We start from the raw sequence: 112840 nt of genomic DNA on the forward strand, positions 1-112840 counted from the left end.
AGAACTCGTAGAACAGAGCCGACTGATCGACCCGCCGCTCACCCATCATCGCTGCACCTCCGGCTTCAACGACCAGAGTGAATCAGTGACGAGCCCTCATGCCAATTGCCAACGCGGGCCTTTTTCAACGAAATCGGCGCTTTTCAGCCTTCGTCGGCACCCAAATGATCTAGGCGGTTCCGGCAGATCGTTTCGACCGTATCCTCGAGCACCCGAAGTCGCTCTAGCATCCAAGCGAGTTCCTCGGGAGTCACTCGATAATGCTCTGAGTACCGCGCCTTTACGTATGCCGCACGGAGCAGTTCGAAGCATCGCTTCTGAAACTTTGTCTCAGTCGGCCAGGCATCTGCTAACCGCGCATCAATCGGTTCGGCCGCGTTTCGCAGGCGAACAAGATTGTGGGACTTCGGCGTATAGAGCGTCGCGGCCAACAAAACGGCGTTGTAAAAATTCTCGGCGGCTTGGTGGAGATGAAACGCAGCTAGGCTGTTCCATTGATTTTCGATGTCCAGTCGCGCGTGCGTGATAAAGCGGCTCGCTGCCATCATATGCTCGCCGTAATACTTCTCCGCCTCCTTGACTGCTGTTTCGCTCGGCAACGGCTGAGGGTCAACGAACGGATTATTCGGCTCTTCAAACAGCACCACGCCCTCGCGCACGATGTCGGCGAAGAAATACCGCCCCTGAGCCAGTGCATTGTTCACGTCATCCAGCGAATGGATGATCAGGTCAGCCGGAGTGCGAAGATTGGCTCCAGAAGCGAGGTCTGCGCGCAGTCGCTTCTCGGCGCCTTCCCAGAACTCCAGCCCATCCGTAAGGTTCTCGTCGCTGACCACGATCAGCAGATCGAAGTCGGAGAAGTAGCGACCGACCGGGTCCTCGACCCAATCACCACGCGCGTATGATCCGTATAGGATGACCTTGAGAATCTGGCCGTCTTTACGCCTTTTGCGCGGCGATTGGCGATGGCTTTGCGAAACTCGTCCTTGATCACGCCGAGCACGTGGTTCAACTCGCGGCGCTTTCCGAGCGGCAGATGTTCGAGACTCGTTTTCATCTCACGAGTCTTCCCCTTACCGCCGCGCTTCGCAAGGCGAAGCTCCTCGCGGCCGGCCCGGTGGTATTCGCGGCGGATCACCATGGGGCCAGAGCTTCGTCGTTGGCGGACTCCTTGTCACCCCCAAAGCCGCGTCGGCCTTTTCGTTTCAGGACCCCCAGAGCTGTGTCTCGCCGGTCGGATTGCAGCAGTTCGGAGACGAGCAGGAGGCCGCCGAACAGGACGGTGCGGTCATCGCCAGTCAGTTCGACCAGCTTGGCCTTCTGAACGAGCCCGCCCAGTTCAATCAGCCTGCGCGTGCGGGCGCGGCGGTCGGCCTTTCGCTCGTGCCGATGTGCGCGCGCCAGAACCATCTCAGCCCGCCGCCTGAGCGCCGGGAGTCTGGCCAGCTGTCTGGCGAGCGCGGTCAGGTTTGCCCGGAGCCTTGCGTTCGCCGCGAAAGAACCGCTCGCCGTCTCGCTTCCAGACGGCGCGGACCGCGCCGTCCCGTTCAGCGGCCATGGCCAACAGAGCGCCAGCCAAGGTGTCCATGTCGAGGGCGTCGGCGCCGGCGGCGCCGACCAGCTCGCCAAGCTGAGTGACGCGCCTGGCTTTCAGCGCCGAGGCGCGTTCGGCCAGCGCGGCCAGCTCTGCATCAATGTCCCTTGGCTTGCGCATCCTGCTCCCTCCGGTGCGATGGACTGGCGGAGAATAGCGGGTGCGGACTCCGTGTGCGCATCCGTAAGCCTACGGTGGCCGCGCGCGGGCGCAGATGCGCCCGCGCGTACGCTCACGCCTTGGGCTTTCGCGGTTTCCTGGCGGGCTTTCGCCCGCCTTGGCCGAGGCCCATGGACTTGGCCAGTTCGGAGCGGGCCTTGGCGTAGTTGGGCGCCACCATCGGATAATCCGACGGGAGGCCCCACTTCGCCCGGTATTCCTCCGGCGTCATGTCGTACTTGGTGGACAGGTGGCGCTTGAGCGACTTGTACTTGGACCCGTCCTCAAGGCTGATGATGTAGTCCGGCGTGACGCTCCTGCGGATCGGCACCGCCGGGGCCTGCGGCTCCACTTCCGGCTCTAATCCCGACGGCATTCCCGCCAGCACCGCGTGCACGCTGGTGATCAGGTTCGCCAGGGCGTCCGGCGCCACGGCATTGTTCGACACATAGGCAGAGACGATGTCGGTGGTCATGCCGACCAGATCGGCCTCAGGGCGGGTCTCATCCATGGAATGCGGTCTCCAGAGCGCAGGTAAGCTGAGCGTCGCAAGTTGCACGGACGCCGTGTGCTTGCAAACCGGTCAGCTTCATTAAGAGGGTGGAGGCTCTTCCGTAGCCCTACGGGTCGCGAAGCGCCCCTCACGACGGACAGGATGTCCGGAGTGCGCGCTTATACGTCGTTCCGACGTGCGCTTTGCTTCGGAGCAGAGCCCCGGTGGCGATCTACCACTTCTCCGCCAAGGTCATCGCCCGCTCGGCGGGCCGCAGCGCCGTGGCGGCGGCGGCCTATCGCTCGGCGTCCCGTCTCTACGACGAGCGCACCGAGCGGCCTTGCGACTACACACGCAAGTCGGGCGTGCTGCATTCCGAGATCATGGCGCCGGCGCACGCGCCCGAGCGCTGGCAGGACCGGCAGGCGCTTTGGAACGAGGTGGAGTGGGGCGAGAAGCGCAAGGACGCCCAACTGGCCCGCGAGATCGAGTTCGCCCTGCCGCGAGAGATGCAGCCGGACGACGCCATCGAACTGGCCCGGTCCTTCGTCCAGCGCGAGTTCGTGGACCGGGGGATGGTCGCTGACCTGAACGTCCACTGCGACATCGGCGAGGACGGCCTGCCCAGACCCCATGCCCACGTGATGCTGGCCATGCGCGGGGTCACCAGGGACGGCTTCGGCGCCAAGGTGCGGGACTGGAACAGCACCGCCCTCCTGGAGCACTGGCGCGAGGCCTGGGCCGAGCATGTGAACGAGCGATTGGCCCAGCTGGACCTGGACATCCGCATCGATCACCGCAGCCTGCATGACCAGGGCATTGACCTTGAGCCCCAGCCGAAGATCGGCCCGGCCGCCACGCGGTTGGAGGCGCGCGGCCGGGCCTCGGAACGGATTGAAGATCACCGGGCCGTCGCCCGCAGGAACGGCGACCTTATCATCCGCGATCCGGCTCACGCCCTGGAGGCGCTGACCTACAATCAGGCGAGCTTCAGCCGCCATGACCTGGCCCGGTTCGTGTTCGCGCGCACGGATGGCAAGGACCAGTTTGACCAAGCCATGGGAGCCATCCTGTCGTCACGCGCTCTGGTGCGTCTGGGTGAGGACGAGCGCGGCCGCGAGCGCTTCACCAGCGCCGACATTGTGCGGGCGGAGCAGACGCTGATCCGCGCCGCCGATGGATTGGCGGGCGGCAACCATCACCCCGTGAGCGAAAGGGCCGTCAGCGCAGCGGCGCGCGTTGTCCAACACGGCGACCGGCCGCTCACCAAGGATCAGGTTCTGGCCTTGAGCCACGTGCTTCAAAGCGACGGCCTGTCGGCCGTGGTCGGCTACGCCGGGACCGGCAAGAGCGCCATGCTAGGGGCGGCGCGTCTGGCGTGGGAGGCGCAGGGGTATCGGGTGCGGGGCGCGGCGCTGTCTGGCATCGCCGCAGAGAGCCTTGAGAAGGGCTCGGGGATCGCCTCGCGCACGCTGGCCAGCCTGGAGTACGCATGGGCGCGGGACCGGGACCGTCTGACGGCCAACGACGTGCTGGTGATCGACGAGGCGGGCATGGCGGGGACGCGGCAGATGGCGCGCATCCTGAACGAAGCGATGCTCTCCGGCGCCAAGGTGGTGCTGGCCGGGGATCCGGAACAGTTGCAGGCCATTGAGGCGGGCGCGCCGTTCCGCAGGGTGGTGGAGCGCCACGGCGCCGCCGAGATCACCGAGGTACTCAGGCAGAGAACGGACTGGCAGCGGCAGGCGACGCGCGAGCTGGCCACGGGCGGCACGGCGGAGGCGCTGGCCCGCTATGAACAGGCCGGTGCGGTCACGGGCCATGACACCCGCACCGATGCGCGCGCGGCGCTGGTGGCGGAGTGGGCGGATGACCGGCGGCGCAATCCAGCCGCCTCACGCATGATGATGGCCTACACCCGCGCGGACGTGGCCGAGCTCAACCGGCTGGCGCGGGCGGCGCTGAGGGCCGACGGCGCCTTGGGCGACGATCAGGTGATGGAGACCCCGCGAGGGCCGGTCGCGTTCGCCGCCGGGGACCGGGTGATGTTCATCAGGAACGAGCGGTCGCTGGGGGTGAAGAACGGGACGCTGGGGACACTGGTCCGCATCAGCGGATCAGAGCTAGAGGTGAGGCTCGACGACGCCAGAACCTTGCGGTTCGACCGCAAGGACTATGCGGACCTAGCGCACGGCTACGCCGCCACCATCCACAAGGTCCAAGGCGCAACCTTCGACGAGGCCTATGTGCTGGCCAGTTCGCACATGGACCGGCATGCGGCGTATGTGGCCATGAGCCGTCACAGGGATGCGGTGAGTTTGCGGTTTGGGCGCGAGGAGTTTGCGGAAACCATAGTTCTCGCTCTGGGGTTGGGGCGCAGTCCGGCGAAGAGCGGCCAAGCTGTTGAGCGGCACCAGGAAAGAGACTCCGGCAGGTAGCACCTGCCCATTTTACACGCTTAACGCGCGACAATTCGCTTGACGGATGAGCGTTGCCAATCCAGCGTTCGGTTAGTCCCAGCGCGGAGATTGAGCATGCTGAGAATCCTGACGCTCAGCGCTGTTCTGGGCATGTCTGCTTCGGTGGCAGCAGCCCAAGAGACGACCACCTACACCTATGACGTTCATGGCCGGCTCATTGGAGCGAGCCGGAGCACGGGTCCCAACACCGCCTATGCCTACGACGGCGGCGACAGCCGCACCTCCAGGGTGACCACGGGTGCGTCATCGCTCATGGCGGAGCCGAACCCGGAAACGGCGAACGCTGACCCGAACGAGCCGGATGCCGCGGACGGCGCTGATGCACTCGTTACGCCTACGCAGGACGAAGCCGAACACGACGACTGAAGAAATTCACGGCCGGGAGGGGCTCATGGGCTGGACCAACACTTCGCGCACGCTGTTGATGACGGGCGCGGCGGCCATTGGGCTGATCTGCGCCAATCCGGCGCTGGCCCAGCAGCAGGTGGTGCCGCCGGAGCACTATTCCCTGGATGGACGCGGTGTGGATCTGGTTCGTGGCCAGTTCATTCATGTGGCTGAAGAGGTGGTGATCGGTCAGCCGGGGAACGGCGGCATCGTCCATGGCCGCGTCTACACCGGAGATGGCTGGCGCGATCTTCTGTCTGGCACGATCATCACGGCCGGCTCCCGCTACACCGTCAGCCTGGGTGGAATCTCGGAGATATTCTTCCGCTCGGGGTCGACCTTCACGCCGCAGTCCAATCGGGGCGCGACGCTAGTCCAGTCCGGTAACCAGTACATCTTCACCACCTCGGACGGCATGGTGGCAGTTTACAATACGCTGCTGGCCAATACGACCAACCCTTGGCCTGACAGCCACGCGCTAATCGAGTCCATCACCCAGCCTGCAGGCGAGAGGGTGAATTTCAACTACGCCACCATGCCCTACTGCGCTGACAATCCGCCCGGTCCGGACTGTCAGGACTGGCGTGAGGCGCTTCGGCTTCAGTCCGTGACCAACAATCGCGGGTATCAGGTCAACTTCTCGTATCAGACCCCGGGTCTGAACGATCCGGCTGATGTCTACTTCCAGCGGATCGGGGCGGGCGGGATCAACCTGGCGGTCGAGTATTGCAATCCAAACGGGCCGATCTGTTCCGGCGTGACCCACACCTGGCCCAGTGTGACCTACGCAGCGGGGACTGCGCCGTTCGAGGAGCTGGTCACCGACCAGTCCGGCCGCACGACGACCTACCGCTTCAGTTCGATCAACGCCTTCCGCATGACCGGGCTGCGCCTGCCCGGCTCGACTGCGGACGACGTCACCATGACCTACACCGGATCGGGACTGGGGCTGGCGACCATAACCGTCGCCGGCTCCACCTGGGCTTATGCAAGGACCACCAGTGGGGGAACGCAAACTACGACCACCACCAATCCGGACGCCAGTACGACCGTGGCCATAGCGGACGCCAGCCTGCGCCAGTTGACGTCTTTCCGTAACGAACTGAACCAGACCACGACCTTCCAATACGACACGCAGGGACGGCTGGAGCGAACCACCCTGCCTGAAGGCAACTACGCCCAGTACGGTTACGACAACCGGGGCAACGTCACCTCGGTGACCCAGGTCGCCAAATCGGGTTCAAGTCTCGCCAACATTGTGACCACGGCGGCCTATCCGGCCACCTGCTCGAACCCGGTCATTTGCAACCGACCCACCAGCGTCACGGACGCCCGGGGAAACACCACCAACTTTACTTACGACGCCAGCCACGGCGGGGTGCTGACCATCACTGCTCCCGCCCCCACGACCGGGGCAGCCCGGCCGCAGACCCGGTTCGAGTACTGGACGACACGCGCCTGGTACTACACCGCGCCGGGAACGATCTCGTCCGCCCCGACCCAGGTGACCCTGCCCCGCGAAACCCGCGCCTGCGTCACCGGCGCCTCCTGCACCAACGCAGCCAACGAGGTGGTGACCACCCTCTTCTATGGCTCGGGAGGGACCACTTCGCCCACGAACCGGCTGCCCACCAGCGTCAACCAGCGCTCGGGAACCAGCAGCGTCACGGCCACCACGGCCTTCACCTATACCCCGAACGGCGACCTGGCCTCGGTCAACGGTCCGCTATCGGGAACCACGGACACCGCCTATTACCGCTACGACGTGGCGCGCCAGTTGATCGGCCTGATCGGGCCGGACCCGGATGGGACCGGACCACTGCTGCGCCGAGCCCAGCGTTACACCTACAATCCGCGCGGCCAGGTGACCCTGACCGAGCAGGGCACGGTGACCGGCCTGACCGATCCCAACTGGGCGGCCTTCGTCACGCTTCAGCGCCAGGCCAACCAGTACGATACGTATGGCCGTCCGACCCATACCCGTGTCCAGAGCTCAAACGGAACGACCCGCGCGCTCAGCCAGGTCAGCTATGACGCGCGTGGCCGGGTGGACTGCGTGGTCACGCGCATGAATCCGGCCACCTTCGCCAGCCCCCCGGCCGCCTGCAGTCTGGGGACGACCGGCTCGTTCGGACAGGACCGGATTGTCCGCTACGGTTATAACGTGGCCAGCCGGGTCACCAGCCTGACCAGCGGTCACAACTCCAGCGCGCCCATCACCCAGAACCTCACCTGGACCCACAACGGCCAGCTGGCCACCGCCCAGGATGGCGACGGCAATCTCTCGACCTGGATTTATGACGGCTTCGACCGGGTCTATCGGCTGCGGTTCCCCAATCCGTCGTCCAGCGGCAGTTCGACCTCGGACTATGGGCAGTACACCTACGATGCCAACTCCAACGTCACCACCTACCGCTCACGCGGGAACCAGACCTTCACCTCGACCTACGACAATCTGAACCGCCGGACCCTCCTCACCACGCCGGGGACTATGGCCAACGTCACCTATGCCTACGACAATCTGAGCCGCCCGACCTCGGTCAGCCAACCGGGCCACGCCGTCACCTACGCCTGGGACGTCCTGAACCGGCTGACCAGCCAGACCGATCCGCTGGGAACCTTCGCGTTCCAGTACGACGCGGCCGGCCGTCGGACACGCATCACCTGGCCGGATGCCTTCTACGCTCAGTATGACTGGAACCTGTACGGCCAGGTTACGGCGGTCAGGGAAAACGGCGCCTCTTCCGGCGCCGGGGTGCTGGCGCAATACGCCTATGACAACCTCGGCCGCCGCACCGGCATCACCCGCGGCAACGGGGTGCCCACCAGCTATGGCTATGACGACATCGGCCGTCTGACCTCCATCGTGCACAACCTGGCCGGAACGGCCCAGGATGTGACCTTCACCATGGGCTACAACCCGGCGAGTCAGGTCACCAGCCGAACCATCAACAACAATCTCTACGCCCATGTGCCGGCGAACGAGAGCACCACCTACACAGTCAACGGCCGCAATGAGATCACTGCGGCGGGCGGCACGACCTTCACCTATGACGCCAACCGCAACCTGACCTACGACGGCGTGCGGACCTATGCCTATGACGCGGCAAATCGGATGACGTCGGCCGGAGGTGTAAACTTCACCTACGATCCGCTCGGCCAGCCCTATGGCTACGGGGCGATGTCCTTGCAGACCGTAGGGGGAGAGCGCTTGGGGATGGTCACTACCTCCACAGGCGCGCTCTATCGCCGGTTCGTCCCGGGCGCAGCAATGGACGAGCTGGCCAGTTACAACAACGGACCGGGCACCGGCGCGCGCAGTTGGCTGTTGACCGATCACCAGAACTCCGTGGTAGGGCTCAGCAACGCTTCGGGTGTGGGCACCGGCATCAACACCTACGACGAGTACGGCCGCCCTGGTGCCGGGAACGTTGAGTTCGTTCAGTACACCGGGCAGCTCACCGCGTCTGCGGCCTGGGGCCTCTACAACCACCGCAACCGCTTCTACAGCGCCGCGATCGGGCGGTTCATGCAAACCGATCCAATCGGGTATGGTGACGGGCTGAACCTGTATGGATACGTCGCAAATGATCCGTTGAACCGTATTGATCCGTGGGGATTGGACAGCATACTTATAAGAGTTTGCCGGTCGGAGTCGCGGTGGGGACCACCTACCAGTGAGGGTCCCCGTGAGGTTCAATTCGTCCTAATATGCGAAGATCAGTGGGTTAACTTCCCCGGGAGGCCAAGCCCCCCGGGCGGCACAGCTGAACAGCCCATCGTGCAACCCGATGGGGTAAGCATTGATGACCTGATCTGCCGGGCCGGGCAATTGTACACTCCAAGATTGCCTCATGGGTCTATCGGACTAACACCCGAGCAGATGCTATTTGAAGGTGGTTCCCGCTGGTTTAATTTAGTTAAGCCAGGAGGTGATTGGGACTTCAAGACAAGGAGTTCAGTATACGAGGGCTATGGCAATTTCGCATATGGCGCGACCGGCACAGCGTTGGGGCTCCCTGAGTCGGTGCTGCTGCGTGGAGCAGGTTGGGGACAGACACACTACAACGCTCCTGGCCGCGGTTATGATCCGCAGTGGGGAAACTGGCGGGGTTCCGCTCCTTACGGAGATGATCCGGCGGATCAAACGAGCATACAACGGGGAATCGAATATGCACAAGCAAACCCATGTCCAACTTAGATCCCTAGCAGCGACGATGACAATAGTACTGCTCACAGCAGGTTGCTCTCAGAAGCAAAATGATCAAAATCAGGTCGATTATATAGCCATCGATGAAAGCACGGAACTGTCTATAACACGGAGTCTTCAAGGTGGTGCGGCGGGTTCTTCATGGACTTATGCAGCACTTAAGAGGCAAGATGATTTGGCGTCTATTCCAATAGCGGAATTCGACACGCTGCATCGCATCGAATTACGCTCGTTGCAGGGTGCGACTGTCCATCTGTGCTACGACGGAACTCCGCTTTATCTGAGCAAGGGAGTAGATTTTATGCGCGCCGGCGCAGCCTATCAGTTCCTGTGGGAAGCCTGTTAGGGGTTTATCTCGGCATTTGGTGGTCATTTTGCTACGCGCCGAACCCGCGACCTTCGCTGAGCTTAGCCTGCTAGGGTCCGCGCCTGGTCATTTCTGTCGCTGGGCGACAACTCCTCCGGGCTGCCGCTCCATGTGTCCTGACTTCGACATTCAATCCAGCTAGCCAAATCACGCCCCGGCCAATCTGTAACGAACCCTTGGCCAGTGTTCTGCTAGGCAAGGAATTTCCGTGCCGCCAGTTTCGGGTTGTAGTTCCTCATCGAACGGGACCTCTACTTCTACCTTCGGCACCTGGATTTTAGACGCAACTGCCCGTCTGCGATGCTAGCTTGGTATCCAACTGCATTCGCGTCTGCGCCGACAGGGCTGAGCTGCACAGCAGCTACACAGCCATTCGGTGCTCGAAATGAATTCGATAATTTAGTAGCTTGGTCATTCCCCCTCTCCCTCAAGGGGAGAAGGAAGGTCAGGCCCGGAACAGCAGGCTGCCGTCGCCGTAGGAATAGAAGCGGTAGCCGGTGTCCACCGCGTGGGCGTAGGCGGCCTTCATGGTTTCGGTTCCGGCGAAGGCGCTGACCAGCATGAACAGGGTCGAGCGGGGCAGGTGGAAATTGGTCATCAGCACGTCGGCGGCGCGGAAGCGGTAGCCGGGGGTGATGAAGATGGCGGTGGCGTCGCTGTAGGGGCGGATGACGCCGTCCTCGTCGGCGGCGCTTTCCAGCAGCCGCAGGGAGGTGGTGCCGACGCAGACGATGCGGCCGCCCGCGGCGCGCACGGCGTTGAGAGCGGCGGCGCTTTCCGGCGAGACCTCGCCGGTTTCGGCGTGCATGCGGTGGTCGGCGACGTTGTCCGCCTTGACCGGCAGGAAGGTGCCCGCGCCCACGTGCAGGGTGACGGCGTGGGTGGAGACGCCGCGCGCCGCCAGCGCCGCCATCAGCTCCGGCGTGAAATGCAGGCCCGCCGTGGGGGCGGCGACCGATCCGTCGTGGCGGGCGAAGAGGGTCTGGTAGTCGATGCGGTCCTGGTCGTCCTCGGGCCGCTTGGCGGCGATATAGGGAGGCAGGGGCATGACGCCCGCCTCGCGGATGGCGTCGTCCAGCGCCGGGCCGGCCAGGTCGAAGGCGAGGGTGATCAGGCCGTCCTCGCCCTTGTCCACCACGCGGGCGTCCAGCCGTCCGACCAGGCAGGCGCCGTCGGCGGTCTTGCCGAACATCACCCGATCGTCGGGCTTGAGCCGCTTGCCGGGCTTCATGAAGGCGGTCCAGCGGTCGGGCGCGGTGCGCTGGTGCAGGGTGGCTTCCACCGGCACGGTCAGGCCGTCGCGGTCGCGCACGCCGTCGAGGCGGGCCGGGATGACCCGGGTGTCGTTGAAGACGAGGGCGTCGCCGGGCTGCAGCAGGTCGGCCAGATCGCGCACGATGCGGTCCTCGATGCGACCGTCGCGCACCACCATCAGGCGGGCGGAATCGCGCGGGCTGACGGGCCGCAGGGCGATGAGGTCCTCGGGGAGGTGAAAATCGAAATCGGCGGTCAGCATGGGCGGCGCAATGGCCACGGGCGCGGCGGCGGGTCAAGGTGGTGTGACGGCGGGAACCTTGGCCGTATTCGCGCGCTGGAGCCGCATGACCGAACTTGGAAGCCTCCAGGCGCTGGAGAAGATCGAGAATGCGCCGGTGCTGCGCCTGGCGGGCACATCCATCACGGCGGGGGGGCTGATTTCCGCAGCCATCATCCTGACGGTGGCGTTGGTGCTGGCGTGGCTGGCCACGCGGGGCATCAAGCGGTTGCGCGCACGGTCCAGCCGCAGCGGCGGTGCGCTGTACCTGCTGGAGAAGCTGGTGGGCTACGGCCTGATCGTGGCGGGGGGCATGCTGGCCCTGTCGGCCACGGGCCTGAACCTGTCCTCGCTGGCGGTGTTCGCCGGGGCGCTGGGCATTGGCGTGGGACTGGGCCTGCAGGGGGTGGTGAAGGAGTTCGTCTCCGGCATTTTCCTGATCTTCGACCGGATGGTCAGCGTGGGTGACTATGTGGAGATCGAGGGCGGGGCGCGCGGCGCCATCATGGAGATCGGGCCACGGGCCACGCGCATCCGCACCAATGACAACATCAACATCCTGGTGCCGAACTCACAGCTGATCGAGCACCCCCTGACCAACTGGACGCTGAAGGGCGACACCCGGCGCATCCACATTCCGTTCTCGGTGGCTTATGGCGCGGACCGGGGGGAGGTGCGGGACGTGGTGCTGGCGGCGGCGCGCGCCTCGCCGTTCACCTCGCCCGAAACGGACGCGCGCAAGTGTCAGGTGTGGCTGGTGAATTTCGGCGAGAGCGGGCTGGATTTCGAGCTGCTGGTGTGGCCGACGCAGGATGCGGTGAAGCGGCCGGCGGCCATGCACGCGGCCTATACCTGGGCCATCGCCGAGGCGCTGGAGCAGGCCGGCATCGAGATTCCGTTCCCGCAGACCGACCTGCGCATCCGCAGCCTGTTCGGCCGCGAGGGCGACGAGGCCATGGAGGTGATGACCACCGGCAAGGCGCCGCGTCCCAAACCGGCGGCCCGCAAGCCGAAGAAGAAAGCCACCACCTCCAGCGAGAACGACGCCGCCGAGGACCTGCTGCTGCCGTCCGCGGCGGAGGCGCCGGAGCCGGACAACAGCTGACGGCTTTCCGCCCCTCCCGCCTTTCGCCGGGACGGGCGGCGTGTATGGATGGACCCCGAGTGGGTGGGGGACAACGATGACCGATGTGACGCCGAAGAACCGCTGGAAGCTGCTGGGGCCCGGCATCGTGGTTGCGGCTACGGGCGTGGGGGCCGGGGATCTGGTGGCGACCCTGATCGCAGGGTCGCGGTTCGGATACGCCCTGCTGTGGGCGGCGATCCTGGGCACGGTGCTGAAGATCGCCCTGGCCGAGGGGGTGGGGCGCTGGAGCCTGGCGACGGGCCGCACCATCTTCGACGGCTGGTCCAGCCTGGGGCCCAAAGGCTTTCCATGGGCGAGCATCTATTTCGGCGTCTATGTGGTGATATGGGGCTTCGTTTACGGGGCCACGGGCATGACGGCGGCGGCCCTGCCGCTGGCGGCCCTGTTCCCGGTGTTCGACCTGATCACCTGGGCCATGATCGCGGGCGTGGCCGGGCTGGTGCTGGTCTGGTTCAATTCCTATCCGGTGTTCGAGAAGATCATGACGGCCCTGGTGGCGGTGATGTTCGTCACGGTGGTGGGGCTGGCGGTGCTGGTCACCCCCGACATCCCCTCCATGCTGCGGGGCCTGATCCCCATGCTGCCGGAGGGCGCGGCCTATTACACCCTGGGTCTGATCGGCGGGGTGGGCGGCACCATCACCATGGCGGCGTACGGCTACTGGATCATGGCCAAGGGCTGGCGCGGGCCGGAGTGGATCCGGGTCATGCGGCTGGACAACCGGGTCGGCTACATCGTCACGGGCATCTTCGTGATCGCCATGCTGATCGTGGGGGCCGAGATTCTCTATGCGGCCGGCATCGCGCTGGGCGGCGGGGACCGGGGTCTGCTGGATCTGGACGAGGTGCTGCGCGAGCGGTTCGGCGATGTGGTGGGGACGCTATTCCTGGTCGGGTTCTTCGCCACCACCTTCTCGTCCCTGATCGGGGTCTGGCACGGAGTCAGCCTGATGTTCGCGGACTTCTTCGCCCATGTGACCAAACGGCAGGGCGACGAGGCGGTGCGCGGCGAGAAGAGCCCGGCGTTCCGGGGCTATCTGCTGTGGCTGACCTTCCCGCCCATGATGCTGCTGTTCCTGGGACGGCCGTTCGGCCTGATCGTGGCCTACGGGGTGCTGGGGGCGCTGTTCATGCCGTTCCTGGCCCTGACGCTGATGTGGCTGCTGAACAGCGAGCGCACGCCGAAGGAGTGGCGCAGCGGCTGGCTGTCCAACGGCATGCTGGCGGCGGCGGCGGCGCTGTTCTGCGTGCTGGCGGGCCGGGAGCTGTGGTCGCTGGTGATGTGATCCCTCTCCCGATGGGAGAGGGCTGCGCGCATGGATGCGTCAGCATCCGTCCTTTGCGCGCAGGGTGAGGGTCGGGTGGATGATTGCTGAGCCGATGCGACCCTCATTCCCCCGCGCAAGGACGAAGCCGCTGCGCGTCTTCGTGTGCGGGTTCCCCCTTCTCCCATCGGGAGAAGGGTCAGGCGCTCTGGAACGGATAGAAGTCGCCGCCGAGGTCGAGGATCTCGGTGAGTTCGTCCAGGGCGCCGCGGGACTCGTCCAGCAGGGCCGGGTCGGCCAGGTCGGCGGGGGTCAGGGCATCCCGGTACCAGGTGGCGGCCCAGATGGAGAGTCGGGCGTAGAGCTCGTCGGTCAGGCGCTGGGCCGGGTTGGCGGCGTCCAGCTCCTCCTCGGTCAGGACCACGCGCAAACGCAGGCAGGCGGGGCCGCCGCCGTTCCGCATGGACTGGCGCACGTCCACATACTCCACCGCGCCGATGGGGCCGTTGCCGGAGACCAGCGTCTCGGCCACGGCGCGCGAGCGGTCGTTGTCGCGGGTCTCGGTGGGGCAGATCAGGGTCAGGCGGTCGCGGCCCGGCAGGGTCACCAGCATGGAGTTGAACAGATAGCTGGAGATGGCGTCGGCCAGCGGCAGCTCCCTGTCGCTGATCTCGATGAACACCGGCTCGAACAGGCCGTCGGCCATGCGGCGGATGGCGTCCTTCGTGCCCGCCGTGTCCTCGAAGGCCAGCTGGTGGAACAGCAGGGCCTCGCGCGTGCCGACGCAGACCACGTCATTGTGGAACGTGCCGCCGGCGATGGCGGCGCGGCTCTGGCGGGCCAGGACGGGGCGGCCGGCGGTGTGACGGCGGACGATGGCTTCGGACGCCTCGCGGGTCTGGCGGGCGGGGAAGGCGCCGTCCCAGGCCTCCCAGGCCTCGCGGCCCCAGACCAGCAGATTGACGCCCGGCTCGCCGTGGTCCGCACACAGGCGCACGTGGTTGGCCGCGCCCTCGTCGGACAGGTGCGGGGCGGCGGGCAGGGGGTCGTGGACCTTGAAGATGTCGCGGTCGGGAAACAGGGCGCGCAGGGCGCGGGTGGTCTGCTCGGCCTCAAGACCCCGGTGCAGGTTGGTGATCAGATTGGCCGGGGTGAAGTGGACGCGGCGGTCCTCGGTGTCGGCGCTGGGCGTTACCGTGGCGGCGTTGGCGGCCCACATGGAGCTGGCCGAGCAGGCGGCGGCGGCGAAGCCGGGCGCGGCGCGCCAGGCTTGCTCCAGCACCGCCTTGTCCGAGCCCGAGAAGCCGAGGCCGCGCAGGAACGGGATGTTGGGGCGCTCGTGGGGCGGCAGGACGAACTGGGGCACGCCCAGATCAGCCAGCAGCTTCATCTTCTGCAGGCCCTGCAGCACGGCGGCGCGGGGGTTGGACGCCTCGCCCTTGTTGAGCGCGCTGGCCAGGTTGCCGGGGGACAGGCCCGCATAGGAGTGGGTGGGGCCGATCAGGCCGTCGGCATTGGCTTCGAAGGCTGAGGTCATGATTCAATCGGGATGATGTAGGGTCCGAGGACGCCGCTGGCTATGAGGAGCGGGGCGGCGAACCGCCAGACCAACCCGCCGATGATCGCGACAACGATCAGCGTCAGAGCGCCCTCGAGCCATTGCCGGTTGGTCAGGAGCGCAATCGCCAAAAGTCCGCCACACCCCCAGAACGTAAAGCACCAGATTTCGATGCGATACGATAAGGGGGGATCGGCGGAAACTATGCTGATCACGACGGTGAAAGTCGCGATGACGGCCGCCATGGTCGCGCAGAAGAATGTGGTTCTCAGGCTTCGAGCTAGGCTCATAGCCGTCGGCTCCGGGCCTATCTTCCGGCTCGGCACCCCGTACAAGCTCACGGCTTCAATCCCTTGATTTCAGACGTGATGTCCGAGACCGCGTCCGCCTCGAAACTGGCCATGGGGTAGGCGCAGTAGTCGGCGGCGTAGTAGGCGCTGGGGCGGTGGTTGCCGCTGGCGCCCAGGCCGCCGAAGGGCATGTCGCCCGCCGCGCCCGTGGTGGGCCGGTTGAAGTTGACCACGCCCGCGCGGATGCGGCGCTGGAAGCGGTCCCAGTTGGCCGGATCGTCGCTGACCAGACCGGCGGACAGGCCGTATCGGGTGTCGTTGGCGCGGGCCATGGCGGCGTCGAAATCGGCGGCGCGATAGACCTGCAGGACGGGGGCGAAGATCTCCTCGTCGGGGATGTCGCGGGCCTCGGCCATGTCGAGGATGCCCGGCGCGACGAAGGCGTCGGACAGGCCCGGAATGCGGCCGAAGGGGCGGATGACGCGGGCGCCGCCGGTGATCAGGGCGTCCACGGCTTTCAGCGCCCCGTCGGCGGCGCGGGCCGAGATCAGGGGGCCGCCGTAGACCTCGCCGTCGCTGGTCCAGGGGGCGAAGGTCAGGCGGTCGGCCAGGGCCCTGACCGCCTCGATGACGGCGTCGCCCGCCGCGCCCTCGGGCACGATCAGGCGGCGGGCGCAGGAGCAGCGCTGGCCGGTGGTGATGAAGGCGGACTGGATGACGATGCCCGCCACGGCCTGCGCGTCGGCGGCGTCCCACACCACCAGCGGATTGTTGCCGCCCAGCTCCAGCGCCAGGATCACGTGGGGATCGTCGGCGAATTTCTTGCGGAAGTGGGCGCCCGCGGCGCCCGAGCCAGTGAACAGCAGGGCGTCGATGTTCTGGTCCAGCAGGGCGGCGCCGGTGGTGCGGCCGCCCTGGATCAGGTTGAACACGCCCGTGGGCAGGTCGGCGGCCTCCAGCGCCTCGGCCATCAGCTGGCCGGTGTGGGGGGTCTCCTCGGACGGCTTGAAGACCACCGTGTCGCCCGCCAGCAGGGCCGGGACGATATGGCCGTTGGGCAGGTGGCCGGGGAAGTTGTAGGGGCCCAGCACCGCCGCCACGCCGTGGGCGCGGTGGCGCAGCACGGCGCGGCCGAAGGCGGTCTCGGCCTCGCGCTCGCCGGTGCGCTCCTCATAGGCGCGCATGGAGATGTCCACCTTGCCGGCCATGGAGCCCAGCTCGGCCTTCGTCTCCCACAGGGCCTTGCCCGTCTCGCGGCTGATGGCTTCGGCCATGTCGCCGGCGCGGTCCTTGAGCAGGGCCTGATAGCGCTTCACGGCCTCGATGCGGTCCTCGCGCGGGCGGTCGGCCCAGTCGGGGAAGGCGGCGCGGGCGGCGTCCACGGCGGCGGCGGCCTGGGCGGGGGAGGCCTCGGCGCCGGTCCAGACGGTCTCGCCGGTGGCGGGATCGGTGGAGGTGAAGGCGGCGCCCTGGCCGGAGGTCCATTGGTTGGCGATGAAGTGGGTGTTCGTCATTTTATGTCCGCTCATCCCCGCGAACGCGGGAATCCAGTGATTTGGATGACCTGAAGGGTCAGGTCTGCTCCGCTCGCCAATCCTGAAGCATCAGCGTCAAGCTGGACAGGACTGTGTCCCCGCGTTCGCGGGGATGAGCGGGTTTCTAAGTCAGCTCTTAACCCGAACGACGCCGCCGGGTTTGAGTTTCAGGGCGTCGGCGGCTTCCTTGCTCATATGGGCGGTGTCCCCGTCGATGGCCACCTTGGTGCGCACGGCGCGGAAGGCGGTGACGCTGTCGGTGGAGGCGAGGGAGACCAGTTCCACGTCCACCTCGTCGGCGACGGCCAGGGTCAGGGTGCGGGCGTCGCGGACGGTGCGGATGTTGTCGCGCTCGCAGGCCACGGTGGGGCCGCCGTCGAAGATGTCCACCAGGCCGTTGGGGCGGAAGCCCTCGGATTCCAGCAGGGCCATGGCGGGCACGCCCTGGGGGTGCACCTTGCCGATCACGGCGCGGGCGGGCTCGGGCAGCAGGCCGATGTAGATGGGGTGGCGCGGGGCCAGGTCGACGATGAACTGCTTGTCGGTGGAGCCGGTCATGCGGTCCGCGTCGTCGAACTCCATGGGGAAGAATTTGTGCGCCACATGGTCCCAGAACGGACAGGCGCCGTCGGGGGTGAAGACGCCGCGCAGCTCGGCCAGCACATTGTCGGCGAACAGGTCGGGATCGGCGCCGATCAGCATGTAGCGGGACTGGGACAGAAGGCGGCCCGCGCCGCCCTTGCGCCGGTCGGCCTTGAGGAACAGCGAGCCCACCTCGGTCCAGCCGGTGCACTCGTTGACCAGCACCAGGGTCTGGTGATCCAGCCGCACGTTCATGGAGGGCGAGGACTGGGTGTGATTGACGATGCGGAACGAGAAGAACGGCCGCTTCAGCCCCACCGCCGCCTTGACGCTGCCGACGCCGTCCACGTCGCCGGTGGCGGTGTCCTCGAGCATCAGGGTGTACCAGCGCTCCTGGGGCGGCAGCGTGCCGGTGAAGCTGTCGCGGCTGATGTCCAGCCGTTCGGACAGGACGTCGGCGTCCTCGGGCAGGCTGGTGAAGCCGGGGCCGGAGAGGATGGCCAGTTCGAGCAGGGAGTCGAGATCGGAGGGCCCGGCGGGGCGGACGACGAGCATGCGGTTACAGGGTCTCCAGTCGAAGGGATTTCAGGCGGTGGGCGTCGATCTCGCCCGAGGCGGTCTTGCACAGGATCAGGACGGAGAGCTGCGCCCGTTCGACGAAGCTGTCGGGCCAGGCGAACTCGTCCTCGGAGTGAATGTCGCCGCCCAGCACCCCCAGGGTGTCGATATTGGGCAGGCCCGCGGCGTGCAGATTGTTGCCCTCACACACACCGCCCGATGACTTCCAGGCGATGGTCTGGCCCAGCAGGGCGCCGGTCTGGCGCACGGCCTCGAACAGCTCGGTCTGGGCCGCGTCCATGGGCTTGGGCGGGCGGGTGAAGCCGCCGTGAAGGTGCAGGCTCAGGCCCTCGAACGGCGGGGTCGAGGCGATCTCGGTGACGGCGTGTTCGATCCAGGCGGCGGACTGGGCGTCGGGGACGCGGACGTTGAAGCGGACCACGGCGTTGTCGGCCACCACGTTCAGGGCGCCGCCGCCGGAGATCTTCGCCACATTGACGCTGACGCCCTCGCGCTGGCCGTTCAGGCCATGCAGGGCGGCGGCGAGGATGGCCGCGCCGGCCACGGCGTTGCGGCCCTCCTCGAAGGCGCGGCCCGCGTGGGCCGCCTTGCCGGTGACGATCAGGTGCCAGTTGCCGCTGCCCTTGCGGGCGCCGGCGAGGGTGCCGTCCGCCAAGGCCGGTTCATAGGTCAGGCCCAGATGCCCGCGCGCGCCCAGCTCGGCCAGCAGGGGGGCGGAGGCGGGGGAGCCGATCTCCTCGTCCGGGGACAGCAGGACGGTCCAGCCGACGCGGTCCTTGTCCGGGTGGGCCTCGAAGGCGTCCAGCGCGCCCAGCAGGACGGAGATGCCGCCCTTCATGTCGGCCAGACCGGGGCCGTTGAGGGCGCCGTCGGCCCGCGTCGTCACGGTCTGGAACGGGCTGTCGGCGGGAAACACCGTGTCATAGTGGCCGGTCAGGACCACCTGGATCGGGGCGTCAGGGCGGGCGGTGATCTTCAGGCAGTCGGCGTGGGCCTGTTGGATCACCCGGCCGTCGTCGCCGACGATGGATGAGGGGGAGGTGGGGATGCGCGCGATTTCGGCGGGCAGGGTCCGCGCCTCGGCCTCCAGCACGTCCAGCATGCGGGCGAGACCGGCGTCGTTGCGGCTGCCGGAGTTGATCCCGCTCCAGGCGACGGCGCGCGACAGGATGTGCGCGCCAGCCTCGGCGACGCGGTCGAGAACCGTCTGGTCGTGGGGGTGAATCTTCATGCGGGCGGACCCTACGCGCCCGGCGGGACAAAAGCCAAGTCAGGCAATATTCGTGCGCCGGAGCCCTATTCGGTCCGGTTGGGGCGACGATCGCGGCGGCCCGTGCCCGGCTGCCGGGTCTGGTTGCGCCAGCGGATGGCCAGGCGCGCGTCGCCGTCGCCGCCGACGCGCGAGGTCACGGCGATGTTGCGTCGGACCTGCCACTCCACCTGAACGGCGCCGCCTGCCTCGCCGCCGCCGATGACCTCGAAATAGACGTTGTCAGTCAGGTAGCGGCCGCCCGCGACGGTCAGGGCCGAGGCGTCGCCGCCGAAGGACAGGCGGTCCAGACCGGCGAACTCGCGCAGATTGCCCAGCACGTCGAAGCCGCCGCCGCCCGCCAGGGACGCCACGCCCGAGGCCAGCTGGGCCGCCTCGAAGGCCGACAGCTGGGACGCCGAACGGCCGAACAGGACCTGGGACAGGATCTCGTCCTGGGGCAGCTGGGGCGTGGAGGTCAGTTCGATCTCGGGAGAGGCGGCGGTGCCGGTCACCCGCACCTCGGCGGTCAGGGCCGGATCCTCGCGCACGGCGCGCAGGTCGAGGCGGATGCGGTCGGTGTTGGTGGACAGGGTGACCGTGCCGCGCTCGTCGAACACGAAACGCTTGCCCGCGAAATCATAGTCGCCGCGCACCACCTGCGCCGTGCCGGTCAGCTGCGGGCTGGCGAGGGAGCCGCGCACGCGGGCGTTGACGTTCATCTCCACATTCAGACCGCGCCCGCGCACCCAGACCTGGCCGTTGGGGGAGCGCAGCACGATGTCGAGCCCGATGGTGGGGCCGCGTCGTTCGGCTTCGGGGTCGTCCTGGCCGTTGACGACCGGATCGCCCCCGGGCCGGTTCACCTCGATCACGTCCATGCGCACGATGCCGTTGCCGCCGAGAGGATTGGCCGCGACCTCGGCCTCGTCGATGTTCAGGCGGCCCATCAGCTGGATGTTGCCGTCGGCGCCGCGCGTCACGGTGACCGGGCCGGAGGCGTCGGCGGTGGCGATCTCGTTGTCGATCAGGCGGAAACTGGAGAGATTCAGGGTGAAGCTGGAGGCCGATCCCTGGCGCAGGTTCATGCGGCCGGAGCCGGATACCGTGCCGCCGGAGCCGTCGTTGGCGGAGAAGGTCTGGACCTGGGCGGACTCGCCGTCGAAACGGGCGGCCAGGGTCAGGCCTTCCAGGCGGACGCCGGTGATGGTGTCGCGGAACATGCCCTCGCGCACATCAAGGGTGCCGGTGATGCGCGGGTCGTTGATGGAGCCGGCGATGTCGGCCTGGCCGTCGACCTGACCCGCCAGACGCTGTTCGCCGCCGAGGAAGATGTCCCAGATGGGCTGGACCTGGCCGCTGAGCGACACCTCGCCGGACATGGGGCGGGTGCGGTTGACCGCCAGGCGCAGGGGGGCGGCGGAGGTCTCGACCGGCAGGGTCAGCTCGGCGCTGGCCTGAACGCCGCCTTCGTCCACGGCCCGGGCCCGGAGGTGCAGGGTGTCGCCGGCCAGACGGGCGTCCAGGGTTCCGTTGACCTCCAGACCTTCGGCGGCGTCGACGCTGCGCAGTTCGGTCATGGTCAGATTGGCGGAGCCGGACAGGTCGTCGCCGGCGCCGCGCAGGGACACCCGGCCGGTGACGCGTCCGCGCAGGTCGGGCGACAGGGAGCCGAGGTTCACGCTGGTCAGATTGGCCTCGATCAGGGAGGCGTTGCTGTCCTGACGCAGTTCGCCCACCAGGGCGCCGCCGCCGACGCCCAGATCGACCCGAACGACCCGACCGTCGCCCGCCAGGGCGATCACAGCGGGGCTGCGGGTGTTGAAGGCGATCTCGCGCACCCGTCCGTCGCCGGACAGGGTGACGGTCTGGGAGCCATTGGCGCGGGCGTAGACGCCGGAGCCGTCAAACTCCACGGGGGTGTCGCCCACAACGTCCGCAGTCAGGGTGAAGGGCAGGCGGCTCAGCGTGCCCCGGCCCTCCAGGTCCAGGGTGCGGATCAGATAGCTGGAGCCGGCGAAGCGGACATTGCGGCCGGTGACGTCGAGGATGGCGGTGTCCGAGCCGGCGCCTTCGGTCAGGCGCACGCGCCCGTCCGCCTGGCCGGAGGCGAGGAAGGCGCCCTGGCGGGCGGTGAAGGTCAGGTCGGCGCTGGCGGGGGCGCCGCCGACCAGGGCGATGTCGCCCTGGGCCTCGACGCTGCCGGCGTTCACGTCCACGCCGCTGAGCCGGACCCCGCCGTCGGCCAGGAAGAAGTCGCCCGAGGCGCGGGCGGGGCCATAGTTGCTGTCGGCGGTCAGGGCCACGCGGCCGTCGGAGGCGTTGGCGCCGCGCCGGAAGCTGAGCACCAGATCGGCGTCCGTCAGGGTGAGCGGCCCGGCCGCGACCTCGGCGAACTGGGCCGTCAGGTCGGCGCGGGGCCGGGACAGGGTCCCGGTGAGGGCGCCTTCGCCGGTCATGGCGCCGTCGATGGCCACGGGACCCACGCCGAACGGACCCTCGGCGTCCCAGTCCAGGGCGAGGCGCAGGGCGCCGTCGCCGCCGATCAGCCCCCGGGCCGTGGCGCGACCGGCCGTGCCGGTCAGCCGGGCGCTGTCGATGGCGATGCGCCCCTCGTCATAGGCGGCGGTGACGGCCAGACGCGGTGTCGCGCCCAGCAACCGGTCCAGTTCGGCCATGCCGGTGGCGAAGCGGCGGCCCCGTCCGTCGAAGGTGATGCGCCACGGCGCGCCGGGCTCGGCCCGGCTTGCGCGGATGGGTCCGCCGAAAGCGCCGCGCGCGGCGGGGCGGACCAGTCTCGCGTCCGTGACCTCGGCCCGGCCCGAGAAGCGCAGCGAGCCGTTCATGCCACGGGCGCCGGAACCGTCCACGATCAGGCCCTGACCGCGCAGGTCGATGTCCTCGAGCAGGAAAGCGCCGTCAGGGGTGCGCGCGCTCTCGAAGGCCACGCGCGGCTGGGCGCCGAGGAGGCCGCCGATGACGCCCGAGCGGGAGCCGCCCTGGACCGCCAGGTCGCCGTCCAGCGCCATGCGGCCGTCGCGGACCTGCACGTTCAGGGGGCCGCTCAGACGGGCGGCGCTGTAGCTGGCGGCCGTCAGATTGCGGACGCTGACGGCGCCGTCCAGCGACCAGGCCGCGGCGTCGCCCTGGAACAGGCCCGCCCAGGCGGCGGGTCCGGCCAGACGGGCTCCGGTCAGCCGGGTGAGGGAGGGGGTGGCCACGTTCAGGCGGATGCCGTCGGGCACGGCGCGGTCCGCCGAGCGGACGAAGCCCCGGGCGCGGGAGGTGAAATTCTCGGCGCGCAGATCCCAGGCCATGGCCTCGAAGCCCGGCCGTTCGGGATCGGCGACCGTGGCGAGGCCGAAGCGGGCGGTGCGGCCGATGCGGCGCACGAAGGGCTCCAGCAGGTCCGAGCCCGAGAAGTCGGCATGGCCCGAAATGCGGGTGCCGCCGCCCTGCCGGAAGCGGCCGTCGATGGTCAGGGGCGTGAATTCGCCGGTGCGGACGAGGGCGCTGACGCCCTCGCCGTCGATCCGGGCGCGGGCGCGGAACGGCTCGTCCGGCGAATAGCCCAGGGCGCCGGCCAGGGGGCCGCCGCCCGCCTCCTGCGCCAGGGCGTTCACGCGCAGGTCGTCGATGCCGTCGCCCCACTGCACGTCGGCGCGGAGGAAGTCGCCCCGCCGCGTGAGGCTGAAGGCCCGGACCTCGGCGGTCTTCAGGCCCACGCGGCGGATGTTGGTCTGACCGGTCAGGGTCCAGCGGCCATATTCCTGGCTGAAGCCCTCCTCCAGGTCGATGTTGGCCGAGAACCGGTCGATGTCGATGGTAAGCGGGAGGCCGCCGCCGGGCGGGTCGTCGGAAGGCTCGACGATGGGGCGGCGGATCAGACGGATGCGGTCGGCCGTGATCTCGCTGGCGTGAAAGCGCCGGGTGACCAGCGCCAGATAGGACCAGTCCACCCGCACGTCGGTGGCTTCCAGCCAGACGCCTTCCTCATCGGTGACCGTGACCCGGTCGATGGTGAAGTCGTCCCAGAGGTCGCCGGACAGGCCCTCCACAGTGATGGCGCCGTAGTCGCCCAGCTGCTTGCCCGAAACGAAGCCCATCACCAGGTCGCGCCCGGCGGGGGACAGGACGACCAGGCGTCCGCCGATCAGCACCAGAACGGTGAGGGCGATCAGGCCGCCGGCGACCATGCCCGCGATCAGGGCGGCCCACTGCCGGCGCGTGCGCCGGGCCTTCGCCTCTTTCGGGGTTTCGGGCGGGGTTTTAGGTTCGGTGGGCGTGTCGGTCAAAACGCCTGTCCGATGCTGATGTAGAGCTGGAAGTCGGCGTCGCCTTCGCGCTTGTCCAGCGGGAAGGCCACGTCGGCGCGGATGGGGCCGAAGGGCAGGCGGTAGCGGACGCCGAAGCCGGCGCCGTAGCGCATGTTGCTGAGGTTCGGGGTCTCCTCGAAGCCGACCGCGCCGCCGTCCACGAAGACCACGGCGCCGAAATTCTCGCCGATGTCGCGGCGCACCTCGACGGAGGCCTCGAACAGGGACAGGCCGCCGCGGGGGGTGTTGTCGGTCAGGCGGGGACCGACGCCCTGATAAGCATAGCCGCGCACCGAGCCGCCGCCGCCGGAATAGAACAGCCGGTCGGACGGGACCACGAACTCCTCGGCGCCGACGATCGAGCCGACGCGCAGGCGTCCGGCCAGGACGGTGCGGCCTTCATCCTGAAGGGGGAGGTAGCCCGTGCCCGTCACATCGGCGCGCAGGAAATAGACGTCGTCGTCGCCGGTCACAGCCGTCGGCTGGGCGGAGCCGGACAGGCGCCAGCCGCGGCGCGGGTCGAGCGGGTCGTTGGAGCGGTCCAGGTTGAACCCGCCGCGACCGGTCAGGATCACCAGGTCGCGCTCGACATCCACGGGGCCGCGCGTGATCGGGTCGAAGCGGGTCTCGTTGTAGAGGCCGCCTTCCAGGCCGACGCCATAGCTGTACCAGGAGGTGCGGTCGAAGCGCTGGCGCAGGTCGGCGCTGAGGTTGATGGCGGTGCGTTCGTAGGCGTCGGTGTCTTCATAGACGGCCGCGCTGGCCAGACTCAGGGTCTGACCGGGGCGGCGCCAGTGGGGCAGGGACAGCTCGGCGCCGATGCGGCTGTCGATGCGCGCGGCGCGGGCGAGGAAGCGCAGGGTGTCGGCGCGCCCGAACCGGTTGTGCCAGGTCCAGATGCCGTCGACGCCGGCGCCTTCGGTGGTGGAATAGCTGACCCCCGCCTCAAGGATGCGGCGCGGTCGGTCGGTCAGGGTGACGATGATGGGGCGCAGGCCCTGGTCGTCGGTCTGGTCGGCGGGGGCGAGGGCGACGCCGACCCCGTCATAGACCCCGGTCTCCAGCAGGCGGCGCTCGAGTTCGGCCACGTCATCGGGATCGTAGACGTCGCCCTCGGTCCAGGGTGCGAGGCCTCCGACCCAGGCCGGGCGGGTCGGGCCCCGGGTCTCCAGCCGCACGCCGTCCAGCCGGACCAGATCCCCGGCGTCGATGCGGTAGGTGGGCTGGACCAGAAAGACGGCGTGATCCACGACCACGCGACGGGGCTCGACGGCGGCGTCGGCGTAGCCCCGGCGGGTGAGGCCGGAGACGATCCGCCCCTCCATGGCGATGACGTCGGCGGCCCGGCCGGGCGCCCCGGGCTTGGTCTCGACCGTGCCGAGCACGGCCTGGGCGGTCTGGTCGTCGGGCGGCGTCTGCAGCCAGTCCACGCGCGGTTGATCCAGGGCGAAGCGGGGGCCGGGCGTCACGATGATGACGGCGCGCGGCGGGCTTTCACCCTCCACGACCTCCTCGATCACCGACTGATAGTAGCCTTCGGAGCGAAGCAGGGCTTCGGCGTTCGCGGCGGCGGCGGCGGCCCGGCGGCGGGCCTGGAAACGGTTTTCGATGCGGGCGTCGGTCTCGCCCACGGCGCGTTCGAGCGCTTCAAAGAGATCGCCGTCGACCTCGCCGCGCACCAGGGCGCGAGGCTCGGCCTGGACGGCCGTCGCGGCGCCGAGGACCGTCAGGGCGACGACAATCAGGGGAAGCGGACGTTTCAAACGCAATCTCTCCGGCCCGCCGGGAACTGGTGGAGGCCGGGCGTGACCGGCGTCAAGCATCTCCGTGTGACAGCCTCGCGGCGGGAACCGGGCCTCAATAGAACAGTGTCTCGCTTTCCGGTTGAACCGTTGATTCGGAGCTCTCGGGCGGCGGGGGAAGCTGGGAGTAGTCCGTCGGCGGGGTTTCGGGGGTCGTGGCAGCCGTGTCCACGCCCTCATCCTCGGCGGCGGGGGCCGGCTCCATCGCGGGCGGAGGGGGCAGGTCGCCCTGCGCCGGATCGCGATAGGCCTCATCGTCACAGGCGGCGAGGGCCGCAACGGCGGAAATCGCCAAGATCAGTCTGAATTTGCTCATCTTCATTCCCCAACCCGGTCGGATCCTGTCGCCACACGCAACGCTTGATCCTCGCCCCTGTTCCATCCGCGAGGGGGAGACATCCGTCAAGGCTTGGAAACTAATCGTTTGCACTGTGAGAGATACCCTTGTTCGCAAATGCAAGGGAGGCCGACAGGCCATGCTCACATCCGGATATGCAGCGGTGGCGACGGCGCGGGGCAGGGAATTGCCCACCCGCATCGGCCTCGCCCTGTTCATCGGTGGTGCGGCCATGGTGATGTCGCCCTCGATCTGGCCTGTCATCTGGTTTACGACGATGCTGGCGGGCCAGGCGCTCGACTGGATCGCGTTCCGGCCGATGCGCCTCGGCGAGGGGGAGCCCTCGCGGGCCCGGCGCGCCTTCTGTGCCGGCGTTGCTGCGCTGAACACGGCGATCTATTCGTCCATCGCGGTCTATCTGTGGTTCCAGGGCGGTCCCTTCGGGCCGTTGTTCGCCATGATCCAGGTGGCGGGCGCCCTGCTGCACGTCAGCCTGCATATGCACCATGTGCGGCCCCTGCTGATCGCCTCGGTGATCCCCCATGCGACCTATTTCCTGGGTCTGCCCCTTCTGACCCTGGCGATGACCCGCGATCTGGCGGCGGTGGCGATTCTGATCGCTGCGCTTCTGTACGTGGCGCACCTGGTGGTGGCTGTGAAGCAGTCCATTCGGACGACGGGCGACATGCAGGCGGCCAGAACCGAGGCCCTGACCCAGCGCGACCGGGCCGAACACGCCAGCGCGGCCAAGTCCGAGTTCCTGGCCGTCATCAGCCACGAAATCCGGACCCCCCTGAACGCGGTCATCTCGGCGGCCAACCTGCTGCGCCGCAGCCGGCTGGACGCCCAGCAGCGCGAGCATGTCTCCATGCTGCTGGACGGCGGCGACATGCTGCTGGGCCTGCTGAACGACGTGCTGGATTTCTCCAAGATCGAGGCCGGAAAGATGCGGCTGGAATCCACCGAGATGAATGTGCGCAACAAGCTGGCCGCCCTGCGCCGGCTGTGGGAGCCCAAGGCCACGTCCCGCGGCGTTCGCCTGAGCGTTGTGGTGGACGAGGCCGTGCCCGACGCGATCCGCACCGATCCCCTGCGGTTCCAGCAGATCCTGTTCAACCTGCTGTCCAATGCGGTGAAGTTCACCCGGGACGGGGCGATCCGGGTGAACGTCGGCTGGGACGAGGCGACCTCGACCCTCACGGCCGAGGTTCACGACACCGGATGCGGCATCGCGCCGGACCAGATCGACAGCATCTTCGACAGCTTCGAACAGGCGTCGGCGGGCGACACCCGGCGGTACGGGGGCACGGGCCTCGGCCTGGCCATCAGCCGCCGTCTGGCCCAGGCCATGGGCGGCGACCTGACGGCGACCAGCGCGCCGGGCGAGGGCTCGACCTTCACCCTGACCGTGCGGGTCGAGGCGGTGGACCCGGCCGATGCGGTCGAGGCCGCGCCCGTCGTGCGCCCCGCGACCGTTTCGCTGCAGGGCCGGTCCATCCTGGCGGTGGACGATCACGAGGTGAACCGGCGCATCCTGGCCCTGCTGCTGGAGCCCCACGGCTGTCGCCTGACCCTGGTCGAGAACGGCGCCGAGGCGGTGGAGGCGGCGGGGGTCGAGCCCTTCGACGCCATCCTGATGGACATGCAGATGCCGGTGATGGACGGGCTGGAGGCCACGCGCCGCATCCGCGCCGGCGGACCAAACGTGGCGACGCCCGTCATCGCCCTGACCGCCAACGCCATGGATGTGCACAAGGCGGCCTGGGACGCGGCGGGGGTCCACGCCTTCCTGACCAAGCCCATCGACGCGCCCCTGCTGGCCCGGACCCTGGGCGAGGCCTGCGCCGAACGACGCCCGGCGGCTAAACCCGAAGCCGAAGCGGCGGCCTGAGGGGCGCGAAAAAAGAGGTCGCAACCTGTCTTGCCCCGCCGGGGCGACATCCGTATGGTCCGCGCCGCTTCAAGGTGTGGGAGCCCCTAGCTCAGTTGGTTAGAGCATCTGACTTTTAATCAGAGGGTCCTCGGTTCGAACCCGAGGGGGCTCACCATTTCCTTGCTTCGTGGACGCTTCGGCCTCCCGTTTCGCGCATTACCACTTGACCGTGTGCTGCGAACTCAGATCCTGAGGGCAGGAGAAATTCCTCGATCAAGAGGGGGGATCAGGTGAAAGCGCTCATCAGCCTGACGGCCGCGCTGTTGCTGCTCAGCGGATGCTCCCGGCCGTTCCCCGAACGGCTCAATTGGTACGGCCACCATCCCTACCTCTATTCCATGGCCTTCACTGCCGCAGCCGAGGAAGCACTGGTTCGGTCAATGACCGGCCGCGGCTACTACGAACACATGGGGGATGCGGCCTATACGCTTGCTGCTGGCGGAACGTGTGATCGAGCAGGCCTCGAACGTTACCTGGTTCACAAGGCGCAGGGCTGCCACTTGTTGAGCGGCCCCCCCCGCGCCGGACTGCATCAACGCGGATTCCTGTGCGAGCTTCCAGTATGATCGGGAGTTGTTCGCCGATCCCGCCATACGCCAAGTCGTAGAAGAGGCTCTGCGTCGTCCTTGCGATTTCCTTACCCATCCTGATCTGGTTGCGCACAGGAACGCGACCGCCCGTTTCGGCATGACCGCTGATGCAAATTGGCGAATTTTCCTGTGCGAGGGGCCCGGTGTATTCGGTGAGAGTATAGTTTTCGATGACGCGACTGAGGCGTTGCGTGTGCATTTCAGGAGAGGGCCCTAGTGGACAACCATAAGGCGGCCGACACGCCGTCCAAGCGCCCCGCGGGCTTTGTCGAGTTTGCGCCGGATCAGGTGCGCCGGTTCTGGAAGGCCGTCAGCGTCGAGCCGGACGGGCAGGGCTGGGCGGTCAGGCTGGACGGGAAGATGCCGAAATCCCCGGCGGGCCATAGTCTGGTGCTGCCGACGAAAGGCGCCGCGCAGCTGGTGGCCGAGGAATGGGCCGGGCAGGGCGATGTCCTCATCCCCGCCACCATGCCCGCCACACGGCTGGCCTTCACCGCCATCGACCGGGTGCGCGAGGTGCGCGAGGCGGTGGCCGACGAGATCACCGCCTACGCCGGGTCGGATGCGATCTGCTATCTGGCCGAGACGCCGGACACCCTGGTGGAGCGTCAGGCGCGGGACTGGACGCCGTGGCGCGACTGGGCCGAGCGGGATCTGGGCTGCGTGCTGGTTCCCGTCGCCGGGATCGTGCACCGGTCCCAGGCCGAAGAGGCGCTGGCGGCGGTGCGCAAACAGGCGCTGGCGCTAGACGACTACGCCCTGACCGGCCTGGCCATGGCCACGCCGCTGCTGGGTTCGGCGGTGCTGGCCTTTGCGGTGCAGCGCGGGGCCCTGTCGGGCGCCGAGGCGTTCGACCTGTCGCGGCTGGATGAAGCCTTCACCGAGGAGCGCTGGGGCGTGGACGCCGAGGCGGCGGAGCGGGCCGAGGGCCTGCGTGCCGAGGCGGTGATGCTGGAGCGGTGGTTCGCGGCGCTGCGCTGATTTTCCAATCTGGAAAACTATCACTTGACGAAGTGGAAAGTCAGCTTCATTTTCCGGTATGGAAAGTGAGGAGTTCGCCATGACCAACCAACCCGACCCGCGAGAGGCGCTGGACGCCATCGCAAATGCCCGCCAGGCCGTGCCGGGCGAGATGAAGTATCCTTTCAGCTACGACATCGCCTATGGGCTTTGCTGCGGCCTGCTGGTGGCGGGGCAGGGGATGCCGACGCCGTGGGCGGCGCTGGCGCTGGTGGTGTCCATGGTCGGGCTGGTGGGCCTGATCCACTGGTGGAAGCAGAAATACGGCTGGTGGGTCAGCGGCTATTCGCCGAAGCGCGCCCGCTGGGCGGCCATCGGCCTGGTCGTGGTGCTGATCGGCCTGATGGGGCTGTCCCTCTGGGGCAAGACGGCCGGGATCGCCTGGACGCCGCTGGCCACCGGGGCGGCGGGCTTCGTCGCCGCCATCGTCGGCGGCCGCATCTGGATGGCGGTGTGGAAGCGGGAGCTGGCGGAGACGGCGGGATGACCGCCGTTCCCGTCTTCGATCCGGTGATCCACGCGCCAGGGCGGCTGCAGATCTGCGCCATCCTGTCCCGCATCGACGAGGCCGAGTTCGCCATGATCCGCGACTCCATCAAGGTGTCGGACTCGGTGCTGTCCAAGCATCTGAAGCAGCTGGAGGAGGCCGGCTATCTGAAGCCCCGCAAGGCGGCGGTGGACGGGCGCCAGCGCACCTGGCTGTCGCTGACGCCCGCAGGACGCAAGGCCTTCGCCGCCCATGTGGCGGAGCTGACGCGGCTGGCGGGGATGGCGTAATCCTCCCCACTGGGGAGGGGGACCATGCGCAGCATGGTGGAGGGGGCTGTCCGCTCCCCCACTCTGAAACCTCGACCGCAATCAAACTCTCTGTGCAGCGGAAGCGCCCCCTCCACCGCTTCGCGGTCCCCCTCCCCCGATGGGGGAGGATTGCTTGCCACCGCCGCTGCGTCTCCTTAAGCCTCGCTCATCAAGGAGACACCACATGCAAGACATCCTCGAACAGCTCGAGAAGCGCCGCGAAGCCGCCAAGCAGGGCGGCGGGGAAAAGCGCATCGCGGCCCAGCACGCCAAGGGCAAGCTGACGGCGCGCGAGCGCATCGACGTGCTGCTGGACGAGGGCTCGTTCGAGGAAACCGACATGTTCGTGGAGCACCGCTCCCACGACTTCGGCATGCAGGATCAGCGCATCCCCGGCGACGGGGTGGTGACGGGGCGCGGCACCATCGGCGGGCGGCTGGTCTATGTGTTCTCCAAGGACTTCACCGTGTTCGGCGGCTCGCTGTCGGGCGCCCACGCGGCCAAGATCGTCAAGCTGCAGACCATGGCCCTGACCAACGGCGCGCCGATCATCGGCATCTTCGACGCCGGCGGGGCGCGCATCCAGGAGGGGGTCGAGAGCCTGGCGGGCTATGCGGACATCTTCCTGCAGAACACCCTGGCCTCGGGCGTCATTCCCCAGATCAGCGTCATCATGGGCCCGTGCGCGGGGGGCGACGTCTATTCGCCCGCCATCACCGACTTCATCTTCATGGTGAAGGACACCTCCTACATGTACGTCACCGGCCCCGACGTGGTGAAGACGGTGACCAATGAGGTGGTCAGCCACGAGGATCTGGGCGGCGCCCGGGTCCACGCCCAGAAGTCCGGCGTCGCCGACGGGGCGTTCGAGAACGATCTGGAGGCGCTTTCGGAAGTGCGCCGTCTGGTGGGCTTCCTGCCCCTGTCGAACCGCGAAAAGCCGCCGGTGCGCGAGAGCTATGACGAGCCGCAGCGCGACGAGCCCAGCCTGGACACCCTGGTGCCCGCCAATCCGAACCAGCCCTATGACATGAAGGAGCTGATCCTGAAGGTGGTGGACGAGGCGGAGTTCTTCGAGATCTCCGAAGGCTTCGCCCGCAACATCATCACCGGCTTCGGCCGGCTGGACGGCCAGACCGTGGGCGTGGTGGCGAACCAGCCGCAGGTGCTGGCGGGCGTGCTGGACATCGATGCGTCGCGCAAGGCCGCGCGCTTCGTGCGGTTCTGCGACGCCTTTGGAATCCCGCTGCTGACCTTCGTGGACGTGCCCGGCTTCATGCCCGGCACGCGCCAGGAATACGGCGGCCTGATCAAGCACGGCGCCAAGCTGCTGTTCGCCTACGCCGAGGCCACGGTGCCCAAGCTGACCGTCATCACCCGCAAGGCCTATGGCGGCGCCTATGACGTGATGAGCTCCAAACACCTGCGCGGCGACGTCAACTACGCCTGGCCCACCGCCGAGATCGCCGTCATGGGCGCCAAGGGGGCCGTGGAGATCATCTTCCGCAAGGAGGCCGGCGACCCGGAGGCGCTGGCCGCCCGCGAGGCCGAGTACAAGGAACGCTTCGCCAACCCGTTCGTGGCGGCGTCACGGGGCTATATCGACGACGTGATCATGCCGCACGGGACAAGGCGGCGGCTGATCCGGGCGCTGGGGACGCTGGCCAACAAGCAGCAGCAAAACCCGTGGAAGAAGCACGATAATATACCGTTGTAGCCTGGATTTAGCCTTGGACCTCCGACTCCGGTTTCCGCTCAAGAAGAAGATCAATCTCGACGACCATTGGCCGCTCGAAAGTGGCGACACGTTGCTGGCTTTTGAGCAGGCCGGCGACGATGTCTCGGCTGTCATCGTGACCGTCCGGAATCTCGCTGACGACGACTTGCCGGTAGTGACCATTCCGGAAGCTTCTGGTGGCCTGCCAAACATATCAATAAGGGGTGATGCCGTAGGCCGGGGTCGGCGGGTAGCGGCCAGATTTCTAGACTATATAAACCTATATTTTTCTGTAAAAGTAGATCTTCGATCTGTTGAGATCGAATATGTGCCGGCTGATGATGCAGAACGTCAACGTCTCGATATGTATGGAGTGAATATTAATAGGGAGCCTCCGGTCAGTCGGCTTCCATTCGACATAGTCGCACAAGCGTTCTTCGCTTCAGAGGGAGATTTTGATCCATCTTTTTCATCTCGGATGCTAACTGCAGCGCGAGATGCGCTAATAGATGAGCAATATATAGAGTGCTTTAGATATTGCTTTATTCTAATAGAGGCTCTCTACGGCGATGGAAAATTCCATAAAGCAAGCCTCGTTCGAGCATTTTGCGGGAATAATGAGTTTCGTCCCATTATAGAATGCACAATTGCCGAATTCCGGTCCGATCCTCTTTACAAGAGTGCTCCTGGTCGGGCCCTAGTAGCGAAATATGATACGCCTGAGACGCTGATGGAGCATTTGGCAGATCGGAGAGGGTACTATTTTCATGGCAACCTGAAACGAGCCGACCCATGGCATCCTGACAAGCAAGATGAAGCAAGGGCTTTGGCCGAAGTGTGCTTGGATCTCGCGTTTGGCGGGACTCACTCGCTAAGCGCGGCAATGTTCGGGCCCGAGATCAATCAGAGATTTATCGAGAATGCTAAGCGACAGGGGCAATCGTGTCAGTCGAAGTGCAATACTTTTACCTGAACTCTGATGGTCAGCGTATAAGGGGAAAGATGACCATGGAGGCCCCTGGCACCGTGGTCACGAGCGATCTTGCGGTCACTATCAATAAGAACTTTCTTCACTGGGCGCAGTCGGACCTTAGGCGAGAGACACTTGTTCATGCGATCGCTATCGATCGAAGCACTGGGCGTGAAATATTTCGAACTCAGTTCTTGGGCGGGGAAGATGGGCTTTCTAGCCATCCCGAGAACGCGAAGCGGGGCGGATGATTATCTGACCAACCTCCTCTTCCTCTGTTCCCGCAACCGCCTGCGCTCGCCCACGGCCGAGCAGGTGTTCGCGAATCGGCCCGGCATGGAGACCGCCTCCGCCGGGTTGGCGCCCGATGCGGAGGAGCCTTGCTCCGCCGAACTGGTGGAATGGGCCGACATCATCTTCGTCATGGAGCGCGCCCACCGCGCGAAGCTCCAGCGCCGGTTCAGGGCGCACCTGAAGCGCGCCCGCGTGGTCTGCCTCGACATCCCGGACGACTACGCCTTCATGCAGCCGGAGCTGGTGGCGCTGCTGGAGAAGCGGGTCGGGCGGCACCTGCTGTCCAGATGAAAGGCTCCTTGTCATCCCGGCCGAAGCGAAGCGGAGAGCCGGGACGGGGGGGGCGCTGAGCTCTCCGCCCGGACGGCCGGAGGCTGATCCGGGCGACGGGCGAGAGCTGTCGACGTTGGCCCGGATCGGCGCGGGGCGCCGTCCGGGCCTCCTGAAGGGGGGGCGCCGTTCGTCCCGGATAGCGCCTTGCGGCGCTTCCGGGATGACAAGGGGCTTCGATTGGAAGGGGTCACGGCCTTGGCCCAAGGGCCCTCCTTGTCATCCCGGCCGAAGCGAAGCGGAGAGCCGGGACGGGTGGGCGCTGATCTTGCCGCCCGGACAGCCGGAGGCTGAGCCGGGCGACGGGTTGCAGGACGCCGCCGTTGGTCCGTCCCGGATAGCCGCTGACGCGGCTTCCGGGATGACAAGGGGCTTCGATTGGAAGGGGTCACGGCCTTGGCCCGAGGGCCCTCCTTGTCATCCCGGCCGGAGCGAAGCGGAGAGCCGGGACGGGTGGGGCGCTGATCTTGCCGCCCGGACAGCCGGAGGCTGAGTCGGGCGAAGGGTGGGGGGCTGCCGGCGTTGGCCCGTCCCGGATAGCGCCTGGCGGCGCTTCCGGGATGACAAGGGGTGGTTCTGCGCCGCCGTCGCGTTGCACGACGGGGCTTTTCGTGGATCGATGTTCTTGATATGTTCCGGCGATCTCGTGGAGGGGAACATGCGGGCGCACAGCTACTGGGTTTACATCCTCGCGAGCGGGCCTTGCGGGTGGCTGTATGTGGGGATGACCAATGATCTGGTGCGGCGGGTCGAGGAGCACAGGCGCGGGCAGGTTGACGGCTATACGCGTGAGAAGGGCATCGACGGGCTGGTCTGGTACGAGGCGCACCAATACGTGGATCAGGCGATCCTGAGGGAGAAGCGGATCAAGCGGTGGCGGCGGCCGTGGAAGGTCGCGCTGGTGGAGGCGGGGAACCCTCAGTGGGGGGACCTTTACCCTGCACTGGTGAGTGGTGGGGCGCTGCCGTCCCGTCCCGGATAGCCGCTGGCGCGGCTTCCGGGATGACAAGGGGCTAGGCTTGGCTCCGTCGGGGCTGTCGGGATGCGCCCCATTGCCCTTTCGCACTGCACAATCCATGCTCGCTCCCCTGACGTCGCCAGCGAGGGGATATGCCGGACGACAGGCTGGAGGTCGCGGCGGGGTTCGCTACGGAGCGGGGGCCGCGGGCGGATAATCAGGACTTTGGCGGGGTGCACCTGGGCTCGCCCGAGGAGCAGCGCCTGCATGGGGTGATCGCGGCCATTGCGGATGGCGTCGGCGGGGCCCGGGGCGGGCGCGTGGCGGCCGAGCTGGCGGTGCGCAGCTTCATCGACGGCTATCTGGACCAGAAGCCCCTGTCGGGGGTGGCGGCGTCGGCGACGGCGGCCTTGCGCGGGTTCAACCGCTGGCTCCATGCGACCGGGCGCAGCGACCCCAAGATGGAGGGCGCGGCGGCCACGTTCACGGCCATGATCCTGCGCGGGCGCGAAGCGACGGTGGTCCATGTGGGCGACAGCCGGGCGTGGCACTGGCGCGACGGGGTGCTGACCCGTCTGACCGACGACCATGTGCTGAACCGGCCGGGGCAGGACCACATGCTGTTCCGCGCCGTGGGCATCGAGTCCGACGTGAAGCTGGACGTGCGGGTGCAGGCGCTGGAGCCGCACGACCGGTTGCTGCTGACCACCGACGGGGCGCACCGGGCGCTGAACGAGGCCGAGATCGGCCGCATTCTGGGCCGCCGCGCCTCGCCGGACGCCGACGCCCAGGCCGTCGTCCAGGCGGCGCTGGCGGCGGACGGGCAGGACAACGCCACCGCCATCGTCATCGACGTGATCCGCACCGGGGCGCTGGACTGGGCGTCGCTGGGGGCCCGCAGCGAGGCCCTGCCCATGCCGCCGCCGCCGAAGGCCGGCGAGATCGTGGACGACTGGCGGCTGGAGCGGCAACTGGCCGACGGGCGGCACACGCGGCTGTTTCTGGCGCGGGATCGGCAGGGGGGCGACCCCGTGGTGCTGAAATTTCCCAAGCCCGGAAAGCTGCCCGAGGCGGACCTGCGCGCCATCCTGCTGCGCGAGGCCTTCATCGGCCAGCATGTGGACAGCCCCCATCTGGGCCGGACCCTGCCGGTCGACCCGGCGCGTCAGAGCCGGCTGTACAACGTCCAGCCCTTCTATGAGGGCGGCACCCTGCACGGGCGGCTGTCGCGGGGCGAGCCCATCCCCATGGCCGAGGGGGTGGCCATCGCGGCCTGCATCGCGCGGGCGGTCATGGCCCTGCACCGGCAGGGGGTCGTGCACCGGGACATCAAGCCGGACAATGTGATCCTGGGCCCGGACGGCGGGGTCAAGCTGATCGACCTGGGCGTGGCCAGGGTGGAGCGGGTGGAGGAGACCGGCGCGCGGGCCCCGGGCACCCCCGGCTTCGTGGCCCCGGAGATGTTCGCGGGCGACAGCGACGGGGACGAGAAGACCGACCAGTTCGCCCTGGGCGTGACGCTGTACCGGCTGTTCGCGGGCGAGGCGCCGTGGGGCGAGATCGATCCGGACAGCCGCCTGCCGTACGAGCGGCCCACGCCCCTGACGCGGCGGCGGCCGGACGCGCCCGCCTGGCTGGAGGCGGCGATCATGCGGGCCATCGCGCCGGACCCGGCCCACCGCTGGGCCGACGTGCAGGATCTGGTGCAGGCGCTGGAGAGCGGCGGGGCGCTGGCGGTGGAGCCGGCGCGCGAGATGTCGCTGCTGGAGCGCGACCCGGTGCGGTTCTGGAAGGGAGTCAGCCTGGTGTTGCTGATCGCCCTGATCGTGTCGCTGGTGCTGGGGTAAGAGCACCGCGGATCAGGGGCACCCTACCGCGTTCAGGCCGGCTCGCAACGCGTCCCCACCGCCGTCCAGTTCGACCTCGAGCGCGCCGTGCACGGCGATCCAGATGGGGGTGGCGCGGGCCAGCAGGGCGCGGCCCTCGTCGGTCAGGGTCGCGCGGCGGCTGCGCCGGTCCTCGGGATCGATTGAAACGGTCGCCAGCCCCTGACGCTCCAGCGGCTTGAGGTTGGCAGTCACGGTGGACCGGTCCATGGCCAGCAGGGTCGCCAGCGCGCTGATGGGCGGCGGCGTGGGGCGGTTCAGGCCGTTCATCAGCGAGAACTGTCCGCTGGTGATGCCGAGAGGGCGGAACGCCTCGTCGAATCGCCGCGCCAGCCGTCGCGCCGCCCGCTGGGCGTGCAGGCACAGGCAATGGTCGCGGATGTGCAGGGTGGCCTGGAAGGCGGCGGGGATCGTCTTTGACATAGCTGTAATTATGTTGATATCAACGTAAAACGCAAGCAGTGAAACGGAGAGGAGTGCGTCATGATGCAGGTGTCCGCGTTTAAGTGGGTCCCGCCTTTCGCCCAAGGGCTGGTGCGTGACCTCAGGGTCCGGTGGGCTCTGGAGGAGGCGGGGTTCGGCTATGACGACCACCTTCTGGGCCCCGAGGATCAGGCGTCGCCTACGTACCGGGCCTGGCAGCCGTTCGGTCAGGTGCCGGCCTTTCGCGACGACCGGGTGGAGATGTTCGAGTCCGGCGCCATCGTCCTCTATCTGGCCCAGAAGTCTGATCAGTTGATGCCTCGGGATGAAGCCGGGCGGGCCATGGTCATGACCTGGATGTTCGCGGCCCTGAACAGCGTGGAGCCCTTCGTCACCAATCTGGTGCTGATCGACCTGTTCTATGAAGGCGAGAGCTGGACGGTGGAGCGCCGTCCGCAGGTCGAGGCCGCCCTGCGCCGCCGCCTGGATGATCTTCAGACGGCGCTGGGCGAGCGTCCGTGGTTCGTGGGCGGCCAGTTCAGCGCCGCCGACATCCTGATGGCCACGGTGCTGAGGAACCTGCGGCACCTGGACATCCTGACGGACTATCCGGCGCTGTCGGCCTATCTGGAGCGGTGCACGGCGCGGCCGGCATTCAGGCGGGCCCTAGCCGAACAGATGGCGCCGTTCAAGGCGAACGAGCCCGCCTGAGCCGGGGGTCAGGCAAAGCAAAACGCCCGGTCGGGCGACCGGGCGCTTTCAATTCAGTCAGCAGATCAAGGATTACTTGATCTTGCCTTCCTTGAATTCGACGTGCTTCTTCGCGACCGGGTCGTACTTACGGACGACCATCTTCTCGGTCATGGTGCGGGCGTTCTTCTTGGTGACGTAGAAGAAGCCGGTGTCCGCCGTGGAGTTCAGGCGGATCTTGATGGAAGCCGGTTTGGCCATCGGGACTACCTTGGAGCAAGCGTCGAAACGTGAGTCTCGGCCGCGAAAATCGGAGCGGCGGAACATACTCAGGCCCGCGCCAAAGTCAACGGCGGGGCGGACCTTGTGCGCGTGTGCGCCGGTTTTCCTTGTGCGGGGCGGCCTGGCCGTTAGGCTGACGGCCATGAAAAGCACCCTGAAGGCCTTCAGCGCCCCCGTCGTCATCCTGTCCGCCCTGGCCATCGCCGCCTGCTCCCAGCCCGCCAATGACGAGGCTCCGGCGGCGGAAACCGGGACCGCCGACGCCCAGGACGCCTTCTTCGCCAATCTGACCGAGCTGTGCGGCCAGCGGTTCGAGGGCGAGGTGGTCACCGACGACCCCGTGGACGACGATTTCCGCGCCCAGCGCCTGCTGATGCACGTGCGCGACTGTTCCGACACCGAGATCCGCATCCCGTTCTGGGTCGGCGAGGACCACAGCCGCACCTGGGTCATCACCCGCAACGACGACGGCGGCCTGACCCTGAAGCACGACCACCGCGACCCGGACGGCACGGAGCACACCCTGCACTGGTACGGCGGCGACACCGAGACCGAGGGCACCGCCACGCGTCAGGAGTTCCCGGTGGATCAGTTCTCCATCGACCTGTTCAACCGCACCGACGCCCAGGTTTCGACCACCAATGTCTGGGCGGTCGAGGTGAACCCCGGCGACACCTATGTCTATGAACTGGCCCGCGAGAACCGCCTGCTGCGCGTCGCCTTCGACCTGACCGAGCCGCTGGAGGACCAGGGCTAGTCCACCTCGATCTCGAAGATCGTCACGGACGAGGCGACAATCTGGGGGACCAGAAGGCGGCCGCGGCGGGTGTCGTAACCGATGGCGGCGGGCACGGGGATGTCGGCCGCCACCGCGCGGGCCTCGCCCCCGGCGCTGACGTGATAGACGTTGTGACCGTTCTGGCTGGCCACCAGCAGGCCGCCGTCGGCGAGGGGAACAATGCCGTCGATGCGGCCGGTGGGCAGGGTCAGTTCCCGCACCACCGCGCCGGTCTGCGCATCGCGGAAGGTCAGCACGTCCGACAGCAGGCCCCCGTGCACCACCAGGCCCTCCGCCGTCACCGCGACGCCGTTGACCCGGTGCAGGTCGGCCGATCGCGCGACGAACGCCTCCACCGTCCCGTCCGGCTGGATGCGGTACAGGGCGCCGGGGTCGGTGTCGGTGCCGGAATCGGTGACATAGGCGACGCCCGCCTCGGTGACGTACAGGTCGTTCAGGCGCACCGCGTCCGGCACGTCGATGGAGCGCAGCGGCGCGCCGGTGCGCCGGTCGAAAATCCGGATGGCTCTCTGGTCCGCCACATGGATCTCGTCGCCCCGGATGAACAGGCCCAAAGGCTCATGGAGGCTAAGGCCGTCGACGCCGCCCTCGATCCACTTCAGCTCCAGCACCGCGCCCTCGGGCGACACCAGCGAGACGAAGCCGTCGTTGCCGGGCCCGCGCGGCCCCAGGTTGGCGACGATGTAGCGATCCTCCGCCGCGTCGTAGCGGACCGCCTCGGAGTTCTGGAACCCTACGTCGGCGATCACCTGCTGGGCGGCGGCCGGCGCGGCGAAGGCCAGGGCGGTGGGCAGGGCGAGCCGGGCGAGGGTCTTCATGGCTGATCTCCGGGAGGAAGGGTCAGTATGGCGTCCAAGCGTCGATGCACTGCGCTCAAGACGATGGGCGGGGCTCGGCCGATTGGCGAGAGACGTCCGGTTTCGACGGTGGCGATTTTCGCCGTCCTGATCACCGACGGCGCCGGCAAGCCGGCTTCGCCATAGTCATCCCCAAAGGACACGTCGCCGTCCCATGGTCGATTTTCGGCGCTTGTGATCATGAGAATCCAGACCAGACGCCCCGCGGGTCCCAAGGGCATGCTGGAAACCACCAGCGCGGGTCGATGCTGCTCGGTATTCCGATCCGTGTAGGGAAAGGGAGCCCGAACGATATCGCCGGGCTCAAAGATCGGCATAGGCCCGACGATCCGCTTCGCCGTCCCACTCGTCAAAGGTCGCGAAGGGGTCGTCCTGAACGGGCGCTCTGGCCTTGATCAGCGTGACCCGGCCATCCTTGATCTCATAGGCCAGTTCATCGCCTTCCTTCAGACCAAGCGCGTTGCGGACGGCCTGAGGAATGGTCGTCTGGGCCTTGCTGGTAAGACGGCTGGTGATCATGACGTAAGGATAATCCTTACCTGCTACACGTCAAGCTCCGCCACCGCGAACCGCGCGTTCTGCTGGATGAAGTCGAAACGGGCCTCGGCCTTGCGGCCCATCAGACGCTCGACCAGATCCATGATCTCGTCCTCGCTCTCAGGCAGGGTGACGCGGGCCAGGGTGCGCTTCTTCGGATCCATGGTGGTCTCCTTGAGCTGGGCCGCCATCATCTCGCCCAGGCCCTTGAAGCGGCCGATCTCGACCTTCTTGCCCTTGAAGGTGGTGGCCAGCAGTTCGTCCCTGTGCGCGTCGTCGCGGGCGTAGTCGCTGAGCGGTCCGGCGCTGATGCGGTAGAGCGGGGGCAGGGCCATGAACAGCCGGCCCTGACGGATCAGGTCCGGCATGGCACGGTAGAAGAAGGTGATCAGCAGGGCGGCGATGTGCGCCCCGTCCACGTCGGCGTCGGTCATGATGACGATGCGCTCATAGCGCAGGTCATCGACGCTGAACCGACTGCCCGCCTGCACGCCCAGCGCCAGCATCAGGTCGGTCAGCTCCACGTTCTGGCGCAGCTTGTCGGCGGTGGCCGACGCCACGTTCAGGATCTTGCCGCGCAGGGGCAGGATGGCCTGGGTGGTGCGGTCCCGCGCCTGTTTGGCCGAGCCGCCGGCCGAGTCGCCCTCGACGATGAACAGCTCTGTGCCCTGTGCCGCCTGGCGCGAGCAGTCCGACAGCTTGCCGGGCAGGCGCAGCTTGCGGGTGGCGGCGGCGCGCTGGACTTCCTTGTCCTTGCGGCGACGCAGACGGTCCTCGGCCCGGTCGATGACAAAGCCCAGCAGGGTCGAGGCCTGTTTGGGACTTTCGGTCAGCCAGTGGTCGAACGGGTCGCGCACCAACTGTTCGGTTAGGCGCTGCCCCTCGGGCGAGGACAGGCGGTCCTTGGTCTGGCCCTGAAACTCGGGATTGCGGATGAACACCGACACCATGGCCCCGGCGTTGGCGATCACGTCCTCGGCGGTGATCAGGCCCGCGCGCTTTTCGCCCGACATCTCGCCATAGGCCTTCAGGCCCTTGACCAGGGCCGAGCGGAAGCCGGCCTCGTGCGTCCCGCCGTCGGGCGTCGGCACGGTGTTGCAGTAGGACGAGACGAAGCTGTCGGCGTCGCCGAAACCGATGGGCGACCAGGTCACGGCCCATTCCACAGCCCCGGCCTCGCCCTTCTTCTCGACCCGGCCCGCGAAGGCGGGGGTCACGGTGTCGATCTCGCCGATGCGCTCGGCCAGGGCGTCGGCCAGACCGCCGGGGAAATGCAGGGTCGCCTCGGCGGGGGTGGCGTCGGTGATCCGCTCCGGCGCGCAGGTCCATCTGATCTCGACGCCCCGGAACAGATAGGCCTTGGACCGCGTCATGCGGTACAGCCGCGCGGGCTTGAAGGCCGCGCCGTGGCCGAAGATCTCCTCATCCGGGCGGAAGCGGATCAGGGTGCCCTTCTTGCGGCTGGTCCCGACCTGTTCGATGGGGCCCAGCGGGTGCCCCCGGCTGAACGACTGCCGCCATTCATGCCCGTCGCGCCAGACGGTGACGTCCAGCCGTTCCGACAGGGCGTTGACCACGGACACGCCCACGCCGTGCAGGCCGCCGGAGGTCTCATAGGCCTTGCCCGAGAATTTGCCGCCCGAGTGCAGCACCGTCATGACGACCTCGAGCGCCGACTTGCCCGGGTGCTTGGGGTGCGGATCCACCGGGATGCCCCGGCCGTCGTCGCGCACGGACAGGAAGCCCTCGGCGTCCAGATCGACGGTGATCAGTTTGGCGTGGCGGGCCACGGCCTCGTCCATGGCGTTGTCCAGCACCTCGGCGAACAGGTGGTGCAGGGCCCGTTCGTCGGTGCCGCCGATGTACATGCCGGGCCGCTTGCGCACCGGCTCCAGCCCCTCGAGCACCTCGATGGACGAGGCGGAATAGGCGTTGGCCGCCCCGCCCGTGGGGGCCGGATGCGTCTCTACCGGCGCGGCCACGGCCTCGGGCGCGGCGGGGGCCTGGACCTTCAGTTCGGGCTTGTCCGCCTTGGGGGCGGGCTCGGGAAGGTCGTCAAACAGGGAAGCGGGAGAAGTCATGCGCCAGTCTTGCCGCGATTCGGGGAGCGATCAGCTAAGCCCCGACGCCTTCGGTAGCAAGCGTCAGCGGTTCAGCGCGCGGGCATGGACGGGCAGGGGCCGCGCCACAGGCCGTCGTGCGGGCGCGCGCCGTCGGGGGTCGTCGATGACTTCCGGCGGCGTCAGGGGCGCAAAGGCCCGCGCCAGCACCGCCATGAACAGGACCCACGGCAGGTCCTGGTGCCGCAGCAGAACGCTTTCCGACAGGCTCAGCAGCAGGAAGGCGGCCAGATAACCCGCCGCCCAGAAGCCTTCCTGACGGCCCGCCACGGGCAGGCGCAGGAAGCTGCCCATGACGCCGATCACCACCACGGCGCCCACGGACCAAACCCCGATCCAGCCCAGCTGGATCAGCACCTCCAGCCAGCCCTGGTGGGCCGAGGGCACGTCCCACTGGTTCTGGACGCGGATGTAGTTGGCCGGGTCGGAATGGAGGCCCCAGAAAGCAGCGTAGCCGTAGCCGGTCATGGGCCGCTGCTCGCTGAAGCGGCCGATGGCCTCCCAGATTTCGGTGCGCCCGGTCAGGGACGGGTCCTTGCCCAAGGCCTCAAGAATGAACTCCGGCGCGGAAATCAGGATGCCCACGCCCGCCGCCACGGCCACCACACCGGTCCAGACCCCCGCCACGGCCAGAGCCGGCCCCACCTTTCTCAGCACCCACAGCCCGCCGATAATCCCGCACGCGGCCATCAGGCACAGCAGGGCGGTCTTGGACTGGGTGCCCAGGATCATCAGCACGCAAAACGGAAAGGCGACCATGGCCAGCGCCCGGTGTGGCCCCGGCGAGGCCAGCACGGCGGCGGCGGACACGGCCCCCGCCACCATGACCCAGCCCATGGTGTTCTTCTCGTACCAGACGCCGCGCCACAGCCCGGCGTTGACGTCCTGGTGAATGCCGATGGAGGGCAGGGCCACCACGAAGATCAGGCTGAGCACCGCCAGGATCAGCGCCGTCTGGGTCAGCAGCACCGGCAGCCGTCGCCCCGGCCAGGCGGCGGCCAGATAGACCGCGAAAAAGGTGCTCATCACCAGGGCGATCACCCGCCGGATGGTGATGTCCGGCGCCAGCGACCAGTAGCGCGAGGCATAGGCCAGCAACGCCAGAAGAAGCAGGAGAAACAGCGGAAACCACAGCCGCGCCATGGCCTCATACCGCGACGCCATCAGGCCGAGGATCGCCACATAGGCCGGCAGCCACATCAGCCGCAGCAGGCTGGAGTCCGCGCCCCCGCCGCTGGACGGCGCGAACACCGGCCCGAGGATGGCGCCCGACAGCATGATCAGCAGCCCGATCGACGCCACGCGCTCCCACAGGGCCGGCTCCCGGTAACCGGGCGGCGGCGTCCTGTGCGGGGGTGTGGCGGGTGTGCGAGTCACGCGGTGGAGGTTGCGCGCCGGGCGTTAAGGATTGGCTTACTGGGAAGCGTGGCCCTCGGGCCTACGTCTTCTCCACGAACGTATCGATCACCTTCTTCTCGCCGGCCTTCTCGAAGTCCACCACCAGCTTGTTGCCCTCGATGGCGCGGATCGCGCCGTAGCCGAACTTCTGGTGGAACACGCGCTCGCCGCGCGCCCAGTTGGACGACGCCTTCGGGTCCCCCGTGGCGATCAGGCGGCCCTTGCCCTCGATGACGGCGTTGCGGGCCATGCGGTCGCGGGGCGTGGTGGAGGCGGTGAAGCTCTGGGCGCGCTTCCAGCCGGGGCTGGAGTATCCCGCGCCGAACACCGGCGTGTCGTCCCAGCGGGACTTGGCTTCCTTCAGACCCGGCCCGGCGCCGTAATAGCCGGTGTCGCTCTCGGCCTGCACATGGTCGATGGGCAGTTCGTCCACGAAGCGGCTGGGCAGCTGGCTGGTCCAGCGGCCATAGACCAGACGGTTGGCGGCGAAGCTGATGCGCGCGTCCTCGCGGGCCCGGGTGACGCCCACGTAGGCGAGGCGCCGTTCCTCCTCCAGACCCTTCTCGCCCTTCTCGTCGATGCTGCGCTGGGACGGGAACACCCCTTCCTCCCAGCCGGGCAGAAAGACCAGCGGGAACTCCAGCCCCTTGGCGGCGTGCAGGGTCATGATCTGCACCGCATCCTCGCCCGCGCCCCGGTCCAGATCCATGACCAGCGAGACGTGCTCCAGATAGGCCTGCAGGCTGTCGAACGCCTGCATGGACTGGGTCAGCTCCTTGAGGTTGTCCAGCCGGGTCTGGCCGCTCGCCCGGTCGGCGCGCTGCATGTCGGTGTAGCCGCTTTCCTCCAGAATGGTTTCGGTCAGCTCGCCGTGGGTCACGGTCCCCGCCATGGCCCGCCAGCGGTCCAGGTCGCGCACGAAATTGGACAGGGCCGTGCGGGTGCGGGCCTGCAGTTCGTCGGTGTTGATCAGGCCGCGCACGGCGGTCAGGGCGGACAGGTTGTGCTGGCGCGCGATGGCCAGGATCTTCTGCACCGAGGTGTCGCCGATGCCGCGCTTGGGCGTATTGACGATGCGCTCGAACGCCAGATCGTCGTCCTCGGACTGGATCAGGCGCAGATAGGCGTGGGCGTCGCGGATCTCGGCCCGCTCGAAGAAGCGCGGTCCGCCCACGACGGTGTAGGGAATGGCCAGCAGGACGAACCGCTCCTCGAACGCCCGCATCTGGAACGAGGCGCGCACCAGAATGGCGATGTCGCTGTATTTGCGGCCCGCGCGGCGCTGGGTCTCGATCTCGTCGGCGATCAGGCGGCTTTCGGCCTCGCCGTCCCAGACGCCCTGCACCCGCACCTTCTCGCCGCCGTCGGCCTCGGTCCAAAGGGTCTTGCCCAGACGGCCCTTGTTGGCCTCGATCAGGCCCGAGGCGGCGCCGAGGATGTGCGAGGTGGAGCGATAGTTGCGCTCCAGCCGGATCACCTTCGCGCCCGGGAAATCCCGCTCGAAGCGGAGGATGTTGTCCACCTCGGCGCCGCGCCAGCCATAGATGGACTGGTCGTCATCGCCGACGCAGCAGACGTTGCCGGTGGAGGACGACAGCAGCCGCAGCCACAGGTACTGGGCCACGTTGGTGTCCTGATACTCGTCCACCAGGATGTATTTGAACCGCCGCCGATAGTCCTCGGCCAGGTCCGGGTTCTTGCCCAGGATGGTCAGGTTGTGCAGCAGCAGGTCGCCGAAATCGCAGGCGTTCAGTGACACCAGCCGCGCCTGATAGGCGGCGTACAGACCCTTGCCCTTGCCGTTGGCGAAGTCCTCGCCCGCCGGCAGGGTGTCCGGGGTCCAGCCGCGGTTCTTCCAGTGGTCGATCATCCCGGACAGGGATCGGGGCGTCCACCGTTTGGTGTCGATGTTGGCCGCTTCCAGCAGCTGTTTCAGCACCCGTTCCTGATCGTCCATGTCGAGGATGGTGAAGCTGGATTTCAACCCCACCAGCTCCGCATGGCGGCGCAGGATCTGGGCGGCCACGCTGTGGAAGGTGCCCAGCCAGCGCAGGCCCTCGGCCGACGGCCCGATCAGATGGGTGATCCGCTCTCGCATCTCCCGCGCGGCCTTGTTGGTGAAGGTGACCACCAGCAGCTCCCACGGCCGGGCCTTGCCCGTGGCCAGGATGTGCGCCAGCCGGGTGGTCAGGACCCGCGTCTTGCCCGTGCCCGCGCCCGCCAGCACCAGCACCGGCCCCTCGGTGGTCTCGACCGCCAGCCGCTGTTCGGGATTGAGCCCGGCCATGTAGTCGCCGGCGCCCTGCGGGGCGCCCTCGGGCGGGCGGGCGCGGGCCAGGTCGGAAATGCGGGGAGACGGAAGATCGGTCACGAAACGAAAGGCTGCCTGATGCGGATTCGGAAAGGGAGAACATAAGTAGCACGCAGCGACGCGCCAGCGCGACCGCAGGGAACCGCAAGGCTTCGATCCCGTTCCGGCTCCATCAGAAAACAATGGGAGGATTCAATCATGGCGGAAGACGGCAAGGGAGGCGGCAACTCCGGCCTGGCGTTCATCGTCGGCGGACTGCTCGTGGTGGTGATCGTCATCGCCTGGTTCCTGTTCGCGGGCGGCGGCATGCCGGGCGGCGAAAAGGACGTGGACATCGATGTCAGCATGCCTGAGGCGCCCGCAGCGCCCGCCGGCGAATAAGGAGCACGCTTCATGACCGACCCCAACCTGCCTCCGACCTCGACCCCGCCCCCGGAAGAGCCCCGGCCCCAGACGACCATCCACAACAATGCGCCGCCGCCCGAGAAATCCGGCGGGGGAGGCAGCGGCTGGCTGATCTTCATCGTCGGCGGCCTGGTTGTGCTGGTGGCGATCCTGGCCTGGGTGTTCTGGTCCGGCGGCGCCATGACCCCGACGTCCGAGGACCGCGACGTGGACATCAGCATCGAGGCGCCCACTCTGCCTGATATGCCCGAGCCCCCGGCCAACCCGCTGCCGGAGGCCCCGGCACCGGATCCGGCGCCCGCCACGGCGGAATAAGCTTCGGAAAACAGACTGACGTCCCGGTCCCAGCGGCCGGGGCGTTTTTCTATGGCCCGACCGGATGGCGACCGCGCCAGTCCAGGGCGGTCAGGCGACAGGCCGAGGCGAGGGGCCGTCGACCGCGGTTCGCATCGATACGGGCCACCAGGCCCGCGGCGGTCAGGCCGTCATGGGCTGCGATCTCGTCCAGCACCGCCCAGAATTCCGGCTCCAGCGCCACCGAGGTGGCGTGGCCGGCGAGCAGGACGGAGCGCTTCTTCAGGGTCGACACAACACGGTCCCATCAATCCGGGTCAGGTTACGCAGGTTCGTTCGCAACTTCGGGCGGGTCATCATGAGGCGGCCCGATCCTACGGCCATTTCACCTCGGGCGGCATTGAGCTGAGGATCGAGTCCACATTGCCGCCGGTCTTCAGGCCGAAGGTGGTGCCCCGATCGTAGAGCAGATTGAATTCCACGTATCGTCCGCGTCTTATGAGCTGTTCCTCGCGTTCAGCCTCCGTCCACGGTTCGCCCATCCGCGCGCGCACCAGCCGGGGATAGACGTCCAGAAAGGCCAGACCCACGTCGCGGGTGAAGGCGAAGTCCCGGTCCCAGTCGCCGCTGTCGTGGTGGTCGTAGAAGATGCCGCCGACGCCGCGCGGCTCGTTGCGGTGGGGCAGGAAGAAATACTCCTCGCACCAGGCCTTGTATTTGGCATGCCAGTCCGGGTCGTGGGCGTCGCAGGCTCCCTGCATGGCCGCGTGGAAATCGACCGCGTCCGGGAAGTCCTGCTGACGTTGCCAGGCCAGCAGCGGGGTCAGGTCGGCGCCGCCGCCGAACCAGCTTTTGGTCGTGGCGATGAAGCGGGTGTTCATGTGCACGGCGGGCACGCGGGGGCTCTTCATGTGGGCGATCAGGCTGACGCCCGTGGCGAAGAAGCGGGGATCGTCCGCCGCGCCCGGCACCTGTCTGGCGTAATCCGCCGGGAACTCGCCGTGGACGGTGGAGACGTGCACGCCCACCTTCTCGAACAGGCGGCCGTGCATCATGCCCATGACGCCGCCGCCGCCCGCTTCGCGGTTCCAGGGGGTGCGCACGAACCGGCCCGGCTCGCCCGGATAGAGATCGGCGGGGGCCTCGTCCTCCAGCGCCTCGAAGGCGGCGCAGATGCGGTCGCGCAACTCTTCGAACCAGGCGCGGGCGCGGGCTTTGCGGTCATCCATGGCGGGATCAGGGGTGTCGGTCATGGGGCGATTGAAACCACGGTTGAGCCCCGCGCAACAGAGCCGGCGATCGCGGGCGCTTGTGTCGCAGGACCGGGGCGGACACTCTGGCGCCGTTCGATCAGGGGAGTCGCTTCATGAACCGTTTCGCCGCCGCCGCCGTTGTCAGCCTTGTCATGGCCGTCCCCGCCGCATCCCAGACGCCCGAACAGGCGCGCGCGATCCTCGAGACCACGCCGCTGGTCGACGGGCACAACGACCTGCCCTGGGCGCTGCGCCAGCGGTTCGGCTCGGACGTGCACGGGGTGGACCTGACCCAGGACCAGTCGGGACTGGCGCCGTCGCTGCACACGGACATCCCCCGCCTGCGGTCCGGCGGGGTGGGGGCGCAGTTCTGGTCCGTGTATGTGCCCGCCGGCATGGAGCCGCTGGAGGCCGCCCGGGCGACCTTCGAGCAGATCGACGTGGTCAACCGGATGCTGGCCGCCTATCCGGACGCCTTCGCTTTCGCGGCCACGGCGGACGATGTGGAGCGTCTCCATCGGGAGGGCCGCATCGCGTCGCTGATCGGCATCGAGGGCGGATACTCCATCGCGGAGTCCATGGGTCTGCTGCGCCAGTTCTTCGAGGCGGGCGTGCGCTACATGACCCTGACCCATTCGGCGACCACCAGCTGGGCCGACTCGGCCACCGATGCGCCGCAGCACGACGGCCTGACGCCCTTCGGCGAAGCGGTGGTGCGCGAGATGAACCGGCTGGGCATGCTGGTGGACCTGAGCCATGTGTCCGAGGCCACCATGATGGACGCCATGCGGGTGTCCGCGGCGCCGGTGATCTTCTCCCACTCCTCGGCCCGCGCCGTGACCGACCACCCGCGCAATGTGCCCGACAGCGTGCTGCGCCTGATGCCCGAGGACGGCGGGGTGGTCATGGTCACCTTCGTGCCGGGCTTCGTGAACGAGGATGTGCGGGCCCACGGCGCGGCCATGGCGGCCGAGCGGGCGCGGCTGCAATCGCTCAACCCGGGTGATCCCGAGGCCGTGACGGCGGGGCTGGCCGCGTGGCGTGACGCGAATCCGGCGCCGGTCGCGACCATCGCCGACGTGGCGGATCACATCGACCACATTCGTCGGGTAGCGGGGGTGGATCACGTGGGGCTGGGCGGCGATTTCGACGGGGTCGGGTCGTTGCCCGAGGGCCTGACCGGGGTAGAGACCTACCCCGCCCTGCTGGCTGAACTGATGCGGCGGGGCTGGTCGGAAGCGGACATCCGCAAGCTGTCGGGCGAGAACGTGCTGCGGGCCATGCGAGCGGCGGAGGCGACGGCGGCGCGAATGGCGGACCAGCGTCCGTCCCTGGCCCGCATCGACGACTAGATCTCGGCGCGGGCCATGCGCAGGAAGCCTGCCACGTCGACGGTCTCGGCCCGCGCGTCGGGGTCGATGCCGGCGGCTTCGCACAGGGCCGCGCCGCCCAGGGTCTTGAGGCTGGACCGCAGCATCTTGCGGCGCTGGCCGAAGGCGGCGGCGGTGACCTGCTCCAGCCGCTTCAGCACAGCGGGCTCGGGCCGGTCGGGCCGGGGCGTCAGATGGACCACGGCGGAGTCCACTCGCGGCGGCGGGGTGAAGGCGCGGGCCGGCAGATCCATGACCACGCGCGCCTCGCACACCGCCTGGCTGATGACCGCCAGACGGCCGTAGGCGTCGTCGCCCACGTCGGCGGCGACCCGCTGGGCCACCTCCTTCTGGAACATCAGGGTCAGGGCGTGGGGCGTCCACGGGCCGGTCAGCCACTTGATCAGCAACGGCGTGCCCACATTGTAGGGCAGGTTGGACACCAGATGCGCCGGGCCATCGACAAGCTCGGCTTCCTTCACCTTCAGGGCGTCGGCCTGGATGATCTCGAGGCGACCCGACCCGTCGTCCAGTTCGGTGAGCAGGGGGACGAAGCGGGGGTCCTTCTCGACCAGCACCACCTTGCCCGCATCGCTTTCCAGCAGGGCGCGGGTCAGGCCGCCGGGGCCGGGGCCCACCTCGATCACCGCACGGCCCTCGAACGGCCCGGCGAGGCGGACGATCTTTCGCGTGACGTTCAGGTCCAGCAGGAAGTGCTGGCCGAAGCTCTTCTTGGCCGACAGCCCGTGGGCGTCCAGGGTTTCGCGCAGGGAGGGGAGGTCGGTCATGAGGCGGCGTGGCGGGCGTCGGCCATGGTGGCGGCCAGACGGATGGCGGCGATCAGGCTGTCGGGCCGAGCGACGCCCTTGCCGGCGATGTCGAAGCCTGTGCCGTGGTCCGGCGAGGTGCGGATGATGGGCAGGCCCAGGGTGGCGTTCACCCCGCCCCAGAAGTCCAGTGTCTTGACCGGGATCAGGGCCTGATCGTGATACATGCAGAGGGCCGCGTCATAGGCGCGGCGCGCCTCGTCGTGGAACAGGGTGTCGGCGGGCAGGGGATCGGTGATCTGTATCCCCTCGGCGCGCAGGGCCTCGGCCGCCGGCTTCAGGATCTCGATCTCCTGCAGGCCCAGCGCCCCGCCTTCACCCGCGTGGGGGTTCAGGGCCGCCATGGCCAGACGGGGGCGGGCGATGCCGAAATCACGCTTGAGGCACTCGTGGACCACCCGCGCCGTGCGGCGGATGCGGGCGTCGGTGACCAGTTCTGGCACCTCGTCCAGGGAGACGTGGATGGTGACCAGACAGGCGCGCAGGTCCCTGGCGGTCAGCATCATCACCGGCCCCCGCGAGCCTGGATAGGGCGTGTCGGCGGTCAGTTCGGCGATGAACTCGGTGTGGCCCGGAAAGCGAAAGCCGGCGGCGTACAGCGGCGCCTTGGCGATGGGGGCGGTGACGAGGCCGGACACGTCTCCCACCAGGGCCAGATTGACCGCCTGCTCGATCCAGTCGGCCACCGCGCCGGCGTTGGCCGCGTCGGGGCGGCCCGGCGTGACGGACGCGGGCGCGGGTCTGTCGAGGATGGGCAGGGCCTGCCCGAAACGGGCCCTCGCCTCGGCGGGATCATGGATTGAAGCCAGGGGTGAGGCACCCGCCGCCGCCAGGGTCCTGCTGTCGCCGATGACGACGAAGGCCGCGTCCGGGTCGTCCCTAAGTACAGCCCAGGCCTTGTGGATGATCTCCGGACCGACTCCGGCGGGTTCGCCCAGCGTCAGAGCCAGGGGCGCGCGCATGGATGCGGCGGGCGCCCCCGTCATGGCTCAGCTCTTGAAGTCGATATGCGCATCTTCCCGAAGATCGCGGATATAGCGACGCGCCAGCATGGAAAGCTGCTGACCCCTCAGGCGGTTTTCGACCTCGTTGAAATTCGGGGCCTCGGGGCCGCCCGCGCGACGATCGCAGACCGCAAGCAGGTGCACGCCCAGCGGCGTGCGCACAGGAGCGCTGATCGCGCCGACCTCGGCCGAGCGGGCCACCTGCTGGAACTGCGGCGCAAGGTCATCCACATCGGACTCGCCGAGATCGGCGCCCAGCATGTCCGTCTCCTGACGGGAGCGCTCGAGGATGTTGTCGCAGGTCAGCCCGGAGCGGAAGCCGTTGAGACGCTCGGTGGCGGCGGCGATGACCTCGTCGGAAGCGTCCGCGTCCGCCTCGATCATCACCTGACGCAGGTTCACCAGGCTGGTGGAAGAGCCGTCACGCTTGTCGCGGAGATAGATGATGTAGACCCCGCCATCGACCGGAATGGGGCGCGAGAGCTGGCCGGCTTCCATATTGTCCAGGGCGACTTGCAGGCCCTGGGGCACTTCACCCTGGATCAGCCAGCCGGCGTCGCCGCCGCTGGCGGCCGACGGGGCGGCGGAGAACTGGCGGGCCACCGCCATGAAGGGCGCCCCCTGGATGATCTGCTGCACCAGCTGGTTGGCGCCGTTCATGGCCGCCTGCTGGCCGCCGACGCGCGATGCGTCGAGGAAGATTTCGCCGACCAGATACTGGGGGCGGCTGGCGGCGGCGGAGATGCGCTGAATGGTCTGGTCCACCTGGTTCCGACCGACGCGCGCGCGGGGACCGAACCGGCCCCGCACAAGGGCCTCCCATCCGATGCGGACCCGCATCTCCTCGCGAACGGTTTCGGGCCGGACGCCGGCCTCCCCGAGATAGCTGAGATAAGCCTCGGGCGTGATGCCCACGGATTGGGCGAGCATGGCGAGCTCGGCGTCCACATCCTCATCGGGAATGTTGACCTCGTAACGTGTCAGCTCCTGCCGTTGCAGCTTCTCGTCGATAAGGTTGTTCAGAGCCTGCTGCTGGATGGCCGGCAGGTTCTCGGCGGTCGGCTGGACCTGGGTCATGGCGATGAGCAGCAGCATGCGCTGACGCAGCTCATAGCTGGTGATCGGCACGTCATTGACGAGCACCACCAAGCCTTCGGCCAGATCGAAATCCGCAGCCGGGGCCGGACGCTGCGGGGCCTGCTCCGCGGAAGGGTCCAGCTGGCCGGCCACGGGCGTATTCGGCGCGGTCTGCGCCACTGCCAACTGGCCCGGCGCCGCAGAAGCCAACATGGCCGCGACCGCGACCCCCGCCGTGTAACGCTTGAAAAGCATGTCTCGTCTTTGTCCCTGGATCCGCTCAGTGCACATTTCGGCGGAGCGTACCGATGAATGGCGCCCATATCATGGTTCGGACGGACGTCCGATCACCACATGTCATCGCGTTGATAACCTGTACCGCCCAATGTGGCGAGGGTTAGGCGCACATAGGCCCCGGTGCGCGGTCCGGACGGGTCCACACGCGTGTTGTCGCGGCGGTATCCGATCTCGAAGCGGATGCAGTCATCCTCGAACAGGAGGCCGACCTCGCCCCGCGTGAAGCGGTCCTCCTGAAGGTCCACGATGCCGCGACTGGCCACACCCCAGTTGCCGCTGACGAACTGCTGGCCGCTGAACTGAACGAACTCGTAGTTCCGGTAGGTCCGGGTGGCCAGGGGCAGGCTGGGGTCGACATCGACGGGGTTAGAGCGGTCGACGATATAGCTGACCGTGGCCAGGTTCCGCGCGCCCCAGGAGCCATCCACCATGACCTCCGCCCGGCGGACCTCGCCGTCTTCGTCGATCTGGGCGTGGGCCCAGCCCCGGATCTGCGATCCGGGCGAGAAGGTCGCCGAGACGACCCAGTCCGAGGCCCGATCCGCCAGGCCTGAGGGGTCGAAGAGGCTTCCGGTTCCGTCGCCGGTGGGCACCAGGTAGCGGTCCTCCCGTTCGTCACGCCAGCCGCGCCCAAGGAAGATGCTGGCCGAACGATCGTTATCCCAGCGCAGGCTGGCTCGTCCTCCCGCCACAAGGCGCAGGCCGCCTTCGTAAAGGTCGTGGCCGGTGAAACGGTCGACCGCGAACAGGGAGGTCTCATCCAGATCCGTCACCTGACTGTCCTCGTTGGGCAGGCGGGGATCGAGGTCGGCGCGATTGGAGATCGAAATCTGTGCCAGGGGCTCCAGGACCAGATCCGCACCGTTCTCGAACCGGCGGATCAGCGGATAGCTGACATCAAGCCCTGCGGTGGCCCGCACACGAGTCGTCGTCACGGCGTCATCGCCCGCCGAGGGAAGATCCTCCACCGCGTAGGCGTCGCCGCGCAGATTGATGAAGGGCTCCCATCTCAGTCCGATGGGGGACGTCAGTATGCGACGCCAGTCCGCGCTCAGCACGATCCGCGCGCTGTCCACGCCCGGATAGCCGGAGAAATTCGGGTCGGAAGGGTCGGCTGAGGGGACCTGATCCGGCGCCAGGACCGGCGCGCCCACATAGTTTTCGCGAATCAGCACCGCCGCATTTCCGCTCAGGCGAAGCCGGCCCCCGAGGATGTCCTGACGCGGCTCCCACATGGCCTCGATCACCGGGGCCGCGACCGGCGTGACGCCGTCACGCTCGAAGACATTGTTGGCCGGGTTGGCCCGATCGACCTCCAGGACCCGGAGGCTCTGAATGGTGAAGGCCGCCGCTGACAGGTAGGATCGTTCCGTCTGATGTTCGGCGTAGACCTGCGAGATCAGACGGCGGCGGTCGCCGTGATAGAGACCGTTGTCCTGATAGGGGTCTTCCGTCCCGTAGCGGTCGAACAGCGTCTTGTCCGACGCCCGCTCCGCGGTGAAGCCCCAGCGCCATGGTCCGGCCGGATCAAAGGCGCCATGGGCCAGCAGATAGCCGCGATGATCCTGATCCTCGACCCCGGGGATGTCCTCGTATGTGTAACCGGCCCTGGCCTCGACGATCCCGTCGCCGAAATGACGGCGCCACTGAAGGTTCAGAAACGGGTTCACATCGGTGTTGAACTGGGGGCTGATGATCCAGTCCTCGGACGGCGAACGGACGATCAGATAGGGCTGTTCGTACGAAAGCCCTCGCGCCTCGTCGTACTCGATGCCGGGGACCAGGAAGCCCGAGGCGCGCTCCACCGTCGGGTCAGGATGCGCGAAGAAGGGCAGCCACAGCACCGGCACGCCGCCCACGCGGAACAGGGCGTTCTCGTACAGGATGGCGCGCAGGCTCTCGTCCTGCACCACCTTCCGGGCCTGAATGGACCAGGTCGGCTCCTTGCGCCGGCCGTCGTCGTCGCAGATGGGGCAGGGGGTGAACAGGGCGTAGTTCAGCTCGTTGACGGCCTGCGACCGCCGGACGGCCGTCGCCGCCATCAGATGACTGCCGTCGACGCCGCGGACTGCCAGATTCACAGCCACGCCGGTCTGCAGATTCTCGTTCAACTCGAGCCGATCTGCGGTCACCACCGTGCCGTCGACGTCGATCAGTTCGACATCGCCCGACGCCGTCGCGACACCGGTGTTGAGATTGTAGGTGACCTCCCGACCGCGAAGATTCCGACCTTCGAACCGGGCCAGGACGCGCTCATTTTCGCCCCGAGCCGCAACTTCGCCGGTGTCGCCGTCGCGAGTGACGTCCTCCGCCTCTATATAGAGGGCTTCCGGCGGAAGGCGTTCGGATGACGGTTGCTGGGCCAAGGCGACGCCGGGCCCGAGCAGCACGACAGCCGCACCCGTGAGCAGGCGTCGACGCATGGTCGATCCGCTGTTCAAACGCCAGGCCTGCGGCATGCTCACCAAGTCTTGCTCCCGGCCGAAACGACGCGGCTTTCCGGTTCCGTCGTCCGGTTACCCGTCTTCGGTATAGAAGAGCAAGGTGAAGGCGGACAGGGCCGTCAGTATGGGCGGGAGCCAGGCGGCGAGGAAAGGCGGAATCGCCTCGGCCGCGCCCAGAGCCGCCGTGAACTGATTGATGAAAAAGAAGGCGAAACCGAGGATCACCGCCGCGACGCTCATGCGGGCCAGATCGCCGAGCCGCATCAACCGCAGGGAAAAGGCCGCCGCCAGGATCGACATGGCGGCGAACATCAGGGGCGTGGCCAGCAGTTGCTGGAATTTCAGGCGGTGTTCGGTGGCCGAGAATCCTGCCGCTTCAATCCTCGCGATCTGCGGCGGAAGGGACCAGAAGGGCGTGGAGTCCGGGTCGGCGAACTGGTTGAAGGCGTCGTCATCCGCAATGCTCGAGGGGAGGTCCAGCGAAGCGTAGGCGCGCGCCTGCTGCCCCACCGAAGCGCCCCGCGCGTCGGTCAGCCGCCAGCTGCCCGACGACAGGGTGGCCGTGTCAGCGTCGATTCGTTCCGAGAAGCTCCGGGCCCCGTCCTGCCCCACGGTGTAGATGAAGAAGGACACGTCGTTCAGCCGGCCCGTCGCGCGATTTCGGCTGTCGGCCCGAATGACGATCTGGCGGTTGTCGTCGCCTTCCCGCAACCAGATGGCCGATTGCTCCGCGCCTCCCGTTCCGCCCCGGATTCTGGCGCGTTCACGCTCGTAGCCCCCGTCCAGCGACGCGGCCAGCGGATGAAGGGTCGTCACGGTGAGCACCCCGATGATGAGCGCCGCCACGCCCGCGGGGAACACGAACCTCCAGGCCGACACGCCTGCGGCGCGCATGGCCACCAGCTCGCTGCGGCGGTTCAGGCCAACGAAGGCGGCAAGGGTGCCGAACAGGAACACGAAAGGCAGCAGTTGAAGGATCACCGCCGGAGACTTCATCAGGGTCAGGCCGAACAGGCGCGCGGCGCCCAGGTCGGCGTAACGACTGACGGAGCGGGACACTTCCACGAAGTCGATCAGCATGACCAGGCCCGCGATCACCGCAAGCGAAACGCCCAGGGCCTTCAGGACCTGGAACAGGACGTAGCGCTCGATGCGGGTGAAGGTGTAGCCGCCGGTCATGAGGCGGCTCCAGCGGGGCGGGGACGCGGCAGGGCCCCCAGGGCCCGCCGAACATTGGCGACGGGGCTGGACTGACGAAACACCATGCGCAGCGCCAGGGCGGCGACGCCCAGAGGTATCAGATACTGCAGGGGCGCCAGCCACACGTTCCAGGCGCTGGCGGCCACCACGCCGTATCCGGCGACGCGCGTGACGAGGAAGGCCGCCGCCGCCGCCGCAACGCGCCCCCCGTAGCCCGTGCGCCGGAACTGCCCGCCCAATACGGCGGCGAGGGCCAGAGCCATGGCCGTCAGGGCGTACAGGGGAGAGGTGATGCGGGCGTGCGCTTCGGCCAGAAGCTCCTCCCGGCTGCCCGTCCGCTCCAGCATGTCGGCGCTGGGGTGCACCAGCTCCGCCAGCCACAGATCCGACTCCCGGAAGGCGATGACCTCCTCGGTTCCCGTAAAGGGTGTCAGGTCGAAGGCGTACTCATCGAAGGAGAGAAAATTCAGAACCCCTCGATCAGAGAACTGCTGCATCGAGCCTGGCCCCATCAGGAGGGCCGGCGCGCCGTCTATGCGGGTGAAACGGGCGGTCGTGGCGTCCCAGGTGGTGACCTCGTCTCCATCCTGGATATGGACGAACAGGTTCCGGATCAGGCCGCTCTGCTCGATCTGCTGCACATAAACGGTGAGGCCGCCGCCCGCCTGGACGAACTGTCCCTCCTGCACCAGCAGCGAGGCCAGGTCGGTGCGTATGGCGAACGCCGTCTCGCGCGCTTCGCGCTGGGCGGCGGGCTGGATGTACAGGGACACGAACAGGCTGATCAGGGTGACGATGACCGCCAGCCTCATGCCCGGTGCGATCACGCGCCAGCGCGTCACCCCGCCTGCGAAACAGGCCGTCAGCTCCTGTTCCCGTTGAAGACGGGTCAGGGCCATCAGCCCGCCCACCAACACGCCGATGGGCAGCACCACCGCCATGAGCTGGGGCGTGGCCAGGGCGGTCAGCTTGAGCATGACCCATGCGCTCTGGCCCCGTTCGACGATGACTTCGAGCTGATTCAGGCTCTGACTCAGGATGCCGATGCCGCACAGCGCCGCGCACGCCGCCGCAACGGGCAGGGCGATCTGGCGGAAGAGATAGCGGCTTATAAGGTTCATTTGCAGCGTCGGCGCCGGTTGCGGCCCGGCGGTTTGGGGGGCATGTAATACAGCATCCTTGCGCGCCGGGAAGCTCAGCCGGTGCGTGTTCGCTTATCCCAAGACCGGGACTGGAACCCGGCCAGGAGTTCGTTTCCATGAAAGTAGAATTCGTCGCCGACGTCGGCGCTGCCGAGATCGTCGCGTTGCTCGTCCATGAAGGCCGCGCATTCTCGGGCGAAACGGCCGGGTACGACACCGCGTCGTCCGGCGCCCTGACCCGCGCCATGAAGGCCAGCCGCTTCACCGGCGGCGCCCTGAGCCATCTGGCGGTCGCGGCGCCCGCAGGCGTGGACGCCGGTCAGGTGCTGCTGGTGGGTGCGGGCGACAAGGCCAAGCTGGACGAGCAGGCCATCGAGAAGGCCGGGGCCCAGGCCTATTCCGCCGTGAAGATGTCGGGGGCCGAGACCCTGACCCTGGACCTGAAGCATCTGTCGGCCGCGCAGGCCGCGCAGGCCGCCTTCGGCGCGGTGCTGGCCGCCTATCGCTTCGACAAGTACCGCACGACCCTGAAGCCGGAGAAGATTCCGTCGGTCAAGACAGTGCGCGTGGTCACCGCGGATCCCAAGGCCGCCGAGGCCGCGTTCAAACCCCTGTCGGCGGTGGCCGACGGCGTCATGTTCGCCCGCGATCTGGTCAGCGAGCCCCCGAACGTCCTGTATCCCGCCGAGTTCGCGCGCCGGGTCAAGGATCTGGAAAAGCTGGGCCTCGAGGTCGAAATTCTGGGCGAAGCCGAGCTCGAGAAGATCGGCATGCGCACCCTGCTGGCCGTTGGCGAGGGCAGCGAGCGCGAGAGCCACGTGGCCATCATGAAGTGGAACGGCGGCAAGACCGGCGATCAACCGCTGGCCTTCATCGGCAAGGGCGTGTGCTTCGACACCGGCGGCATCTCCCTGAAGCCCGCCGAGGGCATGGAGGAGATGAAGTGGGACATGGGCGGCGCCGCCGCCGTGTCGGGCCTGATGTGCGCCCTGGCCGGACGCAAGGCCAAGGTGAACGTCATCGGCGTCATCGGCCTGGTTGAGAACATGCCCGATGGCAAGGCCCAGCGCCCCGGCGATGTGGTCACCTCGCTTTCGGGCCAGACGGTGGAGGTGATCAACACCGACGCCGAAGGCCGCCTCGTGCTGGGTGATTGCCTCTGGTACGTGCAGGAGCAGTTCAAGCCGAAGTTCATGATCGATCTGGCCACCCTGACCGGCGCCATGATCGTTGCGCTGGGTCATGAGTATGCCGGTGTCTTCGCCAACGACGACGCGGTGGCGAACGCCATCCTCGCCGCCGGTCCCAAGGTGGACGAGCCGGTGTGGCGCATGCCGCTGCCCGACCGCTATGACCGCCATGTGGACAGCCAGATCGCCGACATGCGCAACGTCGGCAACGGCCGCGCGGGCGGTTCCATCACGGCGGCGCTCTATCTGCAGCGCCACGTGAACAAGACACCATGGGCCCACATCGACATCGCGCCCACCGCCTGGGTGAAGGACTCGAAGAACCCGATGGTGCCGGACGGCGGCGTCGGCTTCGGCGTGCGTCTGCTGGACCGCATGGTCGCGGATTCGTACGAAGCCTGACGTGAGCGAGGCGGGGTCCGGCGAAATCTGGTTCTATCACCTGGAGCGCTCGACGCTTGATCAGGTGCTGCCGGAACTGCTGGACCGGACCCTGCAGCGGGGCTGGCGGGCGCTGGTCCGCGTCGGCGATCCCGGCCTGATGGAGACCCTGGACGAACGGCTGTGGGCGTGGCGGGAAGACGCCTTCCTCGCCCACGGCCGCGCCGACCAGCCCCATTCGGAGCGCCAGCCCATCCTGCTGACCTCGGACTCGGCCAACGGAAACGGGGCTCAGGCCCTGTTCATCGTCGATCGCTCAGACATGGATGCATCCGAACCGTTCGAGCGGTGTTTCATCATCTTCGACGGCCGGGACGAGGAATCGCTCCAGCATGCGCGGGGGCGTTGGAAGACCTTGAAGGAGGCCGGGGCGAACCTGGCCTACTGGAAGCAGACGGAGCAGGGAAAATGGGAAAAAGCAGCCTAGCCTGGGTCGTCGCCGCGGCGTTTGTGGCGGCATCCTGTTCGTCCGCCCCGACGCCTGACAGCCCGGTCCGGACGCCCGTCGCCTCGGCGCCGGCCACCGAGGTGGTCGACTACGCAGCCGCGACCCAGCCCATCGGCACACGCATGCCGCAGATGGACGGCGACCTCTGCCGCGCGGCGGAGTTGCAGAGCCTCGTCGGGCAACCTCGCACCGAGATTCCCGTTCCTGTGGATGTGATCAACCGTCGGGTGGCCTGCACCACCTGTCCGATCACCGAGGACTATTCGCCCTACCGCCTGAACATCTTCTTCGACCAGGAAACCGGGATCGTGGAAGAGGTCCGTTGCGGCTGAACCCGAAAGGCTCATTCATGAAGACCGTCATCGCCGCCTTGTTCGTCGCGAGCTCAGCTGTTCTGGCCGCCTGCAGCGGATTGCCCGCGCATGAGGGCGGATCGGGCATGCCGCCGACGACCGATGACCAGTGCCGCGCCAGCGACTATCAGAGCCTGATCGGTCAGAGCCGCACCGAGATTCCCCAGGCGCCCGCCGGTGCGACCTGGCGCGTGACCTGCACCAGCTGTGCGATGACGATGGATCACCGTCCCGATCGCTTGAACATTCTCTATGACCAGCAGACGGGCATCGTGGAGGACGTGAAATGCGGTTGATGTCTTCGTCCATTTTCGCCGGCGCGGTCGTGGCGCTGGCGGCGTGTGCGCCGCAGCCCGTCCCGCCCGAAAGGCCGGGCTCCGGACCTGATGAGGAGGCTGGCATGGCCTGGCGCTGCGACGCTGAAGCCGCGCGGTCGCTCATCGGCTCGCACGTCGGCGCCGTGACCTTCCCCCGGGAGTCCAACGTCCGCATCGCCTGCACGACGTGTGCGGTGACGCAGGACTACCAGGAGGATCGCCTCAACCTGTTCTTCGATGAGGACACGGGCGTCATCGAACGGGTCAGCTGCGGCTAACGCAGACTGGTCTGGCGCTCCAGGCCGTACAGGGCTTCGTCCAGGTCTTCGGCCCGCCCGGCGACCACCGCCCGGGCGTCAGCGACGCCCCTATTGTAGAACAGCGGCCCGAGTTCCGCGGCGAGTTCATCCAGCAGCATCTCGGCCTGAAGCCCGCCGACCTCCTGATCCAGCTCATCCTTGAGCCAGGCCTGCAGGCGCGTGGCCGCAGCCGCTCGCGCTTCTCGCGTCAGCTCGATAGGTTTCATGCGGTCGCCTCCGCCAGCGCCTCTTCGGCCTGCAGCCATTCCGCCTCGGCCGCGTCCAGATCGCTCTGGGCCTTGGTGCGGGCGCGGGTCAGGCCTTCAAGCGCCTTGGGATTAGTGATGGAAGCATTGGCCATGTCGTCGTCGATGCGGGCGATATCAGCCGTCAACTGGGCCATTCGCTCCTCCGCCTTCTTCACCGCGTGACGGAGGGTCGAAGGCGAGGGGCCTGATTTCTTGTCGTTCTTCTTGCGCTTGTTGTTCGAACTCGGGGCGGCGACCGCAGTCTCGTCCTTGATCTGGCTGGGCTTGACGGCAGCCTGCTTGGCGCGGTCCAGAACGAATTTGGCGTAGTCGTCCATGTCGCCATCCCATGGCTTGACCGTACCGTCGGCGGCCAGCCACAGGCGATCGGCGACCATCTCCATCAGCGACCGGTCGTGGGTGATCAGGATGACGGCGCCATTGTAGTCGTTGAGCGCGTCGAGCAGGGCGCGGCGGCTGTCGATGTCGAGGTGGTTGGTAGGTTCGTCGAGGATCAGGATGTGGGGCGCATCCATCGCCACCTGGTTGAGCAGCAGGCGCGCGCGTTCGCCGCCGGACAGGCTGGCGACGGTGGTTTCCTGCTTCTCGTAGCCCAGACCCCATTGCGCCAGTTTCGAGCGGCGGGCGCTCTCGGGGGCGTCGGGCATGGCGCGGCGGATGATCTCCAGCGGCGTGTCGGTCGGGTCCATGGCCTCGATCTGGTGCTGGTGGAACCAGCCGACGCGCATCTTGCGGTCGCGGTGCAGTTCGCCCTCGGAGACTTTCAGAGCGCCGGCGATCATCTTGGCGAAGGTCGACTTGCCGGCGCCGTTGACGCCCAGCAGGCCGATTCGGTCGTCCAGATCCATGCGCAGGTTGAGATTGCGCAGGATCGGCTTGCCGGTCTCATAGCCGACATTGGCGCGCTCCAGCCGGATCAGCGGCGGGGCCAGGGGGCGCGGCGGCGAGGGCAGGATGAAGGGGGAGACGCGCTCCTCGATGGTGGTGGCCACGGGCTGCATCTTGGCCAGGCGCTTCATGCGCGACTGGGCCTGGGCGGCCTTGGAGGCCTTGGCCTTGAAGCGGTCGACGAAGGCCTGGAGGTGGGCGCGTTCGGCGTCCTGCTTGGCCTTGGCCGACATCTGCAGCCGGGCCTTTTCGGCGCGGGCCTGTTCGAACTGGTCGTAGTTGCCCGTGTAGAGCGTCAGGGTGTGGTTCGCGAGGTGCAGGATGTGGGTGCAGACCTCGTTCAGCATCTCGCGGTCGTGGGAGATGATCAGGGCCGTGTGCGGGTATTTCTTGAGGCGAGCCTCCAGCCACAGGGCGCCCTCGAGGTCGAGGTAGTTGGTCGGTTCGTCGAGCAGCAGCATGTCCGGCTCGGCGAACAGGGCGGCTGCGAGGGCGACGCGCATGCGCCAGCCGCCGGAGAATTCCGACATCGGGCGTTGCTGGTTCTCCTGGTCGAAGCCGAGGCCGACGAGGATTTCGGCGGCGCGGGCCGGGGCGGCGTCGGCGTCGATCTCGATCAGCCGGGTCCAGATCTCGCCCATCTCCTCGGGCTCGGCGGTTTCGAGCCGGCCGAGCAGGGTGTGGCGCTCCTCGTCGGCCTCGAGAATGGTTTCGAGCACGCTGACGGGGGTGGCGGGGTGTTCCTGGTCGACCGACCCGATGCGCGCGGTCTTGGGCAGGCTGATCTCGTCGCCGCCGGCGGCCAGTTCGCCGAGGATGAGCTTGAACAGGGTCGACTTGCCGATGCCGTTGCGGCCGACCAGCCCGACCTTGGAGCCGGGCGGCAGGGAGACGGAGGCATCCTCGAGGAATTTCCGGCCCCAGGCGTTGAAGGTCAGTTCGGTGATCTGGAGCATGCAGGCGAACAATCAGTCAGGAGGGAGGTGAGCAGGCAAACGGAGATGCCCACAAGCAGCAAGGCGCAACGCGCCGGGCGACAGGGCCGAAAAGGAAGAACGCTCCCAGTTGGAAACCGGCAGCGGCGCGTCTATAAGCCCGCGACCCTCAAACCACCAAACCCAAGAAGTCACTCCCATGACCGAACGCACCTTCTCGATCATCAAGCCGGACGCCACCCGTCGCAATCTGACCGGCAAGGTCAACGCGGTGATCGAGGACGCGGGCCTGCGCATCGTCGCCCAGCGCCGCATCCAGATGACCGAAGACCAGGCCAAGAAGTTCTACGAAGTTCACGCCGAGCGCCCGTTCTATGGCGAACTGGTGGAATTCATGACCTCCGCGCCGGTGGTGGTGCAGGTTCTGGAAGGCGAGAACGCCGTGGCCCGCTACCGCGAAGTCATGGGCGCCACGAACCCCAAGGACGCCGCCCCCGGCACCATCCGCGCCCTGTACGCCGAAAACGTCGGCGAGAACTCGGTGCACGGTTCGGACAGCCAGGAAAACGCCAGGCTCGAGATCGCCCAGTTCTTCACGGACGCCGACATCGTCGGCTGATCGCCGTTTTTCGAGGAACCGTCACGACGGGGGATCGTTTTTGTGGCCTCTCTCACGGAGAACAACGCCATGAAGACGATCATCAAATTCATCCCCGTCGTGGGCGCCGTGGCGCTTCTCGCCGCTTGCGGCACGACGATGGAGCAACGCGCGGCCACCGGCGCCATCGCGGGCGCCGCAGCCGGCCAGGCCATCGGCGGCAACACTGAGTCCACTGTTGCCGGCGCCGTCCTCGGCGGCGCGGCGGGCGCGGCCCGGCCCGACTAGGCGTCGGACATATCTTCAGAAGGGAAGCGGCGTCGGTCTCAGACCGGCGCCGTTTTTCTTTGCAGGATGAAGGTGGCCAGGGTCTCGGGATAGAGCCGGTGTTCCACCGTGCGGACTCTCGCGGCCAGGGTTTCGGCCGTGTCTTCAGCCTCTACGGGCACGCGGGCCTGACCCAGCACCGGACCTTCATCCACGCCCTCGGTCACCAGATGCACGGTGCAGCCCGCCTCCGCATCCCCCGCCGCGATGGCCCGGGCGTGGGTGTCCAGACCGGGATATTTCGGCAGCAGGCTGGGGTGGATGTTGAGCATCCGCCCTTCCCACGCCCGCACCAGATGAGCGGTCAGGATGCGCATGTAGCCGGCCAGCACCACCACCTCGACCCCGCGCAGACGCAGGGCGGCGTCGATGGCCAGTTCGTGAGCATGGCGCTCCTTGCCGAACGGGCGATGGTCGATGGCCAGCGCCTCGATCCCCGCCGCCCGAGCCAGCGCCAGGCCCGGCGCGTCGGGGTTGTTCGAGATGACCACGGCGATCTCGGCCGGATAGTCCGCCGCCTTCGCCGCTTCGATGATGGCGGCCATGTTGGAGCCCGCGCCCGAGATCAGGATGGCGACGCGGGACTTGCCCGTCTTTGCGTGCGGCGGCGCATGATCGTGACCACAGCCGGGCATGCCGGGATCAGGCCGCTTCCAGCTGGCCGCAGACGAAGGCGGCTTCGCCCGCGTTCAGCAGCGACGCCAGAACGGGCTCGGCATTCTCGGGGCTGACGATCAGGATGAAGCCCACGCCGCAGTTGAAGGTGCGGCGCATTTCGTGGTCGCTGATCCCGCCGGTCTCGGCCAGCCACTGGAACACGTGGGGCAGGGGCCAGGCGTCCCAGTCGAAAGAGGCTTTCAGCCCTTCGGCGATGCAGCGGGGCGGGTTCTCGATCAGGCCGCCGCCGGTGATGTGGGCGCCGCCCTTGATCAATCCGGCCTTCATCAGCGGCACGATGGATTTCACATAGATGCGCGTTGGGGCCATCAGCGCCTCGGCCAGGGTGTGGCCGGGAGAGAAGGGGGCTTCGTCGCCCCACTTCAGGCCGGATTTCTCCACCACCTTGCGGACCAGCGAATAGCCGTTGGAGTGCGGGCCCGACGAGGCCAGGCCGATGATCACGTCGCCGGTGTTCTGAAGGTCCAGTCGGGGCAGCACGTGCCCCCGCTCCACGGCGCCCATGGAGAATCCCGCCAGATCGTAGTCGCCGTCGCCGTACATGCCCGGCATTTCGGCCGTCTCGCCGCCGACGAGGGCGCAGCCGGCCTGACGACAGCCCTCGGCGATGCCCGCCACGACCTGGGTCGCGGCCTCCACGTCCAGCTTGCCGGTGGCGAAATAGTCCAGGAACAGAAGGGGCTCGGCGCCCTGGGCCAGCAGGTCGTTGACGCACATGGCCACCAGATCGACGCCGACGCCGCCGTGCAGGCCCGTCTCGATGGCGATCTTCAGCTTGGTGCCGACGCCGTCGGTGGTCGACACGATCAGGGGGTCGATGAATCCGGCCGCCTTCAGGTCGAACAGGGCCCCGAATCCGCCCAGCGAGGGCTCTGCGCCCGGCCGCGCCGTGGACTTCGCCAAGGGTTTGATGGCCTGGACCAGCCGTTCGCCCGCGTCGATGTCCACCCCTGCTTGCGCATAGGTCAGGCCGTTGGGGCGGGTGTCGTTCGATGCGCTCATGTCACGCGGGCCTTCGAAATCGTGTCGGAATGTGGGTCGCGCTCTTGCCACGACCGGCTAGCGCCGGGCTATAGCATCCTCATGACGCCGATCACCACAAATGAGGCGCTGGCCGAGTTCTGCGACCAGCTGTCCGGTTCCGAATTCATCACGGTCGACACCGAGTTCATGCGGGAGACGACCTACTGGCCGCGCCTGTGCCTGATCCAGGCGGCGACGCCGGTGAATGCGAGCATTATCGATCCGATGGCGGAAGGCCTGGACCTGACGCCGTTCCTGGATCTGCTGCGCGATCCCGCGATCACCAAGGTTTTCCACGCCGCGCGCCAGGACGTGGAGATATTCAACAAGCTGGGGGCCATGCCCACGCCGCTGTTCGACACCCAGGTGGCGGGCATGGCGGCGGGCTTCGGGGATCAGGTGGCCTATGATTCGCTGGTCCGGCAGATGCTCAAGAAGGACGTGGACAAGGGCAGCCGCTTCACCGACTGGGCGCGTCGTCCCCTGTCGGAGTCCCAACTGACCTATGCCCTGGGCGACGTGACCCACCTGGCGGCGCTGTATCCCCGGTTGCGGGACCGTCTGGCGCGCGAGGGGCGGTTGGACTGGGTGTCGCAGGAAATGGAGGCGCTGATCGATCCGGCGCTTTACGACACCAGTCCCGAAAACGCCTGGAAGCGCCTGAAGCCCAAGCGGTTTTCCGCCAAGTACCTTGCCGCGTTTCAGGCGACGGCCGCCTGGCGCGAGCGCGCGGCGCAGGAACGGGACCAGCCCCGCGGCCGCATCCTCAAGGATGACGCCATCGACGAAATCGCCACCCAGGCCCCCACCGACGCGGACGCCTTCAGCCGTCTGCGCGCCCCGCCCAAGGGATTCGGCGGTTCACGCCTGGGGCAGGATCTGATCGAGGTCCTGCGCGACGTGCTGAAAAACCCCGAGGAGCACGCGCCCGAGATCCAGAAGCCCGCCGGCCGGGAACCGGCCCCGGCTTCGGTGGTGGAACTGCTGAAGGTGCTGCTCAAGGCCAAGTCGGAACAGGCCAATGTGGCCACCAAGCTGCTGGCCAATGTCTCGGACCTGGAGAAGATCGCGCTCAGCGACGACGCCGACGTGGATGCCCTGAAGGGCTGGCGGCGTCAGCTGTTCGGCGAGGACGCGCTCAAGCTCAAGCGTGGCGAGATCGCCCTGGTCCTGAACGGGGCCAAGGTCGAGGTGGTCGAGATCGAAAACTGACGGCTTCTATTCTGCCGTGGGCTCCCACAACTCGATCGGATTGCCCTCGGGGTCGTGTATGCGGGCGAATCGACCCACCTCGGGCGCGTCCCATTCCGCCTTGGTCAGCACCTCGATCCCGGCCGCCTTCAACGAGGCGATGAGGCCGTCCAGGTCGTCAACCCGGAAATTGATCATCCACTGGCGATCGGCGGGGAAGTAGTCGCTGTCGGCCTTGAACGGCGCGAACACCGTCGGTCCGGCCTGTTGCGGCCAGATCCAGGGATTGTCCTCGGTGGGGCCCACGCCGAGATGCTTCACATACCAGTCGGCCAGCGCCTTCGGATCTTTCGACCGAAAGAACAGTCCGCCTATGCCTGTCACCGCCATGATCGTTCCTTCCGTCAGCCGATTTCGAATGTGGCGCCCAGGGTTTCGGCCAGCGCCTTGACGCGCCGCCGGGTCTGTTCGCCGAGCAGGGCGTCGGCGTGATCGGCTGTCGCCTTCAGCCGCAGGACGCCGCCCTTCAGACTGACCACCGTGCTGGCCAGGATTTGCGGCGACCGCACCGACATGTCGCTGCCCAGCCGCATGGCCAGACCAAGGGCTCGGGCGCGCAGCCTCTGGTCGTCATTCAGCAGGCGTTCGACGACGCGCGGCGCCGGGGTCTCGGCCGATCCGCCGTATCTGGCGTTGATGGTGCTTGCCAGGAAGGCCCGCTCGGCATGGGTCTGGCCCGGCGCGGGCGCACGCAGCACCTGATCGAACGCCAATTCTACCCGGTGGTCCGGATGAAGCCGGGCTCCCACATCGGCCAGGCGGCAGGCGGCGGCGGTCAGGACGCCGTCCCGCTCCTCGCCGAACGCGGTCGGCAGGGCGGCCATGACGCCCGTCAGCCAGCCTTCCAGCGCCCCGGGCAGGCCGGGGGACACGCCCTGGCGCAGCCCGATGGCCTCGCAACTGGCCAAGAGAGGATCGGCGGACACCAGCGACGGCGCCAGGCTTTCGAACAGCAGCCCCTCGCGCAGACCCCAGGCCGAAAACTCCACCCGGTTGAATCCGCAATGCTCCAGCAGCCCCTCCAGCACCAGGGCGGCGTAGGGCAGGGTCTCCACCCGCCGCTTGGACACCCCCGGCGTGCGCGCCAGTGAGGCGGGCGACTGGTGGGCCACCAGATGGGCGGTGTCGTGGGCCTGCTGGGCCGTCATGGCGTACTGGTGCACGATCCGCAGCGGGTGATCGACCATGGACATGTGGATCTGGGCCAGGCTGCGCCAGCCGCCGCCCACCGCGTGCAGCACGGCGCCGGAATAGTCCCGGGCCATGGGTTTCAGGCGCTCGGCGATCAGGGCGCGGGCGTGATCGGCGTCAAATCCCTCGGGCGTAGCGAGGGAGAACGGACCCAGCGGCAGGGTCACCCCGCCCTCGACCTTGCCGCCGCCGACCCGGCAAAGCTCCAGGCTGGCGCCGCCCAGGTCCGCGGCGATCCCTTCGGAGTCCGGCGCTCCGGCCAGCACGCCCAGGGCCGCATAGCGGGCTTCCTCCTCGCCGGTCAGGACACGCACCTGAAGGCTGGTCTCGGCGGCCACGCGCTGGCGGAATTCCTCGCCGTCCTCGGCGTCGCGCACGGCGGCGGTGGCGGCGGTCAGGACGGCGGCCGGGCGCACCCCCTCGACGATGGAAGCGAAGCGGCGCAACGCCGGCAGCGCCATCTTCACCCCTTCGGGCGACAGGCGGCCGGTGGCGGCGATGTCGCGTCCCAGACCCGCCAGAACCTTCTCGTTGTAGACCGTCCAGATGGCCCGGCCCTCGAGCCGGTACAGGACCAGGCGAACCGAGTTGGAGCCCACGTCGATGACCGCCACGTCGTCGCGGCCGTCGCGTCCATCCACCTTGCCCGGCGGAGGCCTATCGATAGGGACGGTCAAACGTGATCACCTTGGGCAGCACCTTCACCTTGCGCCCCCGGCCCGACAGGCTGGGGTTCTTGATGAAATAGTCGTGTGCGGAGAAGGGGCGCTCGGGATCAGCGGGTTTGACCCGGTGATAGTTCCCGGAAGAATCCAGAACCCAGCTCTGGGCGTCGTCCTTGAGGTTGGCGACCATGATCTGGTCCAGCACCTGATCGTGCACCGTGGCGTTGGTCACGGGCGCCATGACCTCGACCCGGCGATCCAGATTGCGGGTCATCCAGTCGGCGGATGAGATGTAGACCCGGGCCTTGTCGCTGGGCAGGGCGTGGCCGTTGGCGAAGGCCACAATGCGGCTGTGCTCAAGGAAGCGGCCGATGATTGACTTGACCCGGATGTTCTCCGACAGGCCCGGCACGCCGGGGCGCAGACAGCAGATGCCCCGGATGACCATGTCGATGCTGACCCCGGCCTGGCTGGCGCGGTAGAGCGTGTCGATAATCTCGGGATCGACCAGCGAGTTCATCTTGACCCAGATGGCGGCGGGCTTGCCCGCGCCCGCGGACTCCATTTCCTGCTCGATCATGCGGATCAGGGACAGCTTCATCCGCAGCGGCGAAACGATCAGGCGCTCCATCTCGCCGGGCTGGGCATAGCCGGTGATGTAGTTGAACACCTTGACCGCGTCGCGCCCGATGCCGGGATCGGTCGAGAACAGCGACAGGTCGGTGTAAACCTTGGCCGTGACCGGGTGATAGTTGCCCGTGCCCGCGTGCACATAGGTCTTCAGCCCGTCGGCCTCGCGCCGCACCACCACGCTCAGCTTGGCGTGTGTCTTGTACTCCACGAAGCCGAAGACGACGTGGACGCCCGCCCGCTCCATGGCCCGCGCCCAGCGCAGGTTGGCCTCCTCGTCGAAGCGCGCCTTGATCTCCACCAGGGCGGTGACGTTCTTGCCGTTTTCGGCCGCCTCGATGAGGGCGGCGACGATGGGGCTGTCCTTGGAGGTGCGGTACAGGGTCTGTTTGATGGCGATGACGTTAGGGTCGCGGGCGGCCTGACGCAGGAACTGGACCACCACGTCGAAGCTCTCGAACGGGTGGTGGATCAGGATGTCCTTCTCGCGGATCGCCGCGAAGACATCGCCGCCCTGGTCGCGGACCCGCTCGGGATAGCGCGGCTCGAAGGGCGGGAATTTCAGCTCGGGCCGGTCGCCGGGAATCAGCTCCGACAACTGGGCCAGACCCAGCATGCCGTCGACCATGACCACGTCCTGCGGCGCGGCGTCCAGCTCGCGGATGATGAAGTTCTTGAGGTCCTCCGGCATGGACGCCTCGATCTTCACCCGCACCACCGAGCCCAGGCGGCGCTGCTTCAGCGCCTCTTCGAACTCCAGCACCAGATCCTCGGCCTCTTCCTCGATCTCGATGTCGGAATCCCGGATCAGGCGCAGCACGCCCTTCTCCAGAACCTCGCAGCCGGGGAACAGGTGGTCGATGAACAGCAGCAGCAGGGCTTCCAGCGTCACGAACCGCCGCCGTCCCTTCACCGAGCGCCCGTCGGTGGCCAACTCCCAGAAGCGCCGCACCTGGGTCGGCACGGGGACCAGGGCGTAGAGGATGCGGTTGTCCCGTTCCCGACGCAGCTTCAGCGCCAGCGAGAAGCCCAGGTTGGGCAGGAAGGGGAAGGGATGCGCCGGGTCGATGGCCAGGGGCGTCAGGACGGCGAACAGCTGGTTGAGGAACTCCGGCTCCAGCCGATCGCGCTCGGTCTTGGTGATCTTGGCGGGATCGACCACCTCGATGCCGGCGTCCTTCAACTCCCGCCAAAGGGCCCGCCACTGGGCCTGCTGTTCGGCCATCAGGGCGCCGGCGGCGGTGTTGATGCTCTCCAGCGTCTCGGCGGGCGTGAGACCGTCGGCCGAGACCACGCGCAGCCGTTGACGCACCTGGCCTTTCAGGCCCGCCACGCGGACCATGTAGAATTCGTCCAGGTTGTTGGCCGAGATGGACAGGAACCGCACCCGCTCCAGCAGGGGGTGCGCGGGGTTGGCTGCTTCTTCCAGAACCCGTGCGTTGAACGCCAGCCACGACAGTTCGCGGTTGAAGAACCGCTCGGGCGAAGCCAGCAGCGCCTCGTCGAGCTTTAGCGGGCGAGCATGGGAGGAGGGGACCTCCTGGCCGGTGGTACGGTCGGCGATGGGAGAGGCGTCACTCATGCCGGTGGTTGTGGCAAGTCGGTGTGACGGCCGCAAGGCGCAGCGTCAGTCCTCGGCCGCCTTCTTCTTCGCCGCCGGCTTTTTCGCCGTTGTTTTCTTCGCTGGAGCCTTCTTCGCCGCCGCCTTCTTGGGCGCCGCCTTCTTCTTCGCCGGCGCGCTTGCCGCCTTGGCGGCCAACAAGGGCAAAGCCGCTTCCAGGGTCAGGTCCTCGGGCGCGGTTCCCTTGGGCAGGGTGGCGTTGATCTTTCCCGATTTCACATAGGGGCCGTAGCGCCCGGCCATGACGTGGATCGGATCGCCCGTCTCGGGGTGCGCGCCCAGATCCTTCAGCGGCGCCATGGCCCCGCCGCGGCCCGCGCCGCGGCTCGCGCGCTTCTCGGCCAACAGGGCGACGGCGCGGTTCAGACCCACGTCGAACACCTCCTCGATGTCCGACAGGTTCGCATAGGTGCCCTCGTGGGCCACGAAGGGGCCGTAGCGCCCCAGACCTGCGGTGATCAGCTTGCCGTCTTCCGGGTGGGTCCCGACCTCGCGCGGCAGGCGCAGGAGACGCAGGGCCTTTTCAAGGTCGACCGACGCGGGCGACCAGCCCTTGGGCAACGATGAGCGCTTGGGCTTCTCGGCTTCCGGCGGGGTGGTCTCCACATAGGGACCGAAGCGGCCGATCTTCAGGTGCACCGGCTGGCCGGTCTCGGGATCCAGGCCCAGTTCGCGGTCGCCGCCGTTCTCGCCGTTCTCGCCCGCGTCAGGCGAGGCCACGGGGCGGGTGTAGCGGCACTCCGGATAGTTGGAGCAGCCGATGAAGGCGCCGAAGCGGCTGGTCTTCAGGCTCAGGCGGCCGTCGGCGCAGGAGGGACAGGCGCGGGGGTCGGTCCCATCGCCCTTGTCCGGGAAGATGTGCGGGCCCAGGGCGTCGTTCAGATGATCGAGGATAGCGGTGGTGCGCAGTTCGCCCGCCGCCTGGGTGGCGGCGTGGAAGTCGTCCCAGAACCGGCGCAGCAGCAGCTTCCAGTCCAGTTCGCCCGCCGACACCTCGTCCAGCTGGGTCTCCAGCGCGGCGGTGAAGTCGTATTCCACCCAGCGGGCGAAGAACTGCTCCAGGAACGCCGTGACCAGCCGTCCCTTGTCCTCGGGATAGAACCGGTTCTTGTCCATTCGGACGTATTCGCGGTCGCGCAGGGTGGTCAGGATCGAGGCGTAGGTGGAGGGTCGCCCGATGCCCAGCTCCTCCAGCTTCTTGACCAGGGTGGCCTCGGAATAGCGCGGCGGCGGCTCCGTGAAGTGTTGTTCCGTGCGGATCGCTTCCGGCCTGGCCGCAGCGCCTTCCTTCAGCGCGGGCAGGCGACCGCCGTCGTCGTCCTCGTCTTCGGCGCCCTTGACCCGCTCGTCGCGGCCTTCCTCATAAACGGCGATGAAGCCGTCGAAAGCCACCACTTGGCCAGTGGCGCGAAGGCCGGTCTGGCCGTCGGACGTTTCGATATCCACCGTGGTGCGGTCCAGTCGCGCCTGCTCCATCTGGCTGGCGACCATGCGCTTCCAGATCAGCTCGTAGAGCCGCTGCAGGTCGCCATCCAGGCGCAGGGTCTCCGGGGCGCGGGCGATATTGGTGGGGCGGATGGCTTCGTGCGCTTCCTGGGCGTTCTTGGCCTTGGTCTTGTAGTAGCGCGGCTCGGACGGGACATAGGCGGGCCCGAAACGTTCGCCGATGACTTCTCGCGCCTGGGCGATGCCCTCGGGGGTCACATAGACCCCGTCGGTCCGCATGTAGGTGATCAGGCCGCCCTGATCGTCCACGCCTTCGTAAAGCTTCTGCGCCGCCTGCATGGTGCGCTGGGCGGTGAAGCCCAGCTTGCGCGAGGCTTCCTGCTGCAGGGTCGAGGTGGTGAAGGGCGGCGACGGGTTGCGCTTGACCGGCTTCTTCTCGATCGAGCGGATGGTGAAGGCGCCGGCTTCGATGGCGGCGCGGGCGGCCTGGGCCGTCGCTTCGTCGGTGATGTCCAGGCGCTGGACCCGCTTGCCGGCGTGCTTGACCAGACGGGCGGTGAACGGCGGACTGTCGGCGGTCAGGTCCGCTTCGACCGACCAGTACTCCTGCGCCTTGAACCGCTCGATCTCCATCTCGCGGTCGACGACGATGCGAAGGGCGACGGACTGCACACGTCCTGCCGACCGGGCGCCCGGCAGCTTGCGCCACAGCACCGGCGACAGGGTGAAGCCCACCAGATAGTCCAGGGCGCGGCGGGCCAGATAGGCCTCCACCAGCTCCATGTCGATGTCGCGGGGCTGGGCCATCGCCTCCAGCACCGCCGACTTGGTGATGGCGTTGAAGGTGACGCGCTGGACGACCGCGTCCTTCACGGCCTTCTTCTTCTGGAGGATCTCGAGCACATGCCAGCTGATGGCCTCGCCCTCGCGGTCGGGGTCGGTGGCCAGGATGATGCGGTCGGAGGATTTGGCCGCCTCGGCGATCTCGTTGAGCCGCTTGGAGGCCTTGGCGTCGATCTCCCAGGACATGGCGAAGTCCTCGTCCGGCTTCACCGATCCGTCCTTGGACGGCAGGTCCCGCACGTGGCCGTAGGAGGCCAGCACATGGTAGTCCGGGCCCAGGTACTTGTTGATGGTTTTGGCCTTGGCCGGGCTTTCGACGATGACGAGGTTCATGAAGTCGCAGTCTGGGAGGAGGGGAGCGCGAACGTGGTGGGGTCCGGCGCCGGTGTCAATCGCCAAGCCTGCGGCGCTTGCCTTGATCGCTCTGGTCAGGCCGCTGCGACCATGCCCCCCGGCAACAGAACCGCGCGGCCCGCCAGGGTCAGTTCCAGCAGTGCGGCGTTGGCGTCGCCGATGGAGGCGCCGGCGGCGCGGGCCAGTTCGTCCCGGGGCGCGGCAACGGGCGAGAGCAGGGCGGCCAGGCGTTCGATCAGGTCCAGATCCGCGTCGATGGGCCCGGGCTCCCACGCGGGGGCATCCGGCTCCAGCAGGGTGCGCAGGCCGTTGAAGGCGTTCAGAACATCGTCCACGCCCTCGCACAGGATCGCGCCCTGACGCAGCAGTTCGTTGGGGCCTTTCGAGCGCGGGTCGAGCGGTGAGCCGGGCACGGCGAACACGTCGCGCCCCTGTTCGCCCGCCAGCCGTGCGGTGATCAGCGAGCCGGATCGCAGTTCGGCCTCCACCACGATCACGCCCTTGGCCAGGCCCGAGATGATGCGGTTGCGGCGGGGAAAGTCGCGCGCCTGCGCCTTCGCGCCCATGGGGCTTTCCGAGACGATACAGCCTTGATCGACCAGACTTTCGTAAAGCGCGGCGTGCTCGGCCGGATAGATGTCGTCCACGCCCCCGCCCAGCACGGCGACGGTTCCGGTCGGCAGGGCGCCTTCGTGCGCGGCGCCGTCGATGCCGCGGGCCAGGCCCGACACCACGACGAAGCCCGCCTGACCAAGTCCGGCGGCGAGGCCTCGCGCAATCCTCTGGCCGCCTGCCGAGGCGATGCGCGCGCCGACGACGGCGAGGTTGTCGCGGTTGAGCAGGGCCGTGTCGCCCCGCGTCCAAAGCAGGGGCGGGGGCGGGTCCAGCGCGGCCAGCTGCGGCGGATAGTCGGGGTCGCCCAGCAGCAGCAGGCGTGCGCCCGCCGCTTCGCCCGCGTCGAGCTCAGCCTGGACGACATCCTCATCCGGCAGGGCGTGTCCGCCGCCGCCCCGTCGCGCCAGATCCGGCAGGGCGTCCAGCGCCTCGCGGGCCGTGCCGTAGCGCTGCATCAACTGGGAATAGGCCACCGGACCGACGCGGTCGGTGCGGGCCAACCGCAGGCGGGCGAAGCGTTCGGCCTCGTCCGCCGCCGGGGTCACTTCGACCTGGACCCGATACGGGGCTCCGTCCCCTTAATCAGCCGGCCGATGTTCTCATGGTGCCGGATCCAGATCAGCACGGCGGTGAACACGCTCAGGAACAGGATGGGGGCCGGGGCGGGCAGGCCCAGGGCCGCGAGGGGGAGCAGCGCATAGAGGGGCGTGGCGGCCGAGGCCATCAGGGCCGCCAGCGACGAATATCTCAGGGCGAAGGCCACGATCAGCCAGGTGGCGCCGGCCATAAGGCCCAACGGCCAGGCGGCGGCGATGATCAGGCCGAAGAAGGTGGCCACCCCCTTGCCGCCCTTGAAACCCAGCCAGACCGGGAACAGGTGGCCGAGGAAGGCCGCGCCGCCGGCGATGACGGCTACGGCCTCGTTGTCGAACAGCCAGCGCGCGATCAGCAGGGCGGCCGCGCCCTTGCCCGCGTCCAGCAGCAGGGTGGCCAGGGCCAGATCCTTGCGGCCGGTGCGCAGCACATTGGTCGCGCCGATATTGCCCGAGCCGATGCTGCGCACGTCGCCTGCGCCCGCCGCGCGGGTGAGGACCACTCCGAACGGAATGGAGCCCAGCAGGTATCCGCCAAGGGCCGTTAGCCCCAGCGTCAGCATCGCCGGTCCGACCAGATCCTGCACCCGAATGCCCCTTTAACGTGCGTCGTGCACGATGCGCCCGCCGACGACGGTGAGCAAGACCTTGCCCTGCAGCACGCGTCCGTCGAAGGGCGAGTTCTTGGACTTGGAGCGGAGTTTGTCGGCGTTGATGACCACCGGCGCATTGGGATCGAACAGAACCAGGTCGGCCGGAGCGTCCGCCTGCAGCTCGCCCGCCTCCAGCCCCAGCAGGGTCGCCGGGCCGCTGGTCAGGGGTCGCAGGATGTCGATCAGGTCCAGCCCCGCCTCGTGGTGCAGGCTGAGCACGGCGGGCAGCAGGGTTTCCAGCCCCACGGCGCCGGGCGCCGCCTCGCTGAACGGACGGCGCTTGTCCTCGGCCGGGGCCGGGGTGTGGGCCGAGGTGATGACGTCGATCAGCCCCTCGCGCACAGCCTCGATCATGGCCTGGCGGTCGCTCTCGGCGCGCAGGGGCGGGTCCAGCCGGTAGAAGGTGCGGTAATCGCCGATGTCCACCTCGTTGAAGCACAGGTGGTTGATCGAAACGCTGGCGGCGACCTCGAGCCCGCGGGCGCGGGCGCGGGCCAGGCAGTCCAGCGCCGCCTCGGTCGAAATCTGGTCGGCCAGGAACCGGGCGCCGGTCTGTTCGACCAGCGCCAGATCGCGCTCCAGCTGGATGCGCTCGGCAATGGCCGGCGCGCCCGACAGACCCAGCCGCGTGGCCAGTTCGCCCGAGGTGGCGCAGGCGCCCTCGGACAGCCACGGGTCCGCCGGGCGGTGGGCGATCAGGGCGTTGAACGCCGAGGCGTAGCTCATCACCCGCTGCAGGGTGCGGCTGTTGGCGATGACCCGGTCGCCGTCAGTGAAATACAGCGCCCCGGCCTCGGCCATCAGGCCGATTTCGGCCATGCGCTCGCCGTCCAGCCCGCGCGTGGCGGCGCCCGCCGCGCGCACATTGACCAGGTTCAGGGCCGCGCCCCGCCGCTGGATGAAGTCGACCATGGCCGGGTCGTCCACGGCCGGATCGGTGTCCGGCTGGATGACGATAGTGGTGACGCCGCCCGCCGCCGCCGAAAGGCTGGCCGACTTCAGGGTCTCCTTGGGCTCGGCCCCTGGCTCGCCGGTCTTGACCCGGATGTCGATCAGGCCCGGCGCCAGCACCATGCCGCCCGCGTCGATGATTTCGACCCCGTCCGGGGTCCGGGTCGCGGCGCCGTGGATGACCTCGACGATGCGGCCGTCCTGGATCAGCACTGCGCCGGGACCGTCATAGTCGCCAGCCGGGTCCACCAGCCGGGCGTTGATGATCGCCAAAGCCTTGGAGGATGGGCCGCTCATCGTTCCGCCTCCTGCCGCGCGGACAGGGAGGCCAGCACCGCCATGCGCACCGCCACGCCCATCTCCACCTGATCCTGGATCAGGGAGACGGCCGGGTCGTCGGCGACGCCGGAGTCGATCTCGACGCCCCGGTTCATGGGGCCGGGGTGCATCACCCTGGCCCCGGGCGCCGCCCAGGCCAGCTTCTCGGCGTCCAGCCCCCAGAAACGGTAGTATTCGCGGGTCGATGGGGCCAGGGCGCCGTCCATGCGCTCCAGCTGCAGGCGCAGCATCATCACCACGTCGCAGCCCTTCAGCCCCTCGCGCATGTCGTGAAACACCTCGCAGCCCCAGCGGTCGGCGTCGCCGGGAACCAGGGTCGGCGGGCCGATCAGGCGCACCCGCACCCCCATCATGGAAAGCAGGGCCACGTTCGAGCGCGCCACCCGGCTGTGGGCCACGTCGCCGCAGATGGCCACGGTCAGCCCGCCCACGTCGCCAAAGGCGCGGCGCAGGCTCAGCATGTCCAGCAGGGCCTGGGTCGGATGTTCGTGGCGACCGTCGCCGGCGTTGACCACGGCGCAGCCCACCTTCTGGGAGAGCAACTCCGCCGCGCCGGACGCCGAGTGGCGCACCACCAGAATGTCCGGCTTCATGGCGTTCAGGGTCATGGCCGTGTCGATCAGGGTCTCGCCCTTGGCCACCGAGGAGGTGCGCGGGTTCATGCTGACCACGTCGGCGCCCAGCCGCTTGGCCGCGATCTCGAAAGAAGCCGAGGTGCGGGTGGAGTTCTCGAAGAACAGATTGACCACCGTGCGCCCGCGCATCAGGTCCAGCGCCTTGGCCCCCTGACGGTTCACATCCACGCAGGCGTCGGCCAGATCCAGCAACGCGGTCAGCGTCACGGGATTCAGATCGCCGGCGGAATTGAAATGGGCCCGGGGAAACGGCGTCAGCCGTGAACGGACAAGATCGGTGACGGCCTGGGTCATCGAGGCCTCGCTATAGGGCTGAGTCCCGCCGAACGCCAGCGCCGCGACGCTTCGGTCACAGGAATCCGAACAGGAACAGCATCAGGGGCATGGTGAACAGGGCGCCCAGGGTGGTGAAGGCCACCACCGCCGCCATCAGGGGCGCGTCTCCGCCCATCTGGCGCGCCAGCACATAGGAGGCCGCCGCGCCGGGGGCCGACCCGGCCAGCAGGACGATGCCCAGCGCCGTACGGTCGGCGCCCAGCAGGATGGCGAACCCGGCCATGATCAGGGGCAGGACCAGCAGCTTGGCGGCCGTGACCAGTCCCACCACCACCGGCCGTCCCGCCGCGTCGCGGAAGCTGAGGCCCGCACCCGCCACCATCAGGCCCAGCACGATGGCGGCTCCTCCGAGCATGGCGAAGGGCGTCATCAGGACCTCCGGCGGGCGCAGGCCGGTCAGGTTCAGCGCCGTGCCGATGACGCAGGACCAGATGATCGGATTGACCCACAGCGAACGCCCCACCATGCGCCAGCCGCCGCCCTGGCCCACGCCCCATCTGGCCAGCACCAGCACGCAGACGATGTTGATGGACGGGATCAGCGCCCCCAGCGCGACGGCCGCCAGCCCCACGGACTCCTGCCCGAAAATCGACGCCGCCACGGGCAGGAAGACAAAACCGTTCCAGCGGATCACGCCCTGGAACACGCTGGTGTAGGCGGGGTCGGACACCTTGATCAGCGGCTTGGCCAGAAAGGTGATCAGGGCCATCAGCATGGCTCCGGCCAGTGTCGCCAGCGCCACCACGCCCGCGCCGCCGCCGGTGAAGTCGGCGTTCCAGATGCCGGGGATCAGAAAGGCGGGATAGAAGACGAAATAGGTCAGCCGCTCCACCGGACGCCAGCCGTCCTCGGGCAGGAAGCGGGCGACCTTCAGGCCCCAGCCCAGGGCGATCAGCGAGAAGACCGGCAGGAAGCCGGACAGCAAGGCGTTCATGCGGGCCTCAGACGGTCGAGCGCCCCCTGCAGAATCCAGGCGGCGGCCGTCCGGTCGATCACGCCCGCACGCCGTTTCCGGTTCAGGTCCAGATCCTCGATCAGAAACCGCTCCACCGCCGAGGTGGACAGCCGCTCGTCCCAGAAGGCCACATTGACCGGGCGGATGCGCTCCAGATTGCGGGCGAAGGCGCGGACCGACTGGGCGCGCGGGCCCTCGCTGCCGTCCATGTTCACCGGCAGGCCGATGACCAGGGCCGAGACCTTGCGGTGGTCCATGATCCGGAAGAGGTGCGCCGCGTCGGCGCTGAACTTCGTCTTGCGGATCAGCTCCAGCGGGCTGGCGATCATGCGGGTGGCGTCGGACGCGGCCACGCCGATGGTCTTCTCGCCCAGGTCCAGCCCCAGCCAAGGGGTGTTGGGCGGGCAGGCGGCGGACAGGTCTGAAAGGTCAAAAACAGGCACGGAACGGGCGGTAGGGCTGGCGCAAGACCGTGTCAAAGGCGAAACTGAACTCCACTGGCTGACGGAGGGACTGATGACGAGCAGGAATCTGGCGATTGCGGCGGCCCTGGGCCTGATGATTTCGGCCTGTGACGCCTTGCCCGAGGAGGAACACGCCGTGGACCGGGCGCGCGAGCCTGCGACCGCCTCCACCGTGCCCACGCCCCAGCCCGCCGACACCCGCGCCGAACCGGCGGGCGAGCCCGTGACCATCGAAATCGCCGCCGACGACGAGCTGCAGTGGGCGGCCTCGGTGATGCAGATCCATCCCATGGAGAGCCAGAACGCCAAGCTCTTCGGCGTGTCGGGCGGTGATCCGGCCATGAACGGCCTCGTCACCTATCTGGGCCTGTTCGCCGGCCTGGCCGAGGGCTGGCGCGTCTACCGGATCGGTGACTTCGAGGAGTGGACCGTATCCGAGGAGAGCCGTCGCCGTGTGGTGCTGGACGCGCGCGAAAGCCGCATGGGCGAGGACGGCGACATCGTCACCGAGGACCGTCGCCTCATCGTGGAATTCCGCATGGGCGAAGATGGCGGTGCTGACCGGGTGACCGTGACTCCGGCGCGCTGATCGGCGGCGTCAGACGTCGTCGTCGCCCACGGGACCGCCTTCGCTTTCCATGCGGTTGATCTGTTTGGCGTCCTTTTTCGTGAATTTCAGCCGCACGCCGGCGCCCTGTCGGCCATCTTCCGGAATGAAGACGGCGCCGCCGCTTTCCAGCGCGGCCTGAACCGCGGCGCGCGCGGCGTCTCCGGGATCGATCTTGCCCCGTTCGAAGGCGGCCAGGGTGTCGACCTCCACGCCCGACAATCGGGCCACGTGATCGCGCGGCCATTCCACAAGGACGCGGGCGGCGCGGGCCTGGGGTCCGGTGATGGGCATGGCGGAATCCTCATGGTCAGGGGGTAGAGCGTAGCTTAAGCCGCTCCGCCCCGGAATCCAGCACGCTGTGGCCTGGACGCGCGCCGCTTGTGCAACCGCGAAGGGGCGGCTAATCCCGAGTGACTTTCACTTTTTTCGTGATTTTGGAGGGCCGCATGGCCATCGACGCCGCGACGGTGAGGCGCGTCGCCCACCTCGCCCGCATCAAGACGCCGGAAGATCGGCTGGAGCCGCTGGCCGCCGAGCTGAACGGCATCCTCGCGTGGATCGAACAGCTGAACGAGGTGGACGTGGACGGCGTGGAGCCCATGACCTCCAACGTGCGCCAGCCCCTGCGCCTGCGCGACGACGTGGTCACCGACGGCGGCAAGGTGGATGCGGTGCTGTCTAACGCCCCCAAATCCGCCGACGGCTTCTTCGTGGTGCCGAAGGTGGTCGAGTAAGCCATGACCGACCTGACGAAACTGACCCTCAAGGCCGCCGTCGACGGCCTCAAGGCCCGCGACTTCTCGTCGGAGGAGATCACCGGCGCCTTCCTCAAGACCATCGAGGCCGCCAATCCGGCGCTGAACGCCTATGTCCAGATCACGGGCGACAAGGCGCTGGCCATGTCGCGGGCGTCCGACGCGAAGCTGGCCAAGGGCGAGGGCGGGGCGCTGGAAGGCGCGCCGCTGGGAATCAAGGACCTGTTCTGCACCGACGGGGTCCAGACCACGGCCGGCTCCAACATGCTCAAGGGCTTCGTCCCGCCCTATGAATCCACCGTCACCGCCAATCTGTGGCGCGACGGGGCGGTGATGCTGGGCAAGCTGAACATGGACGAGTTCGCCATGGGCTCGTCCAACGAGACCAGCGCCTTCGGGCCGGTGGTGAACCCCTGGAAGTCCAGCGGGTCCAACGCCGACCTGACGCCGGGCGGCTCGTCCGGCGGCTCGGCCAGCGCGGTGGCGGCGGACCTTTGTCTGGCGGCCACGGCGTCGGACACCGGCGGCTCGATCCGCCAGCCCGCGGCCTTCACCGGCACCGTGGGCATCAAGCCCACCTACGGCCGGGCCAGCCGCTTCGGCATGGTGGCCTTCGCCTCTTCGCTGGATCAGGCGGGGCCGATCACGAAGACGGTGGAGGACGCGGCCATCCTGCTGCGGTCCATGTGCTCGTTCGACACGAAAGACTCCACCAGCCTGGACGTGGAGACGCCGGACTGGACCGCCAGCCTCGGCAAGGGCGTGAAGGGCCTGCGCATCGGCATCCCCAGGGAATACGTGGTCGACGGCATGCCCGCCGAGCAGCTGGAGCTGTGGGAGAAGGGCAAGGCCTGGCTGAAGGAGGCCGGCGCCGAAATCGTCGAGATCAGCCTGCCGCACACGAAGTACGCCCTGCCGGCCTATTACATCATTGCCCCGGCCGAGGCCTCGTCGAACTTGGCCCGCTATGACGGCATGCGCTTCGGCCATCGGGCCAGCGAGGCGAAGTCCCTGACCGACCTGTACGAGACCAGCCGCGCCGAGGGCTTCGGCAAGGAGGTCCAGCGCCGCCTGACCATCGGCGCCTATGTGCTGTCGGCCGGATTCTATGACGCCTATTATGTCCGGGCCCTGAAGGTGCGCCGCCGCATCGCCCAGGACTTCGACGATGTCTGGGGCAAGGTCGACGCCATCCTGACGCCGTCGACGCCCTCGGCCGCCTTCGCGCTGGGCGACAAGCAGGTGGACCCGCTGACCATGTACCTGAACGACGTGTTCACGGTGACCGCCAACCTGGCCGGCCTGCCGGGCATCTCGGTCCCCGCCGGCCTCGACAAGGGCGGCCTGCCGCTGGGCCTGCAGGTCATCGGCAAGGCGCTGGACGAGGCGACGGTGTTCCAGGTGGCCGACACTCTGGAACAGGCCGCCGGGTTCGTGGCGCGGCCGGAGAAGTGGTGGTGATGATCCATGCCGTTCCCGGTTGATCCTGATCGCATCGACGCAGCCGAATGTAGCCTCGCGTTTCGATTCCCGCCCGCTTGGAGACGCGCGCTCCAACAGAGGAACGGCGGCGAGTTCGTCCTGAATGGCGAGGATTGGAGTATCCACCCCGTCTGGGACGATTCCGACCGGAAGCGGGCAGGTCGAACGGCGAACCACGTTGCACGCGAGACCGAGCAGGCGCGGAAATGGCATGGCTTTCCGGCCGCTGCCATCGCATTGGCCAACAATGGTCACGGCGACCTGTTGATTGTCCTTGCGGGCTCGAGTTCAATTTGCCGGTGGGACCACGAAGAAGCACTCATAGAAGAGCTGGGCGACCTCGATCCCTCAACGCTCGCGGACAACGACACTGATGACTGACAACTCCAAACTCATCCAGGGCCGCACCGGCCCGTGGGAAATCGTCATGGGGCTGGAGATCCACGCCCAGGTGGCGTCGAAGGCCAAGCTGTTCTCGGGCGCGGCGGTGGGCTTCGGAGCCGGGCCGAACGAGCAGGTGTCGCTGGTGGACGCCGGCTTCCCCGGCATGCTGCCGACCCTCAACAAGTTCTGTGTCGAACAGGCGGTGCGCACAGGGCTGGGGCTCAACGCCCGGATCAACACCTTCAGCCAGTTCGACCGGAAGAACTATTTCTACCCCGACCTGCCCACCGGCTATCAGATCAGCCAGCTGTATCACCCCATCGTGGGCGAGGGCGTGGTGGAGGTGGAGGCCGAGGACGGCGGCTTCTTCAATGTGGGTATCGAGCGCCTGCACCTGGAGCAGGACGCCGGCAAGCTGATCCACGACCTGTCGCCCACCGAATCCTATGTGGACCTGAACCGCTCGGGCACGGCCTTGATGGAGATCGTCTCGCGGCCGGACCTGCGCAGCCCTGAGGAGGCGGTGGCCTACGTCAAGAAGATCCGGACCATCCTGATCTATCTGGGCACCTGCGACGGGGACATGGAGAAGGGCAATCTGCGGGCCGATGTGAATGTGTCGGTCTGCCGTCCGGGGCAGTACGAAAAGTTCAAGGAAACCGGCGACTTCAGCCATCTGGGCACCCGCTGCGAGATCAAGAACGTCAACTCGTTCCGCTTCATCTCCCAGGCCATCCAGTACGAGGCGCGCCGCCAGATCGAGATCCTCGAGGACGGGGGCAAGATCGATCAGGAGACCCGCCTGTTCGACCCGGTGAAGGGCGAGACCCGGTCCATGCGCTCCAAGGAAGAGGCGCACGATTACCGCTACTTCCCCGACCCCGACCTGCTGCCGCTGGAGATCGAGCAGGCCTGGATCGAGGAGATCAAGGCGTCCCTGCCGGAACTGCCCGACGAGAAGCGCAAGCGGCTGATGGCCCAGTACGGCCTGTCGCAATACGACGCCGTGGTGCTGATCTCGGAACAGGCCAAGGCCGATTACTTCGAAGCCGCCGCGAAGGGTCGCGACGCCAAGCTGGTGGCCAACTGGGTGACCAACGAGCTGTCCGCCCGGCTGGCCGCCGACCATCTGGACTTCGACCAGAGCCCGGTCCCGGCCGCCCATGTGGCCGAGCTGGTGGCGCTGATCGAGGACGGGACCATCTCGTCCAAGATCGCCAAGGAAGTATTCGACCACGTCTGGAACGGCGAGGGCTCGCCCTCCGAAGTCGTGGACAAGCACGGCCTGAAACAGGTCACCGACACCGGCGCCATCGAGAAAGCCATCGACGAGATCATCGCCGCCAACCCCGACAAGGCCGAAGCGGTGAAGGACAAGCCGCAGGCTCTGGGCTGGTTCGTCGGCCAGGTCATGAAGGCCACCGGCGGCAAGGCCAACCCGGCTGCGGTCAACGATATCCTGAAGACCAAGCTGGGGGTTTGATTTTAGCGCGCTATCGCGCGGCGCGCGGCGCCTCGCTGCTTGAATGCAGATGTGAAAAGGCCCCGGCGGAGCGATCCGCCGGGGCCTCTTTTCGTCGGAACGGACCTACCAGTTCCAGGCGTCGAAGATCACCTCGATGATGTAGCCGTCATACTGATCGATCAGATAGATGTGGTTGTCCACGTGGACCCACCGGGTGCCGACTGGCGGATAACCCAGGCCGTAGAAGCGGTAGTCATTCACCTGATAACGCCAGAAGACGCTGGGCAGGTAGTCGCCCTCGGACCAGCGGCGGCCCCAGTGCTGACGCGGCACCTGATAGTAGCCGTAGCTGGGCGCGTAGTAGAACCCGACCCTCAGGCCAGAATAGCCACCGAACCAGCTGTGGTGACGCCACCAGTTGGCCTGCTGACGGCGCTGCCAGTCGCGGCGCCAGTGGTCGCGGTTCCAGCGCTGGCGGAACTCGCGATATTCCCGTCGATCCCGGCGGGCTTCGCGCCGGTCGTCCCGCCGATCGTCACGACGGTCCCAGCGGTCGCCGCGGCGGTCATCGCGTCGATCCCAGCGGTCGTCACGGCGATCCGGACGTCTGTCTGACCGGTCATTTCGGCGATCGTCGCGCCGTGCGTCCGGGTTGGGGCGACGATCCCGGTCCCAATCACGCCGGTCCTCGCGCCGATCCTGGCGATCATCGCGTCGATCCTCACGGCGGTCGCGTCGGTCTTCGCGCCGGTCCGTGCGGGGACCGCCGGTCTGAGGCGGGGTCGGCCTGCGGTCGGTCTGGGGACGGTCCGGACGGTTCGGTCTGTCGCCGCGCCGATCTTCCCGGCGGTCGCGCCGGTCTTCGCGCCTGTCCGTCCGAGGGCCACCGGTCTGGGGCGGGGGCGGTGTGCGGTCGGTCTGGGGGCGTTCCGGACGCGCCGGTCTGTCCTCACGCCGTTCCTGGCGATCATTCCGGCGTTCCTGGCGCCGTTCCTGACGAGCCTCTTCGCGCTGCTGCCGCTGAGGCGCTGCGCCGCGGGTCGAACCGGAGGAATCCGGACGCCGAGCCTGTTCACGGGTCATTTCGCTGTTGCGGTCGGGGCGGCGGTCCTGGGCGAAGGCCTCGCTCGCGCTGGCCATGATCGGCACGACGAGCGACGCGATCGCCGTAGCCACGATGAAGCGTTTCATTCTCTTTCGTCCTCGTTCCCGCCGGAGCGGCGGCTTTGGAAAAGACTGTGCCGGGCGCCATGAACCTTAACTGAACGCGGTTGTCAGTTATCGCCTTGTGGCTGTTTTGAAAAGAAAAAGCCCCGCCGGGCGGCGGGGCTCAACTTGATGATGTCGGGTGATCAGTAGACGTTCAGGACGATGTCCGCGATCAGGCCGGTGGCCAGGGCGATCAGGACAATGTCGTTGTTGGCGTGCACCCAGCGATACCCGCGCGGCGCCGGGCGGAGCCCATAGAAGTAGGGGTCGCGCACATGGTAGCTGCGATAGGCGTAGGGCAGGGAATGGCCCCGCTGCCAGCGATAGCCGTAGTAGCGCGGCTCGACCCGGTAATAGCCGTAGCTGGGGGCGTAGTAGTACCCACGGCGCGCGCCGCGATAGTCACGGAAGTCGGATCGGCCACGCCACCAATTGCGGTCATTGCGATCCCAGCGGTCGGCGCGGCGGTCCTGACGGAAGTCCCGCCGGTCGTGGCGGTTTTCCCGACGGAAGTCCTGCCGGTCTTCGCGGCGATCCCGTCGCCATTCCCGACGATCCTGACGGTCGTCGCGACGATAGTCTCGACGGTCCTGCCGCGTTTCGCGGCGGTCCTCGCGCCACTCGCGGCGGTCGTGGCGGGACTGGGCCTCGGCGGCCAGGGGCGTGGAGATGGTGATGAGGCCGATGGCGACGGCGGCGGCCTTGACGAGGGTTTTCATGGCGATCCTCTCGAAGGGGCCGCGACGGATTTCGCGTGAGCGGCCGTTGAACTGTGTCGCCAAGGTCTCGCCATCCACATGAATTCACCCTGAACGGACGGTTCAGGTTAATTTCGCGCGCCCGTTGCGAGGGCGTCTCATCCTTCCCAGATCGAACCGTGACGCTGGAAAGGATCATCATGACCAAGCCTCTGGAACTCTGGTACTGGCCCACGCCCAACGGCTGGAAGGTCTCCATCGCCCTCGAGGAGATGGGCCTGCCCTATGAGGTGAAGCCGGTGAACATCGGGGCGGGCGAGCAGTTCACGCCCGAGTTCCTGGCCATCAGCCCGAACAACCGCATGCCGGCCCTGGTCGATCCCGAAGGACCGGACGGCAAGCCGCTGTCGATCTTCGAGTCCGGGGCGATCCTGCAGTACCTGGGAAACAAGAGCGGCCAGTTCTATCCCACGGACATCAGGGCGCGGGCCGAGGTGGACCAGTGGCTGTTCTGGCAGGTGGGCGGGCTGGGACCGATGGCGGGGCAGACCCATCACTTCCGGCAGTACGCGCCCGCCCTGATCAAGGATCAGCGCCAGATCGCCTACGGGGTGCGCCGCTACACAGACGAGACCAACCGCCTGTACGGCGTGCTGAACACGCGGCTGGCGGATCGGGACTATGTGGCGGGGGACTACTCCATCGCCGACATGGCCATCTGGCCCTGGATCCTGCCGGGGCCGCAGGGACAGGACCTGGAGGACTTTCCGCACCTGAAGGCCTGGATGGCGCGCGTCGGCGCGCGCCCGGCGGTTCAGGCGGGCCGGGCGGTCGGCAACGAACTGCGCGGCGACCTGGGCGCTTCCGGAAAACAGGCGGAGCAGGCGCGAAAGATGCTGTTCGGCCAGCGCGCCCGGTAAACGAGACCTTGCAACCAGATTGAGGAGTTCTGAATCGCACGTTCAGTATTCAGAACTCCTTTACTGAAAAGATTTTGCGGACCCTCTGCCGTTAACTTTAACTTCAATAGCGCGGGTATTTGATCGTGTCACAGGACGGGGCCAGAAAGGCCTCCGCAAGGAGATACGGTGATGACCGCGCAAGAACTGGCGCACGACTGCGAAGCCCACATGGACGGCGGCCTGCCGCTGCCCACTCCGGAGATGGACGGCGACGCCCTGTTCCGGCTGGGCGTGATGTACTCCACCGGCCAGGGCGGCGCGCCCGTCGATCTGGTCAGCGCCCACATGATCTTCAACCTGGCGGCCATGAAGGGCTCCGAAGAAGCCCGCATCTACCGCAAGGAGCTGTCGGCGGAGATGGAGCGCGAGGATCTGGCCGAGGCCCAGCGCGCCGCGCGCCGCTGGATCGATCAGGGTGCGGCCAAGCTGGCTGCCTGAGGCAGAGTCCGAGGCCTGGGCCGGTCAGAACTGCGTGTAGGCGCGGTCGTTGATCGAATAGCTGAAGCTGACCGGCAGGCTCTCGCGAATCTGGCTGAAGAAGACGGCGAGCTCCGCCAGGGTGGTGCGGGGCGCGTACAGGATGTCGGACCGCCGCAGGGCCACGGCCGTGGTGCGCGGTCCGCTGAGATCCACCACCCGCATCATGCGCACATTGCCCGGGCCGCGCCGGATCAGCGCCACCTGTGACCGCCGCGCCGTGGGCAGGAAGCCGCCGGCCATGATCACAGCCTGCCAGGCCTCGATGTCGCCGGGCATGTCGTAGACGCCTGGGGTCCGCACCTCGCCGTCCACCCAGACCTTCAGCGGTCCGGCCTGGGTCAGGGTGACCTCCACCATGGGATGGCGAAGCTGGGTGGCGTAGGCCGCGGCCAGCGCCGATTCCAGTTCTGGCAGCGAGCGGTCCGCCGCCATGACCTGTCCCACCAGCGGCATGGAGATGCGCCCGTCGGGGCCTACGCGCACAGCCCGGTTCAGCTCGGGCGCGGTGGGCGTCTGGATGTCCAGTTCGTCGCCGGGATAGACCAGATACTCCGGCTCGGCGTCGGTCCAGTCGGCGAAGGCGATGTCGGGGAAGTCGGGAGTCTGCGCCGACCGACCCAGACCCGCGCCGCCGGAACAGGCGGTCAGGGCCCCGGTGGAGGCCAGGGCGATCAGAAGATGGCGGCGATCCATGGACATCAACGACTCGTGCGGCGGCTTCGGCGTCAGGCTGGCCCTGCAATCGTAACCGATGGTTAACGCGCAGGGGCGAAGTGTGGACCTGTTAACCCTGTTTGCCGGGATTCGCCGTTCATGCGCACAACCGCCTATCTGTCGACCCGCCCGCGTTACGGGTTGATGGATCTGGCGGCCCTGCTGTTCCGCGAGCTGTGGGTCATGATCGCGGTGTTTCTGGCCATCTGCATCCTCGGCGTCATCCTCATTCTGACGACCATCAGCAAGACCTATACGGCCCGGGCCGGGATCGTCGCCACGGTGGGGCAGGAGTACGTCTATCAGCCGACGGTGGGGACCGAGCGCAACAGCACCAATGTGCCGCAGGTCAATGAGATCGCGCAGGCCGAGGCGGCCATTCTGAACAGCAACGAGCTGAAGCGCCGGGTCATTCAGGCCGTCGGCGTGGAGACCGTTCTGGGCGAGCGGGCTGCGGAACGGGCGGTCAGCGCCGAGGCGGCGGAGCGCAGCGCCCTGCGCACCATGATCCGTGATCTGGAAGTCTCCACAGCGCCGCTCAGCGGGGTGATCCAGCTGAGCTATGAGGCGCGGGACGCGGACACGGCGGCGGCGGTGCTCAACGGCCTGCTGGACCAGTATCTGATCTATCGCCGCGAGGTGTTCCAGGACCGCATGACGCCGGCCCTGCAGGAGCAGCGCGAGGTGTTCGAGGACGAGCTGATGGACGCCGACAGCGCCTATGAAGCCTTCCTGCGGACCAATGACATCGGCGACTTCAACACGGCGCGGGAGAGCCTGGGGGCGTCCTACCAGACCGTCTTCGCGGAGCGGCTGGGTGTGGACGCCCAACTGGCCCAGGTGTCGAACCGGCTGGCCCGGCTGCGGCTGGAGCTGGGCTCGGTGCCCGCCGAAATCGTGCTGAACCAGCAGCTCAACGTGGCGGCCCAGGACCAGGTGCTGCTGCTGCGCACCGAGCGTGAGAACCTGCTGGCGCGGTATCAGCCTGACTCCCAGCCGGTGCGCGACATCGAGGAGCGCATCGCCCAGCTGCAGGCCTTTGTGAACACCGGCACGGCCGTGGGGCCGCGCGAGGTGCAGACCGGGCCGAATCCCATCTGGGTGTCGCTGGACACGGAGCGGATCCAGCTGACCGCCGAGCGCGATTCGCTGATCGGGCGGCGCTCGGTGCTGGAGGCTCAGCTGAACGACCTGCGTAACCGCCAGTCGCGGCTCACCGAGCTGGAATCCCGCAACGCCACCCTGTCGGCGGACCGGGAGGTGCTGACCAGCAACATCCGCGAGTTCGCCCTGCGCGAAAGCCAGAGCCGGGCGGCCACCTCGCTGTCCCAGAGCGGGGCGGATAACATCCGCATCGTGGAGCGCGCCTCGCCGCCCACACGGGGAACCAGCCTGCGCATGCCCAGCATGCTGCTGGTGATCCTGTTCGCCGCGTTCACGGCGCTGTGCGTCGGGCTGATCCGAATCTTCCTGCGGCCCGGCTTCACCACGCCGGCGTCGGCGGGGCGGACGCTGGAGCTGCCGGTGCTGGCGGTGGCCCCCATGAAGGCCCGCTGAGTGTTCCCCTGAGGGGTGTGATAGTTTCATCCAAACAGGTGCGCGTAACGATTCGATGGTCGACCTCACTGCGGAAATGGCGGGACTTTGGGCGGCGCTGGGTCCGGCGTCCGGCCATCGCGGCCGCGTGATCCAGTTCGTGGCCGCCAACCACGGGGAGGGGACCTCCACCGTGGCGCGGGAGTTCGCCCGCCTGGCCGCCGTGCGGGCCCGCCGCCCCGTCTGGCTGGTGGACGCCGACCTCAACGCCCAGCAGCAGATGGAGGCCGTCGGCGCCCAACCGGACCGCTTCGGCCAGTTGGGCAAGACCGCCTACGCCTCGCCCGACGGATCGTGCTTCTTCACCGTGTCGCCGCGCCTGACGGCCAAGGACGGACGCCCGGTGGCGCCGGCCCGGCTGCTGATCGCCCAGCCGTGTCTGGGGGGACGGCTGTGGATCACCCGGTTCCGTGGCGAGGTGCTGAAGTCCGGCCAGCGGGTCGAGACCCTGCCCGACGCCCGCTACTGGGACGCCATGCGCAAGCACGCAGAGACGGTGGTGGTGGACGCCCCGTCCGCAGACCGTTCGGACATGGCCGTGACCCTGGCCCCCTATGTGGACGCCACCGTTCTGGTGGTCGCCGCCGAGACCACCCGCGCCGCCGAACCCATCGCCCTGCGCGACGAGATCGAGGCGGTCGGCGGCCGCATCGCCGGGGTGGTCATGAACCGCTCCACCTACCAGCCGCCGGGGTTCCTGAAGAAGGTGCTGGGTTAGACGGTCGGCGCGAAAAACAGTGCAACTGGAGTGCAACGGCGGCGGAATTGTTGAGCGAAAACAATGTCGACAGTTGCACTTGTCATCCCGGCCGACGCGAAGCGGAGAGCCGGGACGCGGTGTTTTCAAAGATCTCCCGCCCGGACAGCCGCAGGCTGAGCCGGGCGACTGGCGGTGATTCTCCAGCTCTTGGCCCGGATCGTCGCGTCGCGCCGTCCGGGCCCATCGAGAGATATCCCGTCCCGTCCCGGATAGCGCCTGCGGCGCTTCCGGGATGACAAGGCACGGGGCCGTGGAGTGGGCGCAAGTGAGACTCCGGGACGAAAAAAGAGTGCAACGGGAGTGCAATCGCGACGGAATTGTTCAGCGAAAACAGTGTAGGGCGCGCGCCCTTTTGCACGCTCACCCCAGCGAAGGCTGGGGTCCAGATGGCAGGCTCCATTCCCAAGGGCGTGATGCGGGGACAGCCGTCCAGCGAGAGCGCCTTATGATCTGGACCCCAGCCTTCGCTGGGGTGAGCGGTGTGGGGTGAGACGCCTCCCTTCCTGTCGGGGCCCGGGGCCGATGGGGAGGCATTCTAGGGGGTCTGGAAAGCAGGGGGACGAAATCGGGGCGTCGGGGGCGCGGATCCCTTGTGGCGCAAGGGAGTGGGCGCGGGAAATGCGGGATTATCCGCCGCTTTGATCCACACACCTCGTCATTCCCGGCCTTGTGCCGGGAATCCATGATCACGGGCTGTGCGGCGCGCGCCTTGATCTGTCCGAGCGTATGGATCGCCGGGACAAGCCCGGCGATGACGGTGTTGGAGGGGGGCGGAGTGCTCAGGCCCGGTTGAGGCGTTTGAGTTCGCTGGCGCCGTAGAATTGGGGTTCGAGGCCGGGCATCCAGGCGAGCTTGCCGAGGCCGCGGACGGCGCGGTCCATCCAGAAGGCGCGGCGGGAGTGGCCGATCAGGGTCATGACCAGGGCGGCGATGCCGAACACGGCGGTCTGGGCGGCGCCGACGATCATCCAGCGGGCGAGGGCGGGCCAGTTCTTTTCCTTGGCCGCCGTCTGGGACGGGCCCTGGCCGTAGGCGAAGGCGCGGGTCAGGGCGTAGCGCAGGGTGGCGCGGTGGGGCGGGGCGAACTCCTCGACCCAGGCGTCGGCGGCCCAGCCGAAGCGACCGCCGCGCGCAGCAAGCGCCGCGAAGAGGGCGTCGTCCTCGCCGCCCGACTGATCCGCCGAAACGTCAAACGGCGCGGCGCCGGGCAGGGCGGTGGCGCGGGTCATCAGGGAGGCGCCGCAGCCGAACGACTGGTCGATCAGGCCGCTTCCGACCGGTCCCTCGCGGCCGAAGAAGCGCTCCAGATAGGGTTTGAGCCAAGCAGGCGCGCCCTCGGCGCGACCGTGGATGGGACTGAAGGTGACGTCGGCGCCGGAGGCTTCGTGCGCTGAAAGGATGCGCGCCAGCCAGTCGGGGGCCGCGGCCTCGTCGTCGTCGAGGAAAGCGATCAGGGAGGCGTCGGTGGCGCCGAGGGCCGCGTTGCGCGCCGTGGCCACGCCGGGCGTGGGCACATGGACATAGACCAGCGGCCAGGGGCTGTGGCCGCGCAGGGCCTCGACGCGGTCGCGGGCGGAGCCCTCCGGGTCGTTGTCGGCGATGACGATCTCGCACACCCGGTCGGCGACCCGCTCCTGGGCGAACAGGGAGCGCAGGGCGCGCTCCAGACTGTCGGGGCGGCGCAGGGTGGGGACGATGACGGCGACATCGGCGGTCACGACAGCACCTCGCCCACCGTCCGGATGGCGGCTCCGCGCGCCTGGGCGTGGGCGACGATGCGCGCCAGCGCGGCGGGGGTGCAGCCGTATTTCGACGGATTGTCGCGCACGTCGTGGGTGTAGAGGATGACCCAGGCGCCCTGATCCACCGCCCGGTCGATCCAGCGCATGGCCTCGGCCTCGCCGTCCTCGCCCTCGATGCCCACGGCGGGCAGCTGGTTCAGGTCCGAGCCGTCCCTGACGGTGCCCGAGTGCACGGCGCGCAGGGAGCTGTAGCGGGCCTTCAGCGCCTTCTTGGCCTGGGGCGAGACCTCGCCGTAGGGGTAGGCGAAATGGCGGGGGCGCGCGCCGAAGGCGGTCAGGGCCCCGGCATTGCGGTCGGCGTCGGCGCCGATGGCGGCTTCATCGGCCAGGCCGCAGTCCAGATGGGAATGGGTGTGGCAGGCGATCTCGTGACCCGCCTCGGCCAGGCGCGCGATCTCGGCGGTATTGGCGTAGCGGCCCATGTCGCCCGGCTGATCGAACAGGCCGGCGCAGACATAGTAAGTGCCGCGCGCTCCGGCCTTTTCGAGAATGGCGGCGCCCGCCTCGGCGCCCGAAATCGGCACATCGTCGAAGGTGAAGCTGACCACCGGCCCGGTGTGGGACAGGCGGGCGGGGCGGCGATGCATGAGGCGCACGACGCGGCGGCGCACCTTGCCGAACAGGCTGGAGTCGGCGTTGTAGGGCTGGGCCTGGGGTTGCTGCATCAGACGGCCTCCGCATAGAGGGCGGCCCGGTAGAGCCGCAGCGAGAAGGCGCGCGGCCCGGCGGGCAGCCAGTCGGTCATCGCCACGGTCTTCAGCAAGGGCCGGGCCAGGCCCATGCCCGGCGCGCGCTTGAGCAGGCGGGCGGCCTTGTAGCTGGGGTAGGTGGAGACGATGTCGGGGTGGCGGGCCACCACCCGGGCGAAATTGGGCGCAGACTGTTCGTATTTGGCGGCGAGGGCCTCGGCGGTGTCCAGACCCATGTGGGTGGCCGGATTGTCCAGATGGACCACGCGGAACCGGCGCGACACGCGCATGGCCCACTCCACATCCTCCCAGCCCCAGCCGGTGAAGGCGCTGTCGAAGGCCTCGGCCGCGAACACGTCGCGGCGGACCAGCAGGTTGGAGGTGTAGACGTACTTTTCCGGCTGGCGGGCGCGCTCCTGATAGGGGACGCATTCGGACCGGGTGGCGAGGGCCCGGTGGACGGCGAAGCGGGGCTCGTCCGGGGCCTGCAGCAGGGAGAAGCCGCCGAAGGCCACGGGGGGATCCTCGTGGGCCGCCAGATCGGCCCAGGCCTGAAGAAAGCGGCGATGATCCGGCCGCATGTCGCTGTCCAGAAACAGGAAACTGCCGCCCCGGGCGGCGGCGGCCAGACGGTTTCGGCCTTTCGAGCGGCCCTCGTTCCGTTTCAGGTCGATCAGGCGGGCGGGCAGGGCCATGGCCTTGATGACGGCCTCGACGCGGGCGACCAGATCGGCGTCGCCGCCGCCGTCCGACAGGACGATGACCTCCACCGAGCGGCCGACCTGGCCCGCCTCGTCGTTGAGGTCGCGCAGCAGGTCGCAGGGGTCGTCCCGGTAGAAGGGGATCAGCACCGACAGGGCCGGGCGCTTGCCCCGCCAGCGGGCGTTGGCGACGGTGCGGCTCATGCTTCGGCTCCCCGGGTTCGGTAGGCGTTGAGGAGGCGGCGGCCGGTGTCGCGCACCCCGGCGGCGTTGAGGGTGATGGCGACGACGGCGTAGACCGCGCCGCCGATGGCCGCCTTGGCGATCAGCTCCACGGGGCCGCCCACGGCCGGGATCAGGGAGACCAAGCCCGCCATGACGGCGCAGGCGACGCCGCAGCGGATCAGGGCCTCCCACGGGATGGGCAGGCGCATGACGGTGCGGCCGATGAGGATGGAGGCGAGCAGGCCGAGGGCGAAGCTGGCCGCCGTGGCCCAGGCCGCGCCCAGCACGCCGAAGCGGGGGATCAGAATCAGGTTGAGGATGACGTTGGCCACGGCCGGGACCGCCATGGTCAGCAGCATGCGGTCGGTGCGGTGGCCGAGGGTGAAGACCTGGTTGAAGTAGTAGACCGTCACCCCGGACAGGGCCGCGCCGAGGGCGATCCAGGGGGTGATGAGGGCGGCGGCGGAGCGCAGGTCCTGACCGATCAGCACTTCGGCCAGCGACCGGGCCACCAGCATGACGCCGACGGCGGCGGGCAGGCCGACCAGGACGAACAGGCCCGCCTGTTCGCGGGCGGCGGTCTGGAGGGCCTCGCGGCCGCCCCGCTCCAGCGCCATGACCATGGCGGGCGCGCCGGCGGCGCCCAGCCAGATGAACATGACGTCCAGGGTGCGGTTGGCGATGGAATAGCCCGCATGATAGGCGCCCACCGCCGCCTCGTTCATGAACACCGCCAGCAGGAAGCGGTCGGTGGAGGCCAGCACCAGCGAGAGGATCAGGGACGCGGCGATGGGATAGCCGAAGGTGGCGTAGCGCTTGAGCCGGGCCGGGTCGGGCCGCCCGCCGCGGGCGTGCTTCAGCTCGCCGGGCAGGATGAAGGGCAGGGCGAACAGGGGCGCGAGCAGCAGGCCCAGCAGGGGGGCGGCGCCGCCCAGACCGGCCAGGGCGAAGATGACGCCGATCAGGAAGCCGCCGACGACGGTGGCCATGTCGAGGCCCGCCGCTTTCCCGACCTCGCCCGAGGCGCGGTATCGCTCCTGCGCCAGCTTGGCGAGGCTGCGGACGGGCACGCCGATCAGGGCGACGCCCAAGGCCAGACGGAACGCCGGCTCCACCGGCCACAGCATGAGGCCGAGGATGACCAGCGGAATGAAGGCGGCGGACAGCCAGAAGGCGGCGCGGTACAGGCTGGCGAAATGGTCGGCGAGGCCGGTCTCGGGCGTCTCGGCGGCCCAGTAGCGGGCCATGGCCGCCTCCAGCCAGGTGAACACCGCCACATGGGCCAGGGTGAACACCGAATAGGCCAGGGCGTAGCGGCCGAAATCCTCGGGGCTGAGCAGGCGGGTGAAGACCACGATGGCCAGAAAGCCCACCACGCCCTGCACGATGTTGGCGGGCAGATAGCCCCAGACGCCGCGCCAGAACATCAGCGTACAGCCACGCGGTCGCCCAGCAGCACGGGCACGGTGACCGCCATGATCCACAGGTCCAGCCAGAAGGACTGGCGCTCCACATAGTCCACGTCCAGCTGCACCCGGCGGCGCACCTCGGCGGCGGTGTGCAGGGGGCCGCGCGAGCCCTTGATGGCGGCCCAGCCGGTCATGCCCGGCTTGATGCGGTGACGGTGGGCGTATTCGGCCACGAGGCGGGCGGACTCGATCTGGCCGGTCTTCATGCCGATGGCGTGGGGGCGGGGGCCGACCAGGGACATCTCGCCCTTCAGCACATTGATCAGCTGGGGCAGCTCATCGAGACTGGTGGCGCGCAGGAACCGGCCCACGCGGGTGATGCGGTCGTCGTCGGCGGTGACCTGACGGGAGGCGGTGGCGTCGGCGGCCTCGTGGCGCATGCTGCGGAATTTCCACACCACGATCTCTTCGTTGTTGAAGCCGTGGCGACGCTGGCGGAACAGGATCGGGCCAGGGCTGTCCAGACGCACCACCAGGGCGACCACGGCGAGCACCGGCATGAGGCCGATCAGCATCAGCCCGCCGATGATCAGATCCTGCAGCCGCTTGTTGAAGGCGGCGCGGTCGGGGTCGGGGTTGCTGAGAGAGGCCAGCGGCGCGCGGGCCAGCTTCTCCAGGGCGGCGTTGCGGTCTTCGGCCGCCTTGGGATCCACCAGCAGGGTGACCTCGTTGGGCAGGCCGCCGAGGCGGCGCATCAGGTCACGCACCCGCTCGCGCGCGGCGGGATCCACGGCCAGGATAATGTGGTCCACATAGGGCGTCATGCGATGGGTCAGCAGGGCCTCGGTGTCGCCCAGCACCGGCACGCCCTCGACGCTGTCGGGGGCGCGGGCCAGGCGGTCGTCGAACACGCCCAGCACGTTCAGGTCGCGGCGCTGGAGGGCCTCGCGGATCAGCTTTTCGGCGTGTTTGGTGGCGCCCACCACCACCACATTGGGGGTCAGGGTTCCGTCGGCGCGCCAGCCCCGGACCCGGTCGCACCAGGCCATGTGCAGGCCGTACAGCACGATCAGGTTCAGTCCGCTCCACACCAGCACCGGGCCGATCGTGGGGGCGGGCGCGAGGAGGGCGGCCAGCACGACGGCGATCAGGCCGGCGCCGGCCACCGAGGCGCTGACCAGGCCCATGTGCACCACCAGACGGCGGTTGCGGGAGAAGCCGTAGACGCCGGACGCCTTCAGCGCCGCCAGCAGGGCCACGGCGCCGACCGCGAACGGCAGGACAAGGGACAGGGGTGCGCTGATCAGGCCCGAGGGACTGGCCGCGGCGGCGCACGCCAGGGTCAGGGCGATGACGGCGAGGGCGTCGAAGCTTCGGAACCAGTGGGCGGCGAGGCGCGAGGCGTGGCGCTGGCGGGCGTTCAGCCAGACTTCGGGCCGGAAGGGGCCGCGGCGGGCGCGGGCGTCAGTCTTGCCCGCCCCACGCGCCACGGCGCCCGAGGCCAAGGCCTGAAGCCCGGCGGCGTCGAGGGTCGCGGGCGCCGCATCGGTGGGCGCGTCGTCTGGTCTGGTCTGGGTCGAGAGCATGGCGGCCATTCTGGTCAGGCCGTCATCCAACCATTCCGCCGTGGATTTCGCGTTAACGTCGCAAACCCGGATTGCGTCGGCGCGCCCGAGCCGCTATCGGAGCCGAACCGGAGACGTGGCCGAGTGGCTGAAGGCAACGGTTTGCTAAATCGTCGTACCCTGTAAGGGGTACCGAGGGTTCGAATCCCTCCGTCTCCGCCATTCCCCCTTAAAAACTCATGAGAAACAGACGTTTAGGAGTAGAGGCTAGGCGTAGCCCTAACTTGTGCCCCAACAAAGGGTGCCGGTTCGTCAATATCGCTCCGTGCCTATCAGGAGCGCACAAAGCGCATAAACGGAGCCTTGCTCTCTTTGGAACGACAGGTCGGTCATCAGCCGCGTATAGGCCTTCGGACTCAACTGCCGAACGATGGCGTGAAGAAGAACCCGTTCAGGCGTCGCCGGAATCAGTGGGGCGATCGGGTTTCGGTTAGGGCCGGGGTGGAAGTTCGCGCTTCCCCTCGGCCTGACTTATTGCTAGCATTAACGGTGATGACTGAGCAAGAGAAAAAGCTAGCCAAAAAGATGGGGAGACCGGCCACGGGGCGCGGGCACACGATTGGCGTCCGGCTTCATGATCCCGAAATTGCCGCGCTGGACATCTGGATGGCTGAGAACGGTCACACCAAGCGGGCGGGTGCTGTCCGCGCCATCCTCAAGGAGAAATTGAATGTCTGACGATCAGCCGAGCGCTACTGAAGCGCGAATGGTCGAACTGCTGGAAATGATGGTTGAGCAACAGGCAGAAACCAACCGCCTTCTTGAGCCGATCTCGGAGATGGCTCGGCGAGCCCAAGCAGGTCAGGCCGTGATGGACAGACTCCGCCACCAGGGCCTCTGACCCATCTTCGCCCTGAAGACCGATGGCCATGATGGGAACCCCTAGTTGGAGAAGCTAATGTCAGAGTCGACGCTGCCTGGCCGTACGATCGAGAGCGCGCCATACACTGGCCTGCTGGAGCGCCTGAACCAGATCGCTGCCGTCTCCGGCATCGTTGTGGAGTCGCCTGATAGCTTTGGTCGCGAAGACCTATTGAACATGGTCGCGCAGATCGGCGAGCTCGCCACGGAGGCGGTCGTATTTTCCGGAGCCACTCAGGAAGAAGCCGAAGCGTCCTTCAGGATCGCCATAGGCGGCCTAACCTTCGGTAAGGCCGAACACTAGGAGAACCTGAACTTCAGCGAGTGATGCTAACCAGTGGCGCCGCTAGGGATTAATCCACGTCAGCATACCCTCCGGCGGGGAGAATGGTGCCGACAAGAACGGCTTTGCAGATCGACCGGGCCAGAAGATTCGAAGCTCGTTTTCGCACTGGAACCGGCGCCCCTTAATGAACGGGTCCGGCGGGTCGTCGTTCGTAGCCTGCGCTTCTACATCGACATCTTCGTATGAAACCGGTCCGCTTGAACAGTGGCTATTCAGTACCCTGTTATTGAGGTGCAGCAACGTGCCAAGCAGGTGAGCATCAGCGATTTCGATTATTGCCGTCTTCTCGCCAAAAGACGGGTTCCCAGGGTCGCGGCACAGGCAGAGAGCGTGGCCATGAACTCGGCGCGTGATCGAAAAATTCTTGAAGGTGAAATCGCCTCGGACCCCGTTTAGTCGAATCCCCATGGAGCGAGCGGTTCCCATCGCTGCGGCTTGGGCGGGATCCTCTGAATCTGTGATCGTCAGGGCGGTGATTGTCCGCCTGCGGGCGCTATCCAGTTCGTCGGCCTGATCATCGTCCAGCTTCGCGTAGTCGAGCGGCGTACCTATGCTGAACACACCCCTCAGCGCGCCCGGCGCATATTCGGGTTTCACGTACTTCCACGCCTTCATCTCACTAGTGCCCCGCCCCCATCGTTCGGCATGACGCGAGCCAAGTCCAGAATGGCAGCCGGGCCTTTACGGATGCTGTAGAGGTTGCACATGGTGCGACGTTAGCGCGAACCCGGTTCGTCGGGGAGGGGACTCGGGCTGAGGCAATAGTGCCACTCGGAGCGCAAAGGTCCACGCTCCCGGCGGCGGGGACGCTCTCCGTGGCCTGAGAGGGCAAGGCAGTAGTACTTGACGCGCTCATTTGTCGAGCCGATATAGTGAAATCGCGACCTGAGGGCTGGATGGCTCTTGTGGGCGCGCTCTACGGCCTTCGCGGCAACGCGGAGGCCGATCATTTTGCGGATCTACTGACTCGCCTGAGGAGTGTTTGGGGACGTAGCTCCCTGAACGGAATGGGAGCATTGCCAGCAAGGCGATGTTAATCTCCCTGGGGCCATACAGTCGGGGAGAATCGCGTCATTCTGGCTGGCGCTTCGTTGCGTTATTGCCACACTTAGGGAGCCTCAGCCTCTACAGGGGGTTATGGTTACGGAGAACAAGATGCGTGTGACTGTTGAAAAAGAGGGCTTCTTGATTGCCCGCGAAGGTTTCCTGATCGCTCGCGAGGGCTTCCTGATCGCTCGCGAGGGCTTCCTATAAGAACCCTAATCCGCACGTTCAAAGAACGCGGATATTGCCAGACATAAAGCTTCACCATATGGTGGAGGTATGTGGCGACCCTACCTAGTAATTGCAGCAATCACGGGCATCCCGGCACTCGTCATGCTTTGGGGTGCTGCGTTTGGCCCTGCCGATTGGATGGGGGTCGACGAGACGTCGCAGGCTGAAGTTGCTTTGCACGTCGGTTATATTGCTGGACTAGTCACCGTGGGCGCGATCGCGGTCGCTATGGTCGCCATCTGCATGCAGAGGCAGACGGCACGCGCTCAAGCCACCCTCAATCACTTGGCGAAAATGGAGTTCGATCAGGACTTCTTACACGCCAAGAAGACCTTCTTGGAAATCGAGGCAAACGGCGAACTGATCAAGTATGCCGATCGGTCTAGTGCTCACACCAAGAATGCGCGGTATATTCGCCTTTATCTCAATCACTTTGAGCTTGTATCGCTTGGTATTCAGCACAAAATCATTGATTACGATATTTTCAAGAGATGGAACAGGAAGACGGTCCAGTTGGTGTGGACTGCCGCTTGGCCATTTGTGAACAAGCTACGAAAAGAGTTCCATAATGATCAGCTTTTCGTGGAATTCGAGGAACTTGCAAAAGAGTTCGGAAGCGGTAAGCGGCGACGTTTTAGGTGATCTTGCCGCGTGGCATTCGAGTAGCTTGGCTTCAGGCCGGAAGAATGCCTTTCATTTTCCCTCACCATCACCCGAGAGGGGCCCGATCGGACCCATCGCCCGCGACTCGCGAGGCTCCTGAGACTTCACCTCAGCCGGTATGCCGTTCAATGGAACCGCCGTCGCCGGATAGGACCACGCCTTCGCCCGCAAACGCTTCTGGTGAACATTGTGAGGGCAGGGAGGTGAACGTCCTTCGCCCGTCGCGGTTGAGGGGGCAGACCCGCAGCGGGCTGGTCGAGGACGCGCTGATCGTCGCAACCGGGGCGCCCATGCCCCCAACGCGGGCGTGCGGCGGGCGACGGGGGTAGGAGCCGCCCTTTTCAGCCGACGGCGGCGGCGACCGCCCCACGGACAGGCCCGGCAGACGCTATATTCGCGCGGAAGCGGACCCTCGATGCGAGTTCATCGTTTGAACTGTGCATCGAAGGACCGACCATGCCCCTCAACGACATCTCGCTCGCACGGCTCATCATCGAGAATGTCCGGAGCCACGGCATCATCGGCCTGGCGCCCGACGGCCACATCACGGCGTGGGCCGCCGGAGCCGAGGCCATCACCGGCTACACCCGCAAGGACGCGCTGGGCATGGACTTCGCCGAACTGTTCACGCCGGCGGACCAGGCGGCCGGCATGCCCCGGGCCGAGATCGACACCGCGCTGCGTGAAGGCCGGGCTGAAGACAGCCGCTGGCACCAGCGCAAGGACGGCAGTCTGTTCTGGGGCAACGGCGTCACCGTGGACCTGGGCGTCGGCGGCGTCCTGGCGAAGATCTTCCGCGACGAGACGGCCGCCAAGCAGGCGGAGGAGCAACGGGTGCTTCTGCTGAACGAACTGAACCACCGGGTGAAGAACACCCTGGCGACGGTTCAGTCGATCGCCGAACAGGGGCTGCGGGCGGCCGGGGTGGACAAGCCGGTCCGCGACGGGCTCGCCAACCGCCTGATCGCCCTGTCCCACGCCCACAATGTGCTGGTGAACGAAAACTGGGCCGGCGCCGATCTCCGGACGCTGATCTGCGAGGTGCTGGCGCCCTACGAGCGGGATCCGTCGCCGATCCGGATGGAGGGCCCGCCGGTGCGCCTGCACCCCTCACAGGCGGTGAGCGTATCGCTGGCCTGCCATAAGCTGGCGACCAATGCGGCGAAATACGGCGCCCTCAGCACGCCCGACGGCCGGGTCACCATTGACTGGAACCTGGCCCACAACGGGGAAGGGGAGCGTTTTCTGACCCTGTTGTGGAGAGAAAGCGGCGGACCCGTGGTCACCCCTCCGAAGCGTGAAGGGTTCGGCACGCGGCTGATCCGTCAGACCTTCGCGACCGAACAGGGCGGCCGGGCGCAGATCCAGTTCCCGCCGGAAGGCGCGCACTGCAGCCTCGTGCTCGCCCTGAAGGACGAAGAGGCGGTGGGAGATGGGCAGCCGGCCGATCCCTCTCCTGTCCGCGCCTGACGACCCCGCAACCTAATCCTGCCGGGGCCTGCGCCGTTCCAGCCACCACAGCAGGGCCAGCAAGGCCAGCAGGCCGGTGAACCAGGGCCAGGGCGATCCCGCGACGTGTCTCCGGGCGCGCGCGTCTGCGTCCGGCGTGGCGGACGCCATGTCCAGTGTGGCCTGGCGGTCTGCGGCGCGAAGCAGCGATGAGGCCGCATCGGCGGGGTGCACGTAGAAGGGGGTTTGCTGATCCCGATCATCCACGGCCACATGCCATCCGGCGGTGTCCGGCCACCAGGCGGCGCAGCGTCGGCCGCCGGCCTTCGGGTCAATGATCAGGCCTCGCGCGGTCCCTGACGGGTCGATGACCCGACCCTCGTCCTGCAGACCGCACACCGCCATGCGCCGTCCGGACCATGCCAGGCTCTCGACCTCCGGACGGGCTTGGTCATCGGGGCGCGCCAGGGCGGAGACGACCGCCCCCCAGATCCGGCTGTGCTGCTCGGGCCGGCCGGTCAGGGCCAGGGTGTAGGTGTCGACCAGGGTGACCACCCCCACGCGGCCGAGTCCCAGGCTGGACCAGCCGGCCGTGACCGCCTCCTGGTCGTCGAGCAGGATGGGGACCGCAGCCTGACCGCCATGGATCAGATCCAGCCGGGTCAGGCCCCCGGAGTCGTCGGGCGGGGCGACGGCGTCCCCCGTGCCGGAGAGCGACACGCCCAGCGAGGCCCATTGACGTCGGGTCTCGCCGCCGATCGGGCCGGTGGGGCGCAGCAGCAGACCCATCCCGTCACGCACTGCCGCAGCCACGGCGCCGCGCGAGGGGGAGGGCAGGGTCTCCCAGCGGCGGTCGTCGATCACCAGCAGGTCGACCTCTGAGAGCCCGGCGGCCGTGAGGGGGGCGGCGTCGCCCAGCCTGAGGCCCGCCCCCAGATCGACCTGAAGGCTGACGTCCAGTTCGGCGCTCTCTGCCCAGCGCCGGATCTGGCGCACCTCCGGGTTGGGCGCGCCGGCCAGCACCATCATGCGGACGGCGGCGGCGTCCCGCGTTTCGACGGGAACGGCGATCTCCTCCACCAGGGCGCCCTCGGCGTTGCGCAGGCGCAGGTGGAACAGGGTCAGCCCGGCCGCCCGTGTGTAGGCGGCGAGCTGGAAGCGGTCTCCCGCTTCCACCGATGCGCGGTCGACGATCTGGTCGGCGGGGTCCACGAGCTCGACGACCCCAGCCGCAAGGGCCCCGACCCGGCCGCCCACCTCGAAGCCTGCGCCGGGCGCGGCCGGTGATGGCGGCGAGAATTCCACCAGCCCCACGGGCGCCGGTCCCGGCTCGTATTCGAGTGGAACGGGCAGGGCGCCCTGGTCGCGGGGGGGCAGGCCGTCGCCCGAGACCCGAACGGATCGGGCCTCCGGGAAGCGGCGCAGGGCCGTCGCCAGGTCGGGGACGCGGACGACGGCCGGGGCATCGGACTCCGGCAGGGCGACCGGGATTTCGCCGGGGTTCGTCCCGGCGACCTGCCCGGAGGTCACGATGCGCAGGGCGGCGGCGCCCACGGCCGTCGGCGGCGGATTGAGGGTCAGGTACAGCAGAACGGCGGCGGTCAGCTGCAGGCCGAGCAGGGCGGCCAGCCGCCAGACCGGCGCCTCGGCTCGTGACGCGCGGCGCCAGAGCAGGAGGCGCACCGCCCCGGCCAGAACCGCCGCTGCGATCACGGACGCCGTCACCCAATGCAGAGTCGTCCCCCCGTCGCTCATTGCAGCGCTTCCAGATAGCGGCGGCCGCGGCGGTTCGGCGCCTCACGGCGCTCCACCCGCGCCGGCGTCGCGCCCATGGCGTCCCACAGAAGGGCCTGAAGGGCGCGGCGGCAGTCGCTGCAACCCGGCTCGGCGCGCAGGGTGTCGATGGCGGCGATCAGGCCGAGCGGATCCTCCAGTCGGCCCGAAGCGCCCCGCACCCAACGTTCCAGCCCGTCCAGATCGACACGGCCGCCGCCGGGCCGGTCATCCAGCGCGCGCCACGCCCGTTCAAGCGTCGGGTCTGCATTGGCGGACTGCACGGGCGGCAGGCGCGCGCCGATATCGTCGCGGTCGCCGGTGAGGCGGCGGGACATGTCCAGCGGCGGCAGATCGGAGCCGGTTCGCGGCAGGAAGACGCGGTCGGCCCTCTGGGCCTCCTGCAGGAACTCCAGCGCCTGATAGGCGAAGGGCAGGGCTTCCTCGGGCCGTCCCTGACGCAGGGCCCGCTCGGAACTCCACATGGCGTCGAGGGCGTTGCCGAGGGTCGACCGCGTGCCCGGATCGAACAGGGTGGCCGCGTCGCCGTCGTCATGGGCGTGGCCGTATTCGCGAAGCACATCGACGGCCGAGCCGAACGACGCCAGTTCCTCGTCCGAATGATCATGGCCGTCGTCGGGGCCATGGACCTCGGGAGCGGGCGCGGGCGTGTCGTTGGTCGGCAGGGTCGGGGCGTCGTTGGTGGGCAGGGCCAGGCCGCCGCCTTCCGTCTCCTCGCCCAGGAACTGGCCGTAGCGCAGGCGCAGGCGCGCCTGATCCACGCCGAGGCCGTTCGACCGGTCCAGGAACTGGCGGGGCTCGAGGTCTCGCCGTTCCGCAACGAGGGCCTCGGCGTCGATGATGATCTGGCGCTGGCTGGCGAAATAAGCGGGCATGACCGGCCGCAGCAGGCCGTCCAGTCCGTCGGCCGAACCGAGTGCGGCGGACCGGCGCAGGATGACGCTGGGGCCTTCGGTGACCTGGCTCCGGGGCCGCCGGTTGTCGCGCGCCACCAGCTGGACGATCAGGTCGCCGGGGCCGACGAGTCCTTCGCGGGCCAGGTTCAGGGTCGCGGAGAACCGCTTGCTGCGCCCGTCGCCGCGCCCGCGAACGGTCAAGGTGCGGCTTTCCGAGGTGATGGCCTCGCCTTCGCCCTGGGTGAGGGTGATGCGGAGTTCGGCGGTCGTGGCGACCCCATAGTCGTCGCTGACCTCGAACACGGGCGCGAAGGTGGTCTGGCCGGCGGCGGCGAGGACGAGCTGGCTGTCCGGGGTGACCAGACTGACGACCGGCGGGGCGTCTTCAACGGCGTCGATGCGGTGCAGGCGCTGGCGCGCCATGCCGTCCGCCTCGATGCGGTAGAGGGTGGACTGGTCCATGACCCGCGTTGCGCTCCAGCGATCGCGGCGGCGGCTGAAGGCGAGGCGGCCGCCTTCAGAGAATGCGGCGGACACGGTGTCGGGACGGGGCGCGACATCCAGCAGCCATTCGACCCGGGATCCGACGGGCACGCGCGCGTCCAGTTCGGCCTGCTCGCGGGCGGGGAGGCCGGTGTAGCCGGGCGGCACGATGCGAAGGCGCGTGCGGGTGATGCGGGGCGCGTCCGGCTCGGCGGCTTCGGAAGCGGGGCTGGGGGACTCTGTCGGCGCCGCCCGGCCTTGCGGCCAGAACAGGGCGGCCATGATCACCATGGCGGCGGCCAGCCAGGCGCCGACGATTCTGCGGCGCGACCAGTCGGGGCGCAGGTCGAGGCCCGGCGACTCCTCGAGCCTCGCTTCAAGCCTGCGGCGCTGGAGAGCGGCGAACCCTTGCAGGGCGGCGGAGTCCTGGAACAGCAGGTCGCTGCTGTCCTCGAAGCGGGGCGAGGCGGCGTCGAGACGGGCGGCGAGCCAGCTGGGGCCGCAGGACTGCGCCCGGCGCCCGGCCGCCAGGGCGAGCAGGCCGGCCGTCGCCAGGGCGAGGACCAATGCGGCGGGCAGCCCGAACAGGCGCCAGCCGAGGACGCCGCAGGCCATCACGATCGGCAGGGCGATGGCCAGCGCCTCCAGCCAGAGGCGGTTGCGGACGGCGCGTTGATGGCGGCGAAGAACCGGGTGCAGGCTCATGGCGCCGCGCCCCGTCTGGCGCTGGTGGCGAGCCAGCGCTCCGCCGCGAACAGCAGGGCGATCAGCAGGGCCAGCCACGGCCGGATATCCAGAGGCGGCAGGGCGTAGGCGCGCGCGCCGGTCAGGGGCGCGTGATCGGCGGCGGCGACGCGGCTGGGCGTCACGGGGGGAACCAGAAGGCGCTCCAGCGCATCGGGGAAGTCCGCGTCGAGCAGTTGCGGCATGGCCGCCGGCTCCAGCGGGCGGGTGAACTGGACGACACGTCCCCGGCCGCGCACCCCGGTCGTCGCGAGGGGACGACCGGCGGCGTCGCTCCAGACCGGGACCGGCGGGGCGTCCAGGTCCAGACGGGCGTCATGGGACAAGAGGGCGACGCCCCCGTCCTCGATCCAGTCGGCGACGGCTTCCGGCAGAGGGCCGGTCGCCAGCCAGACCAGATGGCGCGTCTCCGGGCCCAGAGGCTGGTCGACGGCGGCCACGTCGAGCGCGGGCTCCGCGTCCGGCGGCGACCAGGCACTGGCGGCCGCGCTGACGTAGCGCACGCTGTCCCGGGCTTCAGCGGAATGGCGGACGGTCAGGGCCGGGGCGGCGGCGGGCATGGGCTGTTCGGCTGCGGCAGCCTGATCGGACACCCGCCAGGTAACGGGGCGCGTCAGGCGGGGGCGCTCGGCGTCGGCATCCTCCAGCAGGGGTGGGACCACCACATCCAGCGGAGCGTCCGGAGCGAGTTCAGCGTCCAGCTGACGGATGAGGCTGACCGTGCCGGTGGATGCCGGGGGCGCCGCGTCTCCGAGAGCGGGAAAGCCGGGGGCCAGCCAAACGAGCCGGGCGTCACGCGGCGCCGCCTCGATGACCGGGGCGGGATCGAGGCCGGGTGCGACGGCGATGACCGGACGGGCGTCCTCCACGCCCCACAGCACTGGCCGGGCCAGCCACAGGGCGAGGGCGGCCAGCAGCAGCAGGCGCAGGAGCAGCAGCAGGCGCTCGTCGATCCGGGGGCGTCGGCGCGGCCGGGGGCTGGGCGTCAGCCAGCGCAGGGCGGCGAAATCGATGACGCGGCTCTCGGTCCGTCTGGAGATGTGGATGACGACCGGGATCGCCAGCGCCAGCAGCGCAGCCAGGGCCATGGGCAGGAGCAGGGCCGGGGTCATCGGCGGCCGCCCGTGCGGAACAGGTCGCGGATCGGCTGGTCAGCGGGCTGGTCGATGAAGTGGGCGGCGTGCCGGACGCCCAGGGCGTCGAGGCGGGCGTCCAGCGCCGCGCGGGCCTCGGCGAAGCGGGCGAGGAAGTCGTCGCGCATGGCCCGGCCGTCGCCCAGCACTTCGGCCCCGCCCTCCACGTCGCGGAAGCGGTGGCCGTGGTCGAAGGGGAAGTCGCGTTCGTCGGCGGTCAGGATCTGGATCAGGCACAGGTCGCGTCCGGATCGGGCCAGCTGCTCGGCCGCGTCAATACAGCCCTCGTCGAAGCCGTCGGTGAGCAGGACGATCAGGTCGCTGCGGCCCATCTTGCCGCCGAACGCGGCCATGTCGCGTGCCCAGGATCCGACGCCGCCCGCATGGAGCCTGCCGAGCGCCAGCAGGACCTGATCCCGATGGCGGGGCCCGGCGCCCGGCTCGATGATGAGGGGGCCATCCCCGGCCTCCACCACCACGCCGAAGCGGTCGCCCTGGCGCAGGGCGATCTCCATCAGGCCCGCGGCGATGCGGCGCGCGGCGTCGAAGCGCGACCAGTCCGGGCGGGCCACATCGGTCTGGGCCATGGAGGCGCTGGCGTCGATGACGATCCACAGGGCCAGCGGGCTTTCCCGCTCGGCGTCGCGGACGAAGAAGCGGTCCGACCGGGCGTACAGCTTCCAGTCCACCTGCCGCAGGTCGTCGCCCCGTTCGTAGGCCCTGTACTGCGCGAACTCGAGCCCGCCGCCGCGATTGCGGCTGGCGTGGGCGCCGGCCCCGGTCAGGGTGGTGGCGCGCCGCGGAACCAGCGACAGGCGCCGCAGTCGGCTGCGCATGTCAGGGGGCAGGGCGAGGGGGGACACGACGGGACCCTAGTCTCCGGCCGGCGCGGGCAGGGCGGCCAGCAGCCCGGCGATGACGTCATCGGGGCTCTTGCGCTCGGCCTCGGCGGCGAAGGACAGCAGGATGCGGTGACGCATCACCGGCGCCGCCAGGGCCGCCACGTCCTCGCGGGTGGCCGCCAACCGCCCGTGCAGCATGGCCCGGGCCTTGGCCGCCAGAACCAGCGCCTGTCCCGCGCGGGGCCCGGCGCCCCAGGCCACATAGTCGCGCACCACCCGGGGCGCCTCCGGCCCCGGGCGGCTGGCGCGCACCAGGGCGGTGATCCAGTTCAGCAGACCGTCGCTGACGTGGACGTCCCGGCACCAGGCCTGAAGCGTCAGGATGTCCTTGCCGTGCATCACCGGCTGGACAGCGGTCGAGGCCCGGCCCGTGGTCTGCACCAGGATCGTCCGCTCCTCGGCCTCGGTGGGATAGTTCACCCGGATGTTGAGCAGGAAGCGGTCCAGCTGGGCCTCGGGCAGGGGATAGGTGCCCGCCTGCTCCAGCGGGTTCTGGGTCGCCAGCACGAAGAACGGCTCGGGCAGGGCGTGGGTCACCCCGGCGTAGCTGACAGTCTGCTCCTGCATGGCCTCCAGCAGGGCCGCCTGGGTCTTGGGCGGGGTGCGGTTCAGTTCATCGGCCAGCAGCAGATTGGTGAACACCGGCCCGGGCTGGAAGCGGAAATGGCGGTGGCCGGTGCCGTGATCCTCCTCCAGCACCTCGGTGCCGAGGATGTCGCTGGGCATCAGGTCCGGGGTGAACTGCACGCGCCGGAATTCCAGCGAGAGCGCCTGGCCCAGGGTGCGGACCAGCAGGGTCTTGCCCAGGCCGGGCACGCCCTCGATCAGGCAGTGGCCGCCGGCCAGCAGGCCGATCAGGAGTTGCTCGACCACCTCGTCCTGGCCGACCACGGCCTGGCCGATCGCCTCGCGAAGCCGGTTCAATTGCTCCAGCCTTGCGGCGACGTCGGACTCGGTTGGCGTACTCATCGGAACTCCGGGGAGGAAAATCGAATGAAATCAGGCGGTCAGGGCGTAGATGATGATGTTGACCGCGAATCTGGTGTTGTCCTCGGCGAGGAAGCGCTTGTTGCGCCAGTCGTAGTCCCACTCACAGCCGTAATCCTTGTTGCTGTAAAGGACCGCGACCCGGCCATTGATGACGATGCCCTTGAGGTAGTCGTGCACCAGATCGTCGCCCCAGCCGTTCAGCTCGAAACTGGTCGTGGGGGGGCCGTCGAAGGTGAAGAAGCTCGAGTAGATCGGGTGATCGTTGGGCAGGGTCACCAGCGCGTCGTCCCCGAACATGCGGGCCATCTGCCGCTCGAAGGACCGGGCGAACAGGCCGTCGATGTCATGGTTGCAGTCGTCCACGAAGACGAAGCCGCCGTTGCGCACATAGCGTTCGAAATTGGCGGATTCGGCCTGGTTGAACTCCACCAGGGTGTGGCCCGACAGATAGCAGAACGGGGCGGTCAGCATGGCCGGGTCGGCCAGGCTGATCACGCGCTCTTCCGGATCGACGCGCAGGTTGGTGTAGTCCACCAGCGAGGTCAGGATGTTGGACGGCATGCGCCGGTCCACGTCCCAATTGCCGGAGTCATAGCGCAGCCGGGTGAACCAGAAATCATAGACCGGCCGGGCGCCGGCGGCGCGGGGCAGGGCGCCCAGAAGGGCCCCGGCCGCGCCGCCGGTCAGCAGTCGAAGGCAGTCCGCGCGCGTCATCGAAGCCTGAGACACGCGCGCACCGGTCAGACCGCGTCCGACAGGGACGTGAAGGTGAAGTCGCGGATGCGCATCGGCGGGATCATCACGGTGAAGGACGAGTTGTTCCCCGCCACCCGCACCGGCCGACCCAGGTCGTCGATGTTGTTGAGCATGATCACCGGCGACTCGTTGAAGCGGAAGTTCTTCACCGGGTAACGGAGCTCGCCGTTCTCGATGTAGAAGGTCCCGTCACGGGTCAGGCCGGTCAGCAGCACCGTTTGCGGGTCCACCATGCGGATGTACCAGGTGCGGGTCACCAGGATGCCGCGCTCGGTTTCGCGCACCAGATCGGTGGTGGACTTGGTTCCGCCCAGCATGATCAGGTTGCCCGGCTGGCCCACGACGGGCTGGCCCTGCCGGTCGGCCCAGTAGCGCGAATAGTTGAGGTTCGCGATGCGGCCGTCCTCGACCAGCGCCCGACGCTCGCGCGGCAGGCCGTCGCCGTCCCAGGGGAGGGTCTCGGCGCCCTCGTGCCAGGGGTCGTTGATGAAGTTCACACGCGGGTCGAAGACCTGTTCGCCCAGCTTGTTGCCGCCGCCTGCCTTTGACAGGAAGCTGCGACCCTCATCGGCCTGACGCGCATCGAAGTAGCGCGTCATGAAGGTGATCAGCCCGGACGCTGCGGCGGGCTCCAGGATGACGGTGTACTTGCCCGGCTCAAGGGCGCGCGCCTCGGCGGACGCCGCGGCCTTGCGCATGGCCACCTGGATGTCGGCGGCCGGATCGAAGCCGCTGATGTCCTTCAGGTTGCGGCCGACCCAGCCCGAGCCCGTGCCGTCCTCGGTGCGCACGGTGCAGGTGTAGTCCATGCCGGTGGCGCGCTGATAGCCGAAGGCTCCGTTGCTGTTGGCGAAGGCCACGAAGCTGGCGCTGTCGTCCAGGAAGCCGGCGGCGATCAGGTTTTCGGCGCGGCAGGGCGCGATGGAGGCCCGCGCCACCTCGGCCCGCTGTTCGGGCGTGACGGCGGCGGTGGCGTCGCTCCAGGTCGCGGTGGGGCGATAGGTCTGGGGGCCCACCGCCGGCATGAACTCGGGGTTTTCGGGCGCCAGCCGGGCCAGATCCTCGGCCCGCCGGACCGCGCGTTCAAGCGCGGCGTCGGAGAACTCGTTGATGGTGGTGGTTCCCACGCGGCGGCCGAAGGCCACCTGCACCGACAGCTCGGTGTTGGTCACCACGCCGCTGGTGGAGACGTTGTTCAGGGCGAAGCGGATGTTGCCGTCGACGGAGCCGGTCAACTGGGCGACGCACTCGTCGGCGGTCGACAGGGCGACCACCTTCTCCAGGATCGTCCGGGCTTCGGATTCGGTCATGATGCTCATTGTATTCTTTCCCCGATCCGATCAGCCGAGCGAACGCGCGGTGTTGATGACGTTGATGCCGTCGAAGCGGGTCGTCGGCGACCCGTGGCTGACGGCCGAGACCTGGCTGGGCTGTCCCTTGCCGTCGAAGAACGAGCCGAACAGGCGATAGTCGGTCTCGTCGCAGATGGCCGAACAAGCGTTCCAGAATTCGGGGGTGCGGATCTGATAGGCCACGTCCTCCAGCGGCTGGGTGATCCGGCCGTCCTTGATCTCGAAGAACAGGGTGCCGCCGAACTGGGCGTTGTAGCGCTGCTGGTCGATGGAGAACGAGCCGCGGCCCAGGATGTAGATGCCGTTCTCAACATTGGCGATCATGTCGGCGGCGGTCATGGGCGTCGTGCCCGGGCGCAGCGAGACGTTGGGCATGCGCTGGAACTGCACCGTGGACCAGGAGTCGGCGTAGGAGCAGCCGTCGGACTCGGTCTTGCCAAGGATGTGGGCCTGATCGCGGGTGGCCTGATAATCCACCAGGCGGCCGTTCTGGATCAGCGGCCAGCTCTTGGTCGCCACGCCCTCGTCGTCATAGCCCACGGCGCCGAGGCTGCCCGCCTCGGTCTTGTCGGCGAAGACGTTGACGATCTCGCTGCCGTACTGGAAGCGCTCTTCGCGCTTGTCCAGGGTGGCGAAGCTGGTGCCCGCATAGTTGGCCTCGTAGCCCAGCACCCGGTCCAGCTCGAGCGGGTGGCCGATGGACTCGTGGATGGTCAGGCCCAGATGGTTCGGGTCCAGCACGAGGTCATACTGACCCGGCTCCACCGACTTGGCCGTCAGTTTCTCGCGGGCCTGGTGGGCGGCGGCGATGGCGTCCTCGACCATGTCGTAGGAGTTGCGATAGCTGACCACCCCGTTGGGCGACACCATCTTCTCCTCGGCGCGGCCATCCAGATATTCGTAGCCGAGGCCCATCGGCGCCGACAGGCCGTCGCGGGACCGGAACTTGCCGGTGGTCTGATCGATGGCGGTCACCGAGAAGGGCGCCCAGATGCGGTGTACGTCCTGATCGATGTAGGACCCGTCGGTGCTGGCGAAATATTTCTGCTCGTTGACCAGGAACAGCTGCGAATTGACGAAATTGGCGCCCGCCTGCATGGCCGCGTTGTTCACCGCCAGCAGCAGGTCGACCTTCTCCTGGATCGGCACTTCCATGGCGTTGCGCTGGATCGGGGTGCGCCAGCTGACCTCGCCCACGCCCGGCGTGGGCGCCAACTGCACCGGCTGGGTCTGGTTGCGGGCGTTGGCGCGGGCGATGGCGGTGGCCAGGCGGGCGGCCTCGGCCACGGCTTCCGGCGTCATGGCGTTGGTGGCCGAGAAGCCCCAGGCTCCGTCGGCGATCACCCGTACGCCCACACCGGTGGACTCGGTGTTGACGATGTTCTGGACGTTGGCTTCGCGGGTGATCACGAACTGGCGCAGGTAGCGGCCCACGCGCACGTCGCAGTAGCTGGCGCCCGCCCCTGACGCCGCGCTCAGACCGGCGTCGGCCAGGCGCTTCTTGACCGCGAGGTCGATGGTTTCGACCAACTGCTGGGCGGCGATGGCCCTTCCAGCGAAACCGGGCAGCAGCGTGCCCCCCGCTCCGATGCCGCACGCGGCGAGGAACTGACGTCTATCCAAGTCTCAATCTCCCCCGATGTTCGCCGCGTCCATGGCGGCGAACGACTGACTGATCGAACCGCGCTCGAGTCGAGCCGGTCGCGAGGGGGCGCACTCTTGTCCCCCGTGGCGGCGGGGTCAAATCCCGCGACGTGAAAGGGCATGAGAATTTTGTGATGGCGCCCGAAAGACCCTCTCAGCCGAAACTCACGATCGCGAAAGCGTGACGTCAGGCTGTCAGCAGGGCGCTTTGGTCGGACGTCTGGAGCGGACCGTGCAGTTTACCAACCTCGACCGTGACCGGACAGAGGCTGAGCGGGGCAGGGTGGTGGCTGACGAGGAGGAGGCCCTGGCCGGTGCGGGCGAGGCGTTGCTCCAGCGCTTCGAGCACGCGCCCCTGGGTCGCGGCGTCGAGGCCTTCGGTCGGTTCGTCCAGCAGCAGCCAGGGCGCATCCCGGAGATAGGCGCGGGCCAGACCCAGCCTGCGGCGTTCGCCGCCGGAAAGGAACTCGCCCCCGGCGCCCACCGGGGCGTCGAGGCCGCGCGGGTCGGTCTGGATGCGGTCCGCCAGCGCGGCATCCTCCAGCGCGCGCCACAGGGCCGCGTCATCGGCCGGACCGGCCAGCAGCAGGTTCTGACGCACCGTGCCGTCGATGAGGCGCACGTCCTGGGCGGCGTAGGCGAACAGAGCGCGGCGCCCTTCCGGACGAATGTGCGCGGCGTCCGTTTCCCCCAGGAACCACTCGCCGGGCCGGGCGGGACGGAGACCGGCGAGCCGCTCGATCAGGCTGGTCTTGCCCGCGCCCGAGGGCCCCGTGAACGCCAGCCGCATGCCCGGCGCCAGATCGATGTTGCGGGCCGCCAGTCTCAGACCGTGGGACGGGACCGCAGCCTGCAGGTCGACGGATGGCTCGGTTGTCAGCTCGTCCAGGCGGGCCATGGCCTGGGCCGCGGCGCCGTTCTGATGCAGCGCCCCGGCGAGCCCGGACGCGGCCTCCACGCCCATCACCGCCGCCAGCGCCGCCAGGGCGGTCATGGGCAGGGAGGCGCCGACGGTGGCCGGCACCACCAGTACGACCGCCAGGGCGGTCACGCCGGACTGCCACAGGGCGATCCATCCCGCCGCCAGGGTCAGGCGCGTCTGGATGGCGTCGTGGCGGGCGGCCACTGAGGCGACGCTGTCGGCGGCCCAGTCCTGCAGCCCGTAGGCCTTCATCTCGGGCGCGGCGGCCTCGAGGGCGCCGATGTGGTCCTTGAGCGCGCCGACCGCCACCTGCAGCTCGCGCCCGGCAGGATCCGCAAGCCGCCGCGCCAGAATCACCGATCCGAAGGCGCCGACACCGAGGGTCAGGGCCAGCAGCAGCCCCGCCGTGGGCGTCGCCATGCTGGTCAGGATGATCGCGGACATGGCCCCGGCGCCCAGCGCCCACGGGGTGGATAGACGCACGAAAAGGGTCTGGACCGCATCCACGTCCTGGATCAGGCGCGCGGACGCCTCGCCGGAGGACAGGCCGAGCGCCCGTTCCGGCGGGGCGGCGGCCAGGGCGCTGAACAGTTGGGGCCGCAGTCGAGCCAGCGCCCGCAGGGCGGCTTCGTGACCCGCCACCCGCT

At 68.2% G+C, this 112840-nt stretch carries 106 protein-coding genes and 2 tRNA genes (1 of these 108 cut by a window edge); 45 read left to right on the forward strand and 63 right to left on the reverse strand.

The window, feature by feature from the left end:
• Positions 1–143: 143 nt before the first annotated feature.
• The 5 genes from IWC96_RS16215 to IWC96_RS06485 all read right to left on the reverse strand — a co-directional run bounded on the left by IWC96_RS16215 (position 144) and on the right by IWC96_RS06485 (position 2264).
• On the reverse strand, positions 144–929 hold the full coding sequence (locus IWC96_RS16215; RefSeq protein WP_370541108.1) for a HEPN domain-containing protein: 786 nt from the start codon (positions 927–929) through the stop codon (positions 144–146).
• Positions 839–1141 (reverse strand): hypothetical protein, encoded by a 303-nt coding sequence (locus tag IWC96_RS15950; RefSeq protein ID WP_231378935.1) that lies wholly within the window; start codon positions 1139–1141, stop codon positions 839–841. The genes IWC96_RS16215 and IWC96_RS15950 overlap by 91 nt, the downstream gene beginning before the upstream one ends.
• A complete protein-coding gene (locus IWC96_RS06475; RefSeq protein ID WP_045318994.1) occupies positions 1135–1410 on the reverse strand; it encodes a conjugal transfer protein TraD in 276 nt (91 codons plus the stop codon). The genes IWC96_RS15950 and IWC96_RS06475 overlap by 7 nt, the downstream gene beginning before the upstream one ends.
• A 1-nt stretch (position 1411) precedes the next feature.
• On the reverse strand, positions 1412–1714 hold the full coding sequence (gene traD / locus IWC96_RS06480) for a conjugal transfer protein TraD (RefSeq protein ID WP_021697220.1): 303 nt from the start codon (positions 1712–1714) through the stop codon (positions 1412–1414).
• 112 nt (positions 1715–1826) lie between these two features.
• Complete coding sequence (locus IWC96_RS06485) at positions 1827–2264, reverse strand: MucR family transcriptional regulator (protein WP_021697221.1); 438 nt, start codon at positions 2262–2264, stop codon at positions 1827–1829.
• Between the two features lie 206 nt (positions 2265–2470).
• Here IWC96_RS06485 and traA point away from each other — a divergent pair, with 206 nt between their 5' ends.
• The 4 genes from traA (at position 2471) to IWC96_RS06505 (ending at position 9669) form a co-directional block, all read left to right on the forward strand.
• Positions 2471–4684 carry a Ti-type conjugative transfer relaxase TraA gene (gene traA, locus IWC96_RS06490; RefSeq protein WP_021697222.1) on the forward strand — a complete coding sequence of 738 codons (2214 nt, stop codon included), beginning with the start codon at positions 2471–2473 and terminating at the stop codon, positions 4682–4684.
• 96 nt (positions 4685–4780) lie between these two features.
• A complete protein-coding gene (locus IWC96_RS06495) occupies positions 4781–5092 on the forward strand; it encodes a hypothetical protein (RefSeq protein WP_021697223.1) in 312 nt (103 codons plus the stop codon).
• Between the two features lie 25 nt (positions 5093–5117).
• The gene (locus IWC96_RS06500; protein WP_021697224.1) at positions 5118–9314 is read left to right on the forward strand and encodes an RHS repeat-associated core domain-containing protein; all 4197 of its coding nucleotides are present in this window, start codon (positions 5118–5120) and stop codon (positions 9312–9314) included.
• On the forward strand, positions 9286–9669 hold the full coding sequence (locus IWC96_RS06505) for a hypothetical protein (RefSeq protein ID WP_148291461.1): 384 nt from the start codon (positions 9286–9288) through the stop codon (positions 9667–9669). Before IWC96_RS06500 ends, IWC96_RS06505 begins: the two co-directional genes overlap by 29 nt.
• 466 nt (positions 9670–10135) lie before the next feature.
• Here IWC96_RS06505 and queA read toward each other — a convergent pair whose 3' ends face one another.
• On the reverse strand, positions 10136–11206 hold the full coding sequence (gene queA, locus IWC96_RS06510) for a tRNA preQ1(34) S-adenosylmethionine ribosyltransferase-isomerase QueA (RefSeq protein WP_196838605.1): 1071 nt from the start codon (positions 11204–11206) through the stop codon (positions 10136–10138).
• An 85-nt stretch (positions 11207–11291) separates the two neighbouring features.
• On the opposite strand from queA, the gene IWC96_RS06515 reads away from it, so the two are divergent.
• Positions 11292–12329 carry a mechanosensitive ion channel family protein gene (locus IWC96_RS06515; RefSeq protein WP_045318995.1) on the forward strand — a complete coding sequence of 346 codons (1038 nt, stop codon included), beginning with the start codon at positions 11292–11294 and terminating at the stop codon, positions 12327–12329.
• A 76-nt stretch (positions 12330–12405) separates the two neighbouring features.
• The gene (locus tag IWC96_RS06520) at positions 12406–13656 is read left to right on the forward strand and encodes an Nramp family divalent metal transporter (RefSeq protein WP_021697227.1); all 1251 of its coding nucleotides are present in this window, start codon (positions 12406–12408) and stop codon (positions 13654–13656) included.
• A gap of 178 nt (positions 13657–13834) precedes the next feature.
• Here the strand turns inward: IWC96_RS06520 and IWC96_RS06525 are convergent, their stop codons facing one another.
• From IWC96_RS06525 to IWC96_RS06560, 8 genes are all read right to left on the reverse strand, one after another.
• A complete protein-coding gene (locus IWC96_RS06525) occupies positions 13835–15172 on the reverse strand; it encodes an N-succinylarginine dihydrolase (protein WP_021697228.1) in 1338 nt (445 codons plus the stop codon).
• Positions 15169–15438: a hypothetical protein gene (locus tag IWC96_RS06530; protein ID WP_148291462.1), complete on the reverse strand. Its 270-nt coding sequence runs from the start codon at positions 15436–15438 to the stop codon at positions 15169–15171. Before IWC96_RS06530 ends, IWC96_RS06525 begins: the two co-directional genes overlap by 4 nt.
• Before the next feature lie 92 nt (positions 15439–15530).
• Positions 15531–16997 (reverse strand): succinylglutamate-semialdehyde dehydrogenase, encoded by a 1467-nt coding sequence (gene astD, locus IWC96_RS06535; protein ID WP_021697230.1) that lies wholly within the window; start codon positions 16995–16997, stop codon positions 15531–15533.
• 150 nt (positions 16998–17147) lie between these two features.
• On the reverse strand, positions 17148–18155 hold the full coding sequence (locus IWC96_RS06540) for an arginine N-succinyltransferase (protein WP_021697231.1): 1008 nt from the start codon (positions 18153–18155) through the stop codon (positions 17148–17150).
• Between the two features lie 4 nt (positions 18156–18159).
• Entirely contained in the window at positions 18160–19410 is a 1251-nt protein-coding gene (locus tag IWC96_RS06545) for a hydrolase (RefSeq protein ID WP_196838606.1), read from the reverse strand.
• A gap of 65 nt (positions 19411–19475) precedes the next feature.
• Positions 19476–23723: a translocation/assembly module TamB domain-containing protein gene (locus IWC96_RS06550; RefSeq protein WP_231378937.1), complete on the reverse strand. Its 4248-nt coding sequence runs from the start codon at positions 23721–23723 to the stop codon at positions 19476–19478.
• The gene (locus IWC96_RS06555; protein ID WP_231378938.1) at positions 23720–25507 is read right to left on the reverse strand and encodes an autotransporter assembly complex family protein; all 1788 of its coding nucleotides are present in this window, start codon (positions 25505–25507) and stop codon (positions 23720–23722) included. The genes IWC96_RS06550 and IWC96_RS06555 overlap by 4 nt, the downstream gene beginning before the upstream one ends.
• Before the next feature lie 94 nt (positions 25508–25601).
• Positions 25602–25862, reverse strand: coding sequence for a hypothetical protein (locus IWC96_RS06560; RefSeq protein WP_045318999.1), 261 nt, complete (start codon positions 25860–25862; stop codon positions 25602–25604).
• Between the two features lie 160 nt (positions 25863–26022).
• On the opposite strand from IWC96_RS06560, the gene IWC96_RS06565 reads away from it, so the two are divergent.
• The 11 genes from IWC96_RS06565 to IWC96_RS06615 all read left to right on the forward strand — a co-directional run bounded on the left by IWC96_RS06565 (position 26023) and on the right by IWC96_RS06615 (position 36340).
• On the forward strand, positions 26023–27774 hold the full coding sequence (locus IWC96_RS06565; RefSeq protein WP_196838608.1) for an ATP-binding protein: 1752 nt from the start codon (positions 26023–26025) through the stop codon (positions 27772–27774).
• Positions 27775–27854: 80 nt separating this feature from the next.
• Positions 27855–27931, forward strand: a tRNA-Lys gene (locus tag IWC96_RS06570).
• 115 nt (positions 27932–28046) lie between these two features.
• Positions 28047–28382 (forward strand): hypothetical protein, encoded by a 336-nt coding sequence (locus IWC96_RS06575; RefSeq protein ID WP_148291463.1) that lies wholly within the window; start codon positions 28047–28049, stop codon positions 28380–28382.
• 240 nt (positions 28383–28622) lie between these two features.
• Positions 28623–29387, forward strand: a complete 765-nt coding sequence (locus IWC96_RS06580; RefSeq protein ID WP_021697241.1) for an ATP12 family chaperone protein — start codon at positions 28623–28625, stop codon at positions 29385–29387.
• A 79-nt stretch (positions 29388–29466) separates the two neighbouring features.
• Positions 29467–29913, forward strand: a complete 447-nt coding sequence (locus IWC96_RS06585) for a hypothetical protein (protein ID WP_148291464.1) — start codon at positions 29467–29469, stop codon at positions 29911–29913.
• A complete protein-coding gene (locus IWC96_RS06590; RefSeq protein ID WP_021697243.1) occupies positions 29910–30203 on the forward strand; it encodes a transcriptional regulator in 294 nt (97 codons plus the stop codon). Before IWC96_RS06585 ends, IWC96_RS06590 begins: the two co-directional genes overlap by 4 nt.
• A 205-nt stretch (positions 30204–30408) precedes the next feature.
• Entirely contained in the window at positions 30409–31941 is a 1533-nt protein-coding gene (locus tag IWC96_RS06595) for an acyl-CoA carboxylase subunit beta (RefSeq protein WP_196838609.1), read from the forward strand.
• A gap of 13 nt (positions 31942–31954) precedes the next feature.
• Positions 31955–32914: a hypothetical protein gene (locus IWC96_RS06600; RefSeq protein WP_196838610.1), complete on the forward strand. Its 960-nt coding sequence runs from the start codon at positions 31955–31957 to the stop codon at positions 32912–32914.
• Positions 32915–33118: 204 nt separating this feature from the next.
• On the forward strand, positions 33119–33496 hold the full coding sequence (locus tag IWC96_RS06605) for a low molecular weight protein tyrosine phosphatase family protein (protein WP_196838611.1): 378 nt from the start codon (positions 33119–33121) through the stop codon (positions 33494–33496).
• A gap of 658 nt (positions 33497–34154) precedes the next feature.
• Positions 34155–34517: a GIY-YIG nuclease family protein gene (locus IWC96_RS06610; RefSeq protein WP_231378939.1), complete on the forward strand. Its 363-nt coding sequence runs from the start codon at positions 34155–34157 to the stop codon at positions 34515–34517.
• 128 nt (positions 34518–34645) lie between these two features.
• Positions 34646–36340 (forward strand): bifunctional protein-serine/threonine kinase/phosphatase, encoded by a 1695-nt coding sequence (locus IWC96_RS06615; RefSeq protein ID WP_196838612.1) that lies wholly within the window; start codon positions 34646–34648, stop codon positions 36338–36340.
• Positions 36341–36352: 12 nt separating this feature from the next.
• Here IWC96_RS06615 and IWC96_RS06620 read toward each other — a convergent pair whose 3' ends face one another.
• On the reverse strand, positions 36353–36802 hold the full coding sequence (locus IWC96_RS06620; protein WP_196838613.1) for a MarR family winged helix-turn-helix transcriptional regulator: 450 nt from the start codon (positions 36800–36802) through the stop codon (positions 36353–36355).
• A 60-nt stretch (positions 36803–36862) separates the two neighbouring features.
• Between IWC96_RS06620 and IWC96_RS06625 the strand changes: the two genes are divergently transcribed.
• Entirely contained in the window at positions 36863–37513 is a 651-nt protein-coding gene (locus tag IWC96_RS06625) for a glutathione S-transferase family protein (RefSeq protein WP_196838614.1), read from the forward strand.
• A 72-nt stretch (positions 37514–37585) separates the two neighbouring features.
• On the opposite strand, the gene rpmG is transcribed toward IWC96_RS06625, so the two are convergent.
• Positions 37586–37753 carry a 50S ribosomal protein L33 gene (gene rpmG, locus IWC96_RS06630; RefSeq protein WP_021695965.1) on the reverse strand — a complete coding sequence of 56 codons (168 nt, stop codon included), beginning with the start codon at positions 37751–37753 and terminating at the stop codon, positions 37586–37588.
• Positions 37754–37916: 163 nt separating this feature from the next.
• Between rpmG and IWC96_RS06635 the strand changes: the two genes are divergently transcribed.
• Complete coding sequence (locus IWC96_RS06635) at positions 37917–38531, forward strand: hypothetical protein (RefSeq protein WP_021695966.1); 615 nt, start codon at positions 37917–37919, stop codon at positions 38529–38531.
• Here the strand turns inward: IWC96_RS06635 and IWC96_RS06640 are convergent.
• The 6 genes from IWC96_RS06640 to IWC96_RS06665 form a co-directional block, all read right to left on the reverse strand.
• Positions 38528–39391 (reverse strand): SMP-30/gluconolactonase/LRE family protein, encoded by an 864-nt coding sequence (locus IWC96_RS06640; protein WP_021695967.1) that lies wholly within the window; start codon positions 39389–39391, stop codon positions 38528–38530. The two genes, IWC96_RS06635 and IWC96_RS06640, sit on opposite strands and share 4 nt — an antisense overlap.
• Positions 39388–39747: a type II toxin-antitoxin system PemK/MazF family toxin gene (locus IWC96_RS06645; RefSeq protein WP_081703363.1), complete on the reverse strand. Its 360-nt coding sequence runs from the start codon at positions 39745–39747 to the stop codon at positions 39388–39390. Before IWC96_RS06645 ends, IWC96_RS06640 begins: the two co-directional genes overlap by 4 nt.
• Complete coding sequence (locus IWC96_RS06650) at positions 39734–39949, reverse strand: type II toxin-antitoxin system PrlF family antitoxin (protein WP_021695969.1); 216 nt, start codon at positions 39947–39949, stop codon at positions 39734–39736. Before IWC96_RS06650 ends, IWC96_RS06645 begins: the two co-directional genes overlap by 14 nt.
• A 23-nt stretch (positions 39950–39972) precedes the next feature.
• Positions 39973–42048 (reverse strand): DNA topoisomerase IV subunit B, encoded by a 2076-nt coding sequence (gene parE / locus IWC96_RS06655; protein WP_196838615.1) that lies wholly within the window; start codon positions 42046–42048, stop codon positions 39973–39975.
• Positions 42049–42111: 63 nt separating this feature from the next.
• Positions 42112–43464, reverse strand: a complete 1353-nt coding sequence (locus tag IWC96_RS06660; RefSeq protein ID WP_242397000.1) for an O-antigen ligase — start codon at positions 43462–43464, stop codon at positions 42112–42114.
• Between the two features lie 61 nt (positions 43465–43525).
• Positions 43526–45856, reverse strand: a complete 2331-nt coding sequence (locus IWC96_RS06665; RefSeq protein ID WP_196838616.1) for a UvrD-helicase domain-containing protein — start codon at positions 45854–45856, stop codon at positions 43526–43528.
• A 138-nt stretch (positions 45857–45994) separates the two neighbouring features.
• Here IWC96_RS06665 and IWC96_RS06670 point away from each other — a divergent pair, with 138 nt between their 5' ends.
• Both IWC96_RS06670 and IWC96_RS06675 read left to right on the forward strand, forming a co-directional pair.
• Positions 45995–46177 (forward strand): hypothetical protein, encoded by a 183-nt coding sequence (locus IWC96_RS06670; RefSeq protein ID WP_021695973.1) that lies wholly within the window; start codon positions 45995–45997, stop codon positions 46175–46177.
• Between the two features lie 12 nt (positions 46178–46189).
• Positions 46190–46516, forward strand: a complete 327-nt coding sequence (locus IWC96_RS06675; protein WP_021695974.1) for a hypothetical protein — start codon at positions 46190–46192, stop codon at positions 46514–46516.
• Positions 46517–46565: 49 nt separating this feature from the next.
• Here IWC96_RS06675 and IWC96_RS06680 read toward each other — a convergent pair whose 3' ends face one another.
• Positions 46566–46790: a ribbon-helix-helix domain-containing protein gene (locus IWC96_RS06680; RefSeq protein ID WP_021695975.1), complete on the reverse strand. Its 225-nt coding sequence runs from the start codon at positions 46788–46790 to the stop codon at positions 46566–46568.
• Positions 46791–46869: 79 nt separating this feature from the next.
• On the reverse strand, positions 46870–47748 hold the full coding sequence (gene hemF, locus IWC96_RS06685) for an oxygen-dependent coproporphyrinogen oxidase (protein ID WP_021695976.1): 879 nt from the start codon (positions 47746–47748) through the stop codon (positions 46870–46872).
• Positions 47749–47861: 113 nt separating this feature from the next.
• On the opposite strand from hemF, the gene IWC96_RS06690 reads away from it, so the two are divergent.
• Positions 47862–49100: a dipeptidase gene (locus IWC96_RS06690; RefSeq protein WP_021695977.1), complete on the forward strand. Its 1239-nt coding sequence runs from the start codon at positions 47862–47864 to the stop codon at positions 49098–49100.
• Here IWC96_RS06690 and rsmA read toward each other — a convergent pair.
• The 6 genes from rsmA to IWC96_RS06720 all read right to left on the reverse strand — a co-directional run bounded on the left by rsmA (position 49097) and on the right by IWC96_RS06720 (position 57088).
• Positions 49097–49906, reverse strand: coding sequence for a 16S rRNA (adenine(1518)-N(6)/adenine(1519)-N(6))-dimethyltransferase RsmA (gene rsmA, locus IWC96_RS06695; protein WP_021695978.1), 810 nt, complete (start codon positions 49904–49906; stop codon positions 49097–49099). The two genes, IWC96_RS06690 and rsmA, sit on opposite strands and share 4 nt — an antisense overlap.
• On the reverse strand, positions 49903–50907 hold the full coding sequence (gene pdxA, locus IWC96_RS06700) for a 4-hydroxythreonine-4-phosphate dehydrogenase PdxA (RefSeq protein WP_196838655.1): 1005 nt from the start codon (positions 50905–50907) through the stop codon (positions 49903–49905). The genes rsmA and pdxA overlap by 4 nt, the downstream gene beginning before the upstream one ends.
• Before the next feature lie 27 nt (positions 50908–50934).
• Complete coding sequence (locus IWC96_RS06705; RefSeq protein WP_021695980.1) at positions 50935–52281, reverse strand: peptidylprolyl isomerase; 1347 nt, start codon at positions 52279–52281, stop codon at positions 50935–50937.
• Positions 52282–52373: 92 nt separating this feature from the next.
• Positions 52374–54746, reverse strand: coding sequence for an LPS-assembly protein LptD (locus IWC96_RS06710; protein WP_196838617.1), 2373 nt, complete (start codon positions 54744–54746; stop codon positions 52374–52376).
• A 93-nt stretch (positions 54747–54839) separates the two neighbouring features.
• Positions 54840–55946 carry an LPS export ABC transporter permease LptG gene (gene lptG / locus IWC96_RS06715; RefSeq protein ID WP_021695983.1) on the reverse strand — a complete coding sequence of 369 codons (1107 nt, stop codon included), beginning with the start codon at positions 55944–55946 and terminating at the stop codon, positions 54840–54842.
• A complete protein-coding gene (locus IWC96_RS06720) occupies positions 55943–57088 on the reverse strand; it encodes an LptF/LptG family permease (RefSeq protein WP_021695984.1) in 1146 nt (381 codons plus the stop codon). The genes lptG and IWC96_RS06720 overlap by 4 nt, the downstream gene beginning before the upstream one ends.
• A gap of 137 nt (positions 57089–57225) precedes the next feature.
• Between IWC96_RS06720 and IWC96_RS06725 the strand changes: the two genes are divergently transcribed.
• The 5 genes from IWC96_RS06725 to IWC96_RS06745 all read left to right on the forward strand — a co-directional run bounded on the left by IWC96_RS06725 (position 57226) and on the right by IWC96_RS06745 (position 60136).
• Positions 57226–58701, forward strand: a complete 1476-nt coding sequence (locus IWC96_RS06725) for a leucyl aminopeptidase (RefSeq protein WP_045318607.1) — start codon at positions 57226–57228, stop codon at positions 58699–58701.
• Between the two features lies 1 nt (position 58702).
• Positions 58703–59167 carry a DNA polymerase III subunit chi gene (locus IWC96_RS06730; RefSeq protein ID WP_021695987.1) on the forward strand — a complete coding sequence of 155 codons (465 nt, stop codon included), beginning with the start codon at positions 58703–58705 and terminating at the stop codon, positions 59165–59167.
• The gene (locus IWC96_RS15955; RefSeq protein WP_231378940.1) at positions 59149–59520 is read left to right on the forward strand and encodes a hypothetical protein; all 372 of its coding nucleotides are present in this window, start codon (positions 59149–59151) and stop codon (positions 59518–59520) included. Before IWC96_RS06730 ends, IWC96_RS15955 begins: the two co-directional genes overlap by 19 nt.
• A gap of 17 nt (positions 59521–59537) precedes the next feature.
• Positions 59538–59837, forward strand: a complete 300-nt coding sequence (locus tag IWC96_RS06740) for an I78 family peptidase inhibitor (RefSeq protein WP_045318623.1) — start codon at positions 59538–59540, stop codon at positions 59835–59837.
• A 104-nt stretch (positions 59838–59941) separates the two neighbouring features.
• A complete protein-coding gene (locus tag IWC96_RS06745; protein ID WP_021695990.1) occupies positions 59942–60136 on the forward strand; it encodes a hypothetical protein in 195 nt (64 codons plus the stop codon).
• On the opposite strand, the gene IWC96_RS06750 is transcribed toward IWC96_RS06745, so the two are convergent.
• Both IWC96_RS06750 and IWC96_RS06755 read right to left on the reverse strand, forming a co-directional pair.
• Positions 60133–60384: a DUF2164 domain-containing protein gene (locus IWC96_RS06750; RefSeq protein ID WP_021695991.1), complete on the reverse strand. Its 252-nt coding sequence runs from the start codon at positions 60382–60384 to the stop codon at positions 60133–60135. The genes IWC96_RS06745 and IWC96_RS06750 overlap by 4 nt on opposite strands.
• Complete coding sequence (locus IWC96_RS06755) at positions 60381–62270, reverse strand: ABC-F family ATP-binding cassette domain-containing protein (RefSeq protein WP_021695992.1); 1890 nt, start codon at positions 62268–62270, stop codon at positions 60381–60383. Before IWC96_RS06755 ends, IWC96_RS06750 begins: the two co-directional genes overlap by 4 nt.
• A gap of 178 nt (positions 62271–62448) precedes the next feature.
• On the opposite strand from IWC96_RS06755, the gene ndk reads away from it, so the two are divergent.
• Both ndk and IWC96_RS06765 read left to right on the forward strand, forming a co-directional pair.
• Positions 62449–62868, forward strand: a complete 420-nt coding sequence (gene ndk / locus IWC96_RS06760; RefSeq protein ID WP_021695993.1) for a nucleoside-diphosphate kinase — start codon at positions 62449–62451, stop codon at positions 62866–62868.
• A 69-nt stretch (positions 62869–62937) separates the two neighbouring features.
• Positions 62938–63135 (forward strand): glycine zipper 2TM domain-containing protein, encoded by a 198-nt coding sequence (locus tag IWC96_RS06765; RefSeq protein WP_021695994.1) that lies wholly within the window; start codon positions 62938–62940, stop codon positions 63133–63135.
• Between the two features lie 38 nt (positions 63136–63173).
• Here the strand turns inward: IWC96_RS06765 and purN are convergent, their stop codons facing one another.
• Positions 63174–63809, reverse strand: a complete 636-nt coding sequence (gene purN / locus IWC96_RS06770; protein ID WP_021695995.1) for a phosphoribosylglycinamide formyltransferase — start codon at positions 63807–63809, stop codon at positions 63174–63176.
• 7 nt (positions 63810–63816) lie between these two features.
• Entirely contained in the window at positions 63817–64854 is a 1038-nt protein-coding gene (purM, locus tag IWC96_RS06775; protein ID WP_021695996.1) for a phosphoribosylformylglycinamidine cyclo-ligase, read from the reverse strand.
• Between the two features lie 81 nt (positions 64855–64935).
• On the opposite strand from purM, the gene rnd reads away from it, so the two are divergent.
• The gene (gene rnd, locus IWC96_RS06780) at positions 64936–66087 is read left to right on the forward strand and encodes a ribonuclease D (RefSeq protein ID WP_021695997.1); all 1152 of its coding nucleotides are present in this window, start codon (positions 64936–64938) and stop codon (positions 66085–66087) included.
• Between the two features lie 6 nt (positions 66088–66093).
• Here the strand turns inward: rnd and IWC96_RS06785 are convergent, their stop codons facing one another.
• The 10 genes from IWC96_RS06785 to ruvX all read right to left on the reverse strand — a co-directional run bounded on the left by IWC96_RS06785 (position 66094) and on the right by ruvX (position 78396).
• A complete protein-coding gene (locus IWC96_RS06785) occupies positions 66094–66456 on the reverse strand; it encodes a VOC family protein (RefSeq protein WP_021695998.1) in 363 nt (120 codons plus the stop codon).
• Positions 66457–66470: 14 nt separating this feature from the next.
• A complete protein-coding gene (locus IWC96_RS06790; RefSeq protein ID WP_370541106.1) occupies positions 66471–67994 on the reverse strand; it encodes a Ppx/GppA family phosphatase in 1524 nt (507 codons plus the stop codon).
• Positions 67975–70194 (reverse strand): RNA degradosome polyphosphate kinase, encoded by a 2220-nt coding sequence (locus IWC96_RS06795; RefSeq protein WP_021696000.1) that lies wholly within the window; start codon positions 70192–70194, stop codon positions 67975–67977. The genes IWC96_RS06790 and IWC96_RS06795 overlap by 20 nt, the downstream gene beginning before the upstream one ends.
• Before the next feature lie 45 nt (positions 70195–70239).
• Positions 70240–72855 carry a type I DNA topoisomerase gene (topA, locus tag IWC96_RS06800; protein ID WP_021696001.1) on the reverse strand — a complete coding sequence of 872 codons (2616 nt, stop codon included), beginning with the start codon at positions 72853–72855 and terminating at the stop codon, positions 70240–70242.
• A 95-nt stretch (positions 72856–72950) separates the two neighbouring features.
• On the reverse strand, positions 72951–74036 hold the full coding sequence (gene dprA / locus IWC96_RS06805; protein WP_021696002.1) for a DNA-processing protein DprA: 1086 nt from the start codon (positions 74034–74036) through the stop codon (positions 72951–72953).
• Complete coding sequence (gene plsY / locus IWC96_RS06810) at positions 74033–74671, reverse strand: glycerol-3-phosphate 1-O-acyltransferase PlsY (protein WP_021696003.1); 639 nt, start codon at positions 74669–74671, stop codon at positions 74033–74035. The genes dprA and plsY overlap by 4 nt, the downstream gene beginning before the upstream one ends.
• A gap of 12 nt (positions 74672–74683) precedes the next feature.
• The gene (gene pyrC / locus IWC96_RS06815) at positions 74684–75985 is read right to left on the reverse strand and encodes a dihydroorotase (RefSeq protein ID WP_021696004.1); all 1302 of its coding nucleotides are present in this window, start codon (positions 75983–75985) and stop codon (positions 74684–74686) included.
• Positions 75982–76956: an aspartate carbamoyltransferase catalytic subunit gene (locus IWC96_RS06820; protein ID WP_196838618.1), complete on the reverse strand. Its 975-nt coding sequence runs from the start codon at positions 76954–76956 to the stop codon at positions 75982–75984. The genes pyrC and IWC96_RS06820 overlap by 4 nt, the downstream gene beginning before the upstream one ends.
• A 55-nt stretch (positions 76957–77011) precedes the next feature.
• The gene (locus IWC96_RS06825) at positions 77012–77932 is read right to left on the reverse strand and encodes an AEC family transporter (RefSeq protein WP_196838619.1); all 921 of its coding nucleotides are present in this window, start codon (positions 77930–77932) and stop codon (positions 77012–77014) included.
• Positions 77929–78396 carry a Holliday junction resolvase RuvX gene (ruvX, locus tag IWC96_RS06830; RefSeq protein ID WP_196838620.1) on the reverse strand — a complete coding sequence of 156 codons (468 nt, stop codon included), beginning with the start codon at positions 78394–78396 and terminating at the stop codon, positions 77929–77931. Before ruvX ends, IWC96_RS06825 begins: the two co-directional genes overlap by 4 nt.
• 73 nt (positions 78397–78469) lie before the next feature.
• Between ruvX and IWC96_RS06835 the strand changes: the two genes are divergently transcribed.
• Positions 78470–79006, forward strand: a complete 537-nt coding sequence (locus IWC96_RS06835) for a hypothetical protein (protein ID WP_196838621.1) — start codon at positions 78470–78472, stop codon at positions 79004–79006.
• Positions 79007–79015: 9 nt separating this feature from the next.
• Here IWC96_RS06835 and IWC96_RS06840 read toward each other — a convergent pair whose 3' ends face one another.
• The gene (locus IWC96_RS06840) at positions 79016–79318 is read right to left on the reverse strand and encodes a DNA-binding protein (RefSeq protein ID WP_196838622.1); all 303 of its coding nucleotides are present in this window, start codon (positions 79316–79318) and stop codon (positions 79016–79018) included.
• Between the two features lie 155 nt (positions 79319–79473).
• Here IWC96_RS06840 and gatC point away from each other — a divergent pair, with 155 nt between their 5' ends.
• Genes gatC through gatB form a run of 4 tightly spaced genes read left to right on the forward strand, consistent with a single transcriptional unit; the run spans position 79474 to position 83131 of the window.
• Entirely contained in the window at positions 79474–79761 is a 288-nt protein-coding gene (gene gatC / locus IWC96_RS06845; RefSeq protein WP_196838623.1) for an Asp-tRNA(Asn)/Glu-tRNA(Gln) amidotransferase subunit GatC, read from the forward strand.
• 3 nt (positions 79762–79764) lie between these two features.
• The gene (gene gatA / locus IWC96_RS06850; RefSeq protein WP_196838624.1) at positions 79765–81243 is read left to right on the forward strand and encodes an Asp-tRNA(Asn)/Glu-tRNA(Gln) amidotransferase subunit GatA; all 1479 of its coding nucleotides are present in this window, start codon (positions 79765–79767) and stop codon (positions 81241–81243) included.
• 6 nt (positions 81244–81249) lie between these two features.
• Positions 81250–81645 carry an SMI1/KNR4 family protein gene (locus IWC96_RS06855; protein ID WP_196838625.1) on the forward strand — a complete coding sequence of 132 codons (396 nt, stop codon included), beginning with the start codon at positions 81250–81252 and terminating at the stop codon, positions 81643–81645.
• Positions 81638–83131, forward strand: coding sequence for an Asp-tRNA(Asn)/Glu-tRNA(Gln) amidotransferase subunit GatB (gene gatB / locus IWC96_RS06860; RefSeq protein WP_196838626.1), 1494 nt, complete (start codon positions 81638–81640; stop codon positions 83129–83131). Before IWC96_RS06855 ends, gatB begins: the two co-directional genes overlap by 8 nt.
• Positions 83132–83236: 105 nt before the next feature.
• Here gatB and IWC96_RS15960 read toward each other — a convergent pair whose 3' ends face one another.
• The gene (locus IWC96_RS15960) at positions 83237–84304 is read right to left on the reverse strand and encodes an RcnB family protein (protein WP_231378942.1); all 1068 of its coding nucleotides are present in this window, start codon (positions 84302–84304) and stop codon (positions 83237–83239) included.
• Positions 84305–84465: 161 nt separating this feature from the next.
• Entirely contained in the window at positions 84466–85041 is a 576-nt protein-coding gene (locus IWC96_RS06870) for an RcnB family protein (protein ID WP_196838627.1), read from the reverse strand.
• A gap of 179 nt (positions 85042–85220) precedes the next feature.
• Here IWC96_RS06870 and IWC96_RS06875 point away from each other — a divergent pair, with 179 nt between their 5' ends.
• Both IWC96_RS06875 and IWC96_RS06880 read left to right on the forward strand, forming a co-directional pair.
• Positions 85221–85940 (forward strand): glutathione S-transferase family protein, encoded by a 720-nt coding sequence (locus IWC96_RS06875; protein WP_196838628.1) that lies wholly within the window; start codon positions 85221–85223, stop codon positions 85938–85940.
• Between the two features lie 171 nt (positions 85941–86111).
• Positions 86112–86420 (forward strand): sel1 repeat family protein, encoded by a 309-nt coding sequence (locus IWC96_RS06880; RefSeq protein WP_196838629.1) that lies wholly within the window; start codon positions 86112–86114, stop codon positions 86418–86420.
• Between the two features lie 24 nt (positions 86421–86444).
• Here the strand turns inward: IWC96_RS06880 and IWC96_RS06885 are convergent, their stop codons facing one another.
• Positions 86445–87161 carry a polysaccharide biosynthesis/export family protein gene (locus tag IWC96_RS06885; protein ID WP_196838630.1) on the reverse strand — a complete coding sequence of 239 codons (717 nt, stop codon included), beginning with the start codon at positions 87159–87161 and terminating at the stop codon, positions 86445–86447.
• A 114-nt stretch (positions 87162–87275) separates the two neighbouring features.
• On the opposite strand from IWC96_RS06885, the gene IWC96_RS06890 reads away from it, so the two are divergent.
• Positions 87276–88733 (forward strand): Wzz/FepE/Etk N-terminal domain-containing protein, encoded by a 1458-nt coding sequence (locus IWC96_RS06890; RefSeq protein ID WP_196838631.1) that lies wholly within the window; start codon positions 87276–87278, stop codon positions 88731–88733.
• Between the two features lie 55 nt (positions 88734–88788).
• A complete protein-coding gene (locus IWC96_RS06895; RefSeq protein WP_196838632.1) occupies positions 88789–89490 on the forward strand; it encodes a hfsB in 702 nt (233 codons plus the stop codon).
• Positions 89491–90311: 821 nt separating this feature from the next.
• On the opposite strand, the gene IWC96_RS06900 is transcribed toward IWC96_RS06895, so the two are convergent.
• The 5 genes from IWC96_RS06900 to IWC96_RS06920 are packed head-to-tail and all read right to left on the reverse strand — an operon-like array spanning position 90312 to position 95953.
• Entirely contained in the window at positions 90312–91250 is a 939-nt protein-coding gene (locus tag IWC96_RS06900) for a glycosyltransferase family 2 protein (RefSeq protein ID WP_196838633.1), read from the reverse strand.
• Entirely contained in the window at positions 91247–91999 is a 753-nt protein-coding gene (locus IWC96_RS06905) for a polysaccharide deacetylase family protein (protein WP_021698401.1), read from the reverse strand. The genes IWC96_RS06900 and IWC96_RS06905 overlap by 4 nt, the downstream gene beginning before the upstream one ends.
• Complete coding sequence (locus tag IWC96_RS06910; RefSeq protein WP_021698400.1) at positions 91999–92928, reverse strand: glycosyltransferase family 2 protein; 930 nt, start codon at positions 92926–92928, stop codon at positions 91999–92001. Before IWC96_RS06910 ends, IWC96_RS06905 begins: the two co-directional genes overlap by 1 nt.
• Entirely contained in the window at positions 92925–94376 is a 1452-nt protein-coding gene (locus IWC96_RS06915) for a lipopolysaccharide biosynthesis protein (protein WP_021698399.1), read from the reverse strand. The genes IWC96_RS06910 and IWC96_RS06915 overlap by 4 nt, the downstream gene beginning before the upstream one ends.
• Entirely contained in the window at positions 94376–95953 is a 1578-nt protein-coding gene (locus tag IWC96_RS06920; RefSeq protein WP_231378943.1) for an exopolysaccharide biosynthesis polyprenyl glycosylphosphotransferase, read from the reverse strand. The genes IWC96_RS06915 and IWC96_RS06920 overlap by 1 nt, the downstream gene beginning before the upstream one ends.
• Positions 95954–96053: 100 nt before the next feature.
• Here IWC96_RS06920 and IWC96_RS06925 point away from each other — a divergent pair.
• The 4 genes from IWC96_RS06925 (at position 96054) to IWC96_RS06940 (ending at position 97148) form a co-directional block, all read left to right on the forward strand.
• A tRNA-Ser gene (locus IWC96_RS06925) sits at positions 96054–96145 on the forward strand.
• A 330-nt stretch (positions 96146–96475) separates the two neighbouring features.
• On the forward strand, positions 96476–96661 hold the full coding sequence (locus tag IWC96_RS06930; protein ID WP_045319345.1) for a hypothetical protein: 186 nt from the start codon (positions 96476–96478) through the stop codon (positions 96659–96661).
• A complete protein-coding gene (locus IWC96_RS06935) occupies positions 96654–96824 on the forward strand; it encodes a hypothetical protein (RefSeq protein WP_158332147.1) in 171 nt (56 codons plus the stop codon). Before IWC96_RS06930 ends, IWC96_RS06935 begins: the two co-directional genes overlap by 8 nt.
• 57 nt (positions 96825–96881) lie before the next feature.
• Positions 96882–97148 carry a hypothetical protein gene (locus IWC96_RS06940; RefSeq protein ID WP_148291551.1) on the forward strand — a complete coding sequence of 89 codons (267 nt, stop codon included), beginning with the start codon at positions 96882–96884 and terminating at the stop codon, positions 97146–97148.
• Between the two features lie 42 nt (positions 97149–97190).
• On the opposite strand, the gene IWC96_RS06945 is transcribed toward IWC96_RS06940, so the two are convergent.
• Positions 97191–97787, reverse strand: coding sequence for a hypothetical protein (locus IWC96_RS06945; RefSeq protein ID WP_148291550.1), 597 nt, complete (start codon positions 97785–97787; stop codon positions 97191–97193).
• A gap of 726 nt (positions 97788–98513) precedes the next feature.
• On the opposite strand from IWC96_RS06945, the gene IWC96_RS06950 reads away from it, so the two are divergent.
• Both IWC96_RS06950 and IWC96_RS06955 read left to right on the forward strand, forming a co-directional pair.
• On the forward strand, positions 98514–99107 hold the full coding sequence (locus tag IWC96_RS06950) for a DUF4760 domain-containing protein (RefSeq protein WP_045319342.1): 594 nt from the start codon (positions 98514–98516) through the stop codon (positions 99105–99107).
• Between the two features lie 477 nt (positions 99108–99584).
• Positions 99585–100598 (forward strand): sensor histidine kinase, encoded by a 1014-nt coding sequence (locus IWC96_RS06955; RefSeq protein WP_021698393.1) that lies wholly within the window; start codon positions 99585–99587, stop codon positions 100596–100598.
• Positions 100599–100610: 12 nt separating this feature from the next.
• Here the strand turns inward: IWC96_RS06955 and IWC96_RS06960 are convergent, their stop codons facing one another.
• The 9 genes from IWC96_RS06960 to IWC96_RS07000 all read right to left on the reverse strand — a co-directional run.
• Complete coding sequence (locus tag IWC96_RS06960) at positions 100611–102332, reverse strand: hypothetical protein (RefSeq protein WP_045319341.1); 1722 nt, start codon at positions 102330–102332, stop codon at positions 100611–100613.
• Positions 102329–104455, reverse strand: a complete 2127-nt coding sequence (locus IWC96_RS06965) for a DUF4175 family protein (protein WP_196838634.1) — start codon at positions 104453–104455, stop codon at positions 102329–102331. The genes IWC96_RS06960 and IWC96_RS06965 overlap by 4 nt, the downstream gene beginning before the upstream one ends.
• A complete protein-coding gene (locus IWC96_RS06970; RefSeq protein ID WP_196838635.1) occupies positions 104452–105606 on the reverse strand; it encodes a BatA domain-containing protein in 1155 nt (384 codons plus the stop codon). The genes IWC96_RS06965 and IWC96_RS06970 overlap by 4 nt, the downstream gene beginning before the upstream one ends.
• Complete coding sequence (locus IWC96_RS06975; protein WP_196838636.1) at positions 105603–106490, reverse strand: DUF58 domain-containing protein; 888 nt, start codon at positions 106488–106490, stop codon at positions 105603–105605. Before IWC96_RS06975 ends, IWC96_RS06970 begins: the two co-directional genes overlap by 4 nt.
• 9 nt (positions 106491–106499) lie before the next feature.
• Positions 106500–107498 carry a MoxR family ATPase gene (locus IWC96_RS06980; protein ID WP_196838637.1) on the reverse strand — a complete coding sequence of 333 codons (999 nt, stop codon included), beginning with the start codon at positions 107496–107498 and terminating at the stop codon, positions 106500–106502.
• A 30-nt stretch (positions 107499–107528) separates the two neighbouring features.
• Entirely contained in the window at positions 107529–108233 is a 705-nt protein-coding gene (locus IWC96_RS06985) for a DUF4159 domain-containing protein (RefSeq protein ID WP_231378944.1), read from the reverse strand.
• A 26-nt stretch (positions 108234–108259) separates the two neighbouring features.
• Complete coding sequence (locus tag IWC96_RS06990) at positions 108260–109594, reverse strand: TldD/PmbA family protein (RefSeq protein WP_021698181.1); 1335 nt, start codon at positions 109592–109594, stop codon at positions 108260–108262.
• A 21-nt stretch (positions 109595–109615) separates the two neighbouring features.
• On the reverse strand, positions 109616–111250 hold the full coding sequence (locus IWC96_RS06995) for a TldD/PmbA family protein (RefSeq protein ID WP_021698182.1): 1635 nt from the start codon (positions 111248–111250) through the stop codon (positions 109616–109618).
• A gap of 208 nt (positions 111251–111458) precedes the next feature.
• On the reverse strand, positions 111459–112840 hold the 3' portion of the coding sequence (locus tag IWC96_RS07000) for an amino acid ABC transporter ATP-binding/permease protein (RefSeq protein WP_021698183.1). It continues 268 nt past the right edge of the window; 1382 of the gene's 1650 nt are visible here — the last part of the coding sequence; its start codon lies beyond the right edge, outside the window — the gene reads right to left on this strand; the stop codon is at positions 111459–111461.

It is taken from the genome of Brevundimonas sp. BAL450, assembly GCF_015767455.1.
GTDB classification, from domain to species: Bacteria; Pseudomonadota; Alphaproteobacteria; order Caulobacterales; family Caulobacteraceae; genus Brevundimonas; species Brevundimonas abyssalis.

Bases quoted from the DNA above. Each gene is read 5' to 3' on its own strand.
- IWC96_RS15950 (WP_231378935.1), bottom strand. From the start codon at position 1,141: ATGGTGATCCGCCGCGAATACCACCGGGCCGGCCGCGAGGAGCTTCGC.
- IWC96_RS06475 (WP_045318994.1), bottom strand. From the start codon at position 1,410: ATGGTTCTGGCGCGCGCACATCGGCACGAGCGAAAGGCCGACCGCCGC.
- traD (WP_021697220.1), bottom strand. From the start codon at position 1,714: ATGCGCAAGCCAAGGGACATTGATGCAGAGCTGGCCGCGCTGGCCGAA.
- IWC96_RS06485 (WP_021697221.1), bottom strand. From the start codon at position 2,264: ATGGATGAGACCCGCCCTGAGGCCGATCTGGTCGGCATGACCACCGAC.
- IWC96_RS06495 (WP_021697223.1), top strand. From the start codon at position 4,781: ATGCTGAGAATCCTGACGCTCAGCGCTGTTCTGGGCATGTCTGCTTCG.
- IWC96_RS06500 (WP_021697224.1), top strand. From the start codon at position 5,118: ATGGGCTGGACCAACACTTCGCGCACGCTGTTGATGACGGGCGCGGCG.
- IWC96_RS06505 (WP_148291461.1), top strand. From the start codon at position 9,286: ATGCACAAGCAAACCCATGTCCAACTTAGATCCCTAGCAGCGACGATG.
- queA (WP_196838605.1), bottom strand. From the start codon at position 11,206: ATGCTGACCGCCGATTTCGATTTTCACCTCCCCGAGGACCTCATCGCC.
- IWC96_RS06515 (WP_045318995.1), top strand. From the start codon at position 11,292: ATGACCGAACTTGGAAGCCTCCAGGCGCTGGAGAAGATCGAGAATGCG.
- IWC96_RS06520 (WP_021697227.1), top strand. From the start codon at position 12,406: ATGACCGATGTGACGCCGAAGAACCGCTGGAAGCTGCTGGGGCCCGGC.
- IWC96_RS06525 (WP_021697228.1), bottom strand. From the start codon at position 15,172: ATGACCTCAGCCTTCGAAGCCAATGCCGACGGCCTGATCGGCCCCACC.
- IWC96_RS06530 (WP_148291462.1), bottom strand. From the start codon at position 15,438: ATGGCGGCCGTCATCGCGACTTTCACCGTCGTGATCAGCATAGTTTCC.
- astD (WP_021697230.1), bottom strand. From the start codon at position 16,997: ATGACGAACACCCACTTCATCGCCAACCAATGGACCTCCGGCCAGGGC.
- IWC96_RS06540 (WP_021697231.1), bottom strand. From the start codon at position 18,155: ATGCTCGTCGTCCGCCCCGCCGGGCCCTCCGATCTCGACTCCCTGCTC.
- IWC96_RS06545 (WP_196838606.1), bottom strand. From the start codon at position 19,410: ATGAAGATTCACCCCCACGACCAGACGGTTCTCGACCGCGTCGCCGAG.
- IWC96_RS06560 (WP_045318999.1), bottom strand. From the start codon at position 25,862: ATGAGCAAATTCAGACTGATCTTGGCGATTTCCGCCGTTGCGGCCCTC.
- IWC96_RS06565 (WP_196838608.1), top strand. From the start codon at position 26,023: ATGCTCACATCCGGATATGCAGCGGTGGCGACGGCGCGGGGCAGGGAA.
- IWC96_RS06585 (WP_148291464.1), top strand. From the start codon at position 29,467: ATGACCAACCAACCCGACCCGCGAGAGGCGCTGGACGCCATCGCAAAT.
- IWC96_RS06590 (WP_021697243.1), top strand. From the start codon at position 29,910: ATGACCGCCGTTCCCGTCTTCGATCCGGTGATCCACGCGCCAGGGCGG.
- IWC96_RS06595 (WP_196838609.1), top strand. From the start codon at position 30,409: ATGCAAGACATCCTCGAACAGCTCGAGAAGCGCCGCGAAGCCGCCAAG.
- IWC96_RS06605 (WP_196838611.1), top strand. From the start codon at position 33,119: ATGGGCTTTCTAGCCATCCCGAGAACGCGAAGCGGGGCGGATGATTAT.
- IWC96_RS06610 (WP_231378939.1), top strand. From the start codon at position 34,155: ATGTTCTTGATATGTTCCGGCGATCTCGTGGAGGGGAACATGCGGGCG.
- IWC96_RS06615 (WP_196838612.1), top strand. From the start codon at position 34,646: ATGCCGGACGACAGGCTGGAGGTCGCGGCGGGGTTCGCTACGGAGCGG.
- IWC96_RS06620 (WP_196838613.1), bottom strand. From the start codon at position 36,802: ATGTCAAAGACGATCCCCGCCGCCTTCCAGGCCACCCTGCACATCCGC.
- IWC96_RS06625 (WP_196838614.1), top strand. From the start codon at position 36,863: ATGATGCAGGTGTCCGCGTTTAAGTGGGTCCCGCCTTTCGCCCAAGGG.
- rpmG (WP_021695965.1), bottom strand. From the start codon at position 37,753: ATGGCCAAACCGGCTTCCATCAAGATCCGCCTGAACTCCACGGCGGAC.
- IWC96_RS06635 (WP_021695966.1), top strand. From the start codon at position 37,917: ATGAAAAGCACCCTGAAGGCCTTCAGCGCCCCCGTCGTCATCCTGTCC.
- IWC96_RS06640 (WP_021695967.1), bottom strand. From the start codon at position 39,391: ATGAAGACCCTCGCCCGGCTCGCCCTGCCCACCGCCCTGGCCTTCGCC.
- IWC96_RS06645 (WP_081703363.1), bottom strand. From the start codon at position 39,747: ATGCCGATCTTTGAGCCCGGCGATATCGTTCGGGCTCCCTTTCCCTAC.
- IWC96_RS06650 (WP_021695969.1), bottom strand. From the start codon at position 39,949: ATGATCACCAGCCGTCTTACCAGCAAGGCCCAGACGACCATTCCTCAG.
- parE (WP_196838615.1), bottom strand. From the start codon at position 42,048: ATGACTTCTCCCGCTTCCCTGTTTGACGACCTTCCCGAGCCCGCCCCC.
- IWC96_RS06670 (WP_021695973.1), top strand. From the start codon at position 45,995: ATGGCGGAAGACGGCAAGGGAGGCGGCAACTCCGGCCTGGCGTTCATC.
- IWC96_RS06675 (WP_021695974.1), top strand. From the start codon at position 46,190: ATGACCGACCCCAACCTGCCTCCGACCTCGACCCCGCCCCCGGAAGAG.
- hemF (WP_021695976.1), bottom strand. From the start codon at position 47,748: ATGACCGACACCCCTGATCCCGCCATGGATGACCGCAAAGCCCGCGCC.
- IWC96_RS06690 (WP_021695977.1), top strand. From the start codon at position 47,862: ATGAACCGTTTCGCCGCCGCCGCCGTTGTCAGCCTTGTCATGGCCGTC.
- rsmA (WP_021695978.1), bottom strand. From the start codon at position 49,906: ATGACCGACCTCCCCTCCCTGCGCGAAACCCTGGACGCCCACGGGCTG.
- pdxA (WP_196838655.1), bottom strand. From the start codon at position 50,907: ATGCGCGCGCCCCTGGCTCTGACGCTGGGCGAACCCGCCGGAGTCGGT.
- IWC96_RS06705 (WP_021695980.1), bottom strand. From the start codon at position 52,281: ATGCTTTTCAAGCGTTACACGGCGGGGGTCGCGGTCGCGGCCATGTTG.
- IWC96_RS06710 (WP_196838617.1), bottom strand. From the start codon at position 54,746: ATGCGTCGACGCCTGCTCACGGGTGCGGCTGTCGTGCTGCTCGGGCCC.
- lptG (WP_021695983.1), bottom strand. From the start codon at position 55,946: ATGACCGGCGGCTACACCTTCACCCGCATCGAGCGCTACGTCCTGTTC.
- IWC96_RS06720 (WP_021695984.1), bottom strand. From the start codon at position 57,088: ATGAACCTTATAAGCCGCTATCTCTTCCGCCAGATCGCCCTGCCCGTT.
- IWC96_RS06725 (WP_045318607.1), top strand. From the start codon at position 57,226: ATGAAAGTAGAATTCGTCGCCGACGTCGGCGCTGCCGAGATCGTCGCG.
- IWC96_RS15955 (WP_231378940.1), top strand. From the start codon at position 59,149: ATGGGAAAAAGCAGCCTAGCCTGGGTCGTCGCCGCGGCGTTTGTGGCG.
- IWC96_RS06740 (WP_045318623.1), top strand. From the start codon at position 59,538: ATGAAGACCGTCATCGCCGCCTTGTTCGTCGCGAGCTCAGCTGTTCTG.
- IWC96_RS06745 (WP_021695990.1), top strand. From the start codon at position 59,942: ATGGCCTGGCGCTGCGACGCTGAAGCCGCGCGGTCGCTCATCGGCTCG.
- IWC96_RS06750 (WP_021695991.1), bottom strand. From the start codon at position 60,384: ATGAAACCTATCGAGCTGACGCGAGAAGCGCGAGCGGCTGCGGCCACG.
- IWC96_RS06755 (WP_021695992.1), bottom strand. From the start codon at position 62,270: ATGCTCCAGATCACCGAACTGACCTTCAACGCCTGGGGCCGGAAATTC.
- ndk (WP_021695993.1), top strand. From the start codon at position 62,449: ATGACCGAACGCACCTTCTCGATCATCAAGCCGGACGCCACCCGTCGC.
- IWC96_RS06765 (WP_021695994.1), top strand. From the start codon at position 62,938: ATGAAGACGATCATCAAATTCATCCCCGTCGTGGGCGCCGTGGCGCTT.
- purN (WP_021695995.1), bottom strand. From the start codon at position 63,809: ATGCCCGGCTGTGGTCACGATCATGCGCCGCCGCACGCAAAGACGGGC.
- purM (WP_021695996.1), bottom strand. From the start codon at position 64,854: ATGAGCGCATCGAACGACACCCGCCCCAACGGCCTGACCTATGCGCAA.
- rnd (WP_021695997.1), top strand. From the start codon at position 64,936: ATGACGCCGATCACCACAAATGAGGCGCTGGCCGAGTTCTGCGACCAG.
- IWC96_RS06785 (WP_021695998.1), bottom strand. From the start codon at position 66,456: ATGGCGGTGACAGGCATAGGCGGACTGTTCTTTCGGTCGAAAGATCCG.
- IWC96_RS06795 (WP_021696000.1), bottom strand. From the start codon at position 70,194: ATGAGTGACGCCTCTCCCATCGCCGACCGTACCACCGGCCAGGAGGTC.
- topA (WP_021696001.1), bottom strand. From the start codon at position 72,855: ATGAACCTCGTCATCGTCGAAAGCCCGGCCAAGGCCAAAACCATCAAC.
- pyrC (WP_021696004.1), bottom strand. From the start codon at position 75,985: ATGAGCGGCCCATCCTCCAAGGCTTTGGCGATCATCAACGCCCGGCTG.
- IWC96_RS06820 (WP_196838618.1), bottom strand. From the start codon at position 76,956: ATGACCCAGGCCGTCACCGATCTTGTCCGTTCACGGCTGACGCCGTTT.
- IWC96_RS06825 (WP_196838619.1), bottom strand. From the start codon at position 77,932: ATGAACGCCTTGCTGTCCGGCTTCCTGCCGGTCTTCTCGCTGATCGCC.
- IWC96_RS06835 (WP_196838621.1), top strand. From the start codon at position 78,470: ATGACGAGCAGGAATCTGGCGATTGCGGCGGCCCTGGGCCTGATGATT.
- IWC96_RS06840 (WP_196838622.1), bottom strand. From the start codon at position 79,318: ATGCCCATCACCGGACCCCAGGCCCGCGCCGCCCGCGTCCTTGTGGAA.
- gatC (WP_196838623.1), top strand. From the start codon at position 79,474: ATGGCCATCGACGCCGCGACGGTGAGGCGCGTCGCCCACCTCGCCCGC.
- gatA (WP_196838624.1), top strand. From the start codon at position 79,765: ATGACCGACCTGACGAAACTGACCCTCAAGGCCGCCGTCGACGGCCTC.
- IWC96_RS06855 (WP_196838625.1), top strand. From the start codon at position 81,250: ATGCCGTTCCCGGTTGATCCTGATCGCATCGACGCAGCCGAATGTAGC.
- gatB (WP_196838626.1), top strand. From the start codon at position 81,638: ATGACTGACAACTCCAAACTCATCCAGGGCCGCACCGGCCCGTGGGAA.
- IWC96_RS15960 (WP_231378942.1), bottom strand. From the start codon at position 84,304: ATGAAACGCTTCATCGTGGCTACGGCGATCGCGTCGCTCGTCGTGCCG.
- IWC96_RS06870 (WP_196838627.1), bottom strand. From the start codon at position 85,041: ATGAAAACCCTCGTCAAGGCCGCCGCCGTCGCCATCGGCCTCATCACC.
- IWC96_RS06875 (WP_196838628.1), top strand. From the start codon at position 85,221: ATGACCAAGCCTCTGGAACTCTGGTACTGGCCCACGCCCAACGGCTGG.
- IWC96_RS06880 (WP_196838629.1), top strand. From the start codon at position 86,112: ATGACCGCGCAAGAACTGGCGCACGACTGCGAAGCCCACATGGACGGC.
- IWC96_RS06885 (WP_196838630.1), bottom strand. From the start codon at position 87,161: ATGTCCATGGATCGCCGCCATCTTCTGATCGCCCTGGCCTCCACCGGG.
- IWC96_RS06890 (WP_196838631.1), top strand. From the start codon at position 87,276: ATGCGCACAACCGCCTATCTGTCGACCCGCCCGCGTTACGGGTTGATG.
- IWC96_RS06895 (WP_196838632.1), top strand. From the start codon at position 88,789: ATGGTCGACCTCACTGCGGAAATGGCGGGACTTTGGGCGGCGCTGGGT.
- IWC96_RS06905 (WP_021698401.1), bottom strand. From the start codon at position 91,999: ATGCAGCAACCCCAGGCCCAGCCCTACAACGCCGACTCCAGCCTGTTC.
- IWC96_RS06910 (WP_021698400.1), bottom strand. From the start codon at position 92,928: ATGAGCCGCACCGTCGCCAACGCCCGCTGGCGGGGCAAGCGCCCGGCC.
- IWC96_RS06915 (WP_021698399.1), bottom strand. From the start codon at position 94,376: ATGTTCTGGCGCGGCGTCTGGGGCTATCTGCCCGCCAACATCGTGCAG.
- IWC96_RS06920 (WP_231378943.1), bottom strand. From the start codon at position 95,953: ATGGCCGCCATGCTCTCGACCCAGACCAGACCAGACGACGCGCCCACC.
- IWC96_RS06930 (WP_045319345.1), top strand. From the start codon at position 96,476: ATGACTGAGCAAGAGAAAAAGCTAGCCAAAAAGATGGGGAGACCGGCC.
- IWC96_RS06935 (WP_158332147.1), top strand. From the start codon at position 96,654: ATGTCTGACGATCAGCCGAGCGCTACTGAAGCGCGAATGGTCGAACTG.
- IWC96_RS06940 (WP_148291551.1), top strand. From the start codon at position 96,882: ATGTCAGAGTCGACGCTGCCTGGCCGTACGATCGAGAGCGCGCCATAC.
- IWC96_RS06950 (WP_045319342.1), top strand. From the start codon at position 98,514: ATGTGGCGACCCTACCTAGTAATTGCAGCAATCACGGGCATCCCGGCA.
- IWC96_RS06955 (WP_021698393.1), top strand. From the start codon at position 99,585: ATGCCCCTCAACGACATCTCGCTCGCACGGCTCATCATCGAGAATGTC.
- IWC96_RS06960 (WP_045319341.1), bottom strand. From the start codon at position 102,332: ATGAGCGACGGGGGGACGACTCTGCATTGGGTGACGGCGTCCGTGATC.
- IWC96_RS06965 (WP_196838634.1), bottom strand. From the start codon at position 104,455: ATGAGCCTGCACCCGGTTCTTCGCCGCCATCAACGCGCCGTCCGCAAC.
- IWC96_RS06970 (WP_196838635.1), bottom strand. From the start codon at position 105,606: ATGACCCCGGCCCTGCTCCTGCCCATGGCCCTGGCTGCGCTGCTGGCG.
- IWC96_RS06980 (WP_196838637.1), bottom strand. From the start codon at position 107,498: ATGAGTACGCCAACCGAGTCCGACGTCGCCGCAAGGCTGGAGCAATTG.
- IWC96_RS06985 (WP_231378944.1), bottom strand. From the start codon at position 108,233: ATGACGCGCGCGGACTGCCTTCGACTGCTGACCGGCGGCGCGGCCGGG.
- IWC96_RS06990 (WP_021698181.1), bottom strand. From the start codon at position 109,594: ATGAGCATCATGACCGAATCCGAAGCCCGGACGATCCTGGAGAAGGTG.